The sequence below is a fragment of the Sphingomonas sp. Leaf198 genome (assembly GCF_001424005.1).
Taxonomy (GTDB): domain Bacteria; phylum Pseudomonadota; class Alphaproteobacteria; order Sphingomonadales; family Sphingomonadaceae; genus Sphingomonas.
This window is the reverse complement of sequence record NZ_LMPX01000003.1, coordinates 111311-221132: the sequence shown is the minus strand read 5'-3', so window position 1 is coordinate 221132 and position 109822 is coordinate 111311. Positions and strand designations below refer to the sequence as shown.

Genomic DNA, 109822 nt, shown 5'->3' with positions numbered 1-109822 from the left:
CCATGACGCCCCCTGTGACCTTACGCACCGACCTCGCCGTCATCGCCGAGAACGTCGCGCAAGGCAGCCGCGTGCTCGATATCGGCTGCGGCGACGGCGCGCTGATGGCGGCCTTGCGCGACACCCGCGACGTCGATGTGCGTGGCCTGGAGATCGACGCGCGCAACGTCGCTTCCGCGGTCGCGCGCGGCCTGTCGGTGATCCAGGGCGATGCGGATGTCGACCTCGCCGGCTATCCCGACGCGAGCTTCGATTACGCGATCCTCAGCCAGACGTTGCAGACCGCGCGCGCGCCCGATCTGGTGCTGGATCATCTGCTGCGGATCGGTCGTCAGGCGTTCGTCAGCTTCCCCAATTTCGCGCACTGGCGAGTGAGGGGGTCGCTTCTGTGGGGCGGCCGCATGCCGGTCACGCGGCAATTGCCCGAACGCTGGTACGACACGCCGAACATCCACCACGTCACGATCGACGATTTCCGCGCCTTCGTGAAAGCGCGCGGGATCGTTGTCGAGGATGCGTGGTTCCTGTCGGGCGACAAGCGTACCGGCGCGGCGGCGGCCAACCTGTTCGCGGAACACGCCGTCTTCCTGCTGCGCCGCGGAAAATAGGAAGAAAATATACAATTTGTGACTGGATACTGATTCAGATCAGTATCGCAGCGGAACCGATCGGCGGGCGACTGGTTACTCCGCCGATGACCAAGACCGCCCTCATTGTCGAAGACGAGATATTCGTCGCGCTCGACCTCGAGAGAATCCTCGTCGATGCCGGGTACGATGTGGCAGGAATTGCAGCCGATCGCGACAGTGCGATCGCGGCGGCACCGGGATGCAGCTTCGCGTTCGTCGACATCAATCTGCGCGACGGACCGACCGGGCCGGAGATCGCCAGGCGGATGGCGCGGGAGTACGGCGTCAAGGTCGTCTTCGTAACCGCCAACCCTTCGCAGATCGGCGATGCGGAGTGCCTCGGCTATATCCGTAAGCCGTTCAGCGACGCGGCGATCCTCGCTGCAGCGGCGTTAGCGTGCGAGGACGAGGCGACCGCCCACGACGACGTGATCCGGGTCGTCAGCGGCTGAACGCAGGCTTGGGAATAGTTAGTTCGACGACCAGACCATCGTCGTTCCAGATCCGGTTCACCGTGCCGCCCAGCTGACGCACGGCGCTCATTTCGATCAGCTGCGTGCCGAAGCCCGCGGGCATGGTCGGCTTGGTGACAGCCGGGCCGCCCACTTCCCGCCAAAGCAGCGTCACCGAATCATCGTTCGCTGCGATCGTGATCCGGACCGTGCCCAGCTCGGTGGCGAGTGCGCCGTACTTGGTCGCATTGGTGGCGAGCTCGTGGAACAGCAAGGCCAGCGGCGTGGCCGAGCGATCGTCGATCGTCACGTCGTCACCGGTGACGTTGAGGCGTGCGCCGTCGATACGCTGATACGGTTCGAACAATTCGTGCAGCAGGCCGTGCAGGCTGTTCTGCGCGGCGGCCGGACGCGAGTTGGCACTATGCGGGCGGACGAAATCATGCGCGCGGCCGAGCGCGTTGATGCGGTGACGCAGGTCGGTCGCGATACCCATGAACTCGGGCTTGCCGCGCGCGGAAAATGCGATCAGCCCGGCGATCACCGCGAAGATGTTCTTGATGCGGTGGCTCAGCTCCTGGCTGATGACCTCGCGCTCCTCATAGGCGAGCTTCTGTTCGTGGATATCGGTGCACGTCCCGAACCAGCGTGTGATCGTGCCGTTTTCGTCGCGCACCGGCAGCGCGCGGCCGAGCACCCAGCGATACGTGCCGTCGTAATGTCGCAGCCGGTATTCGATATTGTACGGTTCGCCGGAGTCGAGCGATTGCCGCCAGACCGACCAGGCGCGATCCTGATCCTCGGGGTGGAACATGTCGTTCCAGCCCTCGCCATCTGTCGTCCCCACGGGCGTGCCGGTGAACTCGTACCAGCGCGCGTTGAAATAGTCGTGGAAGCCGTCGGGCAGCGTGGACCACACCATCTGCGGCATCGTGTCCGCGAGCGTGCGGAACTTCAGGTCGCTCGCCTCAAGCGTACGGCGCGCCTCGGCGTCGGCCATCGCCTGCTCACGCGCCGAACGGCGATCGTCGAGCCGCCCCATCGCCGCCTTCGCCAACAGCGTCATGCCGTCGCGCTGGAACCGGGTGAGCCCCTCGCGCGGACGGGGGGCTAGCACGCAGAGCGCGCCCAGCGGCACGCCTTCGCTGGAGACCAGCGGCGCACCCGCGTAGAACCGCACATAGGGCGGCCCGGTCACCAGCGCGTTGTCGACGAAGCGCGGATCCTCCAGCGTATCCGCGACCTCCATCACCTCGTGATGATGCATCGCGTGCGCGCAGAACGACATGCTGCGCGGCGTCTGCTCGAGGTCGGTGCCGGTGCGCGACAGGAAGCGCTGATACTCGTCCTCGACGAGGCTCAGCAACGCGACCGGCGCGGCGCACAGCTCGGCCGCGAACGCCACGATGTCGTCGAGCTGGCCCTTCGCCCGCGCGCCCGCGACGTCGTACGCCGCGATGACGCGCGAGCGCTCAGCCTCGTCGAACACGGCGGTCGCGGGGACGGAATCCAGCGTCGTCACGGAGGTCAGAACGGCACGTCGTCGTCGAGATCGTCCGAGAAGCCGCCGGTCTGGCCGAAGCTGCCGCCGCGCGCGCCGCCACCGCTACCGCCACCCGAGGGTGCGCTGCCGCCACGACCACCGCCGCCGCCGTAACCGCCGCCGCCGCCCGACGAACCACCGCCGAAGTCGTTGCCGCCGCCGCCGCCGGCCCAGTCGTCGCCACCGCCGCGGCTACCACCGCCGCCGCCTGCACCACCGCCTGCGCCGCCGTTCGGACCGTCGAGCATCGTCAGCACGCTGTTGAAGCCCTGCAGCACGATCTCGGTCGAATATTTGTCCTGGCCCTGTGCGTCCTGCCACTTCCGGGTCTGGAGCGCGCCTTCGATATAGACCTTCGAGCCTTTGCGGAGGTACTTTTCGGCGACGTTCGCGAGACCTTCGTTGAAGATCGCGACCGAATGCCATTCGGTCTTTTCCTTGCGCTCGCCCGACATCTTGTCCTTCCAGGACTCGGATGTCGCGATGCGCAGATTGACGACCTTGCCGCCGTTCTGGAACGCCTTGCTCTCCGGGTCGCGACCCAGATTGCCGACGATGATGACCTTGTTGACGCTGCCTGCCATGATGCCCCTCAGAGGCCGGCGAACACCGCCAGCCAGTATGTAATGCCAGCCATGATGTAGGCGGCGGCGAACAAATAGCCAACCATGAACGCCGGCCATTTCCACCCATTTGTCTCGCGACGGGTGACGGCGATCGTCGAAATGCACTGCGGCGCGAACACGAACCACATCAGGAAGGCGAGCGCGGTCGGCAGGCTCCAGCGACCGCGCAGGTTCTCGATCATCGCCTTTCCGCCCTGGTTGCTGGCGGGATCGTCGATCGCATAGACCGTGCCGATCGCGGCGACCGCGACTTCGCGCGCGGCCATCGCCGGGATCAGCGCGAGGACGATGTCGCGGTTGAAGCCGATCGGCGCGAAGATCGGCGCGATGCCGTTCGCAATGCGCCCGGCGACCGAATAATCGACCGCCGAGATCTTCGGTGCGCCAGCGGGCTGTTCGGGTGGCTTGGGGAAGCTCAGCAGCACCCACAGGATGATCGTCGAGGTCAGGATGATGCCGCCGGCGCGCTTCAGGAAGATCTGCGCGCGGCTCCACAGGCCGATGGCGACGTCGCGCCACTGCGGCCACTGGTATTTCGGCATCTCCATCATGAAGCCCGACGACACGCCCTTGGTCACCGTCCGGCGCAGCACCAGCGCGGCGACGAACGCACCGACGATGCCCATCACGTACAGCCCGAGCATCACCAGCCCCTGCAACCCGACGAACGGCAGCACCTGCGTGTTGGGGATGAAAGCGCCGATGATCAGCGTGTAGACCGGCAGGCGCGCAGAGCACGTCATCAGCGGCGCGATCAGGATCGTCGTCAGCCGGTCCTTCTCGTCGTCGATCGTCCGCGTCGCCATGATGCCCGGAATCGCGCAGGCGAAGCTCGACAGCAGCGGGATGAACGCCCGGCCCGACAGCCCGACGCTCGCCATCACCCGGTCCATCAGGAACGCCGCACGGACCATGTAGCCGCTGGCTTCGAGCACGAGGATGAAGAGGAACAGGATCAGGATCTGCGGCAGGAACACGATCACCGCACCGACGCCTTTGATCACGCCATCGACCAGCAGCGAGCGGAGCAGCGAATCGGGCATTTCGGCGGTCAGAAAGCCCTGCAACGCGGTGAAGCCCGCATCGATCGCGTCCATGAACGGCTGCGCCCAGCTGAACACCGCCTGGAACATCAGGAACATGATCGCGAGCAGCAGGATCGGGCCAGCCACAGGATGCAGCGCGACCGCGTCGAGCATGTGCGTCCAGCGGCGGACCTGCGTCTCGGATACGGTCGCGGATGTCGCGATCTGGCGCGCGCGGCGCTGGAGCGTGACGATGTCGTCCTGCACGCTGCCGTCGGATTTGCGGAGGCGCATCGGGCCGTTGACGACGATGCTTGAGAGCGCCGCTTTCAACTCTTCGAGGCCACGCTTGCGCACTGCGACGGTCGGGATCACCGGCACGCCGAGTTCGCGTTCGAGCACCTTGGGGTCGAGCTTCAGGCCGTCGCGCTCGGCGAGATCGACCATGTTGAGCGCGACCACGACCGGCAGGCCGAGCGCGATCAGCTGGAGCGTGAAGCGGAGGTGGTTGTCGAGATTGGCGGCGTCGACGACGACGACCAGCGCGTCGGGAAGGCGCTCGCCGTCCTGCGTGCCGGTGACGACGTCGCGCGTGACCCGCTCGTCGGGGGAGGAGGGTTCGAGGCTGTACGCGCCGGGCAGGTCGACCAGCTCGACCGGCCGACCGTCGTCGAGCATCAGCCGCCCGACTTTCCGCTCGACCGTGACGCCGGGATAATTGCCGACCTTCTGGCGCGCACCTGTGAGCGCGTTGAACAGCGCGCTCTTGCCGGCATTGGGATTGCCGACCAGCGCAACCAGCGGTGCTGCGTTCATTTTATGGGATTATTCAGCCGCGGCAGGCATTGGCGAAACGTGGATCGCGCCCGCGACCGCACGGCGGAGCGCGACGGTCATCCGGCCGATGCGGCAGGCGATCGGGCCCTGGCCCAACGTCGCGCGGTGCAGGACCTCGACATCGACACCCTCGTCGAAACCGAGTTCGCGAAGCCGGCGTGCTTCCGGCCCAGCGAGCCGCGCCCACTCGATCGCCGCAACGGTAGCATGCTGCTTGCGCGGCAGGGTTTCGAGGCTGACGGAACGATCGGGGCGAGTGTCCATGATGCGACTGATTATCAGTAACCCCGGTCGAAGGAAAGCCCTAACCGCCGCGGGTCACGACCGTCTCGACGTCCCGTCATCCTGACGAAAGTCAGGATCCAGAGTCACATAGCGCGTCGTTGCTGGCTCTGGATCCTGGGTAGAGCCCAGGATGACGGGATTAACGACCCGCCTCAGGCCGTCGGATAGCGCAGGCGGCCGACGAATCGCGACAGGCTGAAACCGTGCTCGGTACGCTTGAGGAACCCGGCCTTGGCCTTCTCGAACTGCATGATCCCGTTGATCCGCCGACCAAGGAACGCGCGCGTCTCCGTAAGGCCCTCGCTCTCGTCGTCGAGAAACACTGTGATCGTCGACGCATACACGCCGAGCAGGATCGTCCGCTTGGTGTAGTAATTATAGTCGGTCGCGACATCGCCAGCGGCACGCCAGATCGTGTCGACCGTCCGCCAGCCAAGCCGCGTCGCCTTCGCCAGATTCTGCGGGAGCGCTAGAATCGCCAGCGCGCGGCGCAGCGACTCGCGATCGATTGACGTCGCGTCCAGGCGGGCTTCGACCAGCGCGGTAATCTTCTCGCGGACCTTCATCAGCGCCAACCGCTCGGGCGGCACCGCGGCGAGCATCACGCCATCGATATGCGCGAACCACGCGTCGATCATGTCGACCGGCCCGTTCTTGAACGCGAGCGCGGCGATGTCGGTGTCGATCCCCTCGGCCTGCGCGGCCATGTCGCGCGCGGCGTCGCTCCAGCCATCGAACGCCGCATTGGCCGCGATACCGGGGGCGAGCTTTGCGCGGATTTCGTCGAGCGTAAGGTCCTGGGTCATACCGTCTCCTGCCGTTCAAAATCAGGCGTATCAAGCGCGTCTTCAAGAGGGAGCGCGATCGGGGGCGGTCCCCGGCGGACGAGCACCAGCGCGACCGCCACCATCACGACGCCGACCAGATCCGCCGCGCCCAGTCGTTCGCCGTACACCAGCCAGCCGACCACACCAGCGACCACCGGCTGGATCAGCAGGGCGATGCCGATCACCAGCGGCGTGAACCGCCCGAGCGCATAGATCATCAGGCCTTGCCCCAGCACCTGGCTGCACAGAGCGAGCCCGATCAGCGGCCCCCAATGCGCGGGCAGCACGCGCTCGCCCATCGCCAGCGCGAACACGAGCAGCGGCACGATCCCTGCCGTCGTCGCCAGCGTCAGCGCGGACAGCGGCGCGAGCGTCGCCCGCGCTCGCGCCATCAGGACGAAATAGACGGTGTAGAGCAGCCCCGCGAGCAGGCAGAACAGATCACCCGCCAGGTTCTTCGCATCGAGCTGATACGAGCGGCCGAGCAGCAACGCGCCGCCCGCCGCCGCCAAGGCGAGCGCGAACCCTTGCGTCCGCGTCGGCCAGCTGCGGGCGATCAGGAAGCCGTAGATCGGGAAGATCAGCGTCGCGACGTTGCCGAACAGCGTCGCGTTGGCGAGCGTCGTCCGAAGAATCCCGAGATGCCACGTGCCGAGATCGGCCGCGAAGCACACCCCGCCCGCGAGCAACCCGGCCCACAGTTTCCAGCCAAGCCGCATCGGCCGCGCGCCCTGCTGGACCGCGAGCACGACCAGGAACGGGACCGCCAACGTCAGCCGCCAGAACCCCGCGGCCACCGGCCCGACCTCGGTCGCGCGCACGAACCACGGCCCGAACGCCAGCGCGACGTTCGCCACCAGCAGCGCCGCAAAGGCGATAAGTCCCGGCGCGGCAACACTTTGCGCAACCGGCGTCAAACCGTGCGGCGTATCGGGCACGCTAGATAATCTTTGCGGGTCGGGGCGATGCATGCCGCCCTGTAGCCTCCTATCTTCCGCCCGTCAGGCCAATAAGGAGCCCCCATGCCTAGCCTATTCGATCCGATTACCCTTGGTGCCGTCGACGCGCCGAACCGCATCATCATGGCGCCGCTCACCCGCGGGCGTGCCGACAGGGATGCGGTGCCGACCGACATCATGGTCGAGTATTACACGCAGCGTGCGAGCGCCGGCCTGATCATCTCCGAGGCTACCGGCATCAGCCGCGAAGGCCTCGGCTGGCCGTTCGCGCCGGGTCTGTGGACCGACGCACAGGTTGCCGCCTGGAAGCCCGTCACCGACTCGGTCCACGCCGCCGGCGGCCGGATCGTCGCGCAGCTGTGGCACATGGGTCGCCAGGGCCATTCGTCGGTGTACGAGACGCAGCCGGTGTCGTCGTCGGCAACCGCGACCGAAGGCCAGGCGCACACGTTCGAGGGCAAGAAGGATTTCGAGGTCGCGCGTCCGCTCGAGACCAACGAGATCCCGCGCCTGCTGGCCGACTACGAACTGGCAACGAAGAACGCGCTCGCTGCCGGCTTTGACGGCGTGCAGATCCACGCGGCGAACGGCTATCTGATCGACCAGTTCCTGCGCGACAACGCCAATTTCCGCACCGACGAGTACGGTGGCTCGATCGAGAACCGCGTCCGCCTGCTCCGCGAAGTCGCCGAGCGCGTGATCTCGGTCGCCGGTGCCGACCGCGTCAGCGTCCGCCTGTCGCCCAACGGTGATTCGCAGGGTGTCGACGACAGCAATCCCGAGGCGCTGTTCACCGCCGCCGCCAAGGCGCTGTCCGATCTCGGCATTGCGTTCCTCGAACTGCGCGAGCCCGGCCCCGACGGCACCTTTGGCAAGACCGATGTGCCGAAGCTCAGCCCCGAGATCCGCAAGGTCTTCAAGGGCGTGCTGATAGTGAACTCGGACTACACGACGGTCGAGGAGGCGCAGGCCGAGCTCGATTCGGGCAATGCCGACGCGATCACCTTCGGTCGTACGTTCATTGCCAACCCCGACCTGCCCGAGCGCTTGCGTACCGGCGCACCGCTCGCGAAGGACGATGCGAAGACGTGGTATAGCCAGGGCCCCGAGGGCTACATCGACTACCCCGCGCTCGAGACTGCCAACGCCTAAGCTTTCAAGGCGGATCGACGTCGAGCGTTGATCCGCCCGGATTGCCCCAACCACTCCGTCACCCCGGGCTTGTTCCGGGGCCCACTGCTCCGCACGATCGATCCCATCGATTTTGCGGAAGGGTGGATGCCGGAACAAGCCCGGCATGACGAAGCTGGTTGCTCGCCATTCAATGTGATCCTCGGCCTAGTCACCCGCGCTGCCATCGCCTAGCAGCGCGCTTCCGCGTCGCTGGTGGCGCACCGGTGACGACAGGATGTGTGATGACCGACGGCTGGCCGAGCGGCGGCAGGGGAACGGGGCCGCTCATGCCCGGCACCGCCGACCGTGCCGCAAAGCGCGCGGAGGAGCGGGCCAACGGCCGCGAGCAGCGCGCGAAGGAGCGGCTTGTCGCGTCCGAACAGCGATCCGAATCGCGTGCCGCACAACGCGATCTCCAATCCCAGGAACGCGAACGCGCCCGCGAAAGCCGGCGTATCGAGGAGGATCAGCGGATCAAGGCGCGGCTCGATGCGCCGCCGACCAACGATGTCGAGGCGTTGAAGATTTCCAAGCGCCGCCGCTCGGGCGCGCTCGCGCGCAGCGGCGAGGAATCGAAGACCGACCGCGATACCCGTAGCTACAAGACGATCGTCGACACCGCGCGGATCCGCACGCTCGCCGATCGCGGCGCGTCGATGGCGGGGCTTGCCGGCGCGTTCGGCATCACGATCGAAGAGGTCGAGGCGGCGTTGCTGGAAACGGCCCCACAGGACTAGGAGTCAGGTGGCGGTACGATCCCCGGCCAGCCACGCCTTAGCCTCGTCAATATCGAGGAACGTCCGGCAGTTCTCGGCCTTCAGATAGCGTTCGGTCTGGAGCTTCGCCAGATGCGATGCGACCACCGCCGCGATCGGTGCGGACGTCACCTTGAGCGCCTTGGGCATCATCGCCTCCAGCGCATCGACGACCTTCAACGGCTGGATCGCCGCCTTGCGCAGGTCGGCGAGCACGACGAACCGACCATGATACAGCCGCGCCGCCGTACCGCGCGCGAGCAGCTCGGCGGAGAACGCCGCAGTGGTCGCGACCGACCAGAACCCTTCGGTGACGATGGTGAGCGTCTTGCTCGGAACGTCGAAGGTGATCGTGTACATGCTCATCGTCGATAGCGCAGGTAGCTTAACGATATGTTATCTTTCACTTTAGTTGGTACCGGGAAGATCGACGTGGATCCGCCGGAATCGCGCCTCGACCAGGCTGTAGGCGCCGAACAGTGCCAGCCCGATCCCGGTCATCGCGAGCAGCCATTTGCCGCCCGGTTGCGATTGCAGCCGCTCCAGCGCCTCCGCCACGCCGCCCGCGTCGCTCGCATGCGCGGTCCAGGCGGCGAGCGCGAACAGCCCGGAAACGATCAGGAACACCAGTGCGCGGGCGCCGTACCCGATCCGGCCCATCGTGCAGACATAGCCCGGCGCGGGGGCGTCGCCACGCAGGTCGTGGATGAAGTCGCCGCGCCACGCCTTCTGCGCCTGCTGGAATGCGGCGACGAGGATCCCCACTGCGACAGCGCCGACGAGAACGCGTCCGGCCGGTTGGTCGAGCAGCAACGCGGTCCAGTCGCGCGCGCTCTCGTCGCCGGGCGAGACGGCGGCGTCGCGCGATCCGGTCTTCATCGCGAGCTTCGCGGCGGTCCAGGCTAGGATCAGGTGCGCGATCCCGCTCACTACGTGGCCGATCCGCTTGAGGCTGCCCTTGACGTCGCTGCCGATCTGCTCGGGATTCGCGGCCGCCTCGGTCAGGCGCCAGACCGCGTAGCCGAGCAGGCCGGCGGCGACGATCGCGAGCAGCACTGGGCCGAACGCCTCGTCCGCGATCGACCCGATCGCGCCCTGGTTGTCGGCGATCCTGCCACCGCGGAGTGCCGCGTCGACCGCGAACCACCCGACCAGCAGGTAGACCACGCCGCGCGCGGCAAAGCCGAGCTTGGCGAGCAATGTCGCATTCGCATCCGAAATCATGACAGCCCCTTTGTTACGGGGGCATAACGGCGCGGGGGGCGTGACGTTCCGGCATTGGGTAAGGGCAAGGTCGCCGTCTTCACCGTGGAAGGGTGAGGCTAGGTGATAGGTGTGCCGGGCGTGAGATCATCGCGCCGTGCACCGTCGAGCGTCTTCTCGGTCCGGGCCTTCGCAGCAGCGTCCGCCGCCTTCTCCGCCGCAGTCCGCCCGAACAGGATGCGGTTCCGATCCGCCTTCGACGAGGCCTCCTCGCGAGCCCGCTGTTTCCGGACGAGCCGCAGGTTGATCACGTCACCCACGCCCTGCTCTCCGCGCCCGCCAGTCGGTGGCGCTCTGGCCCCAATCGTCCACCGGCAGCGCTTCGAGCGGCGGGGGGAGTTTCGTTGGGCCGCGGTTGGTCGACCCGAGCCGTTGCGCAAGCGCGATAGACTCGGCGTTGTCGGGTGCGATGGTGTGGATGATGTCGGTCCAGCCGAGCACATCCACCGCATAGTCGATCGTCGCCGACGCGGCCTCGCGCGCGAACCCGCGACCGGCGAACTGCGATGCCAGTCCCCAGCCGATCTCCGTACCCGGCCAATCTTCGGGTTGCCACGGACCGACGCGGCCGATCCATTCGCCGGTATCGCGCAGCGTCACCGCGAACATCGAGAAGCCACGGATGCTCCACGCGCCCGCCATCGCGCACAGACCGCGCCAGGCGACGCTGCGCGACTGCACGCCGCCGAGATGGCGCATCGTGACGGGATCGGCGTGGAACGCATACCACGCCTCGGCATCCTCCGGTCCCAAGGGCCGGAGCAGCAGGCGCTCCGTCAGGAGCACCGGCGCGGTCATGCGATGAAGCGGTCCTTGAGCGCCAGCATCGCCAGCGCCGCGTTGGCTGCGCCGCCGCCCTTGTCGCCTTCGGTGGGCTTTGCGCGCGTGAGTGCCTGCGCTTCGTTCTCGGTGGTCAGGATGCCGTTGCCGATCGCCAGGCCGTCCATCGTCAGCTGCATGATCCCGCGTGCGCTCTCGCCCGCGACGATCTCGAAATGATAGGTCTCGCCGCGGATCACGACGCCCAGCGCGACATAGGCGTCGAACGTCTCGCTCTCAGCCGCCAGCGCGATCGCGCCGGGCACTTCGAGCGCGCCCGGTACGGTGATCGTCTCATGGGTGTGGCCGGCGGCTTCGATCGCGGCCTTCGCACCTTCGACCAGCAGGTCGTTGAGGTGATCGTAGAACCGGGCTTCGACGATGAGGAGATGCGCCATCAGTTGCTCTTTTCCGTGTTCAGAGACGCGATCGGGCGCTCGCCGACGATCGACAGGCCGTAGCCGTCGAGGCCGACCAGCGTGTGATGCGTGTTGGTGATCAGCACCATGTCGTGGACGCCGAGCTCGGTCAGGATCATCGCGCCGACGCCGTAGTCGCGCAGTTCCTCCATGTCCGGGGTGATCTCCGCGCCGGCCTTCTTCATCACCGCGGAGGTGAAGGTGTTGCTGCGCGGACGGTTGATCACGACGATCACGCCGGCGCCCTCGTCGGCGATCATCTGCATCGAGCGTGCGAGGATCCGGCCGCGATCGCCCGATTCGCCGAAGATATCCGCGAACGGCGACAGCGCATGCATGCGGACGAGCGTCGGCTTGGCGGGGTCGATCTTGCCCTTCACGAGCGCGACCTGCTCGGTGCCGGTCGCCTTGTTCCAGAACGTCAGCGCGCTCCAGTCGCCGCCCCATTCGGAGGTGAACTTGGCCTCCGCGCGCTTCTCGACGAGGTGGTCGTGGCGGCGGCGATAGGCGATCAGGTCGCGGATCGTGCCGATCTTGACGTTGTGGAACTGCGCGAAGGTGACGAGGTCGTCCATCCGCGCCATCGTGCCGTCCTCGTTCATGATCTCGCAGATCACGCCCGAGGGGTTGAGCCCGGCGAGCCGCGCGACATCGACCGCCGCCTCGGTGTGACCCGCGCGGATCAGCACGCCGCCGTCGCGCGCGACCAGCGGGAAGACGTGGCCGGGAGTGACGATGTCCGGCTTGCCCTTGGTCGCATCGACCGCGACCGCGATGGTGCGCGCGCGATCGGCGGCCGAGATGCCCGTCGTGACGCCTTCGAGCGCCTCGATCGACACGGTGAACGCGGTTTCGTGCCGCGTGCCGTTGTTGCGGCTCATCAGCTCGAGCCCTAGCTCCTCGGTCCGCTCCCTGGTCAGCGCGAGGCAGATCAGGCCGCGACCGAACTTCGCCATGAAGTTGATCTTCTCCGGGGTCGCCATCTGCGCTGGGATGACGAGGTCGCCCTCGTTCTCGCGATCCTCGTCATCGACCAGGATGAACATCCGGCCGTTGCGCGCCTCGTCGATGATCTCTTCGGGGCTCGACAGATAGCCGTGCTTCAGGCGCGACAGTTCAGCGGTGCGGTCAGCGGGCAGCGGCACGGTAATGCTCCATTCTTTGGAGGTAGCGGGCGAGGACGTCGATCTCGATGTTGACCGATTGTTCCACGTGGATCGTTCCGAGCGTGGTGACGCTCCAGGTATGCGGGATGATGTTGAGGCCGAATTCGACCTGTCCGTCGATGTCGCGAACGCTGTTGACGGTCAGCGACACGCCGTCGATCGTCACTGAGCCCTTGGTGGCGATGAAGGGGGCGATGTCGGCGCCGGCGCGGATCGTGACGCGGTGCGAGCCGCCGTCCTCGCTCACAGCCACGACGGTGCCGAGGCCATCGACATGGCCCGTGACGATATGGCCGCCGAGTTCGTCGCCGAGCTTCATCGCACGTTCGAGGTTGAACTGGCGCCCTTCGGTCCACTGATCCTTGGCGGTGCGGCTGATCGTCTCGCCCGAGACGTCGACCGCGAACCAGCCTCCCTGGGCATCGGTGCCCTTGTCGACGACGGTCAGGCAGACGCCCGAGCACGAGATCGATGCGCCGAGATCGACGGTCTCGGTATCGTAGGCGGTGCGGACGACGATGCGCGTGTCGCCGGGCGACTCCACGCGCACGACAGTGCCGATGTCGGTGATGATTCCGGTGAACATTATGCCTCGTTTCGTTCGCGCTCGTAGACCTCGAGCCGGTCCATGCCAAGTTGCCGCGCATCGACGATTGCCCAGCGGCCATGCGCTTCGCTCAGGTCGGTGAGGCCGATGTCGCGCAGTGCGGGCTTGCCACCGCCGATAAGAATCGGGGCGCGGTAGAGAAGGAGTCGGTCGACCAGATCGGCCGCGAGGAACGCCGACGCTACGGCCGCGCCGCCTTCGACGAGGATATGGTCGACGCTTAGGAGCGTGGCGATGGCGTGCGCCTCGGCGATGACGGTCCAGCCGGGCACGTTTCGGACAGTCGAGGATAAAAGCACGCGCAATGGTCCGCGTTCTTCCAGCCCCGGTAACCGCACGTCGAGTCGCGGCGCATCAGCATCATACGTGCCGCGGCCGACGAGGATCGCTTCGTGCCGACTCCGCTCGAGATGGGCATGCGCGCGCGCTTGCGGACCGGTGATCCAGCGACTCGACCCGTCCGCCATCGCGATACAGCCGTCGAGCGAGGTGGCCAGCTTCAGGGTAACATGCGGACGGCCGAGCGCCTGCCGGGTGAGAAAGCCGGCCATCGAACGTCTGGCTTCGTTCGCACGAACACTGCGCGTCACCGCGATGCCAGCGGTCTCCAGCCGAGCAAAACCCTGGCCTGCCGTTCGTGCGTCAGGGTCTTCGAGGGCGGCAACGAGACCCGCAACGCCGGCCTCGATCAGCAAGTCGCTACACGCTGGCCCACGCGGGGACTTATGCGCGCACGGCTCCAGCGTCACGTAAGCCGTAGCCCCTCGCGCTTCCGCACCAGCCTCGGCCAGCGCCATAGCTTCGGCATGCGGACGTCCGCCGACCTGCGTCCAGCCGCGCCCGACCACGCGGTCTTCGCGCACGATCACGCAGCCGACACTGGGGTTGGGCGCAGTCCGTCCTCGGCCGCGCTCGGCCAGTGCCAGCGCGGCGCCCATCCAGCGCGCGTCCGCCTGGGTCAGATGCCCATGGCCTTCAGCTTGTCGTCCAGCCGCTTGAACGACGCGCGCTGCGCGTCCTCGCGCGCCTTCTGCTCGGCGAGCGCCTTGGCCTTGATCGGCGCGTCGATCTTCTGCTGCGCGATGATCTGCGCGTCGGTGCGATCCGCGGGCCATTGCTCGACGTAGATGATCTTCGGGCGGTATTCCTTCTCGACGTACGAGTCCTTCATGAACGCGTAGATCAGGAAGCTGGTGACGCAGAGTGCCGCCACGAGAAAGATGAGTTCGTACGGCCGGCGCTGGCTGAGGAAGAGCCGCAGGTCGCGATAGGCGACGATCGGCGTGAAACGACTGAAAAAGCCCATGCGCGCCAAGATAGGGGGGCGGAGCCGGCTAGGCCAGCCCCGCGCCTCGCAAGCTTTAGTTCTGGAGCACGAACGTCAGCGCCATCGATCGCCACGCCTCGACCGGAACGCCGTCGCGCGTTGCCGGCTTGAACCGCCATTTCGCCAGCGCGCGGTCGAACGTCGCGCGGTAGAACGCGTCGGTGGTCGCGCTGACCCGCTCGACCTGCTTCACGCGACCATCGACGCCGACCAGCACGCGCACGACGACCTTGCCCTCGCGTTCGGCGCGGCGTTCCTCGGACGGGTAACTCGGCTGGAAGTCGGCGGCATAGCGCGGGTCGATGCCGGGCTGGACGAACAGCGGCGCCGGCTTTGGCGGATCGACCGCGACGGTCCCGGTTCCAGCGCCTTCGACCCCGATCGGCGGCGAGTAGGGGAGCGGATCGGGGGCAACCGTGAAGCCGGTCTCCGTCTGCGTTGGTACCTGCGGGATCGGTGCGTCGGGACGCGGGGCCGGCCGCGGTTGCTGGCGGATCAGCGGATCGGCGGGCGGGGTTGGCTCGGGCGGCGGCGGCGGGGTGTACGGCACATAGGTAACGAGCGGCTTGTCGGGCACGAACGGCAGCACGTTAGGCGCTGCGAAGAACAAGGCTCCAATGACTGCGCAGTTGATCGCCAGCGCGACGCCAAGGCTCCCGGGATTGAATCCGCCCGCCCGGTTCAGTCGATCCGCGTACATTACCGTCTCCTTCGCTTCTCCTCGAGGATGGCGGCGAGATAGGTACCGCCGTTTTGGGATGGTACATCATTACATTTCAAGGGCAAGGAGTTTGGAGGAGGGGTGCTGGGGCGAGGTAAGCTGACCTCGTTTTGCCGCTCTCGGGCGATGTCTGCCGGTCGGCCCCAATCGGCTCGGCCATCCCATCGTACTGCGCTGGGGGTCACATTCCTCGGCCGCGCGCACCACCCCGGCGAAGGCCGGGGCCCAATTGGAAAGGTTGGAATAATGAAGCGCGGCGCCCGTTCGCGACGTCCCCCAATTGGGCCCCGGCCTTCGCCGGGGTGGTGCTTAGGGTGTGGTGCGTTACTTATTCCAACCGCCGGCAGGGTGATTGCTGGCAAAGTATAGTCTGAAGCCGACGGATCGACCGCAGCCCGCCCTTCCGTGTTCTCCCGCGAAGGCGGGAGCCCAGACTGGACTCCCGCCTTCGCGGGAGAACATGCTTTCTCAGGGACCGAACTATCGGGGACGCCAGCTCAGCGCGCCGCCAACCGCTCCAGCGCCCGCTCGCGCCCGATCAGCGGTAGCAGCGCCGCCATGTCCGGCCCATGATCGCGCCCGGTCAGCGCGCGCCGCAGTGGCAGGAACAAAGCCTTGCCCTTGCGCCCCGTCTCCGCCTTCAACCGCGCCGTCAGCGCGTGCCAAGGATCGCTCGACCAGTCGATCTCGCCAGCCGCCGCCAACGCCTGATCGAGATACTCGACCTCCACTTCACCCTCGACCGCAACCGGCCCCTCGATCACACCCCACCAGTCCGCCGCATGCGCCAGCGTCACGAGGTTCGGCCGCACCGCCTCCCAAGCCGCCACATCCATGCCCTCGGGCAACCGCGCGGCCACCGCCTCATACGGCAGCGCATGCAAAATCCGCGCGTTCAGCGCCGCCAGTTCCGCCTCGTCGAACCGCGCCGGCGCGCGCCCAAACCGGGCAAAGTCGAACCCCGCGATCAGCGGCGCCGCGTCGGCGATCGGTTCGACCGGATCGCTCGTCCCGATCCGCGCGAGTAGCGCACGCACCGCCTGTGGCTCGATTCCGACCTCGCGGAAATGATCGACGCCGAGCGAACCGAGCCGCTTCGACAGTTTCCCCTCCGCACCGGTCAGCAACGCCTCGTGCGCGAACCGCGGCGGCGCGACGCCGAGCGCGGCAAACATCTGCAACTGGAGTGCGGTGTTCGACACGTGATCCTCGCCGCGCACGACATGCGTAACCCCCATCTCGGCATCGTCGATCGCCGACGGAAGCATATACAGCCACGATCCGTCCGCGCGGCGGATGACCGGATCGCTCATCGTCTTCGCCTCGAAATGCGCGGCGCCGCGGATCAGGTCGTCCCACGCGATCGCCGAGTCGTGATCGAGCTTGAACCGCCAGTGCGGCTGCACGCCGTCTGCCTCCAGCTTCGCCCGCGCGTCCTCATCGAGTGCGAGCGCGGCGCGATCATAGATCGGCGGCAACCCACGCCCGGCCTGGATCTTCCGCTTCAGATCGAGTTCCTGCGACGTCTCGTACGCGGGATACACATGCCCGCTCGCGACCAGCGCCGCGAACCGCGCCTCGTACAGCGCGAACCGCGCCGACTGCCGCTCCTCCGCGTCGGGCGTCATCCCGAGCCAGTCGAGATCCGCGCGGATCGCCTCGACGAAGCGCTCTTCGCTGCGTTCGGGATCGGTATCGTCGATCCGCAGCACGAACTTCCCGCCCTGCGCGCGCGCGAACATCCAGTTGTGGAGCGCGGTGCGGATGTTGCCGACATGCAGCTGGCCGGTGGGCGAGGGGGCGAAACGGGTGATCACGGTCATCTCGCCGCTCTAGTGGGCGTGCGTCGTCGGGCAAACCCTTCCACCACACGATTCGTACGCCTAAGGGGTGCGCGTGATCGAGCGGGGAAGACTTTCATGAAACTGATGACCGGCAATTCGAACCTGCCTCTCGCGCAGGAGATCGCCGCCTATCTCGAAACGCCGCTGACCGACGTCAGCGTACGGCGCTTCGCGGACGAGGAGGTCTTCGTCGAGATCAACGAGAACGTCCGCGGCGAGGACGTGTTCGTGATCCAGTCGACCGGCTACCCCGCCAACGACAATCTCATGGAATTGCTGATCATGATCGACGCGCTCAAGCGTGCGTCGGCACGCCGCATCACCGCGGTGATCCCGTACATGGGTTACGCGCGACAGGACCGGAAGCCGGGTCCGCGCACGCCGATCTCGGCCAAGCTGGTCGCCAACCTGATCACCGTCGCGGGCGCGAACCGCGTGCTGTCGGTCGACCTGCATGCGGGCCAGATCCAGGGCTTCTTCGATATCCCGACCGACAATCTTTACGCGGCGCCGGTGATGTCCGCGGATATCCTCGCGCGGTTCAAGGGCAAGAACCTGATGGTCGTGTCGCCCGACGTCGGCGGCGTGGTCCGTGCGCGCGTTCTCGCCAAGCGGCTCGACAACGCGCCGCTCGCGATCGTCGACAAGCGCCGCGAGCGCGCGGGCGAGTCCGAGGTGATGAACATCATCGGCGAGGTCGAAGGACGCTTCTGCATTCTGGTCGACGATATCGTCGATTCGGCGGGCACGCTGTGCAACGCGGCGGCGGCGCTGAAGGAAGCGGGCGCGGAGGACGTCGTCGCCTATGTCACGCACGGTGTGTTGTCGGGCGGCGCGGTCGCGCGCGTCGAGGGCTCGGAACTGCGCGAACTCGTGATCACCGACTCGATCGGCAACCATGACGTGATCAAGGGCGCGCACGGCAAGATCCGCCACCTCCAGATCGCGCCGCTGCTCGGCGAGGCGATCAAGCGGATCGCCGACGAGACGTCAGTGTCGAGCCTGTTTGACTGACGGGCGCAGGCGCGGCCACGCCCGCGCCGACGCCCGCAATAGCGGGCAGCGCCCGGCACGGCCGGCGTTCGGCTAAGCCGAACCGTCCGACGACGGCTTTGCCGACGGCGCACCAACTGGCACCACCTCTGCCTCCGTCATCCTGACGAAAGTCAGGACCCAGAGCCACAGGCGTCATCGTTCGTAACCCTGGGTCCTGACTTTCGTCAGGATGACGAGCGGGGTTAGTGGTCGCCATCACGCCACCAGATACGAAAAGACCCGCGGCACTCGGCGTGCCGCGGGTCTTTTCAAATACCAAACCCAAGAGCCGATCAGCCCTCGTAATCGGCACCCAGATTCTGGTTCCGCGGCGGCGCTGCTGCGGTGAGACGAAGCGCCTCGGCCGATGCCGACAGGCTGCCGACTGCGTCGACCTCATCGTCGTCGTCGACGCGAACCTTCTGCAGGCCCTGGATGACCTGTTCCTTGAGATGCGCCGGCTTGACGTTCTCGTCGGCGATCTCGCGCAGCGCGACGACCGGGTTCTTGTCGCGGTCGCGCTCGAGCGTCAGTTCGGCGCCGCCCGAGATCTGGCGCGCACGCTGGGCCGCGAACAACACCAGGTCGAACCGGTTGGGGATCTTGTCGACACAATCCTCGACGGTAACGCGCGCCATGCGGCTTCCTTCGTAACAACGATAGAATGAGAATGCGTCGCCTACGGGTGATGCCCCGCAAAGTCAAGAAATGCGGGGGACGCGCCCGCGGGTTGCCACCGACGCCCCCCATGTCCATCACGCGCGGAATGGACGATCCCGCCGAACAACCGCGCTTCACCGTCGATGGCAACCGCCTGACGCTGCTCGACACCGGCCCCCGGCGGCTCGATGCGGTGCTCGCGCTGATCGACGGCGCCGAGCGCACGTTGCGCGTGCTCTACTACATCTACGCCGACGATGACTCGGGCAAGCGCGTCAACGCCGCGCTGATCGCAGCTGCCCATCGGGGCGTCGACGTATCGCTGATCGTCGACGGGTTCGGCAGCGACGACGCGTCGCACGCCTTCTTCGAACCGCTCGAAGCCGCCAACGTGTCGGTCTGCCGGTTCTCCGCCCGGTTCGGCCGACGCTACCTGCTCCGCAACCACCAGAAGCTCGCGCTGGCCGACGAGACGCGGATCATCATCGGCGGCTTCAACATCGAGGACGATTATTTCGGCACCGCCGCCGAGCAGGCGTGGCGCGACCTGGGCTTGCTGGTCGAGGGACCCGCGGCGAGTCGACTGGCGGGCTATTTCGATGCGTTGAAGGAGTGGATCCACGAGCCCAAAGGCAAGCTGCGACACCTGACGGCAGCGTTGGCGAAGTGGAGCGAGACTCAAGGACCGACGCGCTGGCTGATCGGCGGACCGACGCGAAAGCTGTCGCCCTGGGCGCGCGCGGTCCGCGACGACATGCGGCGTGGCCGGCGGATCGACGTCATCGCGGGCTATTTCACGCCGAGCCCTGCGCTGCTGCGGCGGCTCGATCACGCCGGCCGTCGCAACGCCGGGGTCCGCGTCGTCACCGCGAGCAAATCGGACAACAACGCGACGATCGCCGCGGCGCGGTTCACCTATGCCGGGCTGTTGCGCAAGGGCGTGCGCCTGTTCGAATATCAGCCGACCAAGCTGCATACGAAGCTCTACGTGATCGACGACGTCGTCCATATCGGCTCGGCGAACTTCGACATGCGCAGCCTGTTCATCAACATGGAGCTGATGCTGCGGATCGAGGATGCGGCATTCGCGGGCCATGTCCGGCGCTATGTCGATGGCGAGGTGGCGAAGTCGGTCGAGGTGACCGCGGCGCTGTACAAGGCGAACACCGGCTGGGTGCAGCGCCTGAAACAGCTCGGTGCGTATTTCCTGGTCGCGGTGGTGGACCCGAGCCTGTCGCGCGGGCTGAACTTCGGGATCGACGAGTAGGGGGGGCAAGGACTTCACCCCCCTTCCGCCATCCTGACGAAAGTCAGGATCCAGAGCCAAACAGAACAGCGTTAGCGCCCCTGGGTCCTACTTGGACCACATCAGCGCCGCCGGCAAAGCCGCCGTCGGACGGGTTCGGCTAGTTCTAGCCGAACCGCCGGCCGGGCCTGACGCTGCTTGCGCATCGGCGCGGGCGTGGCCGCGCCTGCGTCAGGCCTTCCACGCCCAGTACAGTTGCGCGGGCGGCACGTTCCACCACTCCATGTCGTGATCGATCGACTCGAAATGCGGCGTCAGGAAGTCCTTCACCTTGGGCGAGAACTGATAGACCAGGAATGCGCCACCGATGCGCAGGACCGAATGCGTCGCGGCCGCGATCGCCGGGCCGATGCCAGCCGGCAGCGTCGAGAACGGCAGCCCCGACAGCACGTAATCCGCCTTCTCGAAGCCGTGGTCGGCGACGATCGTCTCGACCGCGTCTGCCGAGCCCAGCACCGCGACGAACCGCGGATCGGTGATCGTGTGACGCAGATACTGGATGAATTCCGGATTGGTATCGATCACGATCAGCGTCGCATCGGGCGCCATCCGGTCGAGGATCGGCCGGCAGAACGTACCGACGCCCGGGCCGTATTCGACGAACAGCTTGCAGTTCGCCCAGTCGACCGGCCCCAGCATTTTCCGAATCAGCTTGTCCGACGACGGCACGATCGAGCCGACCATGACGGGGTGCTTCAGGAACCCCGAAAAGAACATCTGCCACGGGGACGGCACGCCTGCAGGGCGGCTGCGCGCACGCCGGGTGGCGGTGGTCGAACTGGGCATCGCATTCCTTACGGTCAGGGGTCCCGCACGCTGGCGAGGCTTTGGCCCTCCCGTCGCACGAATTCCGAACGCGTTTCAAGGCCGCGGGTTGCATCGGGCGACGAACCGAAGGCGAAGTCGTGCCGCGCCAGGCGGTTCCGTCCGCCCTGCCGTGACCTCAACCCCTGGCTTGTCCCTTAGCTTGCCAAGCGTACCGCATCGCTTAAGCACGGATCATGAACGACGATCGTACAGGCCAGATTGCGGTTATTTTCACGTCGATCCGTAACGGCGCAGACGTCGCCGGCTATGGCGAGGCGGCGGCGGCGATGGACGCGCTGGCCGCAGCACAGCCCGGCTATCGCGGCGTCGTCAGCGCACGCGAAGCGGACGGCATGGGGATCACGGTCAGCTATTGGGCCGACGACGCCGCGGCGATCGCCTGGCGCGACCATCCCGAGCACACCGCGATTCGCGCGCGCGGGCGGGCACTCTGGTACGACGGCTATTCGGTGACCGTGACCCGGGTCGAACGCGCCTATGCCTGGACGCGGTCATGACCGAAGCCTCGACGGACGGCCCGAAGATCGACCGGCGTTTCGCGCTGATGTTCCTCGTGATGCTGACGATCGCGGCGGGGAACACCGCGTTGCAGTCGGTGCTGCCCGCGCTCGGGCGGTCGCTCGGCGTCGCCGACAGCGCGGTGGCGGCGGCGTTCTCGGTCTCGGCGCTGCTATGGGTGATCGCAGCGCCGTTCTGGGCGAACCGATCGGACCGGCACGGCCGGCGCGCGATGATCCTGCTCGGCGTCGGCGGGTTCAGCGTCTCGCTCACGCTGTGCGGCGTGTTCCTGCTGGCGGGGATCAATGCCTGGATCGGCGGCACGACCGCTTTCCTGTGCTTCATCGGCGGGCGGCTGATCTACGGCACGTTCGGCGCGGCCGCTCCGCCCGCGGTGCAGGCGCTCGTCGCCGGCGAGACGACGCGCGAGGAACGGACCAAGGCGCTGACCTTGCTCGCCTCGGCGTTCGGGCTCGGCACCATCCTGGGACCCGCGATCGCGCCGTACCTGATCCTCGGCTCGATCGGCGGAGTCGAGATCGGCCTGGCGGGCCCGGCGTTCCTGTTCGCGGTGTTCGGCGTGGCGGTGTGGATCACGGTGCGGCGGATGCTGCCCGACGACAAGATCGTCGCCCCGCACGAGACGCACGGCGCGAGTTCGGCCTACCCCTCGATCGGCGGCGCCCCGACCGGCGCCTCGGTCGCCGCCGCCACCGGATCGCATGTCGAGCATGTCGGCTACACCGATCGCCGCATCCGCGCGTGGATGATCGCCGGGCTGGTGATGGGCCACGCACAGGCAATGACGGGCCAGGCGATCGGCTTCCTCGTGATCGACCGCCTCCACCTCGCCCCTGCCCTCGCGCTCGAGCCGACCGGCATCGTCTTGATGATGGGCGCGGGCGCCGCACTGCTCGCGCAATGGGGCATCATCCCGCGTCTCAACATGACGCCGCGCCAACTCGTGCTGACCGGACTGGTCCTGGCGGCGGCGGGCACCGCGCTGACCGGAATCGCGACGTCGCTCTACACGATCGCGACTGCCTACGCGCTGGCCAGCCTTGGCTTCGGCTTCACGCGCCCGGGCTTCACCGCCGGCGCGTCATTGGCGGTAGGCGCGAACGCGCAAGGCTCGGTCGCCGGCAAGGTGACGTCGATCAACGGCGCCAGCTTCGTGTTGGGCCCGTCGATCGGCGTCGGCCTGTACGAGGCGCAACACTCGCTACCCTATCTCGTCGCGGGCGCAGCGTGCGTGGTGATGATCGGCTACGCATACGTCGCGCTGCGCGATGCTGGATAGCGTCGGCGTCGGGATCGAATAGGCCAAGACCGCCCGTTCGATGTTCGGAAACAGGTTTCAGGAAAGCGGCTCTTTGCGAAAGGTCGTTTGTGCAACGGTCACGGGCGCTTTCACGTTACTCGTCGCTTACGCGAAGGCTTGGCCGTTCCAATCGCACCGGGGCGGAGCAAAACAAGCTCGTTATGGCTTTAGGACTCGTCCGGTCGCGGCCTGAGGTTGCGGCGGTGAGGCTGTCACCCGGACACCAAGGTTCAGTGCGCCATCATAAGGTCTACCGGGACCGTCCAAAATTATCCCACGAGCCGGCGTCGGTCCTGACGAAGCCGCAGTTTGCGGACCGCAACTGGTGTCCGACGGACAGGCCCAATATGATCCTCCATTCCATCTCGCATCGAGACTGATGCTGGTTTCGGCGGGAAGATAGCCGGCCATTGGCAGATAGGCTGACTTGGCCCAGGCTGGCGCCGTTCGCATCGCATGCATGTTCCCGACCAAGACGAGCACGCGCGCGTTCTGTCCTGCTCTGCTCACCAGTGACGAGGCGAGTGCATTCTCGTAGTCGCCAGCCTTAAATCCGGCGGGGCCGGGATTGTACAAAGGCTGGAAAGCAACGACGCTGGTGATCTGCCCCGCCGCCCGCAGCGCGCGTAATCTTTGGAAAAGGTGGAAGTATGCCTCGCTGGATCTGCCGTCCTTCATGGGCTGGGTCCATAGTCTGCTCGTTAGGAACCGTGATGTTGCCGCTGCATCGCCGCTGGACCCGATGAAATCGTCGATAGCCGCCTGATCAACTGTCGTCTGCTCGACTGCGACGGTTACCGGATGGGACGACGAGGCCAGGCATGCGAGATCACCAAAGATCTCCGGTGTTTCACGGGTGCCGTGCATTTCGCCGACCACGATCCAGCGAAGATTTGAGCGACTGAGAAGCATGTCCGCCCCGGCGATGGCAGCGCACTTTACCGGTCGCAACGTAGTTTCGAACCGTCTCGCGGGTGGTGCCGCCTCGAGCGCCCCATCGATGTTCGGGTCTTGTCGCGCTGTCTGGTTCGCGTTGAAAATGGCCGTCATCTCGCCGTTGGATGCACGTTCAACAGCACGATCAATTGCGGCCGATGGCGCTGTCGTCGCCATTAGGAAAATGGCAATTACTCGACTGAACATTGCTTGATCTACCTCCAACGAAGCGTCTCGCAGGTCCCGTTGATCCAGGCTGACGATCTACGATTTTCTGCTTGGCTACCGTAGAACTGCTGGTCAGTCATCAAGCTCTGCCAATAGCCACTCGCTGGTAAGCGTGAAAACCAAATCTGATCCTTATTGGGCAATCTAATCCTTATCGGTAAAAGGCGCTATTTGCGGAGCAACCACTCGAAAGCATGGGCAATTGCATCGCGACCGTCATGCGGGATCGGCGCGCCTTGTGCCGTCAGCACCGCCACCGTGGGCCAGTCCATGATACGCTGCACCGCATTTCGAGCGCCGCTCCGATCGCGAAACGTCATTCGAAATTTCCGGGGAACGGTTGGCCTGATCGCGGTAAGCAGATCGAGCTTTGCGACGATGCCTCGCCATCCTCCAAACCAACCGGGCTCAAAGTGGTGGATAAGATCGGTAAAGATCGCTGTTCGACTTTGGTGATGGAAGAACACGACCTCGGTCGTGATCCTATTTCCTCCCACGACGACCTGATCGATCTCGCTCGCCCATGCCGCTTCGGGCACGTCCTCAAGGTCACGATCCCACTTCAAGTCCGGCCGCTTGGTGCGCAGCGCCGTCACCGCATATGATAGTGCTGCCGGGTACGCCGTTTGCCACTCGCCAACGAACATATGATGCAAGGTATTCGGAGCAACGATGTGACGGACCGACCCCAAGCGATTGATGGCGACACGAAGCTCGATGGATAGTGGCGCGCGCGACCAGACGAATAATGCGCCATCGGACAGCCGGATGACGATCATCCGCGTGGGATAGGCGAAGCCCGCGACGGACACTGTCGGCCCATCAGCGATCCATATCTCTTCACCGAAGTGTCGCAGCATTCGTGCCCCATGCTGCCAGCTGCGGAACTCGATAAGATCACCAGTGGCAACATCATGCGCGGTACGCTGCGATAGCATCGTCGACAGTATTTGAACTCGCCCGTCGTTACTGGCCCGTAGCTTGCCCGGCCGGCTTCGGCACGGCAGCCTGCGATCCCGCGCTTTCGTCGGTCACCGTCGATGTCTCGGTCACGGCCGAGGGCATTACCACCGGCGCGGGCTGGGGTTGCCCGGCTTGACCGATCAGCGCGGCGTTCTCGATTACGTCGAGCGCATGCCGCGCCTGGACGTAGCGGCCCGCCGCTTCCATCCAGTTGCTCGCCTGGTTCGCGCCGGGCAGCCGTGCGACTTCCGCGCGGGCCGCTTCGACCTGGCCCGCTTCGAGCAGACGCCGGACGCGGGCGAGCCGATCGGCGGGCATCGTCGACGGCGTGCCGGCCTTGCGCAGCACGACCAGCGAATCGATCTGGTGCTGGATCGTGTCGAGCCAGCCGTCGCCGGTGGTCGACGTAATGTCCGGCGCGATCGTATCGAGCCCTTGGCGCAGGTCCTCGAGCGTTACCGGCTGGCGCGCCGCCTGGATCAGCGTGGTCGTCGCGCGCGGTTGCGCCTGGCCGAACCGCAACCGCAACTGCTCCTCGAGATAGCCGAGCGTCACGCCGCGATCGAGCGCACGGCGGGCGGCGAACGCGACCAGCAGGCCTTCCGCGCGCGTCGCCTGGCCGGCGGCGGCGGACGCGTCGGTGGCGATCGTCGCGGTGCGCGTCTCCAGCGCGGTCAATTGCGCCGCCAGCGTCGCCTCGCGCGTCGCGAGCACGGCGGTATCGATCGGGGCTGGGGCCTGCGGCTCGCCGTTCGGGCCGAGCGGTTGCGATGGGATATACCCCGAACTGCCCGCCGCCGCCTTCTGCGCGGCGGTCGTCGCCCCGGCGGTCGTCGCATGCCCGCCGAACCACGGCAGCCGCTTGGCGGCATAGCCCATCAGGCCCAGCCCCGCGACGAACGCAAGGCCGACAAGGGCAAGGATCACACCCATTTTGGGTCCGCGTGCCCGTGGGCGATCGGTCGGCACGTAGTCGCTCATGGCGTGCTTATCCCCGCCGCGCGCGCGCTGGTCAATCGCGCGCGTGTTCGCGTGCGCAGCAGCGAGTGCGACGACCGCCGAATCTGTCGGTTGCGGGGCGATCGTCACGTCTTGCCAACCGTGCCCCGCCGCGTCGCCAACCGCCTGACTGATGGCAACGAGCGCGATCCCCCGGCGCGCCGTACCCGCCGCATCGACCAGCTCGGCCAGCCGTTCCGCGGCGCGCACCGAATGGACCAGGACGATCGCATCCTCGAACGATCGCGCAACCTCGGAGCCGAGCGGCATGGTGTCGCTCGCATAGACGGTGATCGCCGCGACGCCGTCGCCGGTCTCGCGCCGGTCGCGTCCGGCGAGGTGGAGCAGCCGCGAAAAGCCGCGGTCGCGCGCGTCCGCCACCACCGCCCGCGCGTCGTCCGTCCCGGTCACCGCGACCGCGAACCCGGCCTTCGTCGCCGCTTCCGCGGTCGCGGCACCGACCGCGACGACCGGCAACCGCTTGAACGCGTCCAGCCCGGCGCCGCCATGCCGCACCGCGTTCGCGCTGGTCAGCAACAGCCCGTCGAACCCGGCAGGATCGGGCGGCGTCCAGTCGACCGGCACGACCCCGAACAGCGGAACCTGCCGCACCTCCAGCCCAAGCGCGCGCAAGGATGTCGCGGTGCGCGTATTGCCGGGTTCCGGCCGCAGCACCACGACGGGCTTCACGCGGCGAACAATCGCCGAACGCTGGCCGGCGCGCGCGCGAGCAGGTCCTCAGCGAGCGCCGTCCCCAGATCGTCGTCGACCGTCCCCTCGATCGATCCGTCGACATCGCACGCGCCGTCCTCGGCGATCAGCTCGGCGCGCAACGTCAGCGTCTCGCCCGCGAGCGACGCCAACGCCGCGACCGGAGAATGACAATCCGCCCCCAGCCGCGCGAGCAACGCGCGCTCGGTCAGCACGCACGCACTCGTATCAGGGTGGTCGATCGCCGCGACGATCTCGCCGGCCGCGCTCCCGGCGAGCACCTCGACCCCGACCGCGCCTTGTGCCGGTGCCGGCAGCATCACGTCGGTCGGGATCGCGTGGCCGTCGTCGCGACCCAGTCGGTCGAGCCCCGCCGCCGCCAGCAACGTCGCGTCCATTTCGCCGCTCGCCACCCGGCCGAGCCGCGTGTCGACGTTGCCGCGGATCAGCACGATCTCCAGGTCGGGCCGCAGCCGCAGCATCTGCGCGCGCCGCCGCGGCGAACTCGTGCCCACCACCGCGCCCGGTCGCAGATCGGCGAGCGTTTCCGCGCCGATCAGCCGGTCGCGTACATCGGCACGGGGCAGCATCGCCGCGATCCTCAACGTGCCGGGCCGGATCGTCTCGACGTCCTTCATCGAATGCACCGCGCCGTCGATATCGCCGTCATGGAGCGCGCGATCGAGTTCCTTGGTCCACAGCGCCTTGCCGCCGATCTCCGCCAGCGCGCGATCCTGCACGCGGTCGCCGGTGGTGCGGATCACGACGATCTCCACCATCTCGGGCGACCAGCCATGCGCCGCGCACAGTGCATCGCGCACCATGCCCGCCTGGGTGAGAGCGAGCGGCGAACCGCGCGTACCGAGCCGAAAACGAGTCATCACCGCGCCATGCAGAAAGGAGGCCCCTTCGACAAGCTCGGCGCACGCATATACAGACACGCGATGATCATCCTCGGTATCGAATCCTCCTGCGACGAAACCGCCGCCGCGCTCGTCACCGGCGACCGTCAGGTCCTCGCGCACCGGCTGCTGGGCCAGGAAGCCGCGCACGCCCCGTTCGGCGGCGTCGTCCCCGAAATTGCCGCGCGCGCGCATGTCGAGGCACTCGAACCGCTTATCGTCGCGGCCCTCGCCGATGCGGGGCTCAAGCTGGCCGATGTCGATGCGATCGCCGCGACCGCCGGGCCGGGGCTGATCGGCGGCGTCATGGTCGGGCTCGTTACCGGCAAGGCGCTCGCCCACGCCGCGGGCAAGCCCCTGATCGCGGTCAACCATCTCGAAGGTCACGCGCTCTCGCCACGGCTGTCCGACCCCGACCTCGAATTTCCGTATCTGCTGCTGCTGGTGTCCGGCGGGCATTGCCAGTTGTTGCTGGTCGAAGGAGTCGGCGCGTATCGCCGGCTCGCGACCACAATCGACGACGCGGCAGGCGAAGCCTTCGACAAGACCGCCAAGCTGCTCGGCCTGGGCTTTCCCGGCGGCCCCGCGGTCGAACGCGCCGCCGCACTCGGCAACCCGAAGGCGGCCCCGCTGCCACGTCCGCTGAAGGGCTCGGCCGAACCGCATTTCTCGTTCGCCGGCCTGAAGAGCGCGGTCGCCCGCGTCGTCGGCCAATATTCGCCGGAGGACCTCGCCGCCTCGTTCCAGGCTGCGGTCGTCGATTGCCTGATCGACCGCACGACCAAGGCACTCCGCACCTCGCACGGCGCCACCGCGCTGGTCGTCGCGGGCGGAGTCGCCGCGAACACCGCGGTCCGTGGCGCGTTGCAGACGCTCGCCAGCGCCCACGGCCTGCGCTTCGTCGCGCCGCCGCTCTGGCTCTGCACCGACAACGCGGCGATGATCGGCTGGGCGGGCGCCGAGCGCTTCGCCGCCGGCCTCACCGACCCGCTCGACGTCGCTGCGCGGCCACGCTGGCCGCTCGATCCGAACGCCGAAGCGGTGCGTGGCGCAGGAGTGAAGGCATGAAGATCGGCGTCATCGGCGGCGGCGCCTGGGGCACCGCACTCGCGCAGGTCGCCGCGCACGAGGGTCGCGACGTGATCCTATGGGCACGCGAAACCGCCGTCGTCGAGTCGATCAATGCGCACCACGAGAACAGCCTGTTCCTCGCCGGCGTCGCGCTCTCCCCGACGATCCGCGCGACCGAAGACCTCGCCGCGCTTGCCGACATGGACGCGATCCTCGTCGTCGCCCCCGCGCAGCACGTCGGCAGCGTCCTAGCCGCCGCCCCGGTCGGCCGCATCCCGCTCGTCCTGTGCGCCAAGGGCATCGAAGCCGGCAGCAAGCGTCTCGTCGGCGAAGTCGCGCGCGCCGTTCACCCCGACGCGCCGATCGCCGTTCTCTCCGGGCCCACCTTCGCGCACGAAGTCGCCGCCGGCTTACCCACCGCGGTCACGCTGGCGTGCGAAGATGCCGACCTCGGCGAACGCCTCGCCACGCGGTTGGCAGCGCGCCATTTCCGCACCTACGCCTCGACCGACGTCGCCGGTGCGGAGATCGGCGGCGCGGTGAAGAACGTCCTCGCGATCGGCTGCGGCGTCGTCGAGGGGGCAGGGCTCGGCCAGAACGCACGCGCTGCCTTGATCGCGCGGGGATTCGCCGAGATGACCCGCTTCGGCCTCGCCCGCGGCGCGCGCGCGGAAACGCTCGCCGGGCTATCGGGGCTGGGCGACCTCGTCCTCACCTGCTCCTCGACCAGCTCCCGCAATTTCTCGCTCGGCGTCGGTTTGGGGAGAGGCGACTCCGCCGCGACGCTGCTCGCCGACCGTCGCACCGTCGCGGAAGGCGCCTTCACCGCCCCCGTCCTCCGCGAAGCTGCGCGCGACGCCGGGGTCGACATGCCGATCACCGAAGCCGTCTGCCGCCTGTTGGAAGGTGCGCCCGTCAGCGACGTCATCGGCGACCTGCTCGCGCGGCCGCTGAAGGGCGAGGCGGGCTAACCCCCAAAACTGTTTCCCCGCGAAGGCGGGGATCCAGACTGGGCTCCCGCCTTCGCGGGAGAACAAGGAAGGGCTGACCTCGCGATCCTCCCCCGCCAGGGGGAGGTGGCACCGAAGGTGACGGAGGGGGAGGACACGGAACCTACGTTGCCCTTACCTCCCCCTCCGACTGGCAAGAGCCAGCCACCTCCCCCTGGCGGGGGAGGATCAGAAATCACCGCAACACCCGCGCCGCCAACCCCGAGCAATCCGCATCGCTCGCCGTCGGCCCCTGATTCCCCGAAATCGCCCGCCCGATCGCCTTGAAGATATTCCCCACCGACTTCACCTCGGGCGGGATCGTCACGTTGGGCCGCTCGATCGTCCCGGTCATGTACGCCGACCCCGGCAACCGCAGCAGCGCATGCTGTTTCGGCGTGCCCGTCAGCCGAATGTCCAGCGTCTCCCCCGGAAACACCACGCTCCCCTGGCCGCGCAACTGACTGGCCGTCGTATCGACGATCATCGGATCGACCCGCCCGTGCCCGCGCGTCACATCGAGCTTCAGCACCACGCACCGCAACCCCGCGCGCTCGCCATCCTTCGCCAGCAACGCGCGCGCCGCATCGAACCCCAGCGCGGCCGCAATCCCCTGCGGCAATTGCCCATCGCGCGCGACGAACCCGATCGTCCCGTTCGACCGCCCGACCGCCGCCCGGATCGTCTCGCCCGGCCCCTTCAGCCGCACCCGCGCGCTCACGTTGCCACTGAAATCGCCACCGCCACCCGCCAGCGCCTGCACGCTGCTCCCGCGCAACCTGAGGTCGATATCGACCGTCGGCACCTTCCGGTCGCCGCGCTGGTCGACGGTCACCTTGCCGGTGACGTTGCCATGCGACAGCCGCGCGACCAGCTCGCTCAACGTCAGAAGCTGGTGATCGATCGCCAGCACGCCCTTGGCGGACAGGATCGGCGACGCGCCGTTGCCGCTCACGATCCGCCCGATTCGAAACCCCATCCGCGCATCGGTCCTGTCGATCTTGCCGATATCGATCCGCGTATTCGGCACCAGCCGCGGCCCGATCGCCCGTTCCAGCGCGGCGCCCTCCGCCTTGCCGTCGTCCGACGCGAGGTCGCCGAAATCGAACTGCCGAGAAACGATATCGCCATCGACCTTGCTGCGGCCAGCCTGCTTGTCGACCGTGACGTGCCCCGCGAAATCCGACCGCCCGACCACGCCCTTCAATTGCGTGACGGTCCATTTCGGCTGGTCGTGCCGGACGTGCGCGCTGAACGAAACCGGCTGCGTGCGGAACAGCCCCGCCTCGATCACCGCATCGATCAGCTTGAGATCGGTCGCGCGCGCCGTCACGTCGAGGCTCATCGCGTCGGTATCGAGCGGCCGGTCCATCAGCCCCTTGGCGGCAATCGAAAGGGCATCGCCATCGATCGACGCGGTGAACGGCCAGGGCTTGCCCTGGAACTTCTCCACCGACGGCCCCGCCACCGCGATCCGCACCGCCGCCCCGCGGATCGTGCCCGACCCGTTCGCGCGGATACCGTGCACCGGATCCGACATGAACCTCGCGGTGACGAAGCGGTCCTGCTTGTCGTCGCGATACTCGATCACGCTGTCGCTGATCGTCAGCCCGTCGAGATCGGTCGAACTGCCGCCGCCCTTCGGCTTGCCCGGCCGCTCCCAGTTGGTCCGGCCGTCCTTGTCGCGCACCAGCACCAGATGCAGCCCGCGCGCCTTCACATCGCGCGGCCCGAACGCGCCCTTCAGCAAGCCGAGCCCGGAGAACGTCGCCTCCGCCTCGCGCAGATCGACGAAATCGCCTTTGCCCGCCCAGTCGGCCTGCGGGATCCGCACGTTCGTGATCCGGATCGTCGGATTGAACCCGAACGCGTCGACCCGCTCGATCCCGCCGATCGTCACCGCCCGCCCGAATCGCGCGGTCAGCTGCCGCTCGATCACGCCTTTCAGCGATCCCCACGGAAACGCGGCAACCCCCACCAGCCCCAGCACGAGCACGCTCGCGACGACGATGCCGGTGACTTTAACCCAGCGTTTTGCGAATAATCCCCTCATCATAGCGGCGACGCGCCGCCGGGGAAATCGTTCCGCCTGCGTCAGGACCGCTGCCGCAGATTACATCCGTCATCCTGACGAAAGTCAGGATCCAGAGCCGAATACGGTACCGTTCGTGATCCTGGATCCTGACTTTCGTCAGGATGACGGGGGATCAGAAATCGATCGCCATGCCCTTCAGCTCCCAATCGCCATAGCGCGTAGGATCGCGCGGCTCAGGGTCCTTGTCCGGCACGATCGCCTCGGGCTTCGGCACCGGCGTATTCTTCGCAAGGTATTCTGGTGGCTTCAGATGATCGGGGCGCTGGCCCATCGCGGCTCTCCGGATTTGCGTGTTGGCGTCGTAACCGCCACATGGGCCCTGTCACGCCGCTTTGCCACAAGCCGCGCAGCAAACCGAACGCGAAGGACCTTATATGCCCGACTATACGCACGCCCCCGAGCCGCTCGGCGTCCCCACCCGTCGTGCAGCACTCCGCCTGCTTGACGCCGTACTCCGCCGCGGCGAGTCGCTCGAATCCGCACTCCCCGCCGCCACGCGCGCAATCCACGGCCCCGACCGCGGTCTCGCCCACGCGATTGCCGCGGAGACGCTGCGTCGCCTGCCCGATCTCGACGCGATGATCGATTCGGTCACCAAGACCAACCTGCCCGACGATGCCAAGGCGCGGATGGCGCTGCGGATCGCGCTGGTCCAGGTGCTGATCCTCGGCACCCCCTCGCACGCCGCGATCTCGACCGTGCTGCCGCTGGTCGACGGCGGCCCGCGCAAACTCGTCCACGGCGTGTTCGGCACGCTGTTCCGCGCCAACATGCTGCTCCCCGAGGTACCGACGTTGCCGGCGCCCGTCGAACTGCGCTGGGAAGCCGCGTGGGGCGAGGAGATGGTCGACGCGGCAGGCCGCGCGATCGCGCAAGTGCCGCCGCTCGACCTGACGATCGCGGACCCGTCCGAGACCGAAGGCTGGCGCGAGAAGCTCGGCGGCGAGAGCTTCATGCCCGGACATCTGCGGCTGGGCGACCATGATTCCGTCCCCGACATGGCCGGCTTCGGCGACGGCGCCTGGTGGGTGCAGGACATCGCCGCCTCGCTCCCCGCACGCCTGCTCGGGAAAGGGGAGGGCCATGTCCTCGATCTCTGCGCGGCGCCGGGCGGCAAGACGCTGCAACTTGCGAGCGCCGGCTGGACCGTCACCTCGGTCGACAATTCGCAAAGCCGCATCAAGCGCCTCCGCGAGAACCTCTACCGCACGCATCTGAAGGCCGAGGTCGTCAACGCCGACATCCTCGAATGGGCGCCGACCGAGCCCGCCGACGCGATCCTGATCGACGCACCGTGCAGCGCGACGGGCATCTTCCGCCGCCACCCCGACGTCCTCCACCGCGTCCGCCCCTCGATCATCGCCGAAACCGCGGCATTGCAGGCACGGATTTTCGCCAGGGCGGCGGACTGGGTGAAACCCGGCGGCACTCTCGTCTACGCCACCTGCTCGCTCGAACCCTCCGAAGGCGAAGCGCAACTCGACGCGTTCCTCGCCGCCCGCAGCGACTACACGATCGCCCCGGTCGACCAGTCCGAACTCCCCGCCGGCATCACGCCTACGGAAGAGGGCACCATCCGCACACTCCCCAACATGCTGGCGGACCAAGGCGGCTGCGACGGCTTCTTCATCACCCGATTGAAGCGAAGCTAAGAAATCCTCCCCCGCAAGGGGGAGGTGGCTGGCACTTGCCAGACGGAGGGGGAGGGGGCGACAAGGTAGGTTGCGAGTTCCTCCCCCTCCGTCACCTTCGGCGACACCTCCCCCTGGCGGGGGAGGATTGAAAGACTTCGCACCGCACGAATCCCGCGCTAGGACAATCCCATGCAACCCGTCCGCATCGCCCCCTCGATCCTCTCCGCCGACTTCTCGAAACTCGGCGAGGAAGTCCGCGCCATCGACGCGGCCGGCGCCGACTGGATCCATATCGACGTGATGGACGGCCATTTCGTCCCCAACATCTCGTTCGGCCCCGCAGTCATGAAGTCGGTCCGCGGCGTCACCACCAAGCCGTTCGACGTCCATTTGATGATCTCGCCCGTCGACGCGTATCTCGATGCGTTCGCGGAGGCCGGCGCCGATTGCATCACCGTGCATTACGAAGCCGGCCCGCACATCCACCGCTCGCTCCAGCACATCAAGGGCCTCGGCAAGCGCGCCGGCGTCGTGATCTGCCCCGGCACCCCCGCCAAGATGCTCGACTACCTCATGGACATGGTCGATCTCGTCCTCGTGATGAGCGTCAACCCGGGCTTCGGCGGGCAGAGCTTCATCCCGAGCCAGCTCAAGAAGATCTCGGCGATCCGCACGATGATCGAAAAGAGCGGCCACGCGATCGATCTCGAAGTCGATGGCGGCGTCGATGCGGAGTGGGCGAAACGCTGCATCGAGGCTGGCGCCGACGCGCTGGTCGCGGGCACTTCGGTGTTCCGCGGTGGGCCGTCGCAATACGCCGCCAACATCGCCGCGTTGCGGGGGTGAACGAACCGCGTGATCCCGTGACCGATCCCGCCCCCGACGGGATCGACGAAGGCCGCCGCCTGATCCGTCTCGGCGGCGACAAGGGGCTGTCGCTCGCCGACCGGCTGGCCGAGCGCTTCCACCGTCTGACGTGGCGCACTCCGCTCCACACGCTCCGCCTCAAGGGGCGCTACCCGCTGAAGCTGATCGCGGTCCCCGACGACCCGATCCTCGGCGACATTCCGCGCGGCACGATGCTGCTGGAGGGCGTCCTCTCGTTCCGCGGCGAAGCGCGCGACATCGAGACGCTCGATCTTACGAAGCCGCTCCCCAAGCCGTTCGCCGAGTACCTCCACAGTTTCGCCTGGCTGCGCGATCTCTCGACCGTCGCGACCCGCGCGCGCGGCGCGCCGATCGCCGAATACCTCATGGGCCTCTGGCTGGCCGCCTATGCCGACACGCAAGGCGGGATCGCGTGGCGCCCCGACATGTGGGGCCGCCGCATTCTCGCCTGGACCGCACACGCCCCGCTGATCCTGTCGTCGTCGGACCAGATCTATCGGTCGAAGGTGCTCAACGCGCTCGCAAAGGGCGCACTCCACCTCGATCGCAATGCCGACAAGGCTCCGGCGGGGGCCCCGCGCATCGCCGCCTGGTGCGGAGTCGTTGCGGCGGGCCTCCTCATCCCCGGCGGCGAACCGCGCCAGGCATTCGGCGAGGCCGGCCTGCTCCGCGCGCTCGGCACCGGCCTGTTCGACGATGGCGGTTCGGTCTCGCGCAGCCCGGCGATGCTGCTCGACTCGATCCAGCTGCTAACGCTGCTCCAGGAAAGCTACGCCGCGCGCAGCGCCGAACTCCCCGAGACGGTTGCGGTCACTCTCACCCGGATGGTCGCGGCGTTGCTCGGCGTAGCGCACGCCGATCGTGGCCTGTCGAGCTGGCAGGGTGGCGGCCCGGCCAGCGAAACGCAGGTCGCCGCGGTCATCGAAGCCAGCGGCGTCCGCACCCGCCCCCTCCGCCAGGCGCGCGACTGGGGCTATCAGCGCCTCGCCGCCGGCACCGCAGTGCTGATCGTCGACGCCGCCCCGCCGCCGATCGCACGCCTCGTCGAAGGCGGCTGCGCCTCGACACTCGCGTTCGAATTCTCGGACGGCCCGGCGCGGATCGTCGTCAATTGCGGCGGCGCACGCGCGGGCATCGCGCAACTCCCGCCCGCGATGGTCGAAGGCCTGCGCTCGACTGCCGCCCACTCGACGCTGACGATCGCGGACAGCAACTCGACCGCGATCCTCGCCGACGGCACGCTCGGCCGCGGCGTCGGCGAAGTCGAGCTCAGCCGGCAGGAATCGGACGCCGCCAGCCGGATCGAGGCGAGCCACGACGGTTACGTCCGCCGCTGGGGCTTCCTCCACCGCCGCCAGCTGATGCTCACCGGCGACGGCCGCGAGCTCCGCGGCGAGGACGCGCTGTTGCCGCAAGGCCGCAAGCGCCGCGCGGGATTGTCGTTGTTCGCGATCCGTTTCCACCTCGGGGAGGGCGTGCAGGTCTCCCCCACGGCCGACGGCCTGGGTGCGATCCTCCGCCTCCCCGGCGGTCCCCTGTGGCAATTCCGCTGCCGCGGCGGCGCGCTGGTGGTCGAGGACAGCGTCTGGATCGACGCTGACGGACGGCCCATAGCGACGCAGCAGCTGATGATCACCGGAGAGGCCGCAGCCGGCGGTGCGAGTGTGAGTTGGGCGCTGAAGAAGGCCTGATCTAACGTCTGTCCGGACGCAGTGCCAAGAACCACGTCAACCAACCCACTTCCGTCATCCTGACGAAAGTCAGGACCCAGGATACCAAACGACCACCTTCGTGGCTCTGGATCCTGACTTTCGTCAGGATGACGGGAAATGGTGGACGGGGAGTAACCCGCACGCCCCCCTGTTCCCCAACGTCAACCAACGCTAAGGCACCGCCGCACGGCGACCCCCGACGAAAGACCCTCATGACCAGCATCCCGAACACCCTCCCCATTCGGCGCGCGCTCCTGTCCGTCTCCGACAAGACCGGGATCGTCGATCTCGGCAAGGCGCTGGCGAGCCACGGCGTCGAACTCGTCTCCACCGGCGGCACCGCCACCGCGCTCCGCGCCGCCGGCCTCACGGTGCGTGACGTCAGCGAACTCACCGGCTTCCCCGAGATGATGGACGGCCGCGTCAAGACGCTCCACCCGATGGTCCACGGCGGCCTGCTCGCGGTGCGCGACGACGCTGGCCACACCGCCTCGATGGCCGAGCACAAGATCGGCGCGATCGACCTCGTGATCGTCAATCTCTACCCGTTCGAGGCTACGGTCGCAAAAGGGGCAGATCGAGAAACGGTGATCGAGAACATCGACATCGGCGGCCCCAGCATGGTGCGCTCGGCGGCCAAGAACCACGCCTATGTCGCGATCGTCACCGACCCTGCCGACTATGCGCTCGTCTCCGGCGGTACGACGACGCTCGACGACCGCAAGAAGCTCGCAGCCAAGGCTTTCGCCATCACCGCAGCCTATGATTCGGCGATCGCGACCTGGTTCGGCACGGTCGATCAGGCCGAGGAATTCCCCGCCACCCTGCCGATCACGCTCAAGCGCGGCGACACGCTCCGCTACGGCGAGAACCCGCACCAGTCCGCCGCCTTCTACACCGCGACCGGTTCAGTCCAAGGCATCGGCCAGGCCCGCCAGCTTCAAGGCAAGGCGCTCAGCTACAACAACCTCAACGACGCCGACGCCGCGCTCGAACTGATCGCCGAGTTCCGCGACGCCGAGCCCTCGGTCGTGATCGTCAAGCACGCCAACCCCTGCGGCGTCGCGACCGGCGCCACGCTCGCCGACGCCTATGCCGCGGCGTTCGCCTGTGACACGGTGTCGGCGTTCGGCGGCATCATCGCCGTCAACCGCACGCTCGACGCCGAGACCGCGCGCCAGATAACCGGCATCTTCACCGAAGTCGTCGTCGCCCCCGATGCCGACGAGGACGCGATCGCGCTATTCGCCGCCAAGAAGAACCTCCGCCTGCTGCTCACCGGCGACCTACCCGATCCCGCCCGCCTCGGCTTGACGGCGAAGTCGATTGCCGGCGGCTGGCTCGTCCAGGGTCGCGACAACGGTACGCCGGGTGAGTTGAAGGTCGTCACCAAGCGCCAGCCGACCGAGCAGGAACTCCTCGACTGCCGCTTCGCCTGGACGGTGGCCAAGCACACCAAGTCCAACGCGATCGTTTACGCCAAGGACGGCAGCACCGCGGGCATCGGCGCGGGGCAGATGAACCGCCTCGAATCCGCGCGCATTGCCGCGTGGAAGGCAAAGGACGCGGCGGACAAGGCCGGCTGGTCCACCCCGCGCACGATCGGCTCGGCGGTCGCCTCCGACGCGTTCTTCCCGTTCGCCGACGGCCTGCTCGCGGCGGTCGAGGCGGGTGCGACAGCGGTGATCCAGCCCGGCGGCTCGATCCGCGACGCCGACGTCATCGCGGCGGCGGACGAAGCCGGCCTGGCGATGGTCTTCATCGGCATGCGCCACTTCCGCCACTGAGTTCGACAGTCACCACTACCGTCATCCCCGCGAAGGCGGGGACCCATATTGGCGAACCTCTGCGATTATCGCCAAAGAGAGCCAGTATGGGTTCCCGCCTCCGCGGGAATGACGAAGGTGTAGCGGCTGCCCATAAAACAGGCACCCGCACCGCACTGCACAAGTTTTAACCCCAAAACTCCCCTGCGCCCGCTCTCCGAGCACATTTCACCCCTCCACACCCCAACTGGCACGTACATTGCGAGGCGCCCCCGGTAACAAGGGGAAGGGGCGCGATGAAACTCGTCATTGCCATCATCAAGCCGTTCAAGCTCGACGAGGTGCGCGAAGCGCTCACCACGATCGGCGTGGCGGGCATGACGGTCACCGAGGTCAAGGGGTTCGGCCGTCAGAAGGGCCAGACCGAGATCTACCGGGGGGCCGAGTACAGCACCAACATGGTGCCGAAGATCAAGATCGAGGTGGTCTGCGCCGCCAGCCTGTCCGACCGCGTGGTCGAGGCGATCCAGGCATCGGCGAACACCGGCGCGATCGGCGATGGCAAGATCTTCGTGCTCGACGTCGGCCAGGCGGTACGCATCCGCACCGGCGAGACCGATGATTCTGCCCTGTGAAGATGAACGACGTGAGGGGGGACAAGATGAAGCATGACATGAAGACAGCCGCCTCGGCGGTTCTCGGGTTCGGCGCGGCGATGATCGCCGCCGCACCCGCCTGGGCACAAGACGTCGCGGCACCCGTAGCCCCGGTCGTCGCGCCCGTGGTAGCGACCGTGAACAAGGGCGACACCGCCTGGATGATGACGTCGACGCTGCTGGTGTTGATGATGATCGTCCCTGGCCTCGCGCTGTTCTACGGCGGTCTCACTCGCGCCAAGAACATGCTGTCGACGATGACCCAGATCGGCGCGGTCGCGTGTCTCGCGATGCTGTTGTGGGTCATGTACGGCTACACGATGGCGTTCGGCGACGGCGGCGGCGAGTATATCTCGGGCTTCGGCAAGGCGCTGCTCCGCGGCATCACGCCCGACTCGACCGCGGCCACCTTCACCGCGGGCGTCGCGATCCCCGAATATGTCTTCATCTGCTTCCAGATGACGTTCGCCGCGATCACCGTCGCGCTCGTGCTCGGCTCGGTCGTCGAGCGGATGAAGTTCTCGGCCGTGATGGTGTTCGCCATCGTCTGGCTGACGATCGTGTATTTCCCGGTCGCGCACATGGTGTGGGCATCGGGCGGCAAGTTCTTCAAGATGGGCGCGCTCGATTTCGCCGGCGGCACCGTCGTCCACATCAACGCCGGTGTCTCGGCGCTGGTCGCGGCGCTGATCCTCGGCAAGCGGATCGGCTATCCCACTGATCGCATGGCACCGCACTCGCTGACGATGACCGGCATCGGTACCGGGCTGCTCTGGGTAGGCTGGTTCGGCTTCAACGCCGGCTCGGCGCTCGAGGCCAATGGCTCTGCGGGTCTCGCGATGCTCAACACCTTCGTCGCCACCGCCTCGGCGGGCCTCGCCTGGATGCTGATCGAGCGCGTCAATGGCCACAAGGGGTCGGCACTCGGCTTCTGCTCGGGCATCATCGCCGGCCTCGTCGCGGTCACGCCGGCGGCGGGCAACTCGGGCCCGTTCGGCGCGATCATCCTCGGCACGGTCGCTTCGGTGGTCTGCTATTACGCGGTGACGGTCTTGAAGCCGAAGCTCGGTTATGACGATGCGCTCGACGCGTTCGGCATCCACGGCATCGGCGGCATGATCGGCGCGATCGGCACCGGCATCGTCTACGCCCCCGCGTTCGGCGGCCCCGGCAAGCCCGATTTCGACATGGGCCACCAGCTCTTCGTTCAGGTAGCGGCGGTCGCCACAACCATCGTCTGGGCGGCGATCGGCACCGTGATCGCGATCTACATCGCCAAGGCGCTGACCGGCTTGCGGGTCTCCGAGGAAGTCGAGCGCGAAGGCCTCGATCTCGGCGAGCACGGCGAACGCGCCTACGACTAGTTCGGTAGCGGGCCACCCGAGCCCGCACCCACGACGTTCCTCCTGCGGACAACCTTGGCTCGGTGTGGCAACACACCGGGCCATTTTTTTGGTCGATCGAAGGGGGACTTCGGCCAAGGTTAAGGAGGGGTGAGCCAACCTACTAGTTCTTCCGCGAAGGCGGGAGCCCTGTCTGGGTCCCCGCCTTCGCGGGGAAACACGGAAGTGAAGAGTGTGAGTCCACCCAATCCGCCACCCCGGCGAGGCCGGGGCCCAATTGGGGGACGTTACTGACGACGACTGCGCTCCGTTACTCCTACCTTTCCAATTGGGCCCCGGCCTTCGCCGGGGTGGTAGGTCTTTGGATGCGGGGGAACGATCGGGAGCGCTCGCTAGGCCGGGATCGACGGGTCCAGTTCGCGCAACCGGGCCTCAATCGCGTCCGAATATTGGTAGATGTGCGTCAGGTCCGACAGCAGATGACGCGTCTCGTCCTTGCCGGCGAACATCCCGAGATACTTGGTGGTGATGCCGTTGAAATGCATCCGCGCGATCGTCTTCCGGTTGTTGTCGTCGAGCAGGATCGCGCAATACGACTTCGCGTCGCGGACGATCACGCGCTTCGGGTCGACCAGGCGCGAGGCGATCGCCTGGATGATGTGGAAGCCGGAAATCTCCTCCTGCGTGGTGACGATGCCGTCGCCGTCGGAGGGGTCGTCGGACGCACCCGGTGGCAGGTCCTCGACCGGGCTCGACGCCTTTAGCGCGGACGACAGCCGTTCGTTGACGAAATCGCGGATCAGCGCGGCGATCGCAGGCGCGAGCAGCTTGGCGAAACCGTCCTTGATCGTGGGCGTCAGGCGTCCGCCATGGACGCGTTGTGCCATCATCCGGACGAACTCGTCGGAGGGTTCGGCAAACTCCTTCTCCAGTTCGAGGCGGATCAGCGACTGCGTCTTGAGGTTGCCGGCCTCCTGGACGATCTTGTCGATGTCGAACGCGGCCTTGGTGAACTTCTCGAGCGTGCGGATGTCGCCGGGCTTGATCGCGTCCATCGTGAAGGTGAAGAACGGCTTGTCGTCCATCTTGTTCGGGCGCTCGATGTCCGAATAGAATTGGTAGACGACGCCGTTGGTCAGCACCGCGAGGCGCGCGTCGGTGACGCTGAAATAGCGGAACAGCTGACCCGCGTGGTTGACGTTAAGCTGGACCGACGAGGGCTTGCACTCGATCAGGATCGATACCTTCCCGCCGGCGCAGATCGCGTAGTCGACCTTCTCGCCTTTCTTGGTGCCGACGTCGGCGGTGAATTCGGGGACGACCTCGGACGGGTTGAAGACGTCGTAGCCGAGCGACTGGAGGAACGGCATGACGAGCGCGGTCTTCGCCGCCTCTTCGGTCAGCAGCACTTCGCGGTGTTCGATCGTGCGCTTTTGCAGCTCGGCCAGCCTGATATTCAGTTCCATGCGCGTCCCCCCGGATTGAACGGGGGAGGATGCAGGCACGGAGGGTGGCGGTCTACGACAGGACCGCGACAGACTGGCCGGATCTGAACCTATAGCATGCGTCGTAGAGGATCGAGGGTGGTGACCGTCGTCGGCAAGACTGCAAGCGCGAACGCAACGATTACTATCCCCGACGCGTGAGAGTAAGCAGCTACCGATGTAGCCCGCCGCACTGACGGCGTAGATTCAAAACTATTGATCGGTTTTGCCCGCACCTGGAAACAAATATCGACCAATAAGATACCAGAACCCGAGCAATGTCGCCGTTGTAGTAGTTATGAGTGCTATAAATGACGCTTCACTAAGGCCAACGCCAAAAGCATTAAGTCCCATTTGTGCAACGACCGCCGCCATAATGAAACATGCCCATCGCCCGGTTATTTTATGCGTCAAACGAAAATAGTGACGCTTTAGCCGAATATCGCCTTTGAGGTTTTCAACATGCGCTCGCTCTCGCTGGACGGCTGGGGGATCAAAATCTCGAGCCTCCGCGGTTGAAGATGGTCGTTGAGGAACGTCAATGATACCCGTTTCCGGGCTCACTCCGGCAGCAATCTGTTCCGGGGTGAGTTCACTCATGCTTCGTAAAAGCCGCGATCTGCAGCAATCACTCGAAAATGGTCTTTGATAACGTCGATCGGAATCTCGGTGTTGAATGGCACCTTGAAACCGTAACTCTCGGCCGTAACGTACCAAGGCGATCCCGGCTTGTGGGTAAGATCCGACAGATAGAATTGATCAAACGGCTTGTACTTATTCCAAACCCAATCCACCAATTGATTCACGTCGTGGTCGTTGTCGTCAACTCGGTCGGGGGCGATGGTAAAAAACTTCGACTGAAGTGTACGGATCGGCTGATGCCCGTGGGAAGCAAGAGTGCTGTAAAGGCTACGGAAAACTGGACCATGCTGCCAGACTTGTGGCGCTTCGTTGATAGCAGGCTCATCATGAGCCACTAACCACCATCCGAAACACATATAAACAAGCTTCTGTAGCTTCATATGAACCACCCCTGACGGGCCAGCCTTCACGATGAACTCGTTCGCGAAGGCCAATGGCGAATATGGGCAAGCCATCGCAGACCTCCAATTTGGCAGGCGAAAACCGCCGCCTCATAGCAGAATAAACCAAGAACAGGTTTGTCCGACGTGTCAAGCTGAAACGTAAAAACCGACGATTCGGACTACGCCATGTCAATCGCCGATCGCATGTCTATATGGCCAATAATGGCACTCGACCCCCTTCCCGATCTACAGCGCATCTTTGGTTTTCCTGATTTTCGTGGCGTGCAGCGCGATGTCGTCGACCGGGTGCTGGCGGGGCAGCGGACGCTGGCCGTCATGCCGACCGGCGCGGGCAAGTCGCTGTGTTACCAGTTGCCGGCGACGATGCTGGACGGGACGTGCGTGGTCGTGTCGCCGCTGATCGCGCTGATGCATGACCAGTTGCGGGCGGCGACTGCTGTCGGGATCAAGGCGGCGACGTTGACCTCGGTCGATACCAATCGCGAGGAGACGATCGCGCGGTTTCGGGCGGGCGATCTCGACCTGCTGTATGTCGCGCCGGAGCGGGCTTCGAATGAGAGTTTCCGCAATCTCCTGTCGCAGGCCAAGCTGTCGCTCTTTGCGATCGACGAGGCGCATTGCGTTAGTGAGTGGGGGCATGACTTCCGGCCGGACTACCGATTGTTGCGGCCGTTGCTCGACAGTTTTCCGGATGTGCCGCGGCTGGCGCTGACCGCGACCGCCGACGCGCATACGCGTGCGGATATCCTCGAGCAGCTGGGGATCTCGCAGGAGGGGCTGATCGTGTCGGGGTTCGACCGGCCGAACATCCGCTATGCGATCTCGGGGCGCGACAACGTCAATCGGCAGATCGCCGACATCCTCGAGAAGATACCGGGGCCGGGCATTGTGTACGCGCAGACGCGGGCGGCGACCGAGAAGCTGGCCGAGGCGCTGGGGCGGAGCGGGCGGCCGACGCGGGCGTATCATGCGGGGCTCGATCCGCAGGTGCGCGCGAAGAACCAGGCCGATTTCGTCGCGAGCGAGGACATGGTGATCTGTGCCACGGTCGCGTTCGGGATGGGGATCGACAAGCCCGACGTGCGGTTCGTGGCGCATGCCGGGCTGCCGAAATCGATCGAGGCCTATTATCAGGAAACCGGGCGCGCGGGGCGTGATGGCGACCCGGCGATCGCGCACCTGTTCTGGGGCGCGGAGGATTTCGCGCGCGCTCGGCAGCGGATCGGCGAGGTCGAGCCCGAGCGGCAGGCGGGCGAGCGGCAGCGGCTGACGGCGATGGGCGGGCTGGTCGAGACTGCCGGGTGCCGGCGGCGGATCCTGCTCAAACATTTCGGCGAGGAGCGGCTCGAGGATTGCGGAAATTGCGACAATTGCCTCGGCAATGTCGATGCGGTGGACGCGACCGAGACGGCGCGGAAATTCCTGTCGGCGGTGTTCCGGACCGGGCAGATGTTCGGGGTCGGGTATATCGAGGGCATCCTGACCGGGGTGTCGAGCGAGCGGAGCCTGATGAACGGGCATGAGGCGCTGTCCGTGTACGGGATCGTCGATGGCGACGAGGTGGCGTTGCTGAAGCCCGTGTCGCGGGCGCTGATGCTGAAGGATGCGCTGCGCACCAATCCGCATGGCGGGCTGGAGTTCGGGCCGGCGGCTAAGGCTATCCTCAAGGGCGAGGCGGCGGTGTCGATCGTCGTGCCGCCGAAGCGTGAGCGGCGGCGCAAGGGGGCGGTTGGCGCTGTGCCGAACCCGGTCGACGATCCGCTGTTCGAGGCGCTGCGCGTGCGGCGGCGCGATCTGGCGAAGGAAGCGGGCGTTCCACCGTATGTGATCTTCCACGATTCGGTGTTGCGTGACATTGCGCGGCAGCGGCCATCGTCGCGCGCTGAACTGAGCTTGTTATCAGGCATTGGCGCGCGGAAACTCGACGCCTATGGGGATGCCTTCCTCCAGGTGATCCGCGAGTCCGCATGATACGGCACATCAACGAAAGTATTTCGGTCGCGCCGCAGATCGCGGTCGAGCAGGTCGCGGAGATCGCCGCGGCGGGGTTCAAGACGATCGTCAATAATCGTCCCGACGACGAGGACGCGGGACAGCCTTCGGGCGACGCGATTCGTGCGGCGGCGGAAGCGGCTGGGCTGAAGTATGTTTCGATTCCGGTGACGCATGCGGGGTTCTCGCATCCGCAGATCGACGCGATGACGCAGGCGCTGACGGATTCGGACGGGCCGGTGCTGGCGTATTGCCGCTCGGGGACGCGGAGCTGTAATTTGTGGGCGCTGGCGGCGGCGAAGGCGGGGCGGAACCCGAACCTGCTGCTCGCGCAGGCCGAGGACGCCGGGTACGACCTGCGCGGAATCCGACCGATGCTGGACGCGCTCGCAGGGCCGCGATGAGCCAGGTCGCGATCGGGCCCTATCTGGTCGGGCCCTATGCGATCGGCGGCTCGGTCGTCGCCGTGCTGGTGATCGTTGGTCTCGTCGTTGCCTGGGCGTTCGTTCGGGCGCGGCGGGTAGTGAAGATCGAGACGCCGGAAGAGGCGGCGGACGCGGCGCAGGCGCAGTTGCACGGGTTCGCGGTGGCGGGCGCCGTGGTCGGCGCGGATGGCCAGGGAGCGCTGGCGGTGGCGGACGACGGGCGCGTCGCGGCGGTGAAGCGGGTCGGCAAGCGGCTCGCGGTACGCGAGGTCGCGTGGCGGACGGTGCGCGCGACGCACGAGGGGATTTTGGTCGAGACCGGGGACAAGATGCTCGGCGCGGTGATGCTGTCGCGGGTCGATGTGCTCGATATCCGGCGATTGGCGCCTAAGGGTGTGCGGGTTTAGGCGCGGGCTTTTGCTGGGGTCGCCGCTTACGCGCTCCCCCGTCTCTCGCCCCGCTCCCCATCCCCGTTCGTCCTGAGTCGCTGCTGAGCTTGTCGAAGCGGCGTATCGAAGGAGAGGTTGGCACACGGAACCCATGCTTCGATACGCGCCCTCGATCCGCTCCTGATGGAGCTACTCGGTCGCTACTCGGCACGAACGGGTTGGGGGTGTTTGCGCTGGTCGTATCGGGGCTCCGCACCGCCCCGGCGAAGGCCGGGGTGGTGCTGGCGCATAGGACATGAGGGGCGAACAGAAGGGTAGCACTCTTCTGCTCCCCTCCCGCAAGCGGGAGGGGGATTTTTTACCCTCGTCGCTTTGCTTGGTCCTGGGCTCCCGCCTTGGCGGGAGGACATGGAGGGGAAAGCTGCCGTTCGAATGCCGCCGCCGTGCTTGCTTTACGCTTTGAGCACAGACCCCGTCCGACGGCAGGGGCGGGGCTCGCGCTGATGACCGCGATGGCTACGCACAGTACTCACGCCCCTACTCCGCCGCCAGCGCCCCATCATCATCGCCAGCCCGCTCCTGCGCCTGCCGGTTCCACATCTCCGCATACACGCCCCCCTGCCGCAGCAGCTCCGCGTGCGTCCCCTTCTCGACGATCCGCCCCGCTTCCAACACGACGATCTGGTCCGCATGCACCACCGTCGACAACCGGTGGGCGATCACGATCGTCGTGCGCCCGCGCTCGATCGCCTCCAGCGTGTCGAGGATCTCAGCCTCGGTCCGGCTATCGAGCGCCGACGTAGCCTCGTCCAAAATCAGGATCGGCGGGTTCTTCAGCAGCGTCCGCGCGATCGCCACGCGCTGTTTCTCGCCGCCCGACAGCTTCAACCCACGCTCGCCGACGCGCGTTTCGTACCCGAGCGGCTGGCGCTCGATAAACCCGGCAATCGCCGCGCCCTTGGCAGCAACCTCGACCTCGGGCATCTCCGCCCCCTCGCGGCCGTACGCGATATTATACCCGATCGTGTCGTTGAACAGCACCGTATCCTGCGGCACGATCCCGATCGAGGCGCGCAAAGACGCCTGCCGCACCTGCGCGATATCCTGCCCGTCGACGGTAATCCGCCCGCCCGTCAGATCGTAAAACCGGTACAGCAACCGCGCGAGCGTCGACTTCCCCGCCCCCGACGGCCCAACGACAGCCAAAGTGGACCCGGCGGGCACGTCCAGCTCCAGGTCGCGCAGGATCGGCCGCCCTGCGTCATAGCCGAACGACACGTTCTCGAACCGCACATGCCCCGCGCTCACCGCCAGCGCAGGCGCACCCGGCGCGTCGACGACCGTGGCCGGCGTATCGATCAGGTCGAACATCGCCGCCATGTCGAGCGCGCCCTGCCGGATCGTCCGATACACCATCCCCAACAGGTCGAGCGGCCGGAACAACTGCGCCAGCAGCGTCGACACGAACACCACGTCGCCAGCAGACGCCTCGCCGCGGCTCCACCGCCACACGACGAAGCCCATGCCACCCGCCAGCATCACATTCGTGATCAGCGCCTGACCCAGATTCAGCCACGCGAGCGAATTCTCGCTCTTCACCGCCGCCTCGGAATACGCCGTGATCGCGCTGTCGTAGCGCCGCGCCTCGCGCTCCTCCGCACCGAAATACTTCACCGTCTCGAAATTCAGCAGCGAATCCACCGCATGCGCGACGGCGCCGGTATCGAGGTCGTTCATCCGCGCGCGCAGGGCATTGCGCCAGTCGGTCACCATCCGCGTGAAAAGAATATAGCCGACCACCATCACCACCGTCGCGACGACCAGCGGCCAACCGAACTTGGTCCAGAACAGCCCCAGCACCAGGACGAGCTCGAACACGGTCGGCGCGATGTTGAACAGCAGGAAATACAGCATCGTATCGATGCTCTTGGTCCCTCGCTCGACCACCTTGGTGACCGCTCCCGTCCGCCGCGACAGGTGGAAATCGAGGCTCAGCGCATGCAGATGGCGAAACACCTGCGCCGCCAGCCGCCGCGACGCATCCTGCCCGACGCGCTCGAACACCGCATTGCGCAGATTGTCGAACAGCGTCGTCCCGAACCGCGACGCCGCATACCCGACCACCAGCAGCACCACGAGCGTCAGCGCCCCGCGATCGTTCCCCGCCATCCGGTCGACCGCGTATTTCAGCGTGAACGCCGCGCCGAAAACCTGGATCAGCTTCGATGCGATCACGAGCAGCATCGCAACGACGATCCGCGCCTTCAGCTTGGGCTGTCCCGCCGGCCACAGGAACGGCAGGAAACGTCGGAGCGTCGGCAGCAACGGCTGGTCCGCGCGGGTGGAGGTGTAGGTGTCAGGTGGCATGGATCGAAGCGATGTAGGCGCAGTCAAGCCCCGGCGAAAGCAGTTGGCGGAACAATCCTGCCACTTCGTCGCTTTTGTTATCGTGTCCAACGTCGGACACCGCGCGCCACTGGAGAATGAAATGGAACCGCTGTTCTACGTCATGGCCATCATGGGCTGCGGTGACGGCAACGTGAACTGCACCGAGGCGCGGGTCATTCCGGCGCGGTACGAGACAATGGCGCAGTGCCGCGCGGCGCTGCCCGACCAGCTGGCGCAGAACACCGACGTTCCCTATCCAATGATCGGCGCGAACTGCCGTGCGCAGGGCCAGTTGATGGCGAAGACCGGCAAGGCCAAGTCGCAGGGCTGAGGTTTATTGGTTCCTGCAACGCGCAGGCACCATACCCCCCCCGTTCGTGCTGAGCGAAGTCGAAGCACTTGAGTCTCATGTCCTTCGACTTCGCTCAGGACGAACGGATGGGGGTGGGATGGGAGCGAAAAATCAAACCCGAGGCCGTTTCCACAATCGCGTATCTCGCACTGTCCGCGGATACAGCGTATCCCGCCGAGCCGCCTCCCGCGCCGCCGTCACGATAAACCCCAGCTTCTGCATCCCCGACGTCGTCACCCGGTGATCCCACGCGTGCTCCCCGCGCGCCGCCACGGTCCGCCCGATCGCCCCATAAATCCCCGCCGCCGACAACACCGCCCAGGCTGAACGGAACGACAACGCCGGCGTCCCCTCCCGCGCGCTAGCCTCGAACGCCGCCGCCCGATCCGCCATCCGCTTCGTCAACACCGCGAGGCGCGAGCGAAACGGCGGCTTCATGTGCTGCCCCGGCGGAAAGTCCATCTCGACCAGCCATTCCTCGGGCAGATAGCATCGTCCGACCCGGTCATCCTCCTCGACATCCCGCGCGATATTGGCGAGCTGAAACGCCATACCCAGGTCGCACGCGCGGTCGAGCGTATCCTCGTCCTCGGGATCGACGCCCATCGCAATCGCCATCATGCACCCGACGACACCCGCGACGTGGTAGCAATATTTATAGAGGTCGTTCTCCGACCGCGGCCGCCACTCGCGCGCATCGAGCGCGAAGCCCTCGACCAGATCACGTGCAAACCGCTTCGGCAGCCGCGTTTCGGCCGCGAAGATCCGCAACGCATCGAACGCCGGTTCGCCGACCACTTCGCCCGCCAGCGCCTGCTCGGTCATCGCCGACAGCGCCACCAGCCGGGCCGGGGCGTCCTCGACCACAGTCATCCCATGACCATGATCCTGCCCATCCGCGATATCATCACACCGCCGGCACCACGCATACAACAGCCACGCGCGTTCGCGGGTAGGCTTGTCGAACAACAGGCTCGCCGCCGCAAAGCTCTTAGATCCACGCGAGATCGACTCATGCGCGGTGGCAACGATCGCTTCGCGCGAGGGCAGGGGGTGATTCACGACCTACTACCCAATGCAACCACCCCGGCGAAGGCCGGGGCCCAATTGGAGAGGTTGAAGTAACTGTGCACAACGCAAACCAATTCACGGCCCTCAATTGGGCCCCGGCCTTCGCCGGGGTGGAGCAGGGTGTCGGGGTGTGGTTCGAAGCTCACAGATCCGACGCGTTCATCCGCACGATCGGCTGTGTCGGCACATGCTCCGCCATCCGGTCAAGCAGCACGTCCAGCGTATCCGCGACGATCATCAGATCCCGGTGCTGCGGCCGCAAGAACCCGACCTCGCCCATCTTCTCCCAGAACGCGATCAGGTGATCGTAATACCCAGCGGTATTCAGCAACCCGACCGGATCCGCATGATAGCCAAGCTGCGCCCAGCTCAGCGCCTCCCAAAGCTCGTCCATCGTCCCCGTGCCCCCCGGAATCGTGACGAACCCGTCGGAGAGATCGGTAAACATCTGCTTGCGCTGATGCATGCCGCTGACGACGTGCAACTCGGTCAGCCCGCGATGCGCCACCTCCGCATCGACCAATGCCTGCGGGATAACGCCGATCACCTCGCCACCGCCCTCAAGCGCGCCATCGGCGATCGCGCCCATCAGCCCGGTCCGCCCGCCACCATAAACGAGACCAATCCCCCGCTCGGCAAACGCGCGTCCCAGCGCGCGAGCGCCCTCGATATAGGTGGGATCAGCCGGCGTCGCCGACCCGCAATACACAGCAAGTCTCTTCATCCTGCCTCGCTAGGGGAAGCGCGCGGGGTGCCGCAAGGAAAGAATGGGTTCACGCGGAGACGCGGAGACGCGGAGGTGTCGCGTTCCAGACAGCGCGTGCGCTGTCTTCACGCAAGTTACGCAGATCGTTGGAGACACGGTCGCTACGCGACAAGCGCAACACCTCCGCGTCTCCGCGCCTCCGCGTGAACAAACCTTACTTCTCGCCCTCAAGCATCAACCGAGCCGTAGCCTTGGCGCTACCCACAACCCCCGGAATCCCAGCACCCGGATGCGTCCCAGCGCCCACGAAGTACATATTCGGAATATGCTCGTCGCGGTTGTGCACCCGGAAATACGCGCTCTGCGTCAGCACCGGCTCCAGCGAGAACGCGCTACCCAGATGCGCATTAAGGTCCTCCGCGAAATCTTTCGGCGCGTACGAGAATTTCGTCACGATCCGCTCGTGAATGTCCGGGATCAACCGCCGCCCGATCTCGTCGAGGATACGCTTCTCCAGGATCGGCGCGATCTCGTCCCAATCCACCGGGAATTTCCCGAGATGCGGCACCGGCGCCAACGCATAGAAGGTCGAATGCCCCTCCGGCGCCAGCGACGGATCGGTAACGGTCGGGTGATGCAGATACAGCGAAAAATCTTCCGACAGAACGCCGTGGTCGTAAATGTCCTCGAGCAGCCCCTTATAGCGCGGCCCGAACAGGATCATGTGGTGCGGGATGCCCGGCCACGTGCCCTTGATCCCGAAATGCACCACGAACAGCGACGGCGAGTACTTCTTCCGCTCGAGCGACCCCGTCTTCCGCTTCGCACTCCGCGACGTAGCCAGCAGGTCGCGATAGGTGTGCATGATGTCGCTGTTCGCCGCGATCGCATCCGCCTGACCCGACCAGCCGCTCGCGCACGTCACGCCCGTCGCCCGGTCGCCCAGAGTCTCGATTGACGTCACCGGATCGTCGAGCCGCAGCACGCCGCCCAACCGTTCGAACTGCGTCACCAGCGCCGCCACCAGGCGATTGGTCCCGCCGCGCGCGAACCACACCCCGCCATCACGCTCCAGCTTGTGGATCAGCGCATAGATCGCGCTCGTCGTCATCGGATTGCCACCGACCAGCAGCGTGTGGAACGACAACGCCTCGCGCAGCTTCTCCGACTTCACGAAGCTCGACACGATCGAATAGACCGACCGCCACGCCTGGTATTTTGCCAGCGCCGGCGCCGCCTTGATCATCGACCCGAAGTCGAGAAACGCGACATGCCCGAGCTTCTCATAGCCCTCGTGGAACACGCCTGCCGAATATTGCAGGAATTTCTCGTACCCCGCCCAGTCACCCGGATGCAGCTTCTCGATCTCGGCGCGCATCTGCACGTCGTCGTTGGTGTAGTCGAAGTTCGTCCCATCAGGCCAGTTCAGCCGGTAGAATGGCAGCACCGGATCGAGCGTCACGTCCTCGCTCATGTCACGCCCGGTCAGCGCCCATAGCTCGCGCAGGCAATCCGGATCGGTGATGACGGTCGGCCCGGCATCGAACGTGAAGCCGTCACGCTCCCAAAAATACCCACGCCCACCCGGCTTGTCGCGGCTCTCGACGATCGTCGTCTGGACGCCCGCGGATTGCAGCCGGATCGCGAGCGCCAGCCCGCCGAAACCTGCGCCGATGACTATTGCGGTCTTCATGATGACATACTGCCTGCGATGGCGCGGACGGCGCGCACGATGGGGACGGGGGGCTTGCCGGTCAGAACGCGCGCCTTGTCGGAAAGCGTCGAGCGTCCGGCGTAGAAACGGCCGATGAGCGAGGGTGAGAGGCGGTAGAAGCGCTCGAGGATGCGGTAGCGTTCCTCGGGTTCGGCGGCGCGGAACAACATCGTATCGAGCATCCGGTAGAAGCCGCGCGACTTCCACGTCGCCCGCGCCATCGCATGCGTCGCATCATGGAGTTTCGCGCCCGAGAAATCGTCGAGGCCCGCCAGCATCGAGGCGGTCCGCACCGCATCGGGCAGCGAGTACCCCGTGGTCGGATGGAACATCCCCGCGCGCATCCCGGCCTTGGCGACATGCGCGCCACCAGACCGCCAATACGCCTCGAAATCACCACCCATCGCCACCGGCAGCACGCCGGACTCCTCGCGCACGACGCTCTCGACCGACCATCCGCGCCCGGCGACATACTCGTCGATCCGCGGGCCCAGCACTGGAATATCGAGATCGGGCGTGTCGCTATAATAGGTGTCCTCGACGAACATCCGGTCGGCACTGAACGGCAGGCAGTAGACGAACCGATACCCGTCGATCTGCGGAATGGTCGCGTCCATCACCATCGGCCGCGGGCTTTCGTGCCGCACGCTCAGCGCCAACTCACGCCCGAGAAACTTCTGCCAAGCGAGATCGAGCAGCGACAGATCGCCCGCCCCCCGCGCGTCGATCACGCCAGTCGCCTCGATCCGGTCGCCATCCGCGAGCACCACCGCGGTCGGACTCGCGCCCGACACTTTCCGCCCGAGCATCAGTGCATCCGCGGGGAGTACACGGCGCACTTCACGGTCGAGCCGCTCGCTCTCGATCGAATAATAGGTCGCGTCGATCGTCCGCGCATGCGCCGGAAACCGCACGTCGTACCCACGCCAGGCATGCACCACGAGCGGCGCGACGATCCAGCGATCCCCTTGAGCCACGTCGCTGCCGAAGAACGACCAGAGATGATTGCCGCCGACGACCGTTGCGGAGTCGATCAGCCGCACGTCGAGCGCCGGGTGCCTGGCCTTGAGCGCCAGCGCGATCATCCCGCCGGCCAGGCCCGCGCCGACGATCGCGACGTCGCAGGAGATCGTCGATGCCATCCGCTCGGACTAGCGCAAAGGAGCGAGCACGAAAACAGGCTTTCCGAAGCAATCGCGGCCGAAGACAACCTGCGTTGCCGGGAGCATGGGGGAGGCGAGGGAGGCGGGGCGGCAGACAGGAAAGGCTAACCTACCGATCCTCCCCGCAAGGGGGAGGTGGCAGGCGCTTGCCTGACGGAGGGGGAGGACAGGGAAACCGAGGTTCCGCATCCTCCCCCTCCGTCACCTCCCCAAGGCGCGGGAGGATCGAGCGATCGAGAATCGCGCCGTTCGCGCCGTGCGAAGGAAGAAAGCCGCTCTTGCCCCCCTCCCTGGAAGGGAGGGGAGAGCACGCGGAACAGATACCCGCCCTTCCAGGGAGGGGGAGTACGTGGCAACGATACCCCTCCCTCCAAAAAGGGGAGCGGGTCCAGCAACGGATACCCCTCGATCACAATCACCCTTAGACAGCAAGGATGCCCGCCCTCACATCCGCCCCCACGCTCACCACCGCGCGTCTCACGCTAACCGCCCACGCCGCCACCGATCTCGACGACTGCGCAGCGATGGCGGCCGACCCCCGCGTCTATGCAATGCTCACCGGCCAGCCGCGCACCCGCGAAGACGTCTGGATCCGCCTGCTCCGCTCCATCGGCCAGTGGACTGTGTTCGGCTACGGCAGCTGGATCGCCCGTGACACCGCCACAGGCCACCTCATCGGCGAACTCGGCCTGATCGAGGCCCGCCGCGCGATCGAGCCCTCGATCGACGCGACTCCCGAAGTCGGCTGGACGCTCACCGGCGACGCGCAAGGCAAGGGCTATGCCTCCGAAGCGCTCGCCGCGATCCTCGCTTGGACCGACGCGCGCATCCCCGCGACAACGTGCATCATCGATCCCGCCAACGCCCCCTCGATCCGGCTCGCCGAGCGCCTCGGCTACCGCCTGCGCACGACGGGCACGTACCGCGACGCGCCGATCCTGATCTTCGACCGCGCCGCGCCCGGCGCTATTTCTGCGCGGTGACGACCGGCGTCTGCACCGACGCGATCGGCATCGGATCGCCCGCCCGGTCATAGAACGTCATCAACACCAGCCCCAACGCCAGGATGCTGCCGGCGATCACGTAGATCAGCCTTTTGTGGTCCTTGCCCGTATCGCGGCCAATATTCCGCCCCGTATCCCCGCGCGCGGCGCTATGGTTTGCCATGCATCACTCTCCGAATTGGCAGGTCATCCTGCTCTGGGGAAGGAAGCTATCAGGATTCCACGCACTGCATAGAGCCTATTGCAACGCCAGGATTTTCCAGGACTTTGCATGCGCCGTCACTCCGGAGAACAGAGTAGCGGCCGTGATCGCGTGCATGCTGCGAAATATCCCATCACAGCCCCGCTCCCGGCCGACCGCCAACGGATGCTGTGGTACTTGCGCTACGGGTCCCGGCAATTCCGACCCCCGTCGGCATGCCAGGTTTGGCGATGACGGTCGCGACGGGTATGGGCGGAGGCTATCATGTGGTGCGGGAGGTTTTCCCGCGGTTCATGTGGCGGAGAGCAATGGGGGCACGACCGATCACGGTCGGTCGCCATCGGCGACATCATGAACGATACGGGTGCAAACATGGCCATCATTTCCGAACCTGGGATCGGCTCTGCGACACCGGCGAACACGGTGTTGAAGACTGGGCGGACCATGCCGCGGCGGCTGTACGGCGCGGCGGGTCTCGGCGCGGTGTGGATGATGCTGGCTGCGACCGCGCCGGTCACGCGGCTCGACGTCGAAGTCGACAATCTGCGCTCGGCGAAGGGGACGATCCGGATCTGCCTCACTGCCGATCCCGATAACTTCCCGGCCTGCGTCGACGATGCCAACGCGATGACCCGGTCGATCCCGGCCAGCGTCCATGCGACCAGCTTCCCCGGTCTGCCGCAACGCGCCTATGCGCTCGCGATCATCCACGACGAGAACAACAACGCCAAGCTCGATACGATCGCCGGCATCCCGCGCGAGGGCTATGGTTTCTCGCGCAATGCCGCGGTCCGGTTCGGCCCGCCGCGCTTTTCCGCCGCCGAGTTCACGCTCGCCGGTGATGCCGATATGCAACAGGTGAAAATGCGTTACATCTTCTGAACGATCGTCACGGACCGAATTCGGTTTCCCCGCGTTGCGCCGTGGAACCTTTTTGTCCGGAGCTTTTTCCTTGCGCGCATTCACTCTCTTTACGTCTGCCGCAATCGCGGTGCTCCTGACCGCCACGCCTGCGCTCGCGCAGACCGACCCCAACCCGTCGCCGCCGATCACCAGCGCGCGTGACAACAACCGCGTGACGGTCGCGGTCGGCGTTGCGTCGCTGCCCGATTACGATGGTGCAGACAGCAACGACTTCTCGCCCGTCGGCGCGGTGATCGGCACGGTGCGCGGCCATGACTTCTTCACCCGCGGCACGCAGCTGTACGTCAACCTGATCCCCAACACGGGCAACGTCGGCATCAACTACGAACTCGGCGTCATCGGCGGCATTCGTACCGATCGTACCGGCAAGGTCGACAACCGCCAGGTCCGCGCGCTCGGCAAGATCGACACCGCGTACGAAGTCGGCGGCTATGTCGGCATCGGCAAGACCGGCGTCATCACCAGCGACTACGATACGCTCACCGCACGTGTCGCCTATGTCCACGACGTTTCGGACACCTATGACAGCTATGTCATCACGCCGCAGATCAACTACACGACGCCGCTGTCGGTCCGTACGCTCGTCTCGATGGGCGTGTCCGGCGATTACGTCGGCAAGGGCTTTGGCCGCACCTATTCGGCGGTGACACCGATCGGCACGCTGAACAGCGGGCTGCGCACCTACGACGTCAACGACAGCGGCTTCCGCGAGATCAACGCGTCGCTGTTCGTGGTGCAGAGCCTGTCGGGCGATCTTCGCCACGGCTTCGGCGTCGGCGCCGGCGTGCTCTACGGCCGCCTGCTCGGCAAGTACAAGGACAGCCCGATCGTCGCCGATGTCGGCTCGGCGGATCAGTGGATGGGTGCGGTCGGCCTGACCTACACGTTCTGATCCCAACCTTACCGAGTCTGTTTCGGCAGGCTCGCAGGTCTTGCGAATAAATCACCCGCCCGGCGCATCCGGGCGGGTTTTTCGTGCGTACCTCGTTGTGGACTGGACTTTGCGATTTCGGACCTTAAACCATCATACGTCGCGATTAAGTCAATAAGAACAATACGATACCCGACCGTATCACCCACAAGGGGAGGACCCTGACATGACCGAGAGCGTGCACCTGATCGAAGCCCTCGACGCTCGCGCAGAGCGACGCAGCGAGCGGCGGGATTTCTTCAAGAACGCGCTCGGCGCGGCGGCGATCACCGCCGCCGGTGCGACCGCATTGTCCTTCTCCAGCGCGGCATCGGCACAGACGATCACCGACGCGGACGTGCTGAACTTCGCGCTCAACCTCGAATATCTCGAGGCGCAGTTCTACTCCTACGCCGCCTACGGCACCGGTCTCGACAACAGCCTGTTGTCCGGCACCGGCCAGCAGGGCGCGGTTCTCGGTGGTCGCCAGGTCACCTTCACCGACCCGATCGTGCAGCAATATGCCCGTGAGATCGCGCAGGACGAGATCGCCCACGTCAAGTTCCTCCGCTCGGCACTCGGCACCTCGGCCGTCGCGCAGCCCGCGATCGACGTCAGCGTCTCGCCGACCAGCGCCTTCTCGACCGCCGCGCAGGCGGCGGGTCTCGTCCCCGCCGGCACCGCGTTCGACCCCTATTTCTCCGACGAGAACTTCCTGCTCGGCGCGTTCATCTTCGAGGACGTCGGCGTGACCGCCTACAAGGGCGCCGCCCCGCTGCTGACCAGCAAGGCGTATCTCGAGGCGGCTGCCGGCCTGCTCGCGGTCGAGGCGTATCACGCCGCGATCGTCCGCACGACGCTGTACGGCAAGGGCATCGCGACTCCGTCGCTGCGCACCTCGGCCGATGCGATCTCGAAGGCCCGCGACAGCCTCGACGGGGGTGGCGCGAACACGATGATGTTCGGTGCCGGCGATCTCGATCAGGGCATCTCGCCTTACAGCCAGACGCCGACCAACCTCGCGACGACGCAGGCCGCCGTCACGACGTCGAACATCGTGCCGCTCGACGCCAACGGCATCGCGTATAGCCGCTCGACCAGCCAGGTGCTGAACATCGTGTATCTCAACAGCGGTGCGGCCTCGGCAGGCGGGTTTTACCCGTCGGGCATGAACGGCAACATCAAGACGAGCGTCGCGGCGAGCTGATCCAGCCCAACGCCCTTCGCTTTCTTCGCTATTCAGGGGATTAACCCAATGACCGACATCAAGAATACGCTCGAGATCTTCGACGCGATCGAAACCCGCCGCAACGAACGCCGCAGCTTCCTCCGGTTCGCCGGCGGCAGCGCGGTCGCGCTCGGCGGCGCCTCGCTGCTCGCCGCCTGCGGTGGTGACGACAACGACAGCGTGACGCCGGCTCCAACCCCCACGCCGACCCCGGCAACCGGCGTGACCGACCCTGACGTGCTGAACTTCGCGCTCAACCTCGAATATCTCGAGGCGCAGTTCTACGCCTATGCCGCATTCGGCGTCGGCCTCAACGCCAGCCTGCTGACCGGCGTCGGTACGCAGGGCGCGGTCGTCACCGGCACTGGTGCCGGCTTCCCGCGCCAGGTCGCCTTCCAGGACGTCGTCGTCCAGCAATATGCGCGTGAGATCGCGATCGACGAAGTCGCGCACGTCGCGTTCCTGCGCAGCGCACTCGGTGCGTCGGCCGCAGCGCAGCCCGCGATCAACATCTCGGGTGGCACGGCCGCCGCCCCCGGCGCGTTCAGCCTCGCGGCCCGCGCGGCAGGCGTGGTCGATGCGAACACCGGCGTGTTCGATCCGTATGCGGACGACAACAGCTTCCTGCTCGGCGCGTACATCTTCGAGGACGTCGGCGTCTCGGCGTACAAGGGCGCGGCACCGCTGATCAGCAACAAGACCTATCTCGAGGCCGCTGCCGGCATCCTCGCCGCCGAGGCCTATCATGCCGGTCTGATCCGCACGATCCTGTACCGCAAGGGTCTGCAGACACCGAACCCGATCACTGCACTGATCACCAACGCGAACAAGATCAGCGACGCGCGCGACAGCCTCGACGGCACCGTCACCAATGCGTCGACCGGCGTGATTGGCGACGACGACCAGGGCATCACCGGGTCGGACGCGACGATCTCGAACATCGTCCCGACCGACGCCAACGGCCTCGCCTACAGCCGTTCGACCGGCCAGGTGCTCAACATCGTCTACCTCAGCAAGGCCGCGGTCTCGCTCGGCGGCTTCTTCCCCGCCGGCGTCAACGGCTCGATCCGGACCAGCGCGGCAAACGCTTAGGGCGGCTTGCGCCAAGCTGGCGCAAGACTCGCCCAAGCGCGACCAGCGCAGCACAGCACGTCATAAGGCGTAGCTTTGCTACGACTGACGGCGCGCGGCGTAACAGGAAAGGCCGTCGCCCCAACCCAGGGCAGCGGCCTTTCTCGTTAAAGCCTCCCACCCACGCACAGAAACACCACCCCGGCGAAGGCCGGGGCCCAATCGGGGGACGGCGGTAACGATAACCGGTCCTTCGTCATATCCACTTTGCCAATTGGGCCCCGGCCTCCGCCGGGGTGGCGCACGCGAACTGCACGAGATCGCGCCGGCCCCATCACACCCGCGCACCCCACCACCAAGTTTCCCATTGCACCCCACCCCCAGCCGCCTATGCTCACCCCACCCCGGGGGAGCGCTTATCCGCGCTTGAGAGGAAGGCAGGAGCCTTCGACCCGCTGAACCTGATCCGGTTGATACCGGCGGAGGGAGGGAGCGGTCGCCACAGAACCGCAAGCCTTCGCTCCGAGACCCGTAGGAGCAAGCGCATGGCCATCGATACGCAATCCAAGACCGCAGACATCGGCGTCACCACCGGCCCGATCCGAGGCTCGCGCAAAATCCACGTAGCGGTCCCGACCAGCCCGGACGTCCGCGTAGCCATGCGCGAGATCGTCCTAGACCCGAGCTGCAGCGAACCCCCGCTACGCGTCTACGACACCAGCGGCCCCTACACCGACCCCCGCGCGAAAATCGACATCAACGCCGGCTTGCCGCCAATCCGCCGCGCCTGGATCGAAGCCCGCGGCGACGTCGAATCCTACGAAGCCCGAGAACTCCGCCCCGAAGACAACGGCGAGCTCGGCCCCGACCGCTCCGGCGGCGTCCCCCAATTCCCCGCCACCATCAAGCGCCCCCTCCGCGCGCGCGCCGGCGCCAACGTCAGCCAGATGCACTACGCGCGCCGCGGCATCATCACCCCCGAAATGGAATACGTTGCCACCCGGGAAAACCTCGGCCGCGCCATGCTGAAAGACTACAAGCGGGACGGCGAATCCTTCGGCGCGCAGATCCCCGACTTCGTAACCCCCGAATTCGTCCGCGACGAGATCGCTCGCGGCCGCGCGATCATCCCCAACAACATCAACCACCCCGAATCCGAACCGATGGCGATCGGCCGCAACTTCCTCGTCAAGATCAACGCCAACATCGGCAACTCCGCGGTCGCCAGCAACGTCGCCGCCGAAGTCGACAAGCTCGTCTGGTCGATCCGCTGGGGCGCCGACACGGTGATGGACCTCAGCACCGGCCGCAACATCCACGACACCCGCGAATGGATCCTGCGCAACTCGCCGGTCCCGATCGGCACCGTCCCCATCTACCAGGCGCTCGAAAAGGTCGGCGGCGTCGCGGAAGACCTCACCTGGGAGATCTTCCGCGACACCCTCATCGAGCAGGCCGAACAGGGCGTCGATTACTTCACGATCCACGCCGGTGTCCGCCTCGCCTACATCCCGATGACCGCGAAACGCGTCACCGGCATCGTCTCGCGCGGCGGCTCGATCATGGCGAAATGGTGCCTCAGCCACCACAAGGAGAGCTTCCTCTACGAGCGCTTCGACGAGATCACCGAGATCATGAAGGCGTACGACATCGCCTACAGCCTCGGCGACGGCCTGCGCCCCGGCAGCATCGCCGACGCCAACGACGAAGCGCAGTTCAGCGAACTCTACACGCTAGGCGAACTCACCCACCGCGCCTGGAAGAGCGACGTCCAGGTCATGATCGAAGGCCCCGGCCACGTGCCGATGCACAAGATCAAGGAGAACATGGACAAGCAACTCGAAGTCTGCGGCGAAGCGCCCTTCTACACGCTAGGGCCGCTGACGACGGACATAGCCCCCGGCTACGACCACATCACCAGCGGCATCGGCGCCGCGATGATCGGCTGGTACGGCACCGCGATGCTCTGCTACGTCACCCCGAAAGAGCATCTAGGCCTCCCCGACCGCGACGACGTAAAGGTCGGCGTAGTAACCTACAAACTAGCCGCCCACGCCGCCGATCTCGCCAAAGGCCACCCCGCCGCCCAGATGCGCGACGACGCCCTCTCCCGCGCCCGCTTCGAGTTCCGCTGGAGAGACCAGTTCAACCTCTCCCTCGACCCCGACACCGCCGAACAATACCACGACCAGACGCTGCCAGCAGAAGGCGCCAAGACCGCCCACTTCTGCTCGATGTGCGGCCCGAAGTTCTGCTCGATGAAGATCACCCAGGAAGTCCGGGACTTCGCAGCGAAGCAGAACGCGCCAGCGGATACGTTCCTGGCGGCCGACGTAGATCAAACCGACACCGACCGAGCGATCTTCGCCAAGGGCAGCCATGCCGATGCGGAAAAGGGTATGGCCGACATGAGCGAGCGCTTCCGCGAAAAGGGCAGCGAAATCTATCTGCCGGCGGAATAAGACGTGTCCGGCGGAGCGGTGGCGTGCTCCGCAGGATCACTCGCTGCCGAGCAAGATGCGCTCGACGATCGTTCGTACACCTTGCCAAATGTCGGGCAGATGCGACGTTAATAGCCGCTCGACCGCGAACGTCGGGTCGTACAGGGTCCTGCCGTTCGTATCGATGAAACCACGCCAGGCCCGGCCTGTGTGCGTCTCGGAATGAAAGACGAAACCGCGATAGCCGAGACCCTGGAGTTCGACGGCCCCTGGTGCGTGCTCGCTTAACGAGGCCAGCCGCGTCACCAGGGCCGTAGAACCAGGCGCGTCGAGCTCCCAGACCGGGTTTGGCCGGCCGCTGAAGATGTCGAGCTCGACGCGCATGCTGCAGGCCTAGCGTCAGTTTATGACGACGGACTTGCCGGCATAGAAGTAGCTGCAGAAATTGGTGTAGGGGCCCCGCGCGCAGGTTTCCGGATTGGTGATCACGACGCCGTTGCTGTCGAAGTTGCGCGCGGCGGTACCGCCCGGCTTGTGGCCCCAGAACCCTTCGCGCTGATGCCGATACCAGTGGTAATCCCAGCCCGGCGCGATCACCAGCGCCATCAGGCGGCGCGGGAACTGGGTGGCCGGCAAACACTCGCAACGATGCTTCAGGCCATCCGCCATCGCCGCGGTGGTGACGGTGTTGCACGCCATCGTCGACGTCATCGCGCCGTGCGCACGCCCCGGTTGCGCGAACGTGTTGGTGCGCCAGTTGCGCGCGTAATTATAACAGTTGTTGTAGGGCTGGGTCGCGCTTGTGTTCCAGAACGCGGGATTGAACTTGCTGACCTCATACTCGCATTTATCGCATTTCGGATCGTGGATCGTGCTGATCAACGGATTCGATCCGGGCTTTGGCGGCGCAGGCGGCGGTGAGGGGAGCGACTCCGGAGGGGCCGGCATGCGCGCGGTCAGGTCCATCCATTCGAGCGCCACATCGCGCAGCTTGGCATCGAGCGGGGTCAATGCGTGCTCGAGCAGGCGGACTTCGGAACGGATCGGCATCGCTTCGATCAGTTTTCGCGCGATCTCGCCACTGACCTTGGTATCGCTCGCCCCCGATGATCCGAGCGCGAACGGCATCGTAAGCTCGCGGCCAGAGTCCGCGTCGTCCATCATCGTCGCGATGCGGATTTCGCGAAATCCCAGTCCTGTATAGCCCTCGCCAGGCTCCGTAACGGCGCCCCGTGCTTCGCTGGCCAGGCCCAGGACCCGTTTCACCTCCTCGTCCTCGGTGACGAGCCAGGTCGGGTTAGGCCGACCCGAAAACATGTCGATTTCGATGCGTAGCATGACGGTCTTGCTCCCTGTCCAAAATGCCGCGCGTCTTGATCAGGCTGGATCTATCGACACCGGATAGCGCGCTGCTTTGCATGCGGGCTTGTCTGGATAGGAACACTCGATCCCGCGCCGCGATCCGATTAGGCGCAGAACCAAGAAGGATTGGCAAATAGTAGACCTCTGCAGATTGCTCCGTTTCGAGGGCGAATAGCAGAGCAGCGGGCATATAGCGTAGTATGCCGCTGAAGAATCAGTGTATCTTATAGAAATCTACTTCAATCAGACTGAACCGAGTCTTTTGAGTCCAAGGCGGCAAGAGCGCATGAATCATGCGAATACAGTAATGATGATAGAGAAAGTGTGCTCGAAAAAGTTTTATACCACGACTCACCGTTTCCGAACGAACTCCGCGCGCAGCACCAGTCCCTTGATCCCCTCGTACCGGCAGTCGATTTCCTGCGCGTCGCCGGTCAGCCGGATCGACTTGATCAGCGTGCCCCGCTTCAAGGTCTGCCCCGCGCCCTTCACGGTCAGGTCCTTGATCAACGTCACCTGGTCGCCGTCCGCCAGCACGTTGCCGACCGAATCGCGCACCACGACCGCGCCGTCCTCCGCCGCAACCGCGGTCGCCGCACCGCCCGCAACCCACTCGCCGGTCGCTTCGTCGTACACATATTCGTCGCTCATTGGTCGGTCTCCGGCAGCGCCCAGTCGATCGGCGCGCGCCCATGGGTTTCGAGAAAGGCGTTGGCCCGGCTGAACGGCCGCGATCCGAAGAACCCGGTCCGTGCGGCCAGCGGCGACGGGTGCGCGGACTGGATCACCAGATGCCGCCCGCCCTTGCTCACATCGTCGACGAACGCCGCCTTCTTCTGCGCATACGCCCCCCACAGCAGGAACACGACCGGTTTGTCCTGCGCGTTCACCGCCGCGATGACCGCATCGGTGAACCGCTCCCACCCCCGCTTATGGTGCGACGCCGCCTCGCCCATCCGCACGCTCAACACCGCGTTGAGCAACAGCACGCCTTGTGCGGCCCAATGATCCAGCATGCCATGGCGCGCCCGCGGGATCCCGAGATCCGCCTCCAGCTCCTTGTAGATATTCACCAGGCTAGGCGGCGTCCGCACGCCCTTCCGCACCGAGAAGCTGAGGCCGTGTGCCTGCCCCTCGCCATGATACGGATCCTGCCCCAGGATTACGACCCGCACCTGGTCGAGCGGCGTCAGTTCGAGCGCCCGAAACCGATCCGCGTCGTCGGGAAACACCCGGGCCCCCGCCGCCCGCTCGGCCTCCAGATACGCATCGAGCGCCCGCATGTACGGCGCGTCGAACTCGGAGCGCAGCGCTTGCCAGCTTTCGGGGAGGTTGGGTGTCATCATCTCCGGTCGCATGTCGGACAGGGGAGGGGAGTGTCAATCGCCGTCGCCCCAAAGCCGTCATCCTGGGCTCGACCCAGGATCCAGAGCCGCGAACGCTGTCCGATTTGGCTCTGGATCCCAGCGTTCGCTGGGATGACGGAGGAATGAGCCGGTCTCACGCGAAGGGCTCGCACAACGCGCCTCGCCCCATTATGTGAGCGCCCATGACCGAGATCACTGTCGCCGCGCTGCAGCTGGGCTTCACGCCCAACATCGACCGCAACATCGCCAACGTGTCGCGCCTCGTCCACGAGGCCGCCGCGAAAGGCGCGCAGGTGATCCTGCCCCCCGAGCTGTTCGAAGGCGAGTATTTCTGCCGCGTCGAGGACGAGGGCCTCTTCGCCAACGCCGCCCCCGTAGGCGAGCACAAGGCGGTGCTCGCAATGCAGGCGCTCGCCGAAGCGCTCAAGGTCACCATCCCGACCAGCTTCTTCGAGGCGGACGGCCCGCATCACTACAACAGCCTCGCGATGATCGGCCCCGACGGCAACGTGCAGGGCGTCTACCGCAAGAGCCACATCCCCGACGGCCCCGGCTATGAAGAGAAGTTCTACTTCCGCCCCGGCAACACCGGTTTCAAGGTCTGGCCGCATGCGTCGGAGGCGGGGCGGACGACGCTCGGCGTCGGCGTCTGCTGGGACCAATGGTATCCGGAGACGGCGCGCGCGATGATGCTGATGGGCGCGGAAATCCTGTTCTACCCGACCGCGATCGGCAGCGAACCGCATGACACCTCGCTCGACACCGCAAGGCTGTGGCGCCGCGCCATGGTCGGCCACGCCGTCAGCAACGTCGTCCCGATCGTCGCCGCCAACCGCGTCGGCGTCGAGCACGGCCAGACCTTCTACGGCACCAGCTTCATCGCCGACGAGCGCGGCGACATCCTTGCCGAGCTCGGCCGCGACGACGAGGGCGTGATCACCGCGACGATCAACCTCGACATCGTCAAGCGCCACCGCGCCGCCTTCGGCTTCTTCCGCGACCGTCGCCCCGACCTGTACGGCCGTCTGGTCCAGGACATCTGACGCTCCGATCCTCCCCCTGGCGGGGGAGGATTAGAACCAAGCCAGCCCAGCGAGCAACGCCCCCACCAGCGCAGCCGCGCCCGCAACCCAAAGGAGCCACCGCCGCCCGGTCAGCGCGGTAATCGACGCCAACGCGATCGCCACCTGGATCGCGGTCACCGCCAGCGCCAGCTTCGTATGCGGCCGCAGCGCCTCGTCCGACTCCCCATCCGCCGCCACCGAGCGCCGATCGAGCGTCTCCGCCTCTCGCTTCAGTGCCGTCCCGCGCGCCTTGTACCGCGCGATATCCGCCCGGTGCGTCGCCATCTGCGTCGCACCGAACCCCGGCGGCGCGAGGTCGACCTCCATCTGCGCGATGTGCCGCTTCAGGTCCTCCGCCTGGTAATAGCCCCACGCATCCGACGCTTGAGCCTTGATCAGTACCGCCTCGTTCTTGTGGAGCAGTGCCTCGTTCTGCGTATGCCCGCCGAGGAAGCTGGTCACCGCCGCCAGCGTCGCCAGGATCGCGGTGAACAGCGCGATCCGCTGGTCGAACGCCTCCCCGCCGGTCGCGCGCTCCTCCGACAGTTGCTCATGCAACCCGCGCACTTCGAAATCATCGTCCATGCTCGTCGCTCTGGCCCTCCGCGCGTGACTGGACGCTGATAATCGCGTGACATAGTCGTCAGCGCGTCATGATCCGCCCTCGCTCGATACTGCTCGCTCTCGCGCTCCTCGCCGGCTGCGCGACGCCGTCCGTGAAGACCATGCCGCCGAGCGATCACTTCAACGGCGAACGCTTCTTCAACCCCGACGGCGTGCAGGGCAGTACCGGCGAGCAGAAGCAGGGTCCGGTTGCGCTGCTCCGCAATCTGGTCAAGCCGCCCTACCGAAGCTGGCCAGAAGTCCCCGTAACCCCGACGCGGCCCCCGGCCCGGGTCGAGGGCCAGACGATGCGCGTCACCTGGATCGGCCATTCGACCGTGCTGGTGCAGACCCAGGGGCTCAACATCCTGACCGATCCGATGTGGCTCGAACGATCGTCCCCTGTCCAGTTCGTCGGCGTGAAGCGCGTCCGCGAACCCGGCGTGCGTCTCGCGGACCTGCCGAAGATCGACCTGATCCTGCTCAGCCACGACCACCGCGATCATCTCGACATGACCGCGATGCGAAAACTCTGGCACCGCGACAAACCACTGATCGTGACCGGCCTCGGCAACGACCAGATCCTCGCGCGCAGCGGCGTCCATGCGGTCGCGCGCGACTGGGGCGGGCGGGTGGCGTTGCGTCCCGGCATCGATGTGATCGTCGACCGCGCGCATCACTGGAGCGAATACGACCCCGGCGACCGCGACAAGACGTTATGGGCAGGCTTCACCGTGACGCTGCCCGGTGGGAACCTGTATTTCGCGGGCGACACCGGTCCCGGCGACATGCGCTGGGCCACCGAGGCGCGCCGCGCGGGGCCGGTCCGCCTCGCGATCCTGCCGATCGGCGCCTATCATTTCGCAGGGCACGAAACCGACAACCACATCGGCCCGGACCAGGCGGTGACCGCGTTCGAGCAGCTCGGCGCGGCCTATGCGATCGGCGTCCACTGGGGCACGTTCGAGCTGACGTCAGAGGGTATCAACGAGCCGCCCGAGCATCTCCGCGCCGCGCTGATCCGCGAACACATCCCCGCGAACCGCTTCCGCACGCCAGAGGCCGGCGAGGCCTGGGTGATCGAGTAAAAGCGCTGCCAACCCACGCCGTCATCCTGACGAAAGTCAGGATCCAGAGCCAAGCAGCGCCGTGTACTGTCATCCTGGATCCTGACTTTCGTCAGGATGACGGAGAGGGCTTCAGACCGCCCCGCGCAACTCCAGCGCCCGCTTGAACACCGCGTCGAACATTTCCGCTGTCAGTACGCCCGTATTCACGTTGTACCGCGAGCAATGGAAGCTATCGATCAGCACGCGACCATCGGGCATCACATGCTCGGCGCCATGGGCGAACCGCGCCTTGGGCAACCGACCGCCGAGCATCTTCACCGCCGACTGATGCGCGATATGCCCCAGTGCCACGAACACCCGCGCGGTCGGCACGGCATCCGCCTGCGTCTCGAGGAAAGGCCGGCAGGTGCGGATTTCCTCCGGCGTCGGCTTGTTCTCGGGCGGCAGGCACTTCACCGCGTTGAGGATGATCGCGCCGTCGAGCGCCAGCCCGTCCTCGGCTTTGGCGCCATACGTCCCGGTCGCCAGTCCGAACCGCCCCAGCGTCTCGTACAGGAACTGCCCCGCATAATCGCCGGTGAACGCGCGGCCCGTGCGGTTCGCGCCATGCTTCCCAGGCGCGAGGCCAATGATGCCGAGCCACGCGGCCGGATCGCCGAACGCAGGGACTGGCGCGTTCCACCAGGTCGGGAACTCGGTCCGCAACTGCTCGCGCACGCCGACGAGGCGCGGGCATAGCGGGCAGTCATGCGGCGGCTCGGTCTCGGGCAGCGCGGAGACGGGTACGAAGACCGTCGTGACGTCGACTTCGCCCGTCTCTTCGACGGTTTCGGGAAGCTCGTTGGTGTAAGGTGTGGAATCCATGGGATTGCGCTAGGCGGACCAAATGTCGCCTGCAACCCCGCACCCGACGATCGCGCAGGCCACAACCACCTACGCGATCGCGCTCGGCTCTAACCGGCGCGGCCGTCACGGGAGCCCCGAGCGGGAGATCGCCGCCGCGCTGGAGACGCTCGGCACTGTCGTCGCACGGTCGCCGACCGTCGGCAGCGCACCGCTAGGTCTCTCGAACCGCCGCTACGCCAACGCCGTCGCGCTGATCGAAACACAGGAGGACCCCGCAACGCTTCTGGTCCGCCTCAAACACATCGAGCGCACGTTCGGCCGCCGCCCCGGTCGCCGCTGGGGCAGCCGCGTGCTCGACCTCGACATCGTCCTCTGGTCCGGCGGCGCGTGGTCGTCACGCGGGCTCATCGTTCCCCACGCCGCGTTTCGCACCCGCAGCTTCGTCCTCGGCCCCCTCGCCAGCCTGATCCCGCAATGGCGCGATCCGCTGACCGGCAGAACGATCCGGCAATTGGCGCAATCGGTTGACCAAAAGCGACCGCGAGACTAGGTGCGCGGTCCACGATGGCGGGGGTCCGTAGCTCAGTTGGTAGAGCAAGCGACTTTTAATCGAGAGGTCCCGGGTTCGAGCCCCGGCGGACCCACCATCGATGCCTCGGGCGATGCGCCGAGCAGGCGGCGGCACGTCCCGGCGATTCTCGCGGGCGCATCGGTCGCGGCCGTCGGCATCATCTTTATCCTGCTGGTCGGTCTCGCGGTAGACCATTGGCCGTTCGCGTTCGATCGCGCGATCATCCTCGGCCTGCGCGCCTGGCACGGGCCGTCCTGGCTGCCGAACGTCGCGATCGACGTGACCGCGCTGGGCGGCGGCATCGTGCTGACGATCGTCGTGGTCGTCGTCACCGGTCTGTTGATCGTCCAGCGGCTATGGCTGACCGCGCTGGCGACGCTGGCCGCGAGCATCACCGGCGGGCTGATCGTCGATTTCGTGAAGGCGCAGGTCAACCGCCCGCGCCCCGACATCGTCGAACACCTCGTCACCGTTACCAACATGAGTTTCCCGAGCGGGCATTCGGCGAACAGCGCGATCGTCTATCTCACGCTCGCCGGCCTCGCGTCGCAGGTGACGGAGAACCGCGCGACCCGGCGCTATCTGCTGATCGTCGCGATCCTGCTGGTCGGCGCGATCGGCTGCAGCCGGGTGTATCTCGGCGTCCACTGGCCGAGCGACGTGCTGGCCGGATGGAGCTTCGGCACGCTCTGGGCGCTCGCCTGGTGGCTCGCTACCGCCCGCGTACGCGAGTCAATCGGCGGCGAGCGCTAGCAGCGCCTTCGCCGCCTTCAGATGCGGCGCGTCGACCATCCTGCCCTCCAACTGGAGCGCACCCGCACCCGGATTGGCGGCGAACAGGTCGACGATCGCCTGCGCCTTGCCACGCTCTTCAGCCGACGGCGTAAAGGCGGCGTTGATCACCGCGACCTGGCTCGGGTGGATCGCCATCATCCCCGTGAACCCGTCGCGCCGCCCGCGCGCGGCATAGGCGGCAAGACCGTCCAGATCGCGAAAGTCGGGATAGACCGTCTCGATCGCCGCCACCCCCGCGGCATGCGCGCCGAACAAGGTCAGCGACCGGGCGAGTTGGTACGGCGCGGTGTACGATCCATCCGCCTCGCGCGAGGTCGCCGCACCGATCGCGGCGGGCAGGTCCTCCGCACCCCAGGTCAGCCCGACAAGCCGCTGCGTCACGCCGCCATAGCTGCCGAGCGCGAAGATCGCCGCGGGCGTCTCGGTCGCGATCGGCAGGATCGCGATGTCGCCGCTCAGCCTGGCATCGAGCGCGGCCAGCGATGCGCCGCCTTCTGCCTTTGGCAGCATGATGCCGTCGGGTTTGCCGGGGAGGACCGCCGCGAGATCATCGTCTGCGAGCCCGGAGTCGAGCGGATTGATCCGCACGAACAGCGGCACCGTCCGAGGCTCGGCGAGGAACGTCGCCACATGTTCGCGTGCTGCCACCTTGCCGGCGGGCGCGACCGAATCCTCCAGGTCGAGGATCAGCGCGTCCGCCCCGAGCCCGAGCGCCTTGACCATCCGCTCGGGACGATCGCCCGGCACGAACAGCAGCGAGCGGAGTCTCACCGCCCCTTCTCCGCCAGCGCGCGCTCCCACGCCAGCGCATCGCGAACGATCCCGTCGAGATCGGCATGCCGCGGCGTCCAGTCGAGCGTCTCCAGGATCGCGCGATTGTCCGATATCAGCATCGCCGGATCGCCCGCGCGACGCCCTTCGAGACGACGCTCGATCGTCCGGTTGGTGACCTTGTCGACCGCATCGAGCACCTCGAGCACCGAGAAGCCCTTGCCATAGCCCGCGTTGAGCGTGTGGCTCTTGGCGGGTTCGGCGATCAGCACGTCCAGCGCAGCGACATGCGCAGCGGCAAGGTCGGTGACGTGGATGTAGTCGCGCACGCCGGTGCCGTCGGGCGTGTCGAAATCGGTACCGTAGACGCCGACCGCGTCACGCTTGCCGGTCGCGGCCTCGACCGCGATCTTGATCAGGTGAGTCGCGCCGACCGTCGACTGGCCACTGCGCCCCTGCGGATCGGCGCCGGCGACGTTGAAGTACCGGAGTGCGGCATAGTTCATCGGGTGCGCCGCTGCGACATCGCGCAGCATCGCCTCGGTCATCAGCTTCGACATGCCGTACGGGTTGATCGGCACGGTCGGATCGCCCTCCGCGACGGGTACCTTCTCTGGCGTGCCATAGGTCGCGGCAGTCGACGAGAAGATGAAGTGGGGCACGCCTTCGACCACCGCGCTCTCGATCAGTGCGCGGCTCGCGGCGGTGTTGTTGCGGTAATATTTGAGCGGATCGCTGACCGATTCGGGGACCACGACGGAGCCCGCGAAATGCATGATCGCCTTGACGTTATGCTCGCGGATCGCCGCGCGGACCTTCGCGTCATCGGCGACGTTCGCCTCTACGAGTGCGGCGCGGGCGTCGACCGCCCAGTCGAACCCGGTGACCAGATTGTCGAGCACGACGACATCGTAGCCCGCGTCGAGCAGCGCCAACACCGCGTGGCTGCCGATATAGCCGGCGCCGCCGGTGACCATAACCTTACCGTCGATCATACGCGTCTCCTCTTTGTTGCGCGGTAGCGACTTCCTATCTTGGGAGAAAGGAGATCGTGATGACGGATTATGTAACGCTCGCCGGCGGCTGCTTCTGGTGCACCGAGGCGGTATTCAAGGACGTGATCGGCGTGAAGAGCGCCGAAAGCGGCTATATCGGCGGGCACGTGCCGAACCCGAGCTACAAGCAGGTGTGCGGTGGCGACACCGGCCATGCCGAGGCGATCCGGATCGGCTTCGACCCGGAGCAGCTGAAGCTCGGCGACCTGCTCGACATCTTCTTCGCGACGCACGATGCGACGACGCTCAACCGGCAGGGCAACGACGTCGGTACGCAGTACCGCTCGGCGATGTTCCCGGCGGACGATGCGCAGGAAGCCGAGATGGAAGCTGCACTGGCACGCGCGCAGGCCGACTCGCCCAAGCCGATCGTTACGACGATCGAGCCGATGGACACGTGGTACGAAGCCGAGGGCTATCACCAGGATTATTGGGAAACCTCCGGCCGCTCGAACCCATACTGCATGGCGGTGATCCCCCCCAAGCTGCAGAAGCTGCGCAAGAGCTTCGCCGCACGGTCCAAGGCGGCGGTGAACGCTTAAGACAGAATGGGTTCACGCGAAGGCGCGAAGGCGCAAAGATGATGAAAGTTAATATGTCCGTTCCGGCCTATCGAAAGATTGAAAATCTCTTCGCGCCTTTGCGCCTTCGCGTGAATCACTCTTCTTTCAACGATGTGCAGCACGGCGAAGGCGGTCGTTGATCGCTTCGCCGATGCCGTTAAACGGGATCGGCGCGATGGCGATCCTCGCACAATCGTTCGCGTCGGCAGCGTGAAGCAGGTCGAACAGCTTCGCCGCGGCTTCGAATAGGTCGTTTGTGCCAGATAGCGTGACGTCTCCCCCGACGTCACCAAACCCGATCAACCACTCGCCCACGGCAGCTTCGGTCGCATTCAACCGGAGCGGCTTGCTTGGCGCATAATGGCTCTCGAGCTGCCCCGGCGCCGTCACCCCAAGCTCACTCCCCCCCGGCGAAGGCCGGGGCCCAATTGGGGGACGCTCGTGATCAGCGCTGCGCCCGGTTACATCCGAGGTTCCAATTGGGCCCTGGCCTTCGCCGGGGGGGTGTTGAAGGTGCTGGCGGATCGCTTCAGCCGTAACGGGCCCCGGCCGCAGCACTATCCGCCCAGCCACGATCGTCGACTCCAACCCCGCCTCGGTAGCCCCATCGTCGATAATCAACGGCACGTTCCCCCCGAGACTCCCCGCAACATGTGCAGCGCTAGTCGGTGAAATCCCCCCGCTCGCATTGGCCGAAGGCGCCGCCAACGGCCTCCCCGACGCCGCGATCAACCCCTGCATAGCCCGATGCCGCGGCACCCGAACCGCGATCGTATCCAACCCCGCCGTCACCAGCGAAGCGATCCCCGAATCCCCCCTGACCGGCAGCACCAACGTCAAAGGCCCCGGCCAGAACGCCTCGGCCAACGCCCAAGCATCCGCATAGAACACCGCGATCCGCTCCGCCGCCGCCAGATCCGCCACATGCACGATCAACGGATTGAAACTCGGGCGCCCCTTGGCCGCGTAAATCCGCGCCACCGCCTCCGCATTCGTCGCGTCCGCGGCCAGCCCATACACCGTCTCGGTCGGCACCGCGACGATCCCCCCATCGCGAATCAGTGAGGCGGCTTCGGCGATCGCGGCCGTGCCGTAGGGTAAAATCCGAGGGTGTGGACGGGTCATTCCACAGGCGTATAGCGGGTCCAAACCGTAGCGATAAGAGGATGCGATGGCCTTCACTCCAGCAACCACCGAACAGCGTTTCGTGCTCGACCATGTCGTGCGGATCGGCGAGATCGCCGCGACCGAACGCTATGCCGCCGCCAGCGACGACGTCGTCGACGCGGTCCTCGAAGGCGTCGGGCAGTTGGCGTCGGGCGAATGGGCCCCGCTCAACCGCACCGGCGACACTGTCGGCGCGAAGTGGACCCCCGACGGCGTGGTCATGCCCGACGGTTTCGCGCAGGCGTACAAGGATTATGTCGAGGGCGGCTGGGGCACGATCGGCGTCGAGGAGGAATGGGGCGGACAGGGCCTGCCGTTCGCGATCCAGACCGCGGTGCTCGATACGCTCGGCTCGGCCAACATGGGCTTCGCGCTCTGCCCGACGCTGACGGTCGGCGCGATCGAGGCGCTCCAGCATCACGGCAGCCCCGAGCAGCAGGCGCTGTATCTCCCCCATCTCGCGACCGGCGAATGGACCGGCACGATGAACCTCACCGAGCCGCAGGCGGGCTCCGACGTCGGCGCTCTCCGCGCGACCGCCACCCCGCTCGGCGACGGCAAGTGGAGCATCAAGGGCACCAAGATCTACATCTCGTTCGGCGATCACGACATGGCGCCGAACATCGTCCATCTCGTCCTCGCGCGGACGTCGGGCGCACCGGCGGGCACGAAGGGCATCTCGCTGTTCCTCGTCCCCAAGTACCGCCTCCAAGAAGACGGCACGCCGGGCGACTTCAACGACGTCCGCGTCGTCTCGATCGAGCACAAGATGGGCCTCCACGCGTCCCCCACCTGCGTGCTGAGCTTCGGCGACAACGACGACTGCATCGGCGAGCTGATCGGTGCGGAACTCGGCGGGATCCGCGCGATGTTCACGATGATGAACAACGCGCGCCTCAACGTCGGTCTCCAGGGCGTTCAGGTCGCCGAGGGCGCGACGCAGGGCGCCGTCGCCTACGCGCTCGACCGTGTGCAATCCGCCCGCGCCGGCTCGCCGAACAAAGAGTCGGTCAAGATCGTCGAGCATCCCGACGTCCGCCGCATGCTGATGCGGATGAAGGCGCAGACGCAGGCGGCCCGCGCACTCGTCTATTACGCGGCCGGACAGGTCGACCGCGCCAACCTCGGCGACCATGCCGCGCGCAACCGCCTCGAACTCGTCACGCCGCTCGCCAAGGCGCACGGCACCGACCTCGGCAACGAAGTCGCATCGCTCGGCATCCAGGTCCACGGCGGCATGGGCTATGTCGAGGAAACCGGCGCCGCACAGTATTTCCGCGATGCCCGCATCACGCCGATCTACGAGGGCACCAACGGCATCCAGGCGGCGGATCTGGTCGGGCGGAAACTGGGGCTCGACAATGGCGGCGCGTTCGCCGCGCTGATCGCCGACATTCGCGCGGAGGCGAAGGACGATCGGCTCTTGGCACTGGTCGACGCGTGCGAAGCGATCGGGCGTAAGCTCGCCACCGCGGACGCCGACGACAAGCTGGCGGCAAGCTACCCGTTCCTCACCATGCTGTCGGTCGCCACCTGCGGCTGGCTGATGGAGCGGCAGGGCGGCGTCGCGGGCAGTGACGATTTCGGCCGGATGAAGACCGCGGCGGTGCGCTTCTACCTCGACCAGATCGTCCCCGAGGCGATGGGGTTGAATGCGGCGGCGAACGCGAGCGCGGCGGTGCTGTACTCGATCGAAGCGGACCTTTTCGCGGCATAAGCGAGGCCGTGAAGAGCGTCCTTCGTCCGAGCAAAGGCTGACGGACGCTCTTACCGTTCGCACACGCGCACCTTCCCGGCGACGGCACCCACTCCGGCGTCGGCATCCACCCCGGCGGAGGCCGGGGCCCAATTGGGGGACGGTCGTGATCTGCGCGGTGCCCAGTTACATCCGACGTTCCAATTGGGCCCCGGCCTTCGCCGGGGTGGTAACGTGTGGGAAAGCGATATCTATTATCGCGGAGTGGAGGGCGGGCGGTGTTCTTTAACGCAATCCTCGATCCTCCCCCGCCAAGGGGGGGCGTGAGGGCCGCTACCGGCCGCGACAGCCTCAAACCACACCGCCACGCAGGGCTCGTTCCGGCATTCACCGTTCCGCAGATCCGAGAGAAATGAGAGCGCGGAACGGTGGTACCCGGAACAAGCCCGGGGTGACGGAGCAAGCAGGGATGGCGCCCCCTTTCCCGTTCGCCCTGAGCGTAGTCGAAGGGCATGCCCAACTAGCAGGTGCTTCGACTGCGCTCAGCACGAACGGCGCGCGCGCTGCATCACGTGCAACATCCAGTCCCCAACCACTCGACGGCCCCGCGCAACGAACGGTAAGGAAGGGCAGAAAATCTCTGAAAGCCCGACCGATGTTCGATCTCGACGCCTATCTCCTCCGTGTCGCGATGCCCGCGCGGCCGACGCTCGATTCGATCGGCCTCGGCCGTCTCCAGCACGCGCACCGTCTCTCGATTCCGTTCGAGGATCTCGACGTCGTCCTCGGCCGCGGCATCGCAATCGACAGCACATCGGTGTTCGCCAAGCTCGTCACCGCGCGCCGCGGCGGCTATTGCTTCGAGCACAACCGCCTGTTCCTCGATGCCCTTGCGGAACTCGGCTTCACCGCCCGCCCGCTGCTCGCGCGCGTCTGGTACGCCGCGACCGACGTGCCACCACCGCTCACGCACACCTTCGCGTTGGTGACGATCGACGGCCAAGACTGGATCGCCGACACCGGCTTCGGCGGCAGCTACACGCCCGTCCTCCCGCTCGCCGATGGCGCCGAAGCCACCGCCCCCGATGGCGCCCGCTTCCGTCTCGAAGCGACTGAGAGCGGCTGGATGCTGCTGCGCGACGGCGATCCGATGACCACCGACGGTCGCGGCGAGACGGGAGGCTTCCAGCCGCAATACAGCTTCACGCTCGCGCAAGTGTTCGACGCGGACCTCGCAATGTCGAACCACTGGACCTCGACCGCGCCGTCCAGCCGCTTCACCCACACCCCGATCGCCAGCATCGTCCTCCCGAACGGCTTCGCGTCGCTGATCGGCCGCAACTACCGCCGGCGCTCGGGGACGGATACGACGGTCGGCGAGATCACAGACCCGCGCGTCTACCGCATCCGCATGAGCCTGTTGTTTGGGATCGACCTGAGCGTCGAGGACGTCGCCGCGCTGGGATTGTTCTGAAGTCTGCCTACGGTTCTGAACCGTTGACTCCGCGTTCGAGCCCTGTGGTCCGAAGCCAGCTCCCCGCGCCATCCCCCACCCCCGTTCGTGCTGAGTAGCGACCGAGTAGCTCCGTTAGGAGCGTATCGAGGGCGCGTATCGAAGCATGGGTTACCCGCGCCAACCTGTCCTTCGATACGTCCTCTCGATACGCCGCTTCGCGCCTACTCGATGACTACTCAGGACGAACGGGGGAGGGGGAGCACGAACGAGAGAGGGTGAGGACAAATGCCAGGGGCAGGGGAGGCGAAAGAAAATCGCTGGAAGCGACCTAAGCCCGCTCACGCTCCAGCAGATCATGCGCATCCAGCCCCAGCAGATCGATATGCCCCAAGATCCGCGGCCACTGCGTCGTCACGAAATTCTCGCGCTCCGCTACACGCAAAGCCTCCGCTGCACCCGGCATCACGAACATCCCGACGCCGCGCCGGACCTCGACATAGCCATCGTCCTGAAAGCTCTGATACGCCTTGGCGACCGTCAGTGGGTTGGCCCCCTGCTCGGCTGCGAATGCGCGGACCGACGGCAATTGGTCGCCCGCACGATAGTCGCCTCGCAAAATCCCCGCAGCGATCGTGCTGCGGAGGCGGATATATACGGGGCTGTCGTCGCTACTGAGCGCTGTCATGCTGTTCTAATACAGCAATTAGCTCCAAAGTCGAGCCTTACGAGCCCCAATGGCTTACCAGCCGTGCCATATCCGGGCGGGGCCGTTCGTCGAGCGCGCGCGACGGCGTGCCGATGAACATAAACCCGGCGATCCGCTCCGCCGCCGAGCCGAATGCATCGCGCACCACGTCCGAATAGGCCGGCCACCCGGTCAGCCAGCCGCCCGCAAACCCCTCCGCATGCACCGCGTGAAGCAGGTTCATGCACGCAGCCCCCGCCGAAAGCTCCTGCTCCCACAACGGGATCTTGCTCTCCTTCGGCGACGACAGCACGACCACCAGAGTCGGCGCCTGGTGCGCGAACTGGTCGAGTGACTCGAGTTCCGTCCGCGACGCCGAAGGCCGCTCCGCCAGATACGCATCCGTGATCAACGTCGACAGAGCCGCGCGGTGCTCGTCGCCGACCACCACGAACCGCCACGGCGCGAGCTTGCCGTGATCGGGCGTCCGCGCCGCAATCTCGAGGATCGTCGCCAGCTGGTAGGAATCGGGGCCGGGCGCGATCAAATCGCGCGGCTTGCCCGAGCGGCGGGTGGCGAGCAGCGAGAGCGGCGTGGAGCGATCGTTGAGCATAGCCCCGCAGATAGGCCCTGATGTGTGATATTTACAGTCCGGGCTTTGTCGTTAAGTTGCGCGCGATCGAGCGCCCGTCAGCGGCGCACACACGGAGCATCACCACCACATGGCCAGCGCAATCCGAACCGGCGGCGTTCCTGCCGATGCGAAGACGTTTTTCGGGCACCCGCGCGGACTGTTCATGCTGTTCTTCGTCGAGATGTGGGAGCGCTTTTCGTTCTACGGCATGCGCGCGATCCTGGTGCTGTATCTCACCAAGCATTTCCTGTTCGGCGATGAGCCATCCTACGCGATCTACGGCGCGTATACCTCGATGGTCTACATCACGCCGATCATCGGTGGCTATCTGTCCGACCGCTTCCTGGGGCCGCGCAAAGCGGTGCTCGCGGGCGGCATCTTCATCACGCTCGGCCATCTGCTGCTGGCGATCGTCGAGGCGCCGCAGGGCGTGCAGGGCGCGGCACTCAACGGCTTCTATCTCGGTCTCGCCTTCATCATCGTCGGCACCGGCTTCCTGAAGGCGAACATCTCGGTGCTCGTCGGCAAACTCTACGCACGCGAGGACATGCGGCGCGATGGGGCGTTCTCGATCTTCTACATGGGGATCAACACCGGCGCGTTCGTCGGCCCGATCGCGGTCGGCATCCTCGGCGAGACGGTCGGCTGGTCGTACGGTTTCGGCGCAGCCGGCATCGGCATGGCGCTCGGGCTGATCATGTTCATCCTGTTCCAGCGCGAGCTCCACGGTGTCGGCGAAGCGCCCGACGCCGCCGTGCTCGCGTCGAAGCTGGTTGGCGGGCTGTCGATCGAATGGCTGATCTATCTCGGCGGGATCGTCGGCGTCGCCGTCTCGTGGTGGCTGGTGCGCAGCCAGGGCGTGGTCGGCACCGCGCTGATCGTCGCGTCGCTCGTCACCGTCGGCTACATCCTGTGGACCGCGGTCGCCAAGCTGCCACGCGTCGACCGCGACCGGATCTTCGCCGCGCTGTTCCTGATCGCGCTCGCGCCGCTGTTCTGGGCGCTGTTCGAGCAGACCGGCTCTTCGCTCAACGTCTACACCGACCAGTCGGTCGATCGCGTCGTGTTCGGCTGGACTATCCCCGCCTCGGTGTTCCAGTCGGTCAACCCGTTCTTCATCATCACGCTGGCGCCGGTATTCGCGGCGCTCTGGACCAGGCTCGGCAAGGTCGGGTTCGAGCCGAGCGCACCGTTCAAGTTCGGCATCGGCCTGATCCTGGTCGGCGCAGGCTTCTTCGCGCTGACGCTCGGTGCGCCGGCACAGGGCCTGACCCCGGCGATTTTCGTCGTGCTGCTCTACATGCTCCACTCGATGGCCGAGCTCTGCTTCTCGCCGATCGGCCTGTCGTCGATGACGCGGCTGTCGGTGCCGAGCATGACCGGGCTGATGATGGGCACGTGGTTCCTCGCGACCGCGGGCGGCAATTTCCTCGCCGGCCTGATCGCGCAGGCAACCGGCGGCGAGGGGGCTGGCGTCGGGCGGGTGCTCGAAGTGTACGGTCGGATCGGCTGGTTCGCGATCGGCGTCGGCGTGGTCGTGCTGGTGCTCGCGCCGTTCGTGACCAAGCTGATGCATCTCGACCAGATGGGCGCGGTCGATCACGCGATGGCCGGCCAGAACGAACTCGGCGAACCGGGTGCTGCCGGCCTCGATACGCGCGGCGAACAGGTACCGCGGGGCTGAGGCAAAATTCCCCTCCCGCTTGCGGGAGGGGTTAGGGGAGGGGACGAAGTACGTACCGGCGTCCGGCTCGCGAGGCACGCCCCTCCCCCGACCCCTCCCGCAGGCGGGAGGGGAGAAGATCAGATCCGCGTCATCGACAGCGCCTTTTCACCGTAGCGGGGCCCAGCCGTCCCACCCCGCGGCGCCGCCGCGTCCAGCTTCGCCAGATCGTCCGCCGACAGCGTGATATCCGCCGCCTTCATGCTGTCCTCCAGCGTAACCCGCCGCTTCGATCCCGGGATCGGCACGATGTCGTCGCCCTGCGCCAGCAACCACGCAAGCGCCACCTGCGCCGGCGAAGCGCCATGCGCATCGGCAATCGACTTCACGACCGCGACCATCTCCATGTTCTTGGCGAAGTTCTCCTCCGAATAGCGCGGGTCATTCCGCCGGTAATCGCCCTCGGGCAGATCCGACCGCGCGGTAATCTGCCCCGTCAGGAACCCGCGCCCCAGCGGCGAATACGGCACGAACCCGATCCCCAGCTCGCGGCACAACGGCAGGATCGCGTCCTCGACATCGCGCTCCCACAGCGAATATTCGCTCTGCAAAGCCGCGATCGGATGCGTCGCCGCCGCGCGGCGAATGGTGTCGAGCCCAGCCTCCGACAGCCCGAGATGCCGCACCTTGCCCTCGCGCACGAGGTCCGCCATCGCGCCGACCGTATCCTCGATCGGCACGCCCGGATCGACTCGGTGCTGGTACAGCAAGTCGATCGTCTCGACCCCCAGCCGCTTCAGCGATCCCTCGCAAGCCCGCCGCACATTGGCCGGCGTGGAATCGACCCCCGTCATCCCGTTCTCGTCATAGCGGAAGCCGAACTTGGTCGCGATCACGACGCCGTCGCGCTTGCCGCGGATCGCCTTGCCGATCAGCTCCTCGTTGACCAGCGGACCATAGATTTCGGCGGTGTCGAACAGCGTCACGCCAAGCTCGATCGCGCGGTGGATCGTGGCGATGCTCTCGTCGGCGTTCGCCTCGCCGTACATGCCCTTGCCGATGCCGGCCATCGGCATGCAACCGAGACCCAGCGCGGAAACCTCGAAATCAGGGCCGAGCGTGCGATACTTCATGGGTGTTCTCCTGAGCGCCGACGCGATCGGACCGCGCTGCGACGGAGATGGTAACGGCGGTGTCCATCGTCACGTTCCCGACGGTCCGAAACAGGTCGGGTATGGTCTCCACCGCGATGAGCAGACCCAGCACCTCGAGCGGGATGCCCATCGCCAGCGCCACCGGCGCGACCGAGGCGACGAAGCTGATCGTGCCGGGCAGCGAGATCGACCCCATCGTGGTGATCGCCGCGGTCGCCACGCCCGCCGCCATCTGGCCCGGCCCGATCGGCAGCCCGAGCCAGTGCGCGACGTACAGTGCGACGGCCAGGTTCATCGCCGGGCTGGTCGCGCGGAACACCGCGACCGACAGCGGCAGGACGATCCCGGCGGTGGCGGGCGACGCACCGAGATCGGTCGAGGCCTTCAACATCGCCGGCAGCGAGGCGAGCGACGATTGCGTGCTGATCGCCACCGCCTGCGCCGGCGCGACCGCACGCGCGAACCGGCCGAAGCCGACCCGGCCGCCGATCATCCCGATCGGATAGGCGGACAGCAGGACGATGAAGCCGATCGCCGAGACGCAGACGATATAGTGCAGGAGCGCGCCGAACGCCGCCGTCCCGGTGCGCGCACCGACGCCGTAAGCGAGCGCGAAGATGCCGATCGGTGCCAGCTTCAGCACCCATGTGATGATGATCAGCAACGCATCGACCACCGCCTGGAAGAACCCGGTCAGCACGCGGCGGCGATCGTCGGGCAGCTTCGTCACGGCAAAGGCGAACGTCAGCGCGAAGACGGTGAGCGGCAGGAACGAATCGCTCGATGCGGCAGCGACGATGTTGGTCGGCACGATCGTGTCAAAGAACGCGCCGATCCCCGGCACCGGCCCGACCGGCGCGGCGCCCGTCAACGCGGCGCGCAACGCGGATCCAAGCGCGCGCGGCAACGGAAAGGCGTCGAGGATCAACGGCATGACCAGCGCGGACATGATCGTCGTGCTCCACAGGATGACGACGATCATCACCATCGCGCGCACGGTGATCCGCCCGGCGCGCGCCGCCTCGGTGGTCGCGCCGATGCCGGTCACGAGCAGCCCGACGACCAGCGGCACGATCACCATCTGCAACCCGTGCAGCCACGCCGACCCGATCGGCTGCGTCACCGCCGTCGCTGCAATCGCATTCGCCGGCGACCACGCCGCCGCGGCGATGCCGATCGCGATGCCGCCGATCAGGGCGGCGAGAATCCGTGTAGTCTGCGACATGCTCGCCCTTCGTGATGTACCGCGCTATCAAACGGATCGGACACCGATACGGGACGGAAAGCACGCGCGATGGCAAGAAAATATTTCGGCACCGACGGCATTCGTGGTGCCACCAACGTCTCGCCGATGACGGCACAGATGGCGATGAAAGTCGGCATGGCCGCCGGCGCGTATTTCCAGCGCGGCGATCACCGCCACCGCGTCGTCATCGGCAAGGACACGCGGCTGTCGGGCTACATGCTCGAATCTGCGTTGGTCGCGGGCTTCACCAGCGTCGGCATGGACGTCGTCATGGTCGGTCCGATGCCGACGCCCGCGGTGGCGATGCTCACCCAGTCGATGCGCGCGGACATCGGCGTGATGATCTCCGCCAGCCACAATCCCTATGCGGACAACGGCATCAAGCTGTTCGGCCCCGACGGCTACAAGCTGTCGGACGAAGCCGAGGCAGCGATCGAGGCGTTGATCGACGGTGACATCCCGCTCGTCCCCTCCGACCAGATCGGCCGCGCGCGGCGGATCGAGGACGCGCAGGGGCGTTACATCCACTTCGCCAAGTCGACCTTCCCCGAGAATCTCCGCCTCGACGGGATGCGCGTGGTGCTCGATTGCGCGAACGGTGCCGCCTACAAGGTCGCACCGTCGGCCTTGTGGGAACTCGGCGCGGACGTCGTCGCGATCGGCGTCACCCCCAATGGCATCAACATCAACGACGGCGTCGGCTCGACCGCCCCGCAGGCGCTCGCCGAGACGGTAGTCGCCAGCGGCGCGGACATCGGCATCGCGCTCGACGGCGACGCGGACCGGCTGATCGTGGTCGACGAGACCGGCACGATCGTCGACGGCGACCAGCTGATGGCGACGATCGCGGCCAGCTGGGCACGGCAGGGGCGGCTTGCAGGTGGCGGACTGGTCGCCACCGTGATGTCCAACCTCGGCCTCGAACGCCATCTCGCCGCGCAAGGGTTGGGCCTTGTCCGCACCGCGGTCGGCGATCGCCACGTGCTCGAGAAGATGCGCTCAAGCGGCTATAATGTCGGCGGCGAACAGTCGGGCCACATCATCCTGTCCGATTACGCGACGACCGGCGACGGCCTCGTCGCGGCGTTGCAGATCCTCGCCGAGGTCAAGCGCTCGGGCGCCCCGGCCAGCGAAGTGCTCCACCGCTTCGAGCCCCTGCCGCAGCTGCTCAAGAACGTCCGCTTCGCCGGCGGCAAGCCGCTCGATCACGACGCGGTCAAGGCGGTGATCGCCGAAGCCGAGGCCGAACTCGCCGGCAAGGGCCGGCTCGTCATCCGCCCGTCTGGCACCGAACCGGTGATCCGCGTGATGGCGGAGGGCGATGATCTTGCCCAAGTCGAACAGGTCGTCGACCGGATCTGCGACGCCGTCCGGAAGGCCGCCGCCTGATGCTCGAGATGCGCCCCACCTGCGAACGCTGCACCGCCGACTTGCCCGCCGACGCACCGGGCGCCTTCATCTGCTCGTTCGAATGCACCTTCTGCGCGGAGTGTGCGGACGCACTCGACGAGCGGTGTCCGAACTGCGGTGGCGAACTGCTCGACCGGCCGACAAGGCTGGGCGAGGCGCCGCCGCAAAAGCCGGCAGCGGGCAGGCGGCACTAGGCGCCATTGAAGTAACCGCCACCTCGCTCCTTACCGCCACCCCAACCCCTTCTACCACCCTAACCCCTTCTACCACCCCGGCGAAGGCCGGGGCCCAAATGGGGGACGGTGCTAACCAAGGGCATCGCTCCGTTGCTTCGGCCTTCCCAATTGGGCCCCGGCCTCCGCCGGGGTGGCTGAGGGGCATACCGCTGTCCTACATATCAACAGGTATGACATAGCCCAGCATATGAACGCCAACCGCGCCAAACCCTGCTCAGCCACCCCAAACGGCTCCGCCACGAAACCGCGCGAGCGTCTACACTTTCTATACTTCACTTTTTCCGACGACCTCCGATGACCGCCAGAATCCTCATAATAGCCGGCTCGGATTCCGGTGGTGGCGCAGGCATCCAGGCGGATATCAAGACCGTCACGATGCTGGGCGGCCACGCAATGACCGCCGTCACCGCGATCACCGCACAGAACACGCTCGGCGTGCAAGCGGTCCACCAGATCCCGACCGACATGGTCTTGGCGCAGATCGGGTCCGTCGTCTCGGACATCGGCGTCGACGCAATCAAGATCGGCATGATCGGTTCGGCAGAAACTGCCAACGCGGTCGCGGATCTTCTCACTAGCTTGTTCTCCCGCGAAGGCGGGAGCCCAGACTGGACTCCCGCCTTCGCGGGAGAACAAGGGGGGGCGGGCTGTCCTCAAAGTTCAAGCATCCCCATCGTTTTCGACCCCGTGATGATCGCAACCAGCGGCTCCGTTCTCGCCGACGCCGCCACCATCGCCGCCTTCACCCGCCTCATGCGGATCGCCACGCTCGTAACCCCCAACCTCCCCGAACTCGCAGCCCTGGGCGGCGAGACCGCAATCCGCGCACTAGGCCCGGCAGTCCTCATCAAGGGCGGCCACGCCGAAGGCCCCCACATCACCGACCGTCTCATCACCAACGCCGGCGAAACCCGCTGGACCAACCCCCGCATCGAAACCCGCCACAGCCACGGCACCGGCTGCACGCTCGCCAGCGGCATCGCCACCGGGCTCGCTCAAGGCCTGCCGCTCGGCGCCGCAATCGAGCGCGCCATCGCGTTCGTCCGAGCCGCGCTTGCCAACGCACCCGGGCTAGGCGCAGGCCACGGCCCAATGGGGCACGCCCTCGGCAACAGCCCGTTCGACTAGTTGAAAGACCGCCAATGCCCGGCATGAAACACGAAAAGCTCTGCGTCGGCCCCGTCGCCGGTGTCGACGAAGCCGGTCGCGGTCCGCTCGCCGGCCCCGTGGTCGCAGCCGCCGTGATCCTCCCGGCAAAAGGCGTGCCGCGCGGTATCGACGATTCGAAGAAGCTCTCCGCCTCCGAGCGCGAACGGCTCTGCGCGCGTCTCAAAGGCTGTGCGATCGTCGGCATCGGCATCGTCGAGCCCGAAGAGATCGACACGCTCAACATCTACTGGGCGACGATGAAGGCGATGACGCTCGCGGTCGACGCGCTGGCGGTCGAGCTCGGCCGGGCCCCCGGCCACGTCCTGGTCGACGGCAACCGCCTGCCGCGCTGGACCTACCCCGCCACGCCGCTGGTCGGCGGCGACGCGAAGTCGCTGTCGATCGCCGCCGCCTCGATCGTCGCCAAGCACACGCGCGACCTGATCATGATCGCCGCGGCGGACGTGCATCCCGAATATAACTGGCATTCGAACAAGGGTTACGGCTGCGCGCACCACATGAAGGCGCTCCGCGATCACGGCCCCACGCCGATTCACCGCCGCAGTTTCGCCCCCGTCGCCGCCGCCTATCTGACGCGCGAGGGACTTTTCGCACAGGAAACGACGAGCTGAGTCTTTCGCGCCACACCCCAAGGGCTTGAGCCGCGAGTCTCCCACGACTCAACATCTGGACGAAGCCGACTCGATTGGCCGCATCGAGGGAATCTGGCCCAAACGCCGTTAACGAATGTTTGCTTGACGGAGTCGGACAATTCCGCCGCTATGGGCGTCGACAAGGGGCGGAAATCATGGGTTTGATCGACACGATCGCACGGCCGCGTGCGAAGAAGACAGTGGAGCCGGCGGTTCAGCCGGTCCTCCCGCTCGACCAGATCCTGCGCGGCGACTGCATCGAACGGATGAAGGCGCTCCCGTCGAACTCGATCGACATGATTTTCGCCGACCCGCCGTACAACCTCCAGCTCGGCGGTGAACTCTATCGCCCCGACGGCAGCCACGTCGACGCGGTCACCGACGACTGGGACAAGTTCGACACCTTTGCCGCGTACGACCGCTTCACCCGCGCCTGGCTCAAGGAAGCGCGCCGGATCCTCAAGGACGACGGCGCGCTCTGGGTCATCGGCAGCTACCACAACATCTTCCGCGTCGGTGCGGCGGTGCAGGATCTCGGCTACTGGATCCTAAACGACATCGTCTGGCGCAAGACCAACCCGATGCCCAATTTCCGCGGCACCCGCTTTACCAACGCGCACGAGACGCTGATCTGGGCGTCGAAGGGCGAGAAGGCGAAATACCACTTCAACTACCGCGCGATGAAGACGCTCAACGACGAGCTCCAGATGCGCAGCGACTGGGAATTCCCGACCTGCGGCGGCGCCGAGCGGCTCAAGAAGAACGGCACCAAGGTGCATCCGACGCAGAAGCCCGAGGCGCTGCTCTACCGCATCCTGCTCGCGTGCACGAAGCCCGGCGACGTGGTGCTCGATCCGTTCTTCGGCACCGGCACCACCGGCGCGGTCGCCAAGCGCCTCGGCCGCAGCTGGATCGGAATCGACCGTGAAGGCGACTACATCGAAGCCGCGCAGGAGCGGATCGAGGCCGCACTGCCGCTCGACGAATCGGCGCTCGCCACGATGATGAGCCCCCGCACGCAGCCCAAGGTCGCGTTCGGCGTACTGGTCGAGAACGCGTATCTCGCTCCTGGCGCAGTCCTGACCGACTCGAAGCGCCGCTGGCGTGCGACGATCCGCGCGGATGGCTCGCTGCTCAGCGACTGCGGCACGATCGGCTCGATCCACAAGCTCGGCTCGACCCTCCAGAACGCCCCCGCCTGCAACGGCTGGAGCTTCTGGCACTACGAAAGCGACAAGGGCCTGAAGCCGATCGACGACCTCCGCCAGACGTATCTGCTGGCAACGACGGTCTGAGCAAAGTTCCGTTCGTGCCGAGTAGAGACCGAGCGTAGTCGAGGACTCGTATCGAGGTACAGGTCCCTCGATACGCCATCTCGACAAGCTCGATGCCTACTCGGGACGAACGGGGTGGTTTGAACGTACGGTGGATTTGAGGAAAAGGGGATCATGACCAGCCTCCACCTCCGCCCCGTCCAGTTCGTCGACACTCCGATAGGCCACGAAGACGGCAGCGTCGCGCGCCTGGCGGGCGGCCTGCAATGGTTCGCCGCCTACGAAGTCATCGAAGGCCCCGCCCGCCGCACGATCCCCGTAGCCGAAGTCGCAACGCTAGGCGACCGCGCCGCGCACCTCCACGCCGCCATCACCGCCCCCCGCGCGCGCCTCCAGCTCGGCGAACGCACGCTCCGTTTCGACCAGCCGATCGTCGCGGGCATCCTCAACGTCACGCCCGACAGCTTCTCCGACGGCGGCAAGCACGTCGACGACCCCGCCGCAGCGGCCGCCGCCGGAATCGACATGGCGGCAGCCGGCGCGACGCTGATCGACGTCGGCGGCGAATCGACTCGCCCTGGCGCGCCCGCGGTGTGGGAAGGCGACGAGATCGCGCGGCTCGTCCCCGTCGTCGAGCGCCTCGCGCGCGCCGGCGCGATCGTCTCGGTCGACACGCGCAAGGCCGCCGTCATGGAAGCCACGCTCGCCGCCGGCGCGCATATCGTCAACGATGTCGCCGCGCTCATCTGGGACGACCGCGCTCTCGGGGTGGTCGCGAAAAGCGGCTGCCCGGTCGTGCTGATGCACTCGCCCGACCCCAAAAAGGGCGGACACGGCAACGGCGGCTATACCAACGTCCTGACCGACGTCTTCGACTGGCTCGAAACGCGCATCGCCGGGGTCGTCGCTGGCGGTGTCGACCGATCGAGGATCATGGTCGATCCCGGCATCGGCTTCGGCAAGACGCTCGCCGAGAACCTCGCGCTGCTCAACGGCCTGGCGATCTTCCACGGTCTCGGCTGCCCGATCATGCTCGGCGCCAGCCGCAAGCGTCTGATCGGCGCGCTCTCGAACGAAGCGCCGGTCGACCAGCGCCTCGCCGGTTCGCTCGCGCTGGCGCTCAAGGGTGCGGAGGCCGGCGTCCAGATCCTCCGCGTCCACGACGTCGCCGAGACGGTGCAGGCGGTGAAGATCTGGCGCGGCCTGCGCGATCAGTCGCTCGTTGGCGGCTAAGCGGGGCGGCTGATCGTCGCTGCATTGCAGCGAAACGTCTCCTCGCGCATTAAAAGCCCTGTAAACAAGGGAGCTTTCGTTTGATCGTCACTGCAACACCGCGCTTCAGCCAGATCCTGAGCGAAGTCTGGCGCCCGCTGCTCGGCCTCTTCGTCTGGGATGTGGTCGTCACGATCACCTATTACGTTCTGCCGTTCCACGCGCCCGCGCTGCCGCTGACGCTGTTCGGTACCGCGCTCGCGCTGTTCCTCGGCTTTCGCGATAACTCGGCATATCAGCGCTGGTGGGAAAGCCGTGGCCTCTGGGGCCTGATGATCAACGCCTCGCGCAACCTGGCGCGTATGGCGCGCAACATGCTGCCCGAGCCCGAGGGCCACGACATGAAGCGGACCATCGTGCTTCGTCAGATCGCGTATGTGAACGCTCTCCGCTGTCAGTTGCGCAAGCAGCCCGCGCCGCCCGAGGTGTTGCGTTTCCTGTCGAAGGAGGAGGCGTCGTTCGCACTCGAGCGTACCAATATCGCCAACGGCCTGCTCGACGGCACGGGCCGCCGGATCGATATCGCGCGCCGCAACGGCTGGATCGACACCATCCAGCAAATGCAGTTCGAGTCCATCCTCGTCGATATCGCCAATGCGCAGGGCGGCATGGAGCGGATCAAGAACACGCCGCTGCCCAATCAGTACCGCTTTTTCCCGAGCCTGTTCACGCGACTGTTCTGCGTGCTGCTGCCGATCGGCCTCGTCGAGACGCTGGGCTATGCGACGCCGGTCGGTTCGACGATCGCCGGACTGATGTTCCTCGCGGTGCTGCAGATCGGCGACGATCTGGTGGATCCGTTCGCAGACACGATCCACGACGTGCCGCTGAACGCGATGTGCCGGACGATCGAGATCGACCTTCTCCAGGCGATCGGCGATCCAGCGCCCGAGCCGCTCACGCCCGACAAGGGCGTGCTCTGGTAACGCTCTTCGCAGGCATGCACCGACGTACATTTGCGGCCTAAGCGGGGGCCGCCAAATCTCGAGTAACTCGGATGTGGCCCGCGAGACGCACCGAGACTGGCGACAGCGTCCTGCCAAGACGAGGCGCACGTCAGGCGGCGTTGTCGATGCCCAGTTCGCCGAGCTTGCGATACAGTGTCGATCGCCCGATCCCGAGCCGCCGCGCGACTTCGGTCATCCGACCGCGATAATGGCCGATCGCCAGACGGATCACGTCGGCCTCGATCTCCTCGAGCGCGCGAAGGTTGCCGTCGGCGCGGAACAGCGTGACGCCGCCGCCGCCCGCTGCAACCGTAGCGGGAATACGGCGCCGATTGCCCAACGCGGCGATCTGCGGGAAATCGTCTTCGGTCAGCGCAGCGTCCTCGCAGAGCACGGCCGCGCGAAAGAGTGCGTTCTGCAACTGACGAACATTGCCCGGCCAGTCGTACTGAACCAGCAGCGCCAGCGCGGAATCGGTAATGCCCAGCGATCGCAACCCTGGTTGTTCGGCGATGCGCGCGAGCAGGTGGCGTGCCAGTGCTGGAATGTCGCCGGTCCGCTCGCGCAACGGCGGGATCATGACCTGGACCACGTTGAGCCGGTAATACAGGTCTTCGCGGAACCGGCCGGCCTCGACTTCGTCGAGCAAAGGCGTGTTGCTGGCGGCGATCACCCGGACATCGACGTCGTGCGGATGGCGCGCGCCGATCGCGTGGACCTCGCCGGTCTGGAGGACATGGAGCAGCTTGGCCTGCGCCTCGAGCGGCATCTCGCTGATCTCGTCGAGGAACAGCGTCCCGCCGTCGGCCTCCCGGAAGCGGCCGGTCTTGCGCTCGAACGCACCGGTGAACGCGCCCATTTCGTGGCCGAACAGCTCCGATTCGACGAGGTTGGCCGAGACTTCTCCGCAATTGACGCTCATCATCGGTTTCTTGGCGCGGGGCGAGGCGGCGTGGATGGCTTCGGCGATGACGTCCTTGCCCACGCCGATCTCGCCTTCCAGCAACACCGAGACACGTGCCCGCGCAGCCTTGGCGGCGATGGCCAGCGCGGCACGGAAATCCGGCGACGATCCGACGATCTCGTCGAACCCGAGCAGCGCGGGTATTTTTTCGGTAAGGGGACGGAGCTCGCCGGTCGACGTGGCGCCGACGGCGGTATCGAGCGCGGCGAGAAAGCGGTCGGGCGCGAGCGGCTTGACCAGGAAGTCGGTGGCGCCCGCGCGCATCGCAGCGACGGCGTGGGACACCGATCCGTTCGCGGTCAGCATCAGGATCGGCAGCGCCGGCCGACGTTCGCGCAACGCGGCGATGAGACCCGTCGCGTCGGCATCGGGCGCCGAGTGATCGAGGACGATCGCATCGAGCTGCATCCCGTCCTGTGTCCCGAGCGTCGCGATCGCCATCTCGCCGTCGGTCGCGAAGATCGCGCGCCAGCCGCCACGCGTGGCAAGCGCCGCCACCAGCCGTCGCTGCGCAGGCTCTTCGTCGATCAGCAGTAGAAGGCGCTGCCCATTGCGCGTCATGGCGAATCCTGTCCCGTTCCGGCACGTGCAATAGCGCAGCCGGGTAAAGAGCGACTTAAAAGCGCAGCGCCGCCGGGCTTGGCGATAGCAGTCGTGCAGGTTAAGGTCGCGCTCATAGAGGATGGCACTCACAGGATTGGGGCACGAACCATGGCCGGCAACGGGGACATGAAGGCGCATGCGGCGACCTATTCGAGCGTGACGGGGATGATGAAATGGGGCGCGGTCGGATGCGCGCTGGTCGTCGCGCTCGTCATCTGGCTGATCCACTAAGCCCATGAAGATCGCCGTCCTGAAAGAACAAGCGGACGGCGAGCGGCGGGTTTCCGCGACGCCGGAAACGGTCAAGAAGTTCATCGCGCTGGGCGCGACGCTCGCGGTCGAGACGGGGGCGGGCGAGGCGGCATCGATCGCCGATGCCGCGTACGCCGATGCGGGCGCAACGGTCGGCGATCGTGCGGCGACGCTGGCGGGTGCGGAGATCGTGCTCGGGGTGCAGGGACCTGATCCTGCAACGCTGGACGGGGTTGCACCTGGGGTGTGGATCGTCGCGAGCCTCAATCCCTTTGCAGAGCGCGCCCGCGTCGACGCCTATGCCGCGGCGGGGTACGAGGCGCTGGCTATGGAGTTCATGCCGCGGATCACGCGCGCGCAGTCGATGGATATCCTGTCGTCGCAATCGAACCTGTCCGGGTACAAGGCGGTGCTCGATGCCGCCGCCGAATATGACCGCGCGTTTCCGATGATGATGACCGCGGCAGGGACGATCAGTGCGGCCAAGGCGTTCGTGATGGGCGTCGGCGTCGCCGGACTCCAGGCAATCGCGACCGCACGGCGGCTCGGCGCTCAGGTTTCCGCGACCGACGTGCGCGCGGCAACTCGCGAGCAGATCCAGTCGCTGGGTGCGAAACCGATCTTCGTCGAGAATGTCGCGGGGATCGAGGGCGAGGGGACGGGCGGGTACGCCGGCGAGATGTCGCCCGAATACCAGGCGGCGCAGGCGGCACTCGTGTCGGGGCACATCGCCAAGCAGGACATCGTCATCACGACTGCGTTGATCCCGGGGCGCGCCGCGCCGCGACTGATATCGGCGGCACAGGTGGCGAGCATGAAGCCGGGCTCGGTGATCGTCGATCTTGCGGTCGAACAGGGCGGCAACGTCGAGGGCTCGGTCGCAGGCGAAGTGGTCGTGGTGAACGGCGTGAAGATCGTCGGCCATCGCAATGTGCCGTCTCGATTGGCAGCGGACGCCAGCGCCTTGTTCTCGCGCAACCTGTACAACTTCCTCAACGCCTTCTGGGACAAGGAGGCTGGGCGACCCGTGCTCGACGCCGAGATCGGCGACGCGATCCGCCTGACGCAGGGCGGCAAGATCGTGAACCCAAGGCTGCTGGCATGATGATCCTCCCCGGCACGGGGAGGGGGACCGGCGCAGCCGGTGGAGGGGGCGTCCCACACACGCTACGCCCAGAAGTATCGCTCGCACGCAAATTGCGGCGCGAAATGAGCCTTCCGGAAGTGCTGCTATGGGAGCAGCTCCGGGGACAAAAGACTGGCGTCAAGTTCCGCCACCAGCATCCCATCGGTCCATATGTCTGCGACTTCTACTGCGCCGCCGCCAGGCTCGCGGTCGAAGTAGATGGCGAATTCCATGGACGCGGCGACCGTCCCCAACGCGACGCCGATCGCGACCAGTTTTTCGAACAGAATGGCCACCGGGTGCTGCGAGTGGCAGCAGGCGACGTGCTGAGGGATATCGAAGCCGTAGTGACGATGATCGTATCGTCCGCGGCCCGCCCCCTCCACCAGCCTGCGGCCGGTCCCCCTCCCCGTGCCGGGGAGGAATGAGATGGACTTTATCGCGATCCTGTCGATCTTCGTGCTGGCGTGTTTCGTCGGGTATTTCGTCGTCTGGGCGGTGACGCCTGCGTTGCACACGCCGTTGATGGCGGTGACCAATGCGATCTCCTCGGTCATCATCGTCGGCGCGCTGATCGCTGCCGCTGCGGCAGGCATCGGCGCCGGATCGGGCGTCGCCAAGGCGCTCGGGCTGCTCGCGGTCGTGCTGGCGAGCATCAATATCTTCGGCGGTTTCGCGGTCACCGCGCGGATGCTGGCGATGTACAAGAAGAAGGAACGGCTGGTCGCGCCTGCCACGAGCAAGTGAGCGATACGGACGTGAAGGGGACGCGCGATGCATGAACTGACGGTCAGCCCCTGGGCATCGCTCGCCTATCTGGTCGCGGGGGTGTGCTTCATCCTCGCGCTGCGCGGGCTGTCTAGCCCGGCGTCGAGCCAGCGCGGCAACCGCTTCGGCATCATCGGCATGACGATCGCGGTCGTGACGACGCTGGTGACGCATGTACCGATGCGGATGAACGGCTGCCCGCTCGGTATCGGTCGTTGTGCAATTCTGGACCGTCCCGTGGTGGATTGGATAACAGTCGTCGAAATCCTCGCCGCCATCGGCGTGGGCGCCGTCATCGGCCTCGTCACCGCACGACGGATCGCGATGACCGCCATGCCGCAGCTCGTCGCCGCCTTCCATTCGCTCGTCGGTCTCGCCGCGGTGCTGGTCGGCGTCGCCGCGTACCTCAACCCGCAAGCGTTCGGCATCTCCGACCTCGTCATTCCGCTGATCGGCCAGCCGTTCGCGGTCATCCATCCGGTCAGCCGGATCGAACTCGGGCTAGGCGTCGCGATCGGTGCGATCACCTTTTCGGGCTCGGTCATCGCGTTTCTCAAGCTCAACGGCAACATGGGCGGCAAGCCGATCATGCTGCCCGGCCGCCACGTCATCAACCTCGCGCTACTCGCTGCCATCCTCGGCCTGATCGCCTACTTCGTCACCGACCAGGCACCGTGGATCTTCTGGACGGTCGTGATCCTGAGCTTCGTCATCGGCTTCCTGCTGATCGTGCCGATCGGGGGCGCCGACATGCCGGTGGTGGTCAGCATGCTGAACAGTTATTCGGGCTGGGCGGCGGCGGCGATGGGCTTCACGCTCCACAACAGCGCGATGATCATCACCGGCGCGCTGGTCGGCAGTTCGGGCGCGATCCTCAGCTACATCATGTGCCGCGCGATGAACCGCAGCTTCATCAGCGTGATCGCAGGCGGCTTCGGCGCGGTCGCGGACACCAGCGGCGGCGCGGTCGCGAGTGATCGGCCGTGGAAGCGCGGCTCGGCGGAGGACGCCGCGTTCCTGATGAGCCAGGCCGAACAGGTCATCATCGTCCCCGGCTACGGCATGGCGGTCGCGCAGGCGCAGCACGTCCTGCGCGAGATGGGCGACAAGCTGAAGGCCGAGGGCGTCCGCGTGAAATACGCGATCCACCCCGTTGCGGGCCGCATGCCGGGGCACATGAACGTGCTGCTGGCGGAGGCGAACGTGCCGTATGACGACGTGTTCGAGCTCGAGGACATCAACAGCGAGTTCGCGCAGACGGATGTCGCCTTCGTGATCGGCGCGAACGACGTGACCAACCCGGCCGCCAAGACCGACAAGTCGTCGCCGATCTACGGCATGCCCGTGCTCGACGTCGAAAAGGCCAAGACGGTGCTGTTCATCAAGCGCTCGATGGGCGGCGTCGGCTATGCAGGCGTTGATAACGAGCTGTTCTACCGCGACAATACGATGATGCTGCTGGCGGACGCAAAGAAGATGGTCGAGGATATCGTCAAGGCGCTCGACTAGGTCGAACGCGACCTTGCTGGGCAGGCGTGAAAGTCCAACGAAACTCGACCCAGTTCGCGTGTGGCTTTGAGGATGATCGAGGTTAGTCTTCGCGACACAGCGGAGATGATCATGATCCTACCGGGCGGAGATCCTGCCGACACGCGTTACGATACCGGGATCGCCGCAGTCCTTGTCGCGAGTGCGGACGCGCCGGACCGGTTCGCCGCCGCACTCGTCGCGATGGAAGGGCGGGTGGTCGCCAGGATCGACTGGCAGGCGCCGTTCGGCCTGCACGCCGCGCCTCAGGTCGTCGTGGTCGAGACCGCGGGGGTGGACGTAGCGGTCCTTGCCGAACACCTGCCGCGGATCGTCGAACGCGCCGCGGTGCTGGAGGCGGGGCTGGTGGTCGCGATGGGCAGCGACCAGATCGACGCAGTCGCGGCGGCGACGCTCGGCGGCGGGACGATCCTGCTGGTCGATCCGAGCGTGGCGGACTGCATCGCGGCGATCGTCGTCGTCGCCGAGCGCGCGCGCAGTCCCGCGGGCGTGTTCGATGTCGGGCGCGAGACCGATGGGACGCGGCTGGAACGCTTGAACACCGAGGTCGCACGGATCGCCGAGGCGCTGGCACGACTGACGCGCGCGGAGATCGAGGGCGATGCCTCCACAGCGCCGATCGTCGGCGATCGGACGAACCGCTACGGCGCGCCACCGTCGCTGGCCGAGCCGAGCGCGGCGGATGTCCGGCGGGCGATCCGCGCGCGGCGGCTGCGCGACCAGTTCTTCGGCACCGCATTGTTCGAGGATCCGGGCTGGGACATGCTGCTCGATCTTTACGCCGCCGAGTTGGAGCGGGGCCGCGTATCGGTCTCCAGCTTGTGCATCGCCGCCGCGGTCGCGCCGACCACCGCGCTGCGCTGGATCGCGCGGATGACCGACACCGGGTTGTTCGAACGCCGCCCCGACCTGCACGACCGACGGCGTGCCTTTATGGTCCTGTCGGACCGCGCGAGCGAGGCGATGCGCGGCTATATCGTCGCCACCCGAGGCGCCGACCTGCGGATTCCGTGACGGTCCGCGCCCTTTTAGCTTGCCCCGGCCGCCCGGCTTTGGCATCGCACCCTCACCCGAGAGGGGGCGATTAGCTCAGTTGGTAGAGCGTCTCGTTTACACCGAGAATGTCGGCGGTTCGAGCCCGTCATCGCCCACCATCCTTTTCCTTTGACCATGCTGCGCTGTTGGTGCCGACATGGGCCGGCAACACGAAATCCGGCAAATTTTTACCGTCGGTCGCAGTCGATCGTGCCTCGATCCTCTTCGTGCGGACCCCGGGCCAAGGCGAGTTTATCGTTTCGAAGAGCCGGGACGCCCTTGTTAAAGGCGGCGAACGCCGCCAACGCGATCATCCGCAACGAGATCATCTTCACGACTAAGGTGGCGGCGCTCGGTGCCGGGCAACGCGATGGGATGTAGATACCTACCCGTTCACCTAGCTTCGGTGCGACGTCGAGCTGGTCACGCGCGCACTATAGCATCAGTTCCTGCCCTGCTTCTCCGAACGTTTGCAGGATATAGTCGGGGACCGGCATTCCGGCAGCGTCGTCCAATTCTGCGGCGCTTGAACCGTTGCCGATAGCGACGTCATACCATCGATCGGCCAGTTCCTCTGCATCTGCCCGGGTCATGGGCTCGCGGGTTAGCTCCAGTATCATGTCGTTGAGAATGTCTGCGGCGTCTGTCATCGGGCTCTCGTCGTCGGGGTCGTCGATAGCCAAACGCTTGAAAGACGAGATCGGCGTCCACCCGATCATGCGTAATCAGCAGTAACGCTCCGCGACGAGCGTGGCGGAGCAGGTAGCAGCGCCAACGCAGGGAGCGGCCTTCGCCACAATCGAGAGCATCGCGGTCAGCTGACGGCTGCCGATCGGCGCTAGCCGAAACGATAGTCCCGATCCTGTCAGACGTGCAGGTCGTGGCGATATGCCGCACTTATCGATCGGTGGGACGACTGGAGCATTGTCATGTCTGACTTGCTGAGATTTGGTCGAGGTGGGGCTGGCGCTTCCGGCCATTTCATCGGAAGGCGGAGCGGAGCGCGGTCTTTGCCCCGCGACGCTGTCTGCGAGGAACCTTACGACCCCTTCGCGTTCCCCCAAGACGCAGGCGGACCAATGCGACGCCGGTGCGGGCGAGCGCTAAATCCCGCCCATTGCGGCAGGCTGTTCTGGCAAGGGATGCAGCCGATCGCACGAGAGGCAACCAGGAGCACTGAATCGGCATATCTAAGAAGGCGAGGCTGTTCCTCGGGCCCGCGTGCAGGGTCATCGCCCACCGCCCTCAAAGATCGCGGATCAGTCGCACTGCGACTGCGAGCCAGCCGGGATCTTCGATCTTCAGGGATTGCGAACCGGTATTCGGCGGTAACAGCGTCACGGCGTCACCGACGGCGATCAGCCTGCCGAACGCGAACCGGCCTGCTGGTTGCGGGACGAGTACGTCGCGATTGAGTGCGGTTGCGAAATCGGCGGGGGCCAGCATCGCGCACCAGATCACGTCACCGGTGCGATAGTCGCCGACCCCGCCCGCGACGGTGATCGCGATTTGGCCCGGGGCGACCTGAGGCGGTGGTGCCGTCGTGGTTCGCCGCGGGGCATGGGCGCCACGGCCGTCGAGGATCGCAGCGACGGGCAGGTCGGTACGGTCCGGCAATGTCACGAGATCGCTCGCCTCGACGCCCAGTGCCGCGGCAATCCGGTTGAGCCAGCCGATCGACACGGTGCGCGTGCCGGTCTCCAGCCGCCCGATCGTCTGCGCGGTGGTCGGTGGATCGCAACGCCTGGCGACGTCCTCCAGCGTCAGTCCCTTGGCGCGCCGGACTTCGCGAATGGCAGTGATCATTGAAATGTGATCATCGAACGACTCCAAACCAGGTGGGTTATTCTTCTGTCCTACAACCATGCGGATATGGCAACCGCCAAGCGCAACGGGAGATGGCGGATGCGCGAACTGGTAGAGCGGACGGTCGATTCAGAGGGTGTTTCACAGCCGGCCGGCATGCGTCGCGGTCGTACCGTCACCGTGAACCTCGCGGAGTCGCCGCTCGGGTGGCTGCGGTCGCGCGCGCTGATCGACGTGAGGCAGTTCGAGGCGGGAGAGCGGCTGCGCGCGGATTACGAACGCGCGTCGATTGCGCCCAGCGTGACGATGCGCTGGGCGGAGCGCGTCGATGGGGGAGGCCATGATGGGCTCGATCCGACGTCGGCGCAGATCGCAGCGAAGCGTCGGTTCGACGAAGCGCTGGCGGCGGCGGGGCCGGGGCTAGCGGATATCCTTTGGCGGGTGGTTTGTGCGGGGGAGGGGCTGCCGGTGGCGGAGAAGGCGTTGCAATGGCCGGCGCGGGCGGGGCGGGTCGTGCTGACGCTCGCGCTCGATCGGTTGGCCGCGCATTACGGGATCGGTTAGGCGCTCGCTTTGTTCCGCATGCGTGACTAAATACCGAGCATGCGCTTCGACCTCATCAAATGCCACGGCTCCGGCAACGACTTTCCGCTGATCGACGCGCGCGCGTCGACGCTTGGCGATGCGGCTTGGGCTGCCGTTGCGCGGGCGTTGGCGGATCGCGATGGACCGATGGGTGGCGACGGGCTCCTGCTGCTGACCGCCGGCGATGACACTCACGCGTTCGGCATGCGGATGTTCAATTCGGACGGCAGCGAGTCTGAGACGTGCCTCAACGGCCTGCGCTGCGTTGCACGCGCCGGGTTCGCGGCCACGGGCTCCGAGGCTGCGATGGCGCTGCTGAAGACGAGCGACGCGGCCGTGAAGCGCGATGCTGATATTGCCGAGGGCGTGTTCACCGTTCGCGAGATCGCGGGCCCCGCGTCTCTGGACGTCACCGCGTGGCCGATGACCGTCGGGACCGATCGCATCGTCGATACGCCGATAGCGCCCTTGCCGACGGACCGCGCCTTCACGGCGGTGGCGATGCCCAACCCCCATCTCGTGACGTTCGTGGATGCCATCGACGAAGCCGAACTCGTCCGCGTCGGCGAGACCTGCGAGGCGGCACCCGACTGGCTGCCCAATCGCGCGAACGTCAGTTTCGTCGAGGTGCGTGGCCGCGACCTGTTCGTGCGGACGTTCGAGCGCGGCGTCGGGCTCACCGACAGCTGCGGCAGCGCGATGGCGGCGTCGACCTATGCCGCGTGCCTGACCGGGCGGATCGCGTACGACACGCCGACGACGGTGTTCAACAAGGGCGGGCTGGTCCGTGCCGAGGCGAGCGAGGCGGCGATGGTGACGCTGTCGGGCAATGCGACGTTCGAATGGACCGGCTCGGTCGAGGTCGAGGTCGAGGTCGATCTCGACACGGCGATCGCTAGCGATCTGGTCGTCACACGGCGGCATGACGATGAGGTCGCGGCCTGGGCGGGACTTCTCGCGACGATCTGAACGCCGGCTGCGTCCTTCTCCCGGCGGGCGCGTATCTCCCCGCAGTGGCGCCGCACACCGGCTCCGCACGCAGGAGAGAAGCCATGAACCACTTCATTCGTACCGCGATCGTCGCGGCCGCCGTTGCCGTCAGCGGCAGCGCCATCGTCGCCGCGCAGACCAACCCGATGGTCGGCGGCGCCGCGATGTACCCGACCAAGACGATCGTCGAGAACGCCGTCAATTCGAAGGATCACACGACGCTGGTCGCCGCGGTCAAGGCCGCCGGTCTGGTCGAGACGCTGTCGGGCCCGGGTCCGTTCACCGTGTTCGCGCCGACCAACGCCGCGTTCAAGAAGCTGCCGGCCGGCACCGTCGACACGCTGCTCAAGCCCGAGAACAAGGCGCAGCTCGCCAGCGTCCTGACCTATCACGTCGTCCCCGGCACGATCACCGCCACCGACATCGCCGCCAAGGCGAAGGCGAACGGCGGCACCGCGACCTACACCACCGTGCAGGGCGAGCCGCTGATGTTCAAGAAGGTCGGCACCGGCTGGGGCATCATGGACGGCAAGGGCCACAAGGGCCGGATCACGATCGCCAACGTCATGCAGTCGAACGGCGTGATTCACGTCGTCGACACGGTGATGCTGCCGTAATCGGCGATCACGCGAGATAGCTGCCTCGGTTCCCCGCGAGGCAGTTTAGTCGGGCCCGTCGCCGAAAGGTGACGGGCCTGATTGCGTTTCGGGGCGCCGTCGCCCCAGTCCCGTCATCTCAACCCCTCCGTCATCCTGACGAAAGTCAGGACCCAGAGCCATGAAGACCGACGCTCGTTACCCTGGATCCTGACTTTCGTCAGGATGACGGACGGATGGGCGGGATTCAGCCGATCAGCAGACCCGCGAGGGCTGCCGACATCAGGTTCGCCAGGCTCCCCGCCGCCAGCGCACGCAGGCCGAGCTTGGCGATCATCGGCCGCTGGTTCGGCGCTAGGCTGCCGGTCACCGCCATCTGGATCGCGATCGATGAGAAGTTCGCGAACCCGCACAGCGAGAAGGTGATGACCGCGATCGTCCGCGCGCTCAGTCCCTGCTGCGTCCCGAGCGAGATGTACGCGACGAATTCGTTCAGCACGATCTTCTGCCCGAACAGCCCGCCGGCGATCCCCGCCTCGCTCCACGGCACGTTGAGCAGGAACATGAGCGGCGCGAAGACATAGCCGAGCAGCCCCTGGAAGCTCAGCCCCGGCAGCCCGATCATGTTGCCAAGCCCGCCGAGCAGGCCATTCGCGAGCGCCACCAGCGCGACGAACGCCAGCACCATCGCGCCGACAGCGACGGCCAATCGGACACCGGTCTGCGCGCCCTGGGCTGCGGCCATGATCAGGTTGGCCGGCTTTTCCTCGTCGTGCGTCGCTTGCGGCATCGGTTCGCCTGCCGACGATTCACCCGGCAGATCGCCGAGCGCGAGTTCGCCCTCGGGTGGCATCACGCGGTCGGGCATGATGATCTTCGCCATCAGGATGCCGCCCGGCGCCGCCATGAAGCTCGCCGCCAGCAGATAATCGATCCGGATACCCATCGACGCATAGGCCGCGAGAATGGTGCCCGCGACGCCGGCCATGCCGCTGGTCATCACGGTGAACAGCTGCGCCGGGGTGAGCCCCGCCAGATACGGCCGGATGACGAGCGGCGATTCGCTCTGGCCGACGAAGATGTTCGCCGCCGCGCACAGCGATTCGACCTTCGAGACGCCGATGACCTTCTCGATCCCGCCGCCGACCCAGCGCACCACGAACTGCATGATGCCGAGATAATACAGGATCGAGACGAGGCTCGCGAAGAAGATGATCACCGGCAGCGCGGCGATCGCGAAGCTCTGCCCGCCGATCTCGGGGGTCGCCATCTTGCCGAACAGGAACTCGGTGCCCTTCTGCGAATAGCCGAGCAGGTTCGCGACCCCGCCGGACATCTCGCCGAGCACGATCTTGCCGAAGCTCGAATACAGTACCAGCACGGCGATCCCGGCCTGCAACGCGAACGCGGCGCCGACGATACGCAGGCGGATCGCGCGGCGGTCGCTCGAAAGCAGCACGGCGATGCCGAGGATGACGGCGATGCCTGCAAGGCCGATGACTAGTCTTTCCATGGACGCCCTGCATTTTTGACTGACACGCGCGGCCCCCCGGCTGCGCAAGGGCGGGACATGACACGGGCAGGCCGCGCTCGCCAGTTATTTGAGGGGCGCTAGTCATTTGACGGGGCGGCGGTTTTCGCTAGCGTCCCGCGCGATGGACAAACCACTTCCCGCGTTCCCGCGTTCGCTCTTCGTTTTCTCGGTGTTGTACGGCGGCATGGTGTGCATCGCCGGCGTGCTGGGGGTGAAGCAGGTCGCGCTCGGCCCGCTCGCGGTCGAGGCGGGGATCTTCGGCTTCCTCCTGCTGGTCGTGCTGAGCAGCGCGATTTCCGAGCTGCACGGCCAGAAGACCGCGACGTTTCTCGTGCGCCTCGGGTTCATTCCGTTGCTGGTGTCGGCGGCGCTGATCCACCTGGTGCTGGCCTTGCCGCACGATCCGGGGATGTACCCACCCGCGGTCGACGCGTTCCCGATCGTGGTCGGCCAGAGCTCGCGGATGATGATCGCGGGGCTGATCTCCTACGGCATCTCGCAGACGCTCAACGTGCTGATCTTCTCGAAACTGTCGGGACAGGTGGGCAGCGGCGAGGGCAAGCTGGTATGGCTGCGCGGCATGATCGCCAGCATCATCTCGCAGATCATCGACACGATCCTGTTCATCACCATCTCGTTCCTGGGTGAACGGCCGATCGTCGCGCTGATGGAGGGGCAGATGCTCACCAAGGTCATACTGTCGATCGTGCTGGTGCCGTTCATGATCACCTTTTTCGTGAAATTGGGACGGCGGCTGGACCGGGCATAATGTTAGATTTTTCCGTTCGTGCCGAGTAGAGACCGAGCCTGTCGAGGGCTCGTATCGAGGTACAGGTCTCTCGATACGCCATCTCGACGAGTGCTCGATGGCTACTCGAGACGAACGGAAGTTTAGTTGACCGATCACACGCCCGATCCCGCCCTGCTCGCCAAGGCGGAAACGCTCACCGAGGCGCTGCCGTATCTGCAGCGCTACGCCGGCAAGACGTTCGTCGTGAAGTACGGCGGCCACGCGATGGGCGATCCCGAGCTCCAGCGCGATTTCGCCGAGGACATGGTGCTGCTGAAAGCAGTCGGCATCAACCCGGTCGTCGTCCACGGCGGCGGGCCACAGATCGGCGCGATGTTGAAGCGGCTCGGCGTCGAATCGCGCTTCGTCGACGGCCTGCGCGTCACCGATGCGGAGACCGCGCAGATCGCCGAGATGGTTCTGGCGGGCTCGATCAACAAGGAAATCGTCGGCTGGATCGGCCAGGCCGGCGGCCGCGCGGTCGGCATCTCGGGCAAGGACGCCGGCCTCGTCCTCGCGCAGAAAGTCGGCCACGGCCGCGAGCCCGACAAGCTTCAGGGGATCGAGCGGCACGTCGATCTCGGCTTCGTCGGCGAGCCGATCGCGGTCGACCGGACCATCCTCGACACGCTGATCGCCGCCGATATCATCCCGGTGATCGCGCCGATCGGTATCGGCGCCGACGGCCACACCTACAACATCAACGCCGACACGATGGCCGGCGCGATCGCGGCCGCAATGGGTGCGGCGCGCTTCTTCCTGCTGACCGATATCGTCGGCGTGCTCGACAAGGAGGGCGAGTTGCTCACCGACCTCGACCCCGCGCGGATCGCCGAACTGCGTGCCGACGGTACGGTGACCGGTGGCATGATACCCAAGCTCGACACCTGCGTCGCGGCGGTCGAATCGGGCGTCGATGCCGCAGTGATCATCGACGGCCGCGTGCCGCACGCGATGCTGCTGGAGATCTTCACCAAACAGGGCGCGGGCACGCTGGTCAGCGCGAACGGGCGCTCGCGGTAGGAGGTCGTCTCCCACGCCCGTCATCCTGACGAAAGTCAGGATCCAGAGCCACACAGGGTAGCCTTCGTGGCTCTGGATCCTGGGTCAAGCCCAGGATGAAGGGAGCTGGGAGCGTCCGGTGCGACTAGAATCATCGCGCGCAGGCCAGCGATATCACAGGGCTTCTCGTTCTCCCCCCGCCACCTTATATCGGCAACACACCAGCGGAGACCCTTGCCTTGATCGCCCTTCTTCAGATCGTCCAGTTGCTGCTCAACCTCGTCTGGTGGGTGATCGTCATCCAGGCGGTGCTGTCGTGGCTGATCGCGTTCAACGTCATCAACACGCACAGCGATTTCGTCCGCACGGTCTGGAACGCGCTGCAGAAGATCACCGAGCCGCTCTATCGCCCGATCCGCCGCATCCTGCCCGATTTCGGCGCGCTCGACCTGTCGCCGCTGGTCGTGCTGCTGATCCTCTACATCCTGACCAACATCGTCATCCCGAACATCGCGCAGAACTACCTCGTCGCAGCCTATTGATGGGGCCTGCCGCCTGGCGGTCGGTCGATGACGGCCTGGCGATCGCCGTCCGCGTAACCCCGCGCGGCGGTCGCGACGCACTCGCCGCCGGAACGCTCGAGCATTTCGCCGCGAGGCTGGCAGCCGCCCCCGTCGATGGCGCCGCGAATGCCGGGCTGGTCGCCCTCGTCGCCAAGACCTTCGGCGTACCCAAGCGTGCCGTAACGATCATCTCCGGCGAAACCGCGCGCCTGAAGCGCCTGCACATCGCCGGCGACTCCACCGTACTGGCGGAAATCGCGTCCGCGCTCTATGGGCCGCGGGCATGAGCGCGACCATCATCGACGGCAAGGCCTTCGCCGCCGGCCTCCGGGCCCGTATCGCAGACGGCGTCACCGCCTTTCGGGCAAAGGCGGGCCGCGCGCCCGGCCTCGCCGTGGTGCTGGTCGGCGAGGATCCCGCCTCCAACGTCTATGTCCGCTCGAAGGGCAGGGCGACGCGCGAAGCCGGGATGGAAAGCATCGAGCACCGCCTCCCCGCCGACGTCCCCGCCAAAGACTTGCTCGCGCTGGTCGCGACGCTCAACGCTGATCCGACGATCGACGGAATCCTCGTCCAGCTACCCCTACCGAAACATATCGACGAGCAGGCGGTCATCTCCGCGATCGACCCAGACAAGGACGTCGATGGCTTCCACCCAATCAACGCCGGGCGACTCGCGACAGGGTTGCCCGGCTTCGTACCGTGCACGCCGTTCGGCTGCGTGATGCTGTTGAAGAGCGTGCTGCCGACCCTCAGCGGGCTCGAAGCCGTCGTCGTCGGTCGCTCGAACATCGTCGGCAAGCCGATGGCGCAGTTGTTGCTCCGCGAAAGCTGCACCGTCACCGTCGTCCATAGCCGCACGCAGGACGTTCCCGCGCACATCCGCCGCGCGGACATCGTCGTCGCGGCGGTCGGTATCCCGGAGATGATCAAGGGCGATTGGCTGAAACCCGGCGCGACCGTCATCGACGTCGGCATCAACCGGACCGATGCCGGCCTCGTCGGCGATGTCGATTTCGCGAGCGCGGTCGAGGTCGCAGGCGCGATCACGCCGGTGCCGGGCGGCGTCGGGCCGATGACGATCGCGTGCCTGCTCCGCAACACGCTGGTCTCGGCGGGGCGTCGCGAAGGCGTCGCCATCGACGAGGCCGCGCTGGATCGGACGGGCCTGTGATCGAACTCTACATCTCGTCGCTGATCACGTTCTTCGTGGTTATCGATCCGCCGGGCTGCGCACCGATCTATGCCGGGCTGTCGGCGGGGGCCTCGACCGTGCAGAAGCGCGCGATGGCGATGCGCGCGGTCGGCGTGGCGGCGGCTATCCTGTTCGTGTTCGCGCTGTTCGGCGAGGCGTTGCTGAAGGGCCTCGGGATCAGCCTGGCCAGCTTCCGCATCGCCGGCGGCATCATGCTGTTCCTGATCGCGCTCGAAATGGTGTTCGAGAAGCGCACCGAACGCCGTGAGGACCGTGCCGCCAAGGTGGCGAGCGATCCCGAGGTCGAGGACGTCTCGATCTTCCCGATGGCGATGCCGATGATCGCTGGCCCCGGCTCGATCGCGTCGGTGATGCTGTTGATGAGCCGCAACAGCGGGCTCGAGCGCTCGGCCGTGGTGCTCGGCGCGATGGTGACGATCCTGCTGCTGACCTTGGTCGCACTGCTGGCAGCCGGCCCGATCATGCGGATCCTCGGCGCGAAGATCGAGGCGGTGATCACCCGGTTGCTCGGCGTGCTGCTGGCCGCGCTGGCGGTGCAGTTCGTGATCGACGGCCTGACCGAGGTGCTGCGCTAACTCGGCCGTAACTCCAGTCGTCATCCCCGCGAAGGCGGGGACCCATACTGGCTGACCGTGCGATCTATCACTGACTTCAGAGGATATGGGTCCCCGCCTCCGCGGGGATGACGGCGGTGCGGTTCAGTCCACCTTGAACAACCGCAACGGCGACTTCGCCGGCAGCGGTAGCGGCGTCAGCCACGCCGGCACCTCGTTATTCGCCATCTGCGCATAGAACCCCTTGGGACTGCGCGCCTTGTAGTTGGTCGATTCCGCCGCGTTCGGGCACAGCAACAGCATCGTCGCGCCGTGGCGCTTGATGATCGCATGCGCCTGATCGGGCGTCCCGCCGAACGCATGCTGCACGTCGAGGATCGCGTCGCCGTTGCGGTGATACGGCCCCGCCACCGCATTGTGATGCGTGATCGTGATCAGCCGCGGCCCCATGTCGACGAAGGTGAACACCGTCTGCGCAGGGTATTTGTTCAGCGCGAGCAGCACGGTCGTCCGCAGACAGTTGCCGGTCGCCATGTTGACGCGCTTCTCATACGGCTTCGGCCGGTCGATCGGGAAATACTGGATCACCATCCCGGCAAACAGTCCCGACACGATCAGGAACGCACCGACCGTCCCCAGCACGCGCACCGCCACCGACCGGTTGCCGAGCAGCCGCGGCAGGATCAGCCACCCGAGCGCGGTCGCCCCCGGAATCGCCAGCAACTGCGCCGCCGGTCCGGCACGGACCTGCCACAACAGCATCGCACACGCGAAGGCCGTGAACAGCGCGACCGCCGCCCAGCCGACGGCCCGGTCGTCGTGACGCGCACGCCATGCGGCAAGGATCGCCCCGATCAGCCCGATGATCGGTAGCGTCGCGAGCGCGAACCCGACGCGGAAACTATGCTTGTAGATCGGCTTGGCCTCGCGGACATTGTCCAGCCAGTTGCGTTGCAGCTCGGGCGAAATCCCCTCGGGCCGCCCCAGGCATTGCGGGAACACCAGCGCGAACCCCGCGACGATCGCCGCACCCGCCACGACCGCCAGTGCTAGCCGAGCCCCCCGCGAAGCTGGCCCGAACCGCGCGAGCAAAAACAGCAGCATCCCCGCCGCGATCATCACGCTCAGCCATACCGGCGTCAGCGCATCGCAGCGCATCGCCTGGTTGGCGTTCGACGCGAACAGCGCGAACCCCAACGTGCTGCCGCCGCCGAGCGTCAGCGCATAGATCGACAGCCGCTCGGCCTCCGACCGGTCCCACACCCAGCGCAGCGCGATGATCGCCCCCGCCATCGCCGCATACGGCAGCAGCTCGAGCCCGATCGACAACGACACCGCGCTGGCGAGCCCGACCATCGCGCCACCGCGACGGCCGTTCGTATCGCACAGCCCCGCCACCGTCAGGCTCAGCATGGCGAGTTGCCAGCCATGATGATCGATCCGCTCGGGCATGAACATCAGCATCGTGCCGGTCGCGCCGACCATGATCACGACGGCAAGTGGCCAGGCGTAAGGACTGATCAGCCGCCGCACGGTCGCGCCGATCCCCAGCATCGCGATCGACAGCGGCAGCAACGGCGCGATCCCGCAGGCCAGCCGCTCCGCCCAGCTGTTGCTCGTGAACAGGCGGAAGAACAGGATCAGCCCGGCGATCGGCAGGTCGACGATGCGGCTCCAGTGGATGTCGAACCCGACCGGCGGGTTCATCCGGTAGTTGCGCAGATCGTACCACCCCTGCCCGTCGAGCAGCGCACGGACCTGCATCAGCCGCATGTTGTCGTCGGTATCGCCGAGCGACAGCCAGCGGATCTGGCCCCAGCGATCGAACATCGACCACGCCGCCACCGCCACCCAGGCGAGCAGCGTCAACGCGATCCAATGCCGATCGAGTTCGTCCAGCAACGTCCGCCGCTGAAGTGGTGCCTGATCCAAAACGCTTTCCTCCAGCCCGCACGCACTCTAGATGCGCGGGCGTATCTCAAGCGTCGCTCTATCGCGGTGTCCGTAAAGAACAAGGCACCGGCGCGATCGCCGGAGGGTAAAGAACAAGGCGGGCATGCAGGCGATTTGGCGACAGATGGAGCAGATGCGGGCGAGCGGCGTGCTCGGCCAGCTCGTGCGCTTCGGAATCGCCGGCGGGATTTCCAGCGTGGTGTATTCGCTCGTCTACCTGCCGCTGACCGCGTATGTCTTTCCACCACGCCAGGCGGTGGCGGCGGTGCCGTTCGCCTTCGTGGTCGCCGTCGTGGTGGGATTCTTCCTGCACAGCCGCTGGAGCTTCAAGGGACACGCCAAGGAGCCGGGCGCCGGGCGGCATGTGAAGTTCGTGATCGTCCAGGGCGCGGGTCTGGCGCTCAACGCGCTGATCACGTGGGTCGGCACCGCGGTGTTCCACCTGCACCCGTGGATCCCGCTCGTCCCCGCCGTGCTGCTCGCGGCGATCGTGAGTTTCGTACTCAACCGTCTCTGGGTTTTCAACTGATGCTGCCAACGAACTGGACGACTTACTGATGGACCGTATCGTCTACGACCGGATGGCCGCCCACGACTCCACCCACTGGTGGTACCGCGCGCGCCGCGACATCCTCGCCGATTACCTGACCCGCTACGGCGCGTTGCCGAAGGATGCGAAGATCCTTGAGATCGGCTGCGGCACCGGCCACAACCTGCCGATGCTCGCCGCGTTCGGCAGCATCGACGCGATCGAGATCGACCCTGCCGCGCGCGAGATCGCCAGCGAACGGCTCGGCAAACCGGTCGGCGCGTCACCGTTGCCCGAACTGCCGGGCGTGCCGCGCGCGCACTACGACCTGATCGCGGTGCTCGATGTGGTCGAGCATATCGAGGACGACGTCGCCGCGTTGAAGGCGATGGCGGATTGCCTTGCGCCGGGTGGCAAGATCCTGATCGCGGTGCCGGCGCACCAGTGGATGTGGAGCGCACACGACACCGTGAACCACCACCACCGCCGCTATTCGAAGGCCACGCTCAAGACAGCGATCGAGACGGCGGGCCTGAAGCCCGAAAAGCTCGGCTATTTCAACTCGCTGCTCTTCCCGCTGGCGGCGGCGGCGCGGATCGCCGGCCGCCTCTCCGGCCGCGACGACAGCGATGATTCCCCGCCACCCAAGCTGGTGAATGCGCTGTTCGAGAAGATCTTCCGCCTGGAACGCCACATGGTCGGTCGCCTGCCGATGACCCCGGGTGTCTCGATCGTGACGCTGGCGGTGCCGCGGTAAGCCTGCCTTAGGCACGCGCGCGCCTCTATATCCGTTCGTCCTGAGCGAAGTCGAAGGACAGGCCACGCGCGCAGGGGCTTCGACGACGCTCCGCACGAACGGAGAGTGGAGGCTGGGACGCACCTCCAATTACCACTCAGGCGAAGGCGGGTCCATTTCCCGCTGTCCTACACGCCCCGCCGGTGTCATGCTCGTTGTCCGGTTCGTTCACGCCGTCACTATCGCCTGTGTACCCCTGCAGCCCACCGGCTTTGCACGCGTATGACGATGAATACCCCTCTTCGCGGCCTGTCTAAGTGTTTCTTGGTGTGACTTTATCCTAACCTTTGGGCGGGACCGCCGCGGTAACAGCAGGCTCGAGACGGTCGGGGAGTGGGGCCTCGACGGGCTCCGCGCGAAACCCGAGTGTCGCCTTGCCCTGGATCGGCCCCGCAACGTCGGCGACGATATACAGCGGCCGCCGCTTCGACTCGACGTACAGCCGCCCGAGATACTCGCCGATCATCCCGAGCACGAACATCTGCACCGCGCCCAAGAACACCGTGACGAGCATCGTCGAGGTCCAGCCCTGCACAGCGCTGCCCGAGAGCCAGCCGATCGCGATATAGACGAACAGGAGCAGCGACACGCCGGTCAGCGCCAGCCCCGCATGGCTGGCGAACCGCAACGGCGCGGTCGAGAACCCGGTGACGGCGTCGAACGCGAGCCGGATCATCTTCGCGAGCGGATAGTTCGTCTCGCCCGCGAGCCGCTCGGCGCGATCATACGGGAAGGGGACCTGCTTGAAGCCGATCCAGGCGACCATGCCGCGGATGAAGCGCGCCTGTTCGGGGAGCGACAGGAACGCATCCAGAGCGCGCCGGCTCATCAGGCGGAAGTCGCCGGTGTCGAGCGGGATCGGCGTCTCGGTCATCCGCGTCAGCAGGCGGTAGAAGGCGGCGGCCGTAGCCTTCTTGAACACCGTCTCGCCCGCGCGCTGGCGGCGGACCGCGTAGACCACGTCGGCCTGGCTCGCCGCCATCGCCGCGCGCATGTCTGACAGGAGTTCGGGTGGGTCCTGGAGATCGGCGTCGATGATCAGGATCTGCTCGCCCGCGCAGAGATCGAGACCGGCGGTCAGCGCGAGCTGGTGGCCGTGGTTGCGCGAGAGGTTGATCGCGACGAGCCGCGGGTCGGCGGCGGCGAGGCGCTGCATCACGGGCCAGCTGTCGTCGCGCGAGCCGTCGTTGATCAGGACGATCTCGTAATCGTCGCCAACCGCGACCTTCGCCGCACCCGAAATGCGTGCGTGCAGGATGTCGAGGCACGCTGCCTCGTTATAGCAGGGGACGACAATCGAAAGGGCCGGGATCGAAAGGGCTGGACGGTTCATCGCCCCCGTCTAGCGTCCGTCGCGCCCGCCGTCATCGTCGGATGTTTCTACACCCGCTCCACGCTGTGCACCGCATCTGCCGCGCGCAGCCCGGCCATCAGCCGCATCAGCTGCTGCACGTCATGCACTTCGACGTCGATCTCGTTGGTGTGGAAGCTCTTGTCGCGCGTATCGAGCCGCAGGTTCATGATGTTCGCCTTGTGCCCGCCGATGATCGTCGAGACGATGCCGAGCGAGCCCGGCTCGTTCTTCACCATCACCGATATGCGTGCGACGGCGCCCTCGGTCTCGTCGCCCCAGGCAACGTCGACCCAGTCGGTCTCGTTTTCCGATCGCTCGGCGAGTTCGGCGAGAACCTTGCAGTCGATCGCGTGGACCTCGATCCCGGCATCGGGCCGGCGCAACCCGACGATGCGGTCGCCCGGCACCGGATGGCAGCACGTCGCGAGGTCGTAGGCGACGCCGGGGGTCAGGCCCTTGATCGAGATCGCGCTCGATTGCGGCGCGAGCGCATGTGTCACGTCCGCGCCCGCCGAGCCGGGCATCAGCGCCTCCATCACCGCCGCATCGGACAGCGTCCGCCGCGCGATCGCCACCATCAGCGACGAATCGTCGGGCAGTTTCAGGCGCTTCAGCGCGTGGCTGAGTGCATCGGTGCCGATCTGCGCGGGCAGGCGGGTGACGATATCCTCGTACAGGGTCTGGCCGAGCGCGATCTGCTCGACGCGCTCCTTCTGGCGCAGGTGCCGGCGGATCGCGGCGAGCGCCTTGCCCGTGGTCGCGACATTGAGCCATTGCGGCTGCGGCGACTGGCCCTTCGAGCGCAGGATCTGCACTTGATCCCCGTTCTCGATCACCGTCGACAGCGGCACGACGCGGCCATTCACCTTCGCACCGACCGCCTGATCGCCGAGATCGGTGTGCACCGCGTACGCGAAGTCGATCGAGGTCGCGCCCTTGGGCAGCTGGATCAGCTCGCCCTTCGGCGTGAACGCGAAGATGCGATCGGTGTACATCGCCATCCGCGTGTGTTCGAGCAGCTCTTCCGGGCTCTCGGCGGTATCGAGGATCTCGACGAGGTCGCGGATCCAGCTGACTTGCCGGTCGCTGCCGTTGATCTGCTGCTTGTAGGCCCAGTGCGCCGCCAGCCCGAACTCGGCCTGCGCGTGCATGTCGGCGGTGCGGATCTGGATCTCGATCCGCGCGCTGTCGGCGTGGATCACCGAGGTGTGCAGCGAGCGATAGCCGTTGCGCTTGGGTGTCGAGATGTAGTCCTTGAACCGACCCGGCACCATCGGCCAGCGCTGGTGGATGATCCCGAGCACGCGGTAGCAATCCTCTTCGGTCGGCACGATCGCTCGGAACGCCATCACGTCGGACAGCTGCTCGAAGCTGATGTGGCGCTCCGACATCTTCCGGAAGATCGAATAGGGATGCTTCTCGCGCCCCGAGATTTCGGCCTCGACTCCGGCGCGCGCGAGCACCGCTTTCAACCCCGACGCGATTTTCTCGATGCGGTCGCCGTCGCCCTGCTTGAGCTGTTCGAGGCGGCGGTTGATCGATTCGGAGGCTTCGGGCTCGAGCTGTTCGAACGCCAGCGACTGCATCTCGCGCATGAACTCGTACATGCCGATCCGCTCGGCGAGCGGCGCGTAGATGTCCATCGTCTCCTTGGCGATGCGACGGCGCTTCTCGGGCTTCGAGATGTGATGCAGCGTCCGCATGTTGTGCAGGCGGTCGGCGAGCTTCACCAGCAGCACGCGGATGTCGTCGGACATCGCGAGCAGGAATTTGCGCAGATTTTCGGCGGCGCGTTCGTTCTCGGTCTGCGCTTCGATCTTGCTGAGCTTCGTCACGCCGTCGACGAGCCGCGCGACGGAGGCGCCGAACAGCCGTTCGATCTCCTCTGGCGTGGCGACCGTATCCTCGATCGTGTCGTGGAGGATCGCGGTGGCGATCGTCTCCGCATCGAGATGGAGGTCGGTCAGGATTCCGGCCACCTCGATCGGGTGGCTGAAATACGGATCGCCGGACGCACGCTTCTGGCTCCCATGCGCCTGCATGGAGAAGACATAGGCGCGGTTCAGCATCGCCTCGTCGGCGTCGGGATCGTAGTCGAGGACGCGATCGACCAGTTCATATTGGCGCAGCACGGACCGTAGATGGGGCCGTGCCGCGCCCTTTTGCAACAAAATCCTCGTTATTTCGCGTGGTTGTTGCACGCGGCCAGCGCTTCGGCGTC

At 66.4% G+C, this 109822-nt stretch carries 114 protein-coding genes, 2 tRNA genes and 1 riboswitch (2 of these 117 cut by a window edge); of the genes, 61 read left to right on the top strand and 55 right to left on the bottom strand.

Annotated elements, in window-relative coordinates; translation table 11 throughout:
* The 3 genes from ASG20_RS13615 to ASG20_RS13605 form a co-directional block, all read left to right on the top strand.
* Positions 1–6: the end of a GNAT family N-acetyltransferase gene (locus ASG20_RS13615; protein WP_056053741.1), read on the top strand. It extends 429 nt beyond the left edge of the window; 6 of the gene's 435 nt are visible here — the last part of the coding sequence; the start codon falls outside the window, past its left edge; its stop codon occupies positions 4–6.
* Positions 3–608 carry a methionine biosynthesis protein MetW gene (gene metW / locus ASG20_RS13610; protein ID WP_231420591.1) on the top strand — a complete coding sequence of 202 codons (606 nt, stop codon included), beginning with the start codon at positions 3–5 and terminating at the stop codon, positions 606–608. The genes ASG20_RS13615 and metW overlap by 4 nt, the downstream gene beginning before the upstream one ends.
* 86 nt (positions 609–694) lie before the next feature.
* Positions 695–1081: a response regulator gene (locus ASG20_RS13605; protein WP_056053737.1), complete on the top strand. Its 387-nt coding sequence runs from the start codon at positions 695–697 to the stop codon at positions 1079–1081.
* Here the strand turns inward: ASG20_RS13605 and ASG20_RS13600 are convergent.
* The 6 genes from ASG20_RS13600 to ASG20_RS13575 all read right to left on the bottom strand — a co-directional run bounded on the left by ASG20_RS13600 (position 1071) and on the right by ASG20_RS13575 (position 7195).
* A complete protein-coding gene (locus ASG20_RS13600) occupies positions 1071–2603 on the bottom strand; it encodes a sensor histidine kinase (RefSeq protein ID WP_231420592.1) in 1533 nt (510 codons plus the stop codon). The two genes, ASG20_RS13605 and ASG20_RS13600, sit on opposite strands and share 11 nt — an antisense overlap.
* A gap of 5 nt (positions 2604–2608) precedes the next feature.
* Positions 2609–3208, bottom strand: coding sequence for a single-stranded DNA-binding protein (gene ssb / locus ASG20_RS13595; protein ID WP_056053734.1), 600 nt, complete (start codon positions 3206–3208; stop codon positions 2609–2611).
* A gap of 8 nt (positions 3209–3216) precedes the next feature.
* Positions 3217–5091, bottom strand: a complete 1875-nt coding sequence (gene feoB, locus ASG20_RS13590; RefSeq protein WP_056053731.1) for a ferrous iron transporter B — start codon at positions 5089–5091, stop codon at positions 3217–3219.
* Positions 5092–5100: 9 nt separating this feature from the next.
* Positions 5101–5376, bottom strand: coding sequence for a FeoA family protein (locus ASG20_RS13585; protein WP_056053729.1), 276 nt, complete (start codon positions 5374–5376; stop codon positions 5101–5103).
* Between the two features lie 173 nt (positions 5377–5549).
* Positions 5550–6203, bottom strand: a complete 654-nt coding sequence (locus ASG20_RS13580; protein WP_056053726.1) for a COQ9 family protein — start codon at positions 6201–6203, stop codon at positions 5550–5552.
* Positions 6200–7195, bottom strand: coding sequence for a DMT family transporter (locus ASG20_RS13575; protein ID WP_082470974.1), 996 nt, complete (start codon positions 7193–7195; stop codon positions 6200–6202). Before ASG20_RS13575 ends, ASG20_RS13580 begins: the two co-directional genes overlap by 4 nt.
* Before the next feature lie 51 nt (positions 7196–7246).
* On the opposite strand from ASG20_RS13575, the gene ASG20_RS13570 reads away from it, so the two are divergent.
* Both ASG20_RS13570 and ASG20_RS13565 read left to right on the top strand, forming a co-directional pair.
* The gene (locus ASG20_RS13570; protein ID WP_056053724.1) at positions 7247–8335 is read left to right on the top strand and encodes an alkene reductase; all 1089 of its coding nucleotides are present in this window, start codon (positions 7247–7249) and stop codon (positions 8333–8335) included.
* A 263-nt stretch (positions 8336–8598) separates the two neighbouring features.
* Positions 8599–9093, top strand: coding sequence for a hypothetical protein (locus ASG20_RS13565; protein WP_056053719.1), 495 nt, complete (start codon positions 8599–8601; stop codon positions 9091–9093).
* A 3-nt stretch (positions 9094–9096) separates the two neighbouring features.
* On the opposite strand, the gene ASG20_RS13560 is transcribed toward ASG20_RS13565, so the two are convergent.
* The 11 genes from ASG20_RS13560 to gltX all read right to left on the bottom strand — a co-directional run bounded on the left by ASG20_RS13560 (position 9097) and on the right by gltX (position 17256).
* Positions 9097–9471 (bottom strand): hypothetical protein, encoded by a 375-nt coding sequence (locus ASG20_RS13560; RefSeq protein ID WP_056053716.1) that lies wholly within the window; start codon positions 9469–9471, stop codon positions 9097–9099.
* A gap of 48 nt (positions 9472–9519) precedes the next feature.
* Positions 9520–10335 carry a DUF1206 domain-containing protein gene (locus tag ASG20_RS13555; RefSeq protein WP_056053714.1) on the bottom strand — a complete coding sequence of 272 codons (816 nt, stop codon included), beginning with the start codon at positions 10333–10335 and terminating at the stop codon, positions 9520–9522.
* 98 nt (positions 10336–10433) lie between these two features.
* Positions 10434–10634 (bottom strand): DUF4169 family protein, encoded by a 201-nt coding sequence (locus tag ASG20_RS13550; protein WP_056053711.1) that lies wholly within the window; start codon positions 10632–10634, stop codon positions 10434–10436.
* Complete coding sequence (locus ASG20_RS13545) at positions 10627–11172, bottom strand: GNAT family N-acetyltransferase (protein ID WP_056053707.1); 546 nt, start codon at positions 11170–11172, stop codon at positions 10627–10629. The genes ASG20_RS13550 and ASG20_RS13545 overlap by 8 nt, the downstream gene beginning before the upstream one ends.
* On the bottom strand, positions 11169–11591 hold the full coding sequence (gene ribH, locus ASG20_RS13540; protein WP_056053704.1) for a 6,7-dimethyl-8-ribityllumazine synthase: 423 nt from the start codon (positions 11589–11591) through the stop codon (positions 11169–11171). The genes ASG20_RS13545 and ribH overlap by 4 nt, the downstream gene beginning before the upstream one ends.
* Positions 11591–12757: a 3,4-dihydroxy-2-butanone-4-phosphate synthase gene (gene ribB / locus ASG20_RS13535; RefSeq protein WP_082470973.1), complete on the bottom strand. Its 1167-nt coding sequence runs from the start codon at positions 12755–12757 to the stop codon at positions 11591–11593. Before ribB ends, ribH begins: the two co-directional genes overlap by 1 nt.
* The gene (locus ASG20_RS13530; RefSeq protein WP_056053700.1) at positions 12741–13364 is read right to left on the bottom strand and encodes a riboflavin synthase; all 624 of its coding nucleotides are present in this window, start codon (positions 13362–13364) and stop codon (positions 12741–12743) included. Before ASG20_RS13530 ends, ribB begins: the two co-directional genes overlap by 17 nt.
* Complete coding sequence (gene ribD / locus ASG20_RS13525; RefSeq protein ID WP_056053699.1) at positions 13364–14323, bottom strand: bifunctional diaminohydroxyphosphoribosylaminopyrimidine deaminase/5-amino-6-(5-phosphoribosylamino)uracil reductase RibD; 960 nt, start codon at positions 14321–14323, stop codon at positions 13364–13366. Before ribD ends, ASG20_RS13530 begins: the two co-directional genes overlap by 1 nt.
* Positions 14324–14343: 20 nt before the next feature.
* Positions 14344–14691 carry a hypothetical protein gene (locus tag ASG20_RS13520; protein ID WP_056053696.1) on the bottom strand — a complete coding sequence of 116 codons (348 nt, stop codon included), beginning with the start codon at positions 14689–14691 and terminating at the stop codon, positions 14344–14346.
* 55 nt (positions 14692–14746) lie between these two features.
* On the bottom strand, positions 14747–15412 hold the full coding sequence (locus ASG20_RS13515) for a TonB family protein (protein WP_056053693.1): 666 nt from the start codon (positions 15410–15412) through the stop codon (positions 14747–14749).
* Between the two features lie 518 nt (positions 15413–15930).
* Positions 15931–17256 (bottom strand): glutamate--tRNA ligase, encoded by a 1326-nt coding sequence (gene gltX / locus ASG20_RS13510; RefSeq protein ID WP_056053690.1) that lies wholly within the window; start codon positions 17254–17256, stop codon positions 15931–15933.
* 96 nt (positions 17257–17352) lie between these two features.
* On the opposite strand from gltX, the gene ASG20_RS13505 reads away from it, so the two are divergent.
* Positions 17353–18291 carry a ribose-phosphate pyrophosphokinase gene (locus ASG20_RS13505; RefSeq protein ID WP_056053689.1) on the top strand — a complete coding sequence of 313 codons (939 nt, stop codon included), beginning with the start codon at positions 17353–17355 and terminating at the stop codon, positions 18289–18291.
* Positions 18292–18605: 314 nt separating this feature from the next.
* Here the strand turns inward: ASG20_RS13505 and rpoZ are convergent, their stop codons facing one another.
* Positions 18606–18950, bottom strand: coding sequence for a DNA-directed RNA polymerase subunit omega (gene rpoZ, locus ASG20_RS13500; protein ID WP_056053686.1), 345 nt, complete (start codon positions 18948–18950; stop codon positions 18606–18608).
* A gap of 128 nt (positions 18951–19078) precedes the next feature.
* On the opposite strand from rpoZ, the gene ASG20_RS13495 reads away from it, so the two are divergent.
* Positions 19079–20239: a phospholipase D-like domain-containing protein gene (locus tag ASG20_RS13495; protein WP_056053684.1), complete on the top strand. Its 1161-nt coding sequence runs from the start codon at positions 19079–19081 to the stop codon at positions 20237–20239.
* Between the two features lie 210 nt (positions 20240–20449).
* On the opposite strand, the gene ASG20_RS13490 is transcribed toward ASG20_RS13495, so the two are convergent.
* A complete protein-coding gene (locus tag ASG20_RS13490) occupies positions 20450–21064 on the bottom strand; it encodes a class I SAM-dependent methyltransferase (RefSeq protein ID WP_056053681.1) in 615 nt (204 codons plus the stop codon).
* A 215-nt stretch (positions 21065–21279) separates the two neighbouring features.
* Here ASG20_RS13490 and ASG20_RS13485 point away from each other — a divergent pair, with 215 nt between their 5' ends.
* Together ASG20_RS13485 and ASG20_RS13480 are read left to right on the top strand one after the other, a co-directional pair.
* The gene (locus tag ASG20_RS13485; RefSeq protein ID WP_056053679.1) at positions 21280–21603 is read left to right on the top strand and encodes an antibiotic biosynthesis monooxygenase; all 324 of its coding nucleotides are present in this window, start codon (positions 21280–21282) and stop codon (positions 21601–21603) included.
* On the top strand, positions 21600–22904 hold the full coding sequence (locus ASG20_RS13480; RefSeq protein WP_056053677.1) for an MFS transporter: 1305 nt from the start codon (positions 21600–21602) through the stop codon (positions 22902–22904). Before ASG20_RS13485 ends, ASG20_RS13480 begins: the two co-directional genes overlap by 4 nt.
* A gap of 180 nt (positions 22905–23084) precedes the next feature.
* Here ASG20_RS13480 and ASG20_RS19465 read toward each other — a convergent pair whose 3' ends face one another.
* From ASG20_RS19465 to hemC, 4 genes are all read right to left on the bottom strand, one after another.
* A complete protein-coding gene (locus ASG20_RS19465) occupies positions 23085–24068 on the bottom strand; it encodes a hypothetical protein (protein ID WP_156364331.1) in 984 nt (327 codons plus the stop codon).
* Positions 24069–24256: 188 nt separating this feature from the next.
* Positions 24257–24949 (bottom strand): DUF4336 domain-containing protein, encoded by a 693-nt coding sequence (locus ASG20_RS13475; protein ID WP_056053674.1) that lies wholly within the window; start codon positions 24947–24949, stop codon positions 24257–24259.
* 106 nt (positions 24950–25055) lie between these two features.
* On the bottom strand, positions 25056–26741 hold the full coding sequence (locus tag ASG20_RS19935) for a uroporphyrinogen-III synthase (protein WP_231420594.1): 1686 nt from the start codon (positions 26739–26741) through the stop codon (positions 25056–25058).
* Positions 26738–27643, bottom strand: a complete 906-nt coding sequence (gene hemC / locus ASG20_RS13465) for a hydroxymethylbilane synthase (RefSeq protein WP_056053671.1) — start codon at positions 27641–27643, stop codon at positions 26738–26740. The genes ASG20_RS19935 and hemC overlap by 4 nt, the downstream gene beginning before the upstream one ends.
* Positions 27644–27706: 63 nt before the next feature.
* On the opposite strand from hemC, the gene tsaD reads away from it, so the two are divergent.
* Together tsaD and ASG20_RS13455 are read left to right on the top strand one after the other, a co-directional pair.
* On the top strand, positions 27707–28732 hold the full coding sequence (gene tsaD, locus ASG20_RS13460; protein WP_056054734.1) for a tRNA (adenosine(37)-N6)-threonylcarbamoyltransferase complex transferase subunit TsaD: 1026 nt from the start codon (positions 27707–27709) through the stop codon (positions 28730–28732).
* Positions 28729–29706 (top strand): NAD(P)H-dependent glycerol-3-phosphate dehydrogenase, encoded by a 978-nt coding sequence (locus tag ASG20_RS13455; protein WP_056053668.1) that lies wholly within the window; start codon positions 28729–28731, stop codon positions 29704–29706. The genes tsaD and ASG20_RS13455 overlap by 4 nt, the downstream gene beginning before the upstream one ends.
* A gap of 214 nt (positions 29707–29920) precedes the next feature.
* Here the strand turns inward: ASG20_RS13455 and ASG20_RS13450 are convergent, their stop codons facing one another.
* Positions 29921–31777, bottom strand: coding sequence for an AsmA family protein (locus ASG20_RS13450; RefSeq protein ID WP_056054732.1), 1857 nt, complete (start codon positions 31775–31777; stop codon positions 29921–29923).
* 154 nt (positions 31778–31931) lie between these two features.
* Entirely contained in the window at positions 31932–32090 is a 159-nt protein-coding gene (locus ASG20_RS19070; protein ID WP_082441494.1) for a DUF1674 domain-containing protein, read from the bottom strand.
* Positions 32091–32193: 103 nt separating this feature from the next.
* Between ASG20_RS19070 and ASG20_RS13445 the strand changes: the two genes are divergently transcribed.
* The 6 genes from ASG20_RS13445 to ASG20_RS13420 all read left to right on the top strand — a co-directional run bounded on the left by ASG20_RS13445 (position 32194) and on the right by ASG20_RS13420 (position 39839).
* Positions 32194–33471, top strand: a complete 1278-nt coding sequence (locus ASG20_RS13445; RefSeq protein ID WP_056053665.1) for an RsmB/NOP family class I SAM-dependent RNA methyltransferase — start codon at positions 32194–32196, stop codon at positions 33469–33471.
* A 171-nt stretch (positions 33472–33642) separates the two neighbouring features.
* A complete protein-coding gene (gene rpe, locus ASG20_RS13440) occupies positions 33643–34299 on the top strand; it encodes a ribulose-phosphate 3-epimerase (RefSeq protein ID WP_056053662.1) in 657 nt (218 codons plus the stop codon).
* Positions 34300–34316: 17 nt separating this feature from the next.
* Entirely contained in the window at positions 34317–36032 is a 1716-nt protein-coding gene (locus tag ASG20_RS13435; protein ID WP_231420595.1) for a heparinase II/III family protein, read from the top strand.
* Between the two features lie 233 nt (positions 36033–36265).
* On the top strand, positions 36266–37840 hold the full coding sequence (gene purH, locus ASG20_RS13430; RefSeq protein ID WP_056053655.1) for a bifunctional phosphoribosylaminoimidazolecarboxamide formyltransferase/IMP cyclohydrolase: 1575 nt from the start codon (positions 36266–36268) through the stop codon (positions 37838–37840).
* Between the two features lie 275 nt (positions 37841–38115).
* Positions 38116–38454 (top strand): P-II family nitrogen regulator, encoded by a 339-nt coding sequence (locus ASG20_RS13425; RefSeq protein WP_056053652.1) that lies wholly within the window; start codon positions 38116–38118, stop codon positions 38452–38454.
* A gap of 38 nt (positions 38455–38492) precedes the next feature.
* Positions 38493–39839 carry an ammonium transporter gene (locus tag ASG20_RS13420; RefSeq protein ID WP_056054729.1) on the top strand — a complete coding sequence of 449 codons (1347 nt, stop codon included), beginning with the start codon at positions 38493–38495 and terminating at the stop codon, positions 39837–39839.
* A gap of 371 nt (positions 39840–40210) precedes the next feature.
* Here ASG20_RS13420 and ASG20_RS13415 read toward each other — a convergent pair whose 3' ends face one another.
* The 3 genes from ASG20_RS13415 to ASG20_RS13410 all read right to left on the bottom strand — a co-directional run bounded on the left by ASG20_RS13415 (position 40211) and on the right by ASG20_RS13410 (position 42324).
* Positions 40211–41284 carry a type I restriction endonuclease gene (locus tag ASG20_RS13415; protein ID WP_056053648.1) on the bottom strand — a complete coding sequence of 358 codons (1074 nt, stop codon included), beginning with the start codon at positions 41282–41284 and terminating at the stop codon, positions 40211–40213.
* A gap of 231 nt (positions 41285–41515) precedes the next feature.
* Positions 41516–41902, bottom strand: coding sequence for a hypothetical protein (locus tag ASG20_RS19460; RefSeq protein ID WP_156364327.1), 387 nt, complete (start codon positions 41900–41902; stop codon positions 41516–41518).
* Positions 41899–42324: a Panacea domain-containing protein gene (locus ASG20_RS13410; protein WP_168371634.1), complete on the bottom strand. Its 426-nt coding sequence runs from the start codon at positions 42322–42324 to the stop codon at positions 41899–41901. Before ASG20_RS13410 ends, ASG20_RS19460 begins: the two co-directional genes overlap by 4 nt.
* Positions 42325–42549: 225 nt before the next feature.
* Here ASG20_RS13410 and recQ point away from each other — a divergent pair, with 225 nt between their 5' ends.
* From recQ to ASG20_RS13395, 3 genes are read left to right on the top strand one after another with little or no spacing between them, the layout of a single operon-like run.
* The gene (gene recQ / locus ASG20_RS13405; protein ID WP_056053642.1) at positions 42550–44319 is read left to right on the top strand and encodes a DNA helicase RecQ; all 1770 of its coding nucleotides are present in this window, start codon (positions 42550–42552) and stop codon (positions 44317–44319) included.
* Positions 44316–44744, top strand: coding sequence for a TIGR01244 family sulfur transferase (locus ASG20_RS13400; RefSeq protein WP_056053640.1), 429 nt, complete (start codon positions 44316–44318; stop codon positions 44742–44744). The genes recQ and ASG20_RS13400 overlap by 4 nt, the downstream gene beginning before the upstream one ends.
* The gene (locus ASG20_RS13395; protein ID WP_056053636.1) at positions 44741–45172 is read left to right on the top strand and encodes a hypothetical protein; all 432 of its coding nucleotides are present in this window, start codon (positions 44741–44743) and stop codon (positions 45170–45172) included. Before ASG20_RS13400 ends, ASG20_RS13395 begins: the two co-directional genes overlap by 4 nt.
* A 519-nt stretch (positions 45173–45691) precedes the next feature.
* Here ASG20_RS13395 and ASG20_RS13390 read toward each other — a convergent pair.
* Positions 45692–47521, bottom strand: a complete 1830-nt coding sequence (locus tag ASG20_RS13390) for an ABCB family ABC transporter ATP-binding protein/permease (RefSeq protein ID WP_056053633.1) — start codon at positions 47519–47521, stop codon at positions 45692–45694.
* Positions 47522–47642: 121 nt separating this feature from the next.
* Here ASG20_RS13390 and ASG20_RS13385 point away from each other — a divergent pair, with 121 nt between their 5' ends.
* Positions 47643–47873: a hypothetical protein gene (locus ASG20_RS13385; RefSeq protein ID WP_056053629.1), complete on the top strand. Its 231-nt coding sequence runs from the start codon at positions 47643–47645 to the stop codon at positions 47871–47873.
* A 132-nt stretch (positions 47874–48005) separates the two neighbouring features.
* Here the strand turns inward: ASG20_RS13385 and ASG20_RS13380 are convergent, their stop codons facing one another.
* The 4 genes from ASG20_RS13380 to crtY all read right to left on the bottom strand — a co-directional run bounded on the left by ASG20_RS13380 (position 48006) and on the right by crtY (position 52527).
* A complete protein-coding gene (locus ASG20_RS13380) occupies positions 48006–48956 on the bottom strand; it encodes a phytoene/squalene synthase family protein (protein ID WP_056053625.1) in 951 nt (316 codons plus the stop codon).
* A 151-nt stretch (positions 48957–49107) separates the two neighbouring features.
* Positions 49108–49689 (bottom strand): TIGR00730 family Rossman fold protein, encoded by a 582-nt coding sequence (locus ASG20_RS13375; protein WP_056053619.1) that lies wholly within the window; start codon positions 49687–49689, stop codon positions 49108–49110.
* A gap of 196 nt (positions 49690–49885) precedes the next feature.
* Positions 49886–51364 carry a phytoene desaturase gene (locus ASG20_RS13370; RefSeq protein ID WP_056053615.1) on the bottom strand — a complete coding sequence of 493 codons (1479 nt, stop codon included), beginning with the start codon at positions 51362–51364 and terminating at the stop codon, positions 49886–49888.
* Positions 51361–52527, bottom strand: a complete 1167-nt coding sequence (crtY, locus tag ASG20_RS13365; RefSeq protein WP_056053614.1) for a lycopene beta-cyclase CrtY — start codon at positions 52525–52527, stop codon at positions 51361–51363. Before crtY ends, ASG20_RS13370 begins: the two co-directional genes overlap by 4 nt.
* Before the next feature lie 455 nt (positions 52528–52982).
* Between crtY and ASG20_RS13360 the strand changes: the two genes are divergently transcribed.
* Positions 52983–53531, top strand: a complete 549-nt coding sequence (locus ASG20_RS13360; protein ID WP_056053610.1) for a GNAT family N-acetyltransferase — start codon at positions 52983–52985, stop codon at positions 53529–53531.
* On the opposite strand, the gene ASG20_RS13355 is transcribed toward ASG20_RS13360, so the two are convergent.
* Positions 53515–53715 (bottom strand): hypothetical protein, encoded by a 201-nt coding sequence (locus ASG20_RS13355; protein WP_056053607.1) that lies wholly within the window; start codon positions 53713–53715, stop codon positions 53515–53517. The two genes, ASG20_RS13360 and ASG20_RS13355, sit on opposite strands and share 17 nt — an antisense overlap.
* 411 nt (positions 53716–54126) lie before the next feature.
* Here ASG20_RS13355 and ASG20_RS13350 point away from each other — a divergent pair, with 411 nt between their 5' ends.
* The 5 genes from ASG20_RS13350 (at position 54127) to thiC (ending at position 60349) form a co-directional block, all read left to right on the top strand.
* On the top strand, positions 54127–54636 hold the full coding sequence (locus ASG20_RS13350; protein ID WP_231420596.1) for a DUF2141 domain-containing protein: 510 nt from the start codon (positions 54127–54129) through the stop codon (positions 54634–54636).
* Between the two features lie 70 nt (positions 54637–54706).
* Positions 54707–55570 (top strand): MipA/OmpV family protein, encoded by an 864-nt coding sequence (locus ASG20_RS13345; protein ID WP_231420597.1) that lies wholly within the window; start codon positions 54707–54709, stop codon positions 55568–55570.
* Between the two features lie 205 nt (positions 55571–55775).
* A complete protein-coding gene (locus tag ASG20_RS13340; RefSeq protein ID WP_056053601.1) occupies positions 55776–56795 on the top strand; it encodes a ferritin-like domain-containing protein in 1020 nt (339 codons plus the stop codon).
* A gap of 48 nt (positions 56796–56843) precedes the next feature.
* Positions 56844–57908 (top strand): ferritin-like domain-containing protein, encoded by a 1065-nt coding sequence (locus tag ASG20_RS13335; RefSeq protein WP_056053595.1) that lies wholly within the window; start codon positions 56844–56846, stop codon positions 57906–57908.
* A gap of 374 nt (positions 57909–58282) precedes the next feature.
* Positions 58283–58392: riboswitch (TPP riboswitch) on the top strand.
* A 40-nt stretch (positions 58393–58432) separates the two neighbouring features.
* On the top strand, positions 58433–60349 hold the full coding sequence (gene thiC, locus ASG20_RS13330; RefSeq protein ID WP_056053591.1) for a phosphomethylpyrimidine synthase ThiC: 1917 nt from the start codon (positions 58433–58435) through the stop codon (positions 60347–60349).
* A gap of 36 nt (positions 60350–60385) precedes the next feature.
* Here the strand turns inward: thiC and ASG20_RS13325 are convergent, their stop codons facing one another.
* The 4 genes from ASG20_RS13325 to ung form a co-directional block, all read right to left on the bottom strand.
* Complete coding sequence (locus ASG20_RS13325) at positions 60386–60712, bottom strand: hypothetical protein (protein WP_056053589.1); 327 nt, start codon at positions 60710–60712, stop codon at positions 60386–60388.
* Between the two features lie 15 nt (positions 60713–60727).
* Positions 60728–61666: a hypothetical protein gene (locus ASG20_RS13320; RefSeq protein WP_056053587.1), complete on the bottom strand. Its 939-nt coding sequence runs from the start codon at positions 61664–61666 to the stop codon at positions 60728–60730.
* A 375-nt stretch (positions 61667–62041) separates the two neighbouring features.
* Positions 62042–62341: an alkylphosphonate utilization protein gene (locus ASG20_RS13315; protein ID WP_056053585.1), complete on the bottom strand. Its 300-nt coding sequence runs from the start codon at positions 62339–62341 to the stop codon at positions 62042–62044.
* Positions 62338–63036, bottom strand: a complete 699-nt coding sequence (gene ung, locus ASG20_RS13310) for a uracil-DNA glycosylase (RefSeq protein WP_056054722.1) — start codon at positions 63034–63036, stop codon at positions 62338–62340. Before ung ends, ASG20_RS13315 begins: the two co-directional genes overlap by 4 nt.
* A 203-nt stretch (positions 63037–63239) precedes the next feature.
* Here ung and aguB point away from each other — a divergent pair, with 203 nt between their 5' ends.
* Positions 63240–64100 (top strand): N-carbamoylputrescine amidase, encoded by an 861-nt coding sequence (gene aguB / locus ASG20_RS13305; protein ID WP_056053576.1) that lies wholly within the window; start codon positions 63240–63242, stop codon positions 64098–64100.
* Positions 64101–64130: 30 nt separating this feature from the next.
* Here aguB and ASG20_RS13300 read toward each other — a convergent pair whose 3' ends face one another.
* Positions 64131–64706 carry a DUF4337 domain-containing protein gene (locus ASG20_RS13300; RefSeq protein WP_056053573.1) on the bottom strand — a complete coding sequence of 192 codons (576 nt, stop codon included), beginning with the start codon at positions 64704–64706 and terminating at the stop codon, positions 64131–64133.
* A gap of 68 nt (positions 64707–64774) precedes the next feature.
* Between ASG20_RS13300 and ASG20_RS13295 the strand changes: the two genes are divergently transcribed.
* Positions 64775–65812 carry an MBL fold metallo-hydrolase gene (locus ASG20_RS13295; protein WP_056053570.1) on the top strand — a complete coding sequence of 346 codons (1038 nt, stop codon included), beginning with the start codon at positions 64775–64777 and terminating at the stop codon, positions 65810–65812.
* A 111-nt stretch (positions 65813–65923) separates the two neighbouring features.
* Here ASG20_RS13295 and ASG20_RS13290 read toward each other — a convergent pair whose 3' ends face one another.
* Entirely contained in the window at positions 65924–66658 is a 735-nt protein-coding gene (locus tag ASG20_RS13290; protein WP_082470971.1) for a uracil-DNA glycosylase, read from the bottom strand.
* A gap of 22 nt (positions 66659–66680) precedes the next feature.
* Between ASG20_RS13290 and folK the strand changes: the two genes are divergently transcribed.
* From folK to ASG20_RS13275, 3 genes are all read left to right on the top strand, one after another.
* Entirely contained in the window at positions 66681–67190 is a 510-nt protein-coding gene (gene folK, locus ASG20_RS13285) for a 2-amino-4-hydroxy-6-hydroxymethyldihydropteridine diphosphokinase (RefSeq protein WP_056053567.1), read from the top strand.
* A 21-nt stretch (positions 67191–67211) separates the two neighbouring features.
* Positions 67212–67287 (top strand) — tRNA-Lys (locus ASG20_RS13280).
* Between the two features lie 203 nt (positions 67288–67490).
* The gene (locus ASG20_RS13275) at positions 67491–67964 is read left to right on the top strand and encodes a phosphatase PAP2 family protein (RefSeq protein ID WP_168371633.1); all 474 of its coding nucleotides are present in this window, start codon (positions 67491–67493) and stop codon (positions 67962–67964) included.
* Here ASG20_RS13275 and ASG20_RS13270 read toward each other — a convergent pair.
* Both ASG20_RS13270 and galE read right to left on the bottom strand, forming a co-directional pair.
* Entirely contained in the window at positions 67944–68777 is an 834-nt protein-coding gene (locus tag ASG20_RS13270; protein ID WP_056053563.1) for an HpcH/HpaI aldolase/citrate lyase family protein, read from the bottom strand. The two genes, ASG20_RS13275 and ASG20_RS13270, sit on opposite strands and share 21 nt — an antisense overlap.
* The gene (galE, locus tag ASG20_RS13265) at positions 68774–69772 is read right to left on the bottom strand and encodes a UDP-glucose 4-epimerase GalE (RefSeq protein WP_056053559.1); all 999 of its coding nucleotides are present in this window, start codon (positions 69770–69772) and stop codon (positions 68774–68776) included. Before galE ends, ASG20_RS13270 begins: the two co-directional genes overlap by 4 nt.
* A 59-nt stretch (positions 69773–69831) precedes the next feature.
* On the opposite strand from galE, the gene msrA reads away from it, so the two are divergent.
* Positions 69832–70374: a peptide-methionine (S)-S-oxide reductase MsrA gene (gene msrA, locus ASG20_RS13260; RefSeq protein WP_056053556.1), complete on the top strand. Its 543-nt coding sequence runs from the start codon at positions 69832–69834 to the stop codon at positions 70372–70374.
* 126 nt (positions 70375–70500) lie between these two features.
* Here msrA and ASG20_RS13255 read toward each other — a convergent pair whose 3' ends face one another.
* Complete coding sequence (locus tag ASG20_RS13255) at positions 70501–71520, bottom strand: L-threonylcarbamoyladenylate synthase (protein ID WP_056054712.1); 1020 nt, start codon at positions 71518–71520, stop codon at positions 70501–70503.
* Positions 71521–71566: 46 nt separating this feature from the next.
* Here ASG20_RS13255 and ASG20_RS13250 point away from each other — a divergent pair, with 46 nt between their 5' ends.
* Together ASG20_RS13250 and ASG20_RS13245 are read left to right on the top strand one after the other, a co-directional pair.
* Positions 71567–73279, top strand: a complete 1713-nt coding sequence (locus tag ASG20_RS13250; RefSeq protein ID WP_056053553.1) for an acyl-CoA dehydrogenase — start codon at positions 71567–71569, stop codon at positions 73277–73279.
* A 634-nt stretch (positions 73280–73913) separates the two neighbouring features.
* Entirely contained in the window at positions 73914–74732 is an 819-nt protein-coding gene (locus ASG20_RS13245; protein WP_056053550.1) for an arylamine N-acetyltransferase family protein, read from the top strand.
* 310 nt (positions 74733–75042) lie between these two features.
* Here the strand turns inward: ASG20_RS13245 and ASG20_RS13240 are convergent, their stop codons facing one another.
* Positions 75043–75399 (bottom strand): GntR family transcriptional regulator, encoded by a 357-nt coding sequence (locus tag ASG20_RS13240; protein WP_056053547.1) that lies wholly within the window; start codon positions 75397–75399, stop codon positions 75043–75045.
* 37 nt (positions 75400–75436) lie between these two features.
* Positions 75437–76012, bottom strand: coding sequence for a nitroreductase family protein (locus tag ASG20_RS13235; RefSeq protein WP_056053543.1), 576 nt, complete (start codon positions 76010–76012; stop codon positions 75437–75439).
* Between the two features lie 109 nt (positions 76013–76121).
* Between ASG20_RS13235 and ASG20_RS13230 the strand changes: the two genes are divergently transcribed.
* Entirely contained in the window at positions 76122–77717 is a 1596-nt protein-coding gene (locus ASG20_RS13230) for a peptide MFS transporter (protein ID WP_056053540.1), read from the top strand.
* Positions 77718–77836: 119 nt separating this feature from the next.
* Here ASG20_RS13230 and ASG20_RS13225 read toward each other — a convergent pair whose 3' ends face one another.
* Positions 77837–78829 carry an aldo/keto reductase gene (locus ASG20_RS13225; protein WP_056053538.1) on the bottom strand — a complete coding sequence of 331 codons (993 nt, stop codon included), beginning with the start codon at positions 78827–78829 and terminating at the stop codon, positions 77837–77839.
* Positions 78804–80075 carry a dicarboxylate/amino acid:cation symporter gene (locus ASG20_RS13220; protein ID WP_056053535.1) on the bottom strand — a complete coding sequence of 424 codons (1272 nt, stop codon included), beginning with the start codon at positions 80073–80075 and terminating at the stop codon, positions 78804–78806. The genes ASG20_RS13225 and ASG20_RS13220 overlap by 26 nt, the downstream gene beginning before the upstream one ends.
* 69 nt (positions 80076–80144) lie before the next feature.
* Here ASG20_RS13220 and glmM point away from each other — a divergent pair, with 69 nt between their 5' ends.
* From glmM to ASG20_RS13185, 7 genes are all read left to right on the top strand, one after another.
* Positions 80145–81485, top strand: coding sequence for a phosphoglucosamine mutase (glmM, locus tag ASG20_RS13215; RefSeq protein WP_056053532.1), 1341 nt, complete (start codon positions 80145–80147; stop codon positions 81483–81485).
* On the top strand, positions 81485–81700 hold the full coding sequence (locus ASG20_RS13210; protein WP_056053527.1) for a DUF1272 domain-containing protein: 216 nt from the start codon (positions 81485–81487) through the stop codon (positions 81698–81700). Before glmM ends, ASG20_RS13210 begins: the two co-directional genes overlap by 1 nt.
* A gap of 336 nt (positions 81701–82036) precedes the next feature.
* Positions 82037–82870: a bifunctional hydroxymethylpyrimidine kinase/phosphomethylpyrimidine kinase gene (gene thiD / locus ASG20_RS13205; protein WP_056053524.1), complete on the top strand. Its 834-nt coding sequence runs from the start codon at positions 82037–82039 to the stop codon at positions 82868–82870.
* Between the two features lie 14 nt (positions 82871–82884).
* Entirely contained in the window at positions 82885–83523 is a 639-nt protein-coding gene (locus tag ASG20_RS13200) for a ribonuclease HII (protein WP_056053521.1), read from the top strand.
* A 176-nt stretch (positions 83524–83699) separates the two neighbouring features.
* Positions 83700–84839 carry a site-specific DNA-methyltransferase gene (locus tag ASG20_RS13195; RefSeq protein ID WP_056053518.1) on the top strand — a complete coding sequence of 380 codons (1140 nt, stop codon included), beginning with the start codon at positions 83700–83702 and terminating at the stop codon, positions 84837–84839.
* A 153-nt stretch (positions 84840–84992) separates the two neighbouring features.
* The gene (folP, locus tag ASG20_RS13190) at positions 84993–86051 is read left to right on the top strand and encodes a dihydropteroate synthase (protein ID WP_056053515.1); all 1059 of its coding nucleotides are present in this window, start codon (positions 84993–84995) and stop codon (positions 86049–86051) included.
* 80 nt (positions 86052–86131) lie between these two features.
* Positions 86132–87016, top strand: coding sequence for a bestrophin family protein (locus ASG20_RS13185; protein ID WP_056053512.1), 885 nt, complete (start codon positions 86132–86134; stop codon positions 87014–87016).
* A gap of 130 nt (positions 87017–87146) precedes the next feature.
* Here ASG20_RS13185 and ASG20_RS13180 read toward each other — a convergent pair whose 3' ends face one another.
* Positions 87147–88562, bottom strand: coding sequence for a sigma-54-dependent transcriptional regulator (locus ASG20_RS13180; protein WP_056053510.1), 1416 nt, complete (start codon positions 88560–88562; stop codon positions 87147–87149).
* A gap of 93 nt (positions 88563–88655) precedes the next feature.
* Here ASG20_RS13180 and ASG20_RS19060 point away from each other — a divergent pair, with 93 nt between their 5' ends.
* From ASG20_RS19060 to ASG20_RS13150, 7 genes are all read left to right on the top strand, one after another.
* Positions 88656–88835 carry an aa3-type cytochrome c oxidase subunit IV gene (locus tag ASG20_RS19060; RefSeq protein ID WP_330218683.1) on the top strand — a complete coding sequence of 60 codons (180 nt, stop codon included), beginning with the start codon at positions 88656–88658 and terminating at the stop codon, positions 88833–88835.
* 4 nt (positions 88836–88839) lie between these two features.
* Entirely contained in the window at positions 88840–89961 is a 1122-nt protein-coding gene (locus ASG20_RS13175) for an NAD(P) transhydrogenase subunit alpha (protein ID WP_056053507.1), read from the top strand.
* Positions 89958–90410 carry an endonuclease domain-containing protein gene (locus tag ASG20_RS19055; protein WP_330218678.1) on the top strand — a complete coding sequence of 151 codons (453 nt, stop codon included), beginning with the start codon at positions 89958–89960 and terminating at the stop codon, positions 90408–90410. Before ASG20_RS13175 ends, ASG20_RS19055 begins: the two co-directional genes overlap by 4 nt.
* 1 nt (position 90411) lies before the next feature.
* Positions 90412–90729 (top strand): NAD(P) transhydrogenase subunit alpha, encoded by a 318-nt coding sequence (locus ASG20_RS13165; protein WP_056053500.1) that lies wholly within the window; start codon positions 90412–90414, stop codon positions 90727–90729.
* Between the two features lie 27 nt (positions 90730–90756).
* Positions 90757–92259: an NAD(P)(+) transhydrogenase (Re/Si-specific) subunit beta gene (locus ASG20_RS13160; protein ID WP_056053497.1), complete on the top strand. Its 1503-nt coding sequence runs from the start codon at positions 90757–90759 to the stop codon at positions 92257–92259.
* A 111-nt stretch (positions 92260–92370) separates the two neighbouring features.
* Positions 92371–93312 carry a MarR family winged helix-turn-helix transcriptional regulator gene (locus tag ASG20_RS13155; RefSeq protein ID WP_156364325.1) on the top strand — a complete coding sequence of 314 codons (942 nt, stop codon included), beginning with the start codon at positions 92371–92373 and terminating at the stop codon, positions 93310–93312.
* Positions 93313–93376: 64 nt separating this feature from the next.
* A tRNA-Val gene (locus tag ASG20_RS13150) sits at positions 93377–93452 on the top strand.
* Between the two features lie 315 nt (positions 93453–93767).
* Here ASG20_RS13150 and ASG20_RS13145 read toward each other — a convergent pair.
* Together ASG20_RS13145 and ASG20_RS13140 are read right to left on the bottom strand one after the other, a co-directional pair.
* The gene (locus tag ASG20_RS13145) at positions 93768–94052 is read right to left on the bottom strand and encodes a hypothetical protein (protein ID WP_056053491.1); all 285 of its coding nucleotides are present in this window, start codon (positions 94050–94052) and stop codon (positions 93768–93770) included.
* A 526-nt stretch (positions 94053–94578) separates the two neighbouring features.
* Entirely contained in the window at positions 94579–95139 is a 561-nt protein-coding gene (locus tag ASG20_RS13140) for a helix-turn-helix domain-containing protein (protein WP_056053488.1), read from the bottom strand.
* Positions 95140–95238: 99 nt separating this feature from the next.
* Here ASG20_RS13140 and ASG20_RS13135 point away from each other — a divergent pair, with 99 nt between their 5' ends.
* The 3 genes from ASG20_RS13135 to ASG20_RS13125 all read left to right on the top strand — a co-directional run bounded on the left by ASG20_RS13135 (position 95239) and on the right by ASG20_RS13125 (position 97331).
* Entirely contained in the window at positions 95239–95703 is a 465-nt protein-coding gene (locus ASG20_RS13135) for a DUF6456 domain-containing protein (RefSeq protein WP_056053485.1), read from the top strand.
* Positions 95704–95742: 39 nt separating this feature from the next.
* Entirely contained in the window at positions 95743–96693 is a 951-nt protein-coding gene (dapF, locus tag ASG20_RS13130; RefSeq protein ID WP_056053482.1) for a diaminopimelate epimerase, read from the top strand.
* Between the two features lie 83 nt (positions 96694–96776).
* Positions 96777–97331 carry a fasciclin domain-containing protein gene (locus ASG20_RS13125; protein WP_056053481.1) on the top strand — a complete coding sequence of 185 codons (555 nt, stop codon included), beginning with the start codon at positions 96777–96779 and terminating at the stop codon, positions 97329–97331.
* A gap of 226 nt (positions 97332–97557) precedes the next feature.
* Here the strand turns inward: ASG20_RS13125 and ASG20_RS13120 are convergent, their stop codons facing one another.
* A complete protein-coding gene (locus ASG20_RS13120) occupies positions 97558–98823 on the bottom strand; it encodes a NupC/NupG family nucleoside CNT transporter (RefSeq protein WP_056053478.1) in 1266 nt (421 codons plus the stop codon).
* Positions 98824–98965: 142 nt separating this feature from the next.
* On the opposite strand from ASG20_RS13120, the gene ASG20_RS13115 reads away from it, so the two are divergent.
* From ASG20_RS13115 to ASG20_RS13090, 6 genes are all read left to right on the top strand, one after another.
* Positions 98966–99613 (top strand): queuosine precursor transporter, encoded by a 648-nt coding sequence (locus ASG20_RS13115; protein WP_056053474.1) that lies wholly within the window; start codon positions 98966–98968, stop codon positions 99611–99613.
* A gap of 126 nt (positions 99614–99739) precedes the next feature.
* On the top strand, positions 99740–100657 hold the full coding sequence (argB, locus tag ASG20_RS13110) for an acetylglutamate kinase (RefSeq protein ID WP_056053472.1): 918 nt from the start codon (positions 99740–99742) through the stop codon (positions 100655–100657).
* Positions 100658–100875: 218 nt separating this feature from the next.
* Positions 100876–101178 (top strand): YggT family protein, encoded by a 303-nt coding sequence (locus tag ASG20_RS13105; protein ID WP_056053469.1) that lies wholly within the window; start codon positions 100876–100878, stop codon positions 101176–101178.
* Positions 101178–101486 carry a DUF167 domain-containing protein gene (locus ASG20_RS13100; RefSeq protein ID WP_056053466.1) on the top strand — a complete coding sequence of 103 codons (309 nt, stop codon included), beginning with the start codon at positions 101178–101180 and terminating at the stop codon, positions 101484–101486. The genes ASG20_RS13105 and ASG20_RS13100 overlap by 1 nt, the downstream gene beginning before the upstream one ends.
* Positions 101483–102373 carry a bifunctional methylenetetrahydrofolate dehydrogenase/methenyltetrahydrofolate cyclohydrolase FolD gene (gene folD / locus ASG20_RS13095; RefSeq protein ID WP_056053464.1) on the top strand — a complete coding sequence of 297 codons (891 nt, stop codon included), beginning with the start codon at positions 101483–101485 and terminating at the stop codon, positions 102371–102373. The genes ASG20_RS13100 and folD overlap by 4 nt, the downstream gene beginning before the upstream one ends.
* On the top strand, positions 102370–102990 hold the full coding sequence (locus tag ASG20_RS13090) for a MarC family protein (RefSeq protein WP_056053460.1): 621 nt from the start codon (positions 102370–102372) through the stop codon (positions 102988–102990). Before folD ends, ASG20_RS13090 begins: the two co-directional genes overlap by 4 nt.
* A 123-nt stretch (positions 102991–103113) precedes the next feature.
* Here the strand turns inward: ASG20_RS13090 and ASG20_RS13085 are convergent, their stop codons facing one another.
* The gene (locus tag ASG20_RS13085) at positions 103114–104901 is read right to left on the bottom strand and encodes a hypothetical protein (RefSeq protein WP_056053457.1); all 1788 of its coding nucleotides are present in this window, start codon (positions 104899–104901) and stop codon (positions 103114–103116) included.
* A gap of 124 nt (positions 104902–105025) precedes the next feature.
* Here ASG20_RS13085 and ASG20_RS13080 point away from each other — a divergent pair, with 124 nt between their 5' ends.
* Both ASG20_RS13080 and ASG20_RS13075 read left to right on the top strand, forming a co-directional pair.
* Positions 105026–105451: a GtrA family protein gene (locus ASG20_RS13080; protein WP_200912556.1), complete on the top strand. Its 426-nt coding sequence runs from the start codon at positions 105026–105028 to the stop codon at positions 105449–105451.
* 28 nt (positions 105452–105479) lie between these two features.
* Positions 105480–106208 carry a class I SAM-dependent methyltransferase gene (locus ASG20_RS13075; RefSeq protein ID WP_056053455.1) on the top strand — a complete coding sequence of 243 codons (729 nt, stop codon included), beginning with the start codon at positions 105480–105482 and terminating at the stop codon, positions 106206–106208.
* A gap of 319 nt (positions 106209–106527) precedes the next feature.
* Here the strand turns inward: ASG20_RS13075 and ASG20_RS13070 are convergent, their stop codons facing one another.
* The 3 genes in view from ASG20_RS13070 to ASG20_RS13060 are tightly spaced (at most 47 nt apart) and all read right to left on the bottom strand, a layout consistent with a single transcriptional unit that may run on beyond the window.
* Positions 106528–107580, bottom strand: a complete 1053-nt coding sequence (locus tag ASG20_RS13070) for a glycosyltransferase family 2 protein (RefSeq protein ID WP_056053451.1) — start codon at positions 107578–107580, stop codon at positions 106528–106530.
* Between the two features lie 47 nt (positions 107581–107627).
* Complete coding sequence (locus ASG20_RS13065; RefSeq protein ID WP_056053449.1) at positions 107628–109733, bottom strand: RelA/SpoT family protein; 2106 nt, start codon at positions 109731–109733, stop codon at positions 107628–107630.
* 47 nt (positions 109734–109780) lie between these two features.
* A protein-coding gene (locus ASG20_RS13060) for a CC_3452 family protein (protein WP_056053446.1) crosses the window boundary here: on the bottom strand, positions 109781–109822 show its 3' portion. The gene runs 288 nt beyond the window's last position; 42 of the gene's 330 nt are visible here — the last part of the coding sequence; the start codon falls outside the window, past its right edge; it ends in the stop codon at positions 109781–109783.

What these genes read in the sequence shown, in the direction of transcription:
- metW (WP_231420591.1), top strand. Translation starts at nt 3, where the DNA reads ATGACGCCCCCTGTGACCTTACGCACCGACCTCGCCGTCATCGCCGAG.
- ASG20_RS13605 (WP_056053737.1), top strand. Translation starts at nt 695, where the DNA reads ATGACCAAGACCGCCCTCATTGTCGAAGACGAGATATTCGTCGCGCTC.
- ssb (WP_056053734.1), bottom strand. Translation starts at nt 3,208, where the DNA reads ATGGCAGGCAGCGTCAACAAGGTCATCATCGTCGGCAATCTGGGTCGC.
- feoB (WP_056053731.1), bottom strand. Translation starts at nt 5,091, where the DNA reads ATGAACGCAGCACCGCTGGTTGCGCTGGTCGGCAATCCCAATGCCGGC.
- ASG20_RS13585 (WP_056053729.1), bottom strand. Translation starts at nt 5,376, where the DNA reads ATGGACACTCGCCCCGATCGTTCCGTCAGCCTCGAAACCCTGCCGCGC.
- ASG20_RS13580 (WP_056053726.1), bottom strand. Translation starts at nt 6,203, where the DNA reads ATGACCCAGGACCTTACGCTCGACGAAATCCGCGCAAAGCTCGCCCCC.
- ASG20_RS13575 (WP_082470974.1), bottom strand. Translation starts at nt 7,195, where the DNA reads ATGCATCGCCCCGACCCGCAAAGATTATCTAGCGTGCCCGATACGCCG.
- ASG20_RS13570 (WP_056053724.1), top strand. Translation starts at nt 7,247, where the DNA reads ATGCCTAGCCTATTCGATCCGATTACCCTTGGTGCCGTCGACGCGCCG.
- ASG20_RS13565 (WP_056053719.1), top strand. Translation starts at nt 8,599, where the DNA reads ATGACCGACGGCTGGCCGAGCGGCGGCAGGGGAACGGGGCCGCTCATG.
- ASG20_RS13560 (WP_056053716.1), bottom strand. Translation starts at nt 9,471, where the DNA reads ATGTACACGATCACCTTCGACGTTCCGAGCAAGACGCTCACCATCGTC.
- ASG20_RS13555 (WP_056053714.1), bottom strand. Translation starts at nt 10,335, where the DNA reads ATGATTTCGGATGCGAATGCGACATTGCTCGCCAAGCTCGGCTTTGCC.
- ASG20_RS13545 (WP_056053707.1), bottom strand. Translation starts at nt 11,172, where the DNA reads ATGACCGCGCCGGTGCTCCTGACGGAGCGCCTGCTGCTCCGGCCCTTG.
- ribH (WP_056053704.1), bottom strand. Translation starts at nt 11,591, where the DNA reads ATGGCGCATCTCCTCATCGTCGAAGCCCGGTTCTACGATCACCTCAAC.
- ASG20_RS13530 (WP_056053700.1), bottom strand. Translation starts at nt 13,364, where the DNA reads ATGTTCACCGGAATCATCACCGACATCGGCACTGTCGTGCGCGTGGAG.
- ribD (WP_056053699.1), bottom strand. Translation starts at nt 14,323, where the DNA reads ATGGGCGCCGCGCTGGCACTGGCCGAGCGCGGCCGAGGACGGACTGCG.
- ASG20_RS13520 (WP_056053696.1), bottom strand. Translation starts at nt 14,691, where the DNA reads ATGGGCTTTTTCAGTCGTTTCACGCCGATCGTCGCCTATCGCGACCTG.
- ASG20_RS13515 (WP_056053693.1), bottom strand. Translation starts at nt 15,412, where the DNA reads ATGTACGCGGATCGACTGAACCGGGCGGGCGGATTCAATCCCGGGAGC.
- gltX (WP_056053690.1), bottom strand. Translation starts at nt 17,256, where the DNA reads ATGACCGTGATCACCCGTTTCGCCCCCTCGCCCACCGGCCAGCTGCAT.
- ASG20_RS13505 (WP_056053689.1), top strand. Translation starts at nt 17,353, where the DNA reads ATGAAACTGATGACCGGCAATTCGAACCTGCCTCTCGCGCAGGAGATC.
- rpoZ (WP_056053686.1), bottom strand. Translation starts at nt 18,950, where the DNA reads ATGGCGCGCGTTACCGTCGAGGATTGTGTCGACAAGATCCCCAACCGG.
- ASG20_RS13495 (WP_056053684.1), top strand. Translation starts at nt 19,079, where the DNA reads ATGGACGATCCCGCCGAACAACCGCGCTTCACCGTCGATGGCAACCGC.
- ASG20_RS13490 (WP_056053681.1), bottom strand. Translation starts at nt 21,064, where the DNA reads ATGCCCAGTTCGACCACCGCCACCCGGCGTGCGCGCAGCCGCCCTGCA.
- ASG20_RS13485 (WP_056053679.1), top strand. Translation starts at nt 21,280, where the DNA reads ATGAACGACGATCGTACAGGCCAGATTGCGGTTATTTTCACGTCGATC.
- ASG20_RS13480 (WP_056053677.1), top strand. Translation starts at nt 21,600, where the DNA reads ATGACCGAAGCCTCGACGGACGGCCCGAAGATCGACCGGCGTTTCGCG.
- ASG20_RS19465 (WP_156364331.1), bottom strand. Translation starts at nt 24,068, where the DNA reads ATGTTCAGTCGAGTAATTGCCATTTTCCTAATGGCGACGACAGCGCCA.
- ASG20_RS13475 (WP_056053674.1), bottom strand. Translation starts at nt 24,949, where the DNA reads ATGCTGCGACACTTCGGTGAAGAGATATGGATCGCTGATGGGCCGACA.
- hemC (WP_056053671.1), bottom strand. Translation starts at nt 27,643, where the DNA reads ATGACTCGTTTTCGGCTCGGTACGCGCGGTTCGCCGCTCGCTCTCACC.
- tsaD (WP_056054734.1), top strand. Translation starts at nt 27,707, where the DNA reads ATGATCATCCTCGGTATCGAATCCTCCTGCGACGAAACCGCCGCCGCG.
- ASG20_RS13455 (WP_056053668.1), top strand. Translation starts at nt 28,729, where the DNA reads ATGAAGATCGGCGTCATCGGCGGCGGCGCCTGGGGCACCGCACTCGCG.
- ASG20_RS13450 (WP_056054732.1), bottom strand. Translation starts at nt 31,777, where the DNA reads ATGAGGGGATTATTCGCAAAACGCTGGGTTAAAGTCACCGGCATCGTC.
- ASG20_RS19070 (WP_082441494.1), bottom strand. Translation starts at nt 32,090, where the DNA reads ATGGGCCAGCGCCCCGATCATCTGAAGCCACCAGAATACCTTGCGAAG.
- ASG20_RS13445 (WP_056053665.1), top strand. Translation starts at nt 32,194, where the DNA reads ATGCCCGACTATACGCACGCCCCCGAGCCGCTCGGCGTCCCCACCCGT.
- rpe (WP_056053662.1), top strand. Translation starts at nt 33,643, where the DNA reads ATGCAACCCGTCCGCATCGCCCCCTCGATCCTCTCCGCCGACTTCTCG.
- purH (WP_056053655.1), top strand. Translation starts at nt 36,266, where the DNA reads ATGACCAGCATCCCGAACACCCTCCCCATTCGGCGCGCGCTCCTGTCC.
- ASG20_RS13425 (WP_056053652.1), top strand. Translation starts at nt 38,116, where the DNA reads ATGAAACTCGTCATTGCCATCATCAAGCCGTTCAAGCTCGACGAGGTG.
- ASG20_RS13420 (WP_056054729.1), top strand. Translation starts at nt 38,493, where the DNA reads ATGAAGACAGCCGCCTCGGCGGTTCTCGGGTTCGGCGCGGCGATGATC.
- ASG20_RS13415 (WP_056053648.1), bottom strand. Translation starts at nt 41,284, where the DNA reads ATGGAACTGAATATCAGGCTGGCCGAGCTGCAAAAGCGCACGATCGAA.
- ASG20_RS19460 (WP_156364327.1), bottom strand. Translation starts at nt 41,902, where the DNA reads ATGAGTGAACTCACCCCGGAACAGATTGCTGCCGGAGTGAGCCCGGAA.
- ASG20_RS13410 (WP_168371634.1), bottom strand. Translation starts at nt 42,324, where the DNA reads ATGAAGCTACAGAAGCTTGTTTATATGTGTTTCGGATGGTGGTTAGTG.
- recQ (WP_056053642.1), top strand. Translation starts at nt 42,550, where the DNA reads ATGGCACTCGACCCCCTTCCCGATCTACAGCGCATCTTTGGTTTTCCT.
- ASG20_RS13400 (WP_056053640.1), top strand. Translation starts at nt 44,316, where the DNA reads ATGATACGGCACATCAACGAAAGTATTTCGGTCGCGCCGCAGATCGCG.
- ASG20_RS13395 (WP_056053636.1), top strand. Translation starts at nt 44,741, where the DNA reads ATGAGCCAGGTCGCGATCGGGCCCTATCTGGTCGGGCCCTATGCGATC.
- ASG20_RS13390 (WP_056053633.1), bottom strand. Translation starts at nt 47,521, where the DNA reads ATGCCACCTGACACCTACACCTCCACCCGCGCGGACCAGCCGTTGCTG.
- ASG20_RS13385 (WP_056053629.1), top strand. Translation starts at nt 47,643, where the DNA reads ATGGAACCGCTGTTCTACGTCATGGCCATCATGGGCTGCGGTGACGGC.
- ASG20_RS13375 (WP_056053619.1), bottom strand. Translation starts at nt 49,689, where the DNA reads ATGAAGAGACTTGCTGTGTATTGCGGGTCGGCGACGCCGGCTGATCCC.
- ASG20_RS13370 (WP_056053615.1), bottom strand. Translation starts at nt 51,364, where the DNA reads ATGAAGACCGCAATAGTCATCGGCGCAGGTTTCGGCGGGCTGGCGCTC.
- crtY (WP_056053614.1), bottom strand. Translation starts at nt 52,527, where the DNA reads ATGGCATCGACGATCTCCTGCGACGTCGCGATCGTCGGCGCGGGCCTG.
- ASG20_RS13360 (WP_056053610.1), top strand. Translation starts at nt 52,983, where the DNA reads ATGCCCGCCCTCACATCCGCCCCCACGCTCACCACCGCGCGTCTCACG.
- ASG20_RS13355 (WP_056053607.1), bottom strand. Translation starts at nt 53,715, where the DNA reads ATGGCAAACCATAGCGCCGCGCGCGGGGATACGGGGCGGAATATTGGC.
- ASG20_RS13350 (WP_231420596.1), top strand. Translation starts at nt 54,127, where the DNA reads ATGGCCATCATTTCCGAACCTGGGATCGGCTCTGCGACACCGGCGAAC.
- ASG20_RS13340 (WP_056053601.1), top strand. Translation starts at nt 55,776, where the DNA reads ATGACCGAGAGCGTGCACCTGATCGAAGCCCTCGACGCTCGCGCAGAG.
- ASG20_RS13335 (WP_056053595.1), top strand. Translation starts at nt 56,844, where the DNA reads ATGACCGACATCAAGAATACGCTCGAGATCTTCGACGCGATCGAAACC.
- thiC (WP_056053591.1), top strand. Translation starts at nt 58,433, where the DNA reads ATGGCCATCGATACGCAATCCAAGACCGCAGACATCGGCGTCACCACC.
- ASG20_RS13325 (WP_056053589.1), bottom strand. Translation starts at nt 60,712, where the DNA reads ATGCGCGTCGAGCTCGACATCTTCAGCGGCCGGCCAAACCCGGTCTGG.
- ASG20_RS13320 (WP_056053587.1), bottom strand. Translation starts at nt 61,666, where the DNA reads ATGCTACGCATCGAAATCGACATGTTTTCGGGTCGGCCTAACCCGACC.
- ASG20_RS13315 (WP_056053585.1), bottom strand. Translation starts at nt 62,341, where the DNA reads ATGAGCGACGAATATGTGTACGACGAAGCGACCGGCGAGTGGGTTGCG.
- ung (WP_056054722.1), bottom strand. Translation starts at nt 63,036, where the DNA reads ATGATGACACCCAACCTCCCCGAAAGCTGGCAAGCGCTGCGCTCCGAG.
- aguB (WP_056053576.1), top strand. Translation starts at nt 63,240, where the DNA reads ATGACCGAGATCACTGTCGCCGCGCTGCAGCTGGGCTTCACGCCCAAC.
- ASG20_RS13300 (WP_056053573.1), bottom strand. Translation starts at nt 64,706, where the DNA reads ATGGACGATGATTTCGAAGTGCGCGGGTTGCATGAGCAACTGTCGGAG.
- ASG20_RS13295 (WP_056053570.1), top strand. Translation starts at nt 64,775, where the DNA reads ATGATCCGCCCTCGCTCGATACTGCTCGCTCTCGCGCTCCTCGCCGGC.
- ASG20_RS13290 (WP_082470971.1), bottom strand. Translation starts at nt 66,658, where the DNA reads ATGGATTCCACACCTTACACCAACGAGCTTCCCGAAACCGTCGAAGAG.
- folK (WP_056053567.1), top strand. Translation starts at nt 66,681, where the DNA reads ATGTCGCCTGCAACCCCGCACCCGACGATCGCGCAGGCCACAACCACC.
- galE (WP_056053559.1), bottom strand. Translation starts at nt 69,772, where the DNA reads ATGATCGACGGTAAGGTTATGGTCACCGGCGGCGCCGGCTATATCGGC.
- msrA (WP_056053556.1), top strand. Translation starts at nt 69,832, where the DNA reads ATGACGGATTATGTAACGCTCGCCGGCGGCTGCTTCTGGTGCACCGAG.
- ASG20_RS13255 (WP_056054712.1), bottom strand. Translation starts at nt 71,520, where the DNA reads ATGACCCGTCCACACCCTCGGATTTTACCCTACGGCACGGCCGCGATC.
- ASG20_RS13250 (WP_056053553.1), top strand. Translation starts at nt 71,567, where the DNA reads ATGGCCTTCACTCCAGCAACCACCGAACAGCGTTTCGTGCTCGACCAT.
- ASG20_RS13245 (WP_056053550.1), top strand. Translation starts at nt 73,914, where the DNA reads ATGTTCGATCTCGACGCCTATCTCCTCCGTGTCGCGATGCCCGCGCGG.
- ASG20_RS13240 (WP_056053547.1), bottom strand. Translation starts at nt 75,399, where the DNA reads ATGACAGCGCTCAGTAGCGACGACAGCCCCGTATATATCCGCCTCCGC.
- ASG20_RS13235 (WP_056053543.1), bottom strand. Translation starts at nt 76,012, where the DNA reads ATGCTCAACGATCGCTCCACGCCGCTCTCGCTGCTCGCCACCCGCCGC.
- ASG20_RS13230 (WP_056053540.1), top strand. Translation starts at nt 76,122, where the DNA reads ATGGCCAGCGCAATCCGAACCGGCGGCGTTCCTGCCGATGCGAAGACG.
- ASG20_RS13225 (WP_056053538.1), bottom strand. Translation starts at nt 78,829, where the DNA reads ATGAAGTATCGCACGCTCGGCCCTGATTTCGAGGTTTCCGCGCTGGGT.
- ASG20_RS13220 (WP_056053535.1), bottom strand. Translation starts at nt 80,075, where the DNA reads ATGTCGCAGACTACACGGATTCTCGCCGCCCTGATCGGCGGCATCGCG.
- glmM (WP_056053532.1), top strand. Translation starts at nt 80,145, where the DNA reads ATGGCAAGAAAATATTTCGGCACCGACGGCATTCGTGGTGCCACCAAC.
- ASG20_RS13210 (WP_056053527.1), top strand. Translation starts at nt 81,485, where the DNA reads ATGCTCGAGATGCGCCCCACCTGCGAACGCTGCACCGCCGACTTGCCC.
- thiD (WP_056053524.1), top strand. Translation starts at nt 82,037, where the DNA reads ATGACCGCCAGAATCCTCATAATAGCCGGCTCGGATTCCGGTGGTGGC.
- ASG20_RS13200 (WP_056053521.1), top strand. Translation starts at nt 82,885, where the DNA reads ATGCCCGGCATGAAACACGAAAAGCTCTGCGTCGGCCCCGTCGCCGGT.
- ASG20_RS13195 (WP_056053518.1), top strand. Translation starts at nt 83,700, where the DNA reads ATGGGTTTGATCGACACGATCGCACGGCCGCGTGCGAAGAAGACAGTG.
- folP (WP_056053515.1), top strand. Translation starts at nt 84,993, where the DNA reads ATGACCAGCCTCCACCTCCGCCCCGTCCAGTTCGTCGACACTCCGATA.
- ASG20_RS13180 (WP_056053510.1), bottom strand. Translation starts at nt 88,562, where the DNA reads ATGACGCGCAATGGGCAGCGCCTTCTACTGCTGATCGACGAAGAGCCT.
- ASG20_RS13175 (WP_056053507.1), top strand. Translation starts at nt 88,840, where the DNA reads ATGAAGATCGCCGTCCTGAAAGAACAAGCGGACGGCGAGCGGCGGGTT.
- ASG20_RS19055 (WP_330218678.1), top strand. Translation starts at nt 89,958, where the DNA reads ATGATGATCCTCCCCGGCACGGGGAGGGGGACCGGCGCAGCCGGTGGA.
- ASG20_RS13165 (WP_056053500.1), top strand. Translation starts at nt 90,412, where the DNA reads ATGGACTTTATCGCGATCCTGTCGATCTTCGTGCTGGCGTGTTTCGTC.
- ASG20_RS13160 (WP_056053497.1), top strand. Translation starts at nt 90,757, where the DNA reads ATGCATGAACTGACGGTCAGCCCCTGGGCATCGCTCGCCTATCTGGTC.
- ASG20_RS13155 (WP_156364325.1), top strand. Translation starts at nt 92,371, where the DNA reads ATGATCCTACCGGGCGGAGATCCTGCCGACACGCGTTACGATACCGGG.
- ASG20_RS13145 (WP_056053491.1), bottom strand. Translation starts at nt 94,052, where the DNA reads ATGATCGGGTGGACGCCGATCTCGTCTTTCAAGCGTTTGGCTATCGAC.
- ASG20_RS13140 (WP_056053488.1), bottom strand. Translation starts at nt 95,139, where the DNA reads ATGATCACTGCCATTCGCGAAGTCCGGCGCGCCAAGGGACTGACGCTG.
- ASG20_RS13135 (WP_056053485.1), top strand. Translation starts at nt 95,239, where the DNA reads ATGCGCGAACTGGTAGAGCGGACGGTCGATTCAGAGGGTGTTTCACAG.
- dapF (WP_056053482.1), top strand. Translation starts at nt 95,743, where the DNA reads ATGCGCTTCGACCTCATCAAATGCCACGGCTCCGGCAACGACTTTCCG.
- ASG20_RS13125 (WP_056053481.1), top strand. Translation starts at nt 96,777, where the DNA reads ATGAACCACTTCATTCGTACCGCGATCGTCGCGGCCGCCGTTGCCGTC.
- ASG20_RS13120 (WP_056053478.1), bottom strand. Translation starts at nt 98,823, where the DNA reads ATGGAAAGACTAGTCATCGGCCTTGCAGGCATCGCCGTCATCCTCGGC.
- ASG20_RS13115 (WP_056053474.1), top strand. Translation starts at nt 98,966, where the DNA reads ATGGACAAACCACTTCCCGCGTTCCCGCGTTCGCTCTTCGTTTTCTCG.
- ASG20_RS13100 (WP_056053466.1), top strand. Translation starts at nt 101,178, where the DNA reads ATGGGGCCTGCCGCCTGGCGGTCGGTCGATGACGGCCTGGCGATCGCC.
- folD (WP_056053464.1), top strand. Translation starts at nt 101,483, where the DNA reads ATGAGCGCGACCATCATCGACGGCAAGGCCTTCGCCGCCGGCCTCCGG.
- ASG20_RS13080 (WP_200912556.1), top strand. Translation starts at nt 105,026, where the DNA reads ATGCAGGCGATTTGGCGACAGATGGAGCAGATGCGGGCGAGCGGCGTG.
- ASG20_RS13075 (WP_056053455.1), top strand. Translation starts at nt 105,480, where the DNA reads ATGGACCGTATCGTCTACGACCGGATGGCCGCCCACGACTCCACCCAC.
- ASG20_RS13070 (WP_056053451.1), bottom strand. Translation starts at nt 107,580, where the DNA reads ATGAACCGTCCAGCCCTTTCGATCCCGGCCCTTTCGATTGTCGTCCCC.